Source organism: Mesorhizobium sp. RCC_202, assembly GCF_041355295.1.
Lineage (GTDB): Bacteria > Pseudomonadota > Alphaproteobacteria > Rhizobiales > Rhizobiaceae > Mesorhizobium.
This window is the reverse complement of sequence record NZ_JBFUPO010000010.1, coordinates 167,730-279,256: the sequence shown is the minus strand read 5'-3', so window position 1 is coordinate 279,256 and position 111,527 is coordinate 167,730. Positions and strand designations below refer to the sequence as shown.

The window sequence follows — 111,527 nt, the reverse complement described above, 5'->3', positions numbered from 1 at the left end:
AACGCTCCCTGGTGATTGCAGGCCTACACCATGAACTCGCCACCGTTGATGTGCAACAAATGGCCGGTAACGAACTTGCCCATGTCCGATGCCAGATAGAGGCAGGCATTGGCGACGTCTTCGGCAGTTCCCAGTTTCCTCAGCGGCACCGTCGCCTGCACATGCTCGTAGGTTTCTTCGAGATTGGGATACCACGCCGCGTTCCTGTCGGTGTCCAGCCACCCTGGCGCGATGCTGTTTGCCGTCACCCCGTCGGGTCCGCATTCCAGCGCCACGGCCTTGGCCAGGCCATGCATGCCGTGTTTTGCGGCGACGACATGCGCCCGGTTTGCCAGCGGGAAAAGCGCATCCGTGCCGGCCATGTAAAGCAGGCGTCCATGCTTCCTCTCCCGCATGTGGGGAAGCACCGCCTGGGTCAGGATGAAAGCCGATCCGAGGTTGGTGTTGATCACCGTCTGCCAGTCTTGAAGGGTGATCTCATCCAGTCGCTGGTGCGGTCTGATGCCGACGCAGGATACCGCGATGTCGATGCTGCCGAGCTCGGCCACGGCCCGCTTGATCAAGGCGGTCGTGGCAGCCTCGTCGGTGCCGTCGCAAACCGAGGCTATCGCCTTTACACCGAAAGATCGCGCCTGGTCCGCGACGGCCTCGATCTTGGCCGGGTCGCTGCCACCGGTGATAACGATGTGCGACCCTGCTCGAGCGAATGCCAGGGCGGTCGCCTTGCCGATATTTTGGCCGGCGGCGGTGATCACCGCGACCCGCCCCTTCAAGCCGGGAACTTCCATTCGCTCACCTGTCGTCACGATCAGGTCGATCGGATCGCGTCCTGTTCGGACTGAGTTATAGATGGAGAAACCAGAGCCGAGGCTCTGCCAGGAAGCAAGCCGCAACAGGTCCACCCGGAGCCGAGGCCTTAACACCTATTGGCGGGTCCTTCCATCCGGACTGCGCGATCTCACCGTTCCGGCGGCGGCGCTGACTTCAGGTCGAGGCCAATGCGCGTAGCCCGGCCAGTCGCCATCTTGCCTTGGCAAGCAGACCCGATCTCGGCTTCTTGCCCTGCAGGATTCGCCGCCTGACCTTCCTCAGGATTGGATCTGCGGGCGAAGCCTTGACTGCAAGCTCGGCCGTCGCCAGCGCCCGGACGCGGTCCGTCGTGGTTTGTTGGAGGATCCACGCCGAACAGGCCGCGGCGTAAGGGCAGCCCGCTTCCGCCGCGGTGAAGAAAAGTTCGAAATCCTTGGCCATCGGATATCTGTCGCCCACCATGTCGCCAAGCAGCCCCATCGCCTTCAGCGGGATTCTCGGACGATCCGTGAACTGCCGCGTCATCAGGGATTTCAGCACGGCCTCGCCAGACGCAAAATCGCGCTCGCGAAAATAGGCGGCGGCGATCTTGAGGGCATAGGCATCGTTCTCCGGATCGAGCGTATAGGCCTTCTCGAGGATCGCACGCGCCTCGCCGGGAGCCGCTTTGTCTTCGACGGCCAGGAATGCGGCCTGGTAGCCAAAGGCGGCCTCGCGCGGGTCATAGTCGACCTGCCGCGCTTTCAATTCGTCCAGGATGATGCCGGCGGCGCGCGGCGCGTCGAACAGTGCGGTTGCTGGCATGAAGGGAACGTCACCCATGAGCGATGCGATCTCGGCATAGATGCTGCTGCCCGCATAGATCCGCTGGCAGCGCGCCATCAGCGCCATCTCGAAAAACGTTCTCGGGGTTTCGTCCTCGAACGCATCGACGCCGAAATCGCTGGTCAGCATCGCTCCCGTCTCGGCCTTGAGATAGTCGAGCGTCGCTCGATGCTGCCCGATCAACAGCGTCCCCAGTCCCATCGATGAAAGCTCGGCCACAATCGCCCTGGCCAGTGTCGACGGGATCACTTTTCCTGCGAAGACGAGGGTGGTGCGATACTTGCCGTGCACGATGTCGCCACTGCGCAGATGCAGCGCCGCCATCGGTCGCGTAAACCGGCTGCTGTCGGCGGCGGCGATCGCCTGCTTCACTGCCGGCGAATAATCGAAACCGCGCAGCGTTTCGGTTACGCGAACGGGTGGCGTGATATCTCTCAGAATAGCAAAATCGTCGCAGGTAAAACCGCGCAGTTTGCGTTCTTTGGCGATCTCGCCGAGGCTGTCGCCGGCGGCAAGAGCGGCAGCATCGAGAATACCGAACTCAGCCCTCCTGATGTCCTCGCCCAGCCAATGCCTTTCGATGAAGTCGGCCGAAAAGATCTGGTCGGCGAGATCAATGATGTGAAACGACTCGTCGGCGATGGCCCGCCTGTTCCAGGTGAATCCGAATCGGTAGCCCAGGCTGTCGGCCAGTGACTTGGCATTCGCCATCGCAAGCAGACGACCGCCCAGCCCATCCGTCCTGGTGGCGGCGATCAGTGTCGGGCCGGGCTCGGGGGCCGACGTAACTTTATTCCACATGCTTATTAAACCTCGGACGCCCCCGCGCCGGATGCTTAATTCGATTTTGCGGCCGCAGACGACCGGATCGCCAACTCGTTTTCCTGGAAAATCCTGTTGGCAGGGTCTGCCTTCAAGGGCAAGGCCGCCATCGCCAGTGCCGCTTCCGTTTTGCCCAAAGCCGCATGAAGAATGTGCGCCGCACATGTCGCGGCATGGGCATGGCCGGCCCTGGCCGCGGCAAGATAGAGCGCGAAGTCATTACCCATGACAAAGCCGCGCCACGACCGACTGGTCAAAAGTCGCATGATCTCGGTCGGCATTTCGCCGGAAATATCGAATTCCTTCGTCATGAACGCTTTTAGGATCGCCTCGCCGCACAGGTAATTCTTTTCGCGGAAATGGCTGGCCACGATCTTTAGCGCATAGGCCCGGTTCTCCGGATCGAGCGCCAGCGCCTTCTCAAGGATTTCTCTGGCGCCACCAGGCTTGATCCTATCTTCCCTCAGGCGGAAGGCCCATTGATAACCAAAGGCCGCCTCCAGCGGATGGTAGTCGGCGCCCCTTATCCTCAGTTCCTCGAGGATCAGGCTTGCGGCCCGACCTTGGTTGAACAAGGCCTTGCTGCGCAGCACCGGTGCGCCGCCTATCGCGGAGGCGATTGTCGCGAAGGCGCTGCTTCCAGCGTAGATTTGACGGCACCGCGCCATCAGCGCCATTTCGAAAAACGCCTTGAGCATCTCGTCCGTGAACTCGCCCGCCCCGAAATCTTCTGCCAGAAGAGCGCCGGTCTCCGATTTCAGATAGGCAAGCATCGCCTGGTCCTGCCCGACAAGCAGGGTCGCCAGACCCTTCGATGCCAGCTTCGATACGATCCCCCTGACCAGCGGCGCGGGGATGACCTTCTCGCCGAACTCGAGCCGCGAGCGATAGCTGCCATAGACGATATCGCCGCTGCGCAGGTGGAGCGCCGCCATCGGCCGCGAGAACCGGCATTCGTCAGCGGCGGCAATAGCCGCCTTCACGGCGGGAGCAAAGCCGAAGCTGGCGAATGCCTGATGCCTCCACCTGCGTGGCTTGTTGGCCGGCAGTCGCGCCTTGAACCAACCTTGCCGCAATGATCTCAGGACGCCGAACTCGTTGCAGCTCCACCCCAGCAGGCCGAGCCCTCCGGCCTCGGCCTCGAGGCTGTGGCGGGTGAACGCGCCGTCGAGAGCGCCGAACCGGCTGACATCGATCTCGTCGCCCAGCCAGTGCTTTTCCACGAAATCAGCGGAAAACACCTTGTCGACGCGTTCGACCGCATGGAATTCCATCTGTTCGACCGACTGGCCGTTCCAGGTGAATCCGAAACGGCATCCCATCCTGTCGGCGAGGCTCTTTGCATTGACCATGGCCAGCAGACGTCCGCCCAAGCCGTCGGTTCTGGTCGCCGCGAAAATCTTCGTGGAGAAGTCACTCAAGCGCTGTCGGCCTCACACGCCCGGGCCGCGCCTAACCAGGCTGCCCAAGCCGGATCTGCCCGGTCTCGACATGCTCCAGGAACCAGGCATAGGTTTGCTCCAATCCGCTGCGAAGCGAGTAGCGCGGACGCCAGCCGGTCGCAAACAGCCGTGACACATCCATCAGCTTGCGCGGCGTGCCGTCCGGCTTCGTCGCATCGAAAATAATATCGGCGTCGGCGCCGACAACCGATACGACGGTACGGGCAAGCTCGGCGATGGTGACGTCCTCCCCGCATCCAATGTTGAGGTGGCTGTCGCCGGCGTAGTTCTTCAACAGCCAGACGAACGCGTCAGCGGCGTCGTCGACATGCAGGAATTCCCGCATCGGCCTGCCCGATCCCCACACCTGTAGTGTTTTTTGACCGGTGCGCCTGGCCGCATCGGCCTTGCGCATCAGCGCCGGCACGACATGGCTGCTGTTGAGGTCGAAATTGTCACCGGGACCATAGAGATTGGTTGGCATGGCGGAGATGTAGTCGACGCCATATTGTCGCCGGTAGGCCTGACAGAGCTTCAACCCGGCGATCTTGGCGACCGCATACCATTCGTTGGTGGGTTCAAGCGGGCCGGTGAGCAACGCGTCTTCCTGGATCGGCTGCGGCGCCAGTTTCGGATAGATGCAGGATGAACCCAGGAACAGCAGTTTTCGCACCTCGCTGCGAAAGGCAGCTTCGATGACGTTGTTCTGCACAACGAGGTTTTCATAGAGAAAGTCCACCGGGAGGCTGTCATTGGCCAGAATGCCGCCGACCTTGGCGGCCGCCATGACCACCGCATCCGGTCGCCGGTCCGCCATCCAACGCCGCACGCCGGCCTGGTCGAGAAGGTCAAGCTCGCTGCGCGGGACGGTCAGGATCTCGCAATCCTCGCTGGCCAGGCGGCGCACCAGCGCCGAGCCGACCATGCCGCGATGTCCGGCCACGAAGACACGCTTTCCTTTGAGATCGAAAATCTTGTCCATCGCAATCCTACCAGGCAATTCCAGGAAAAGTGTGAAACCGTTTTCCGTCCAAAATTATGTCAAAACAAAGAGATAGAGCGGCTCGCCGTTTCCGCGAAACGGCAAAACGCTCTAGGAACGATCGTTGCGCCAGCCACCGGCGGCGGCACGCGCCAGATCGGCCTGCAGCATTTCCGTCACCAGATCCTTGAATCCGACGGTGTGCGACCAGCCCAGCCTGGCTCGCGCCTTGGAGACATCGCCGATCAGCATGTCAACCTCGGTCGGCCGGAAATAACGCGGATCGACGCGCACCACAACTGCGCCCGAGCCGGCGTCGATGCCCACCTCGTCGACACCTTCGCCTTGCCAATGGATGCTGTATCCGGCTCCGGCAAAGGCAAGTTCGGCAAATTCGCGCACCGAATGCGCCTCGCCCGTCGCCAGCACGAAATCGTCAGGCTCGTCATGCTGCAGGATGCGCCACATGCCCTCGACATAGTCGCGCGCATGGCCCCAGTCACGGCGGGCATCGAGATTGCCGAGATAGAGCGTGTCCTGCAGCCCGTGATGGATCGCCGCCACCGCGCGCGTGATCTTGCGCGTGACGAAGGTTTCGCCGCGCGTCGGCCCTTCATGGTTGAACAGGATGCCGTTGGACGCGAACATGCCATAGGCCTGGCGGTAGTTGATCGTGATCCAGTAGGCATAAAGCTTGGCGGCCGCATAAGGCGAACGCGGCCGGAACGGCGTGTCCTCGCTCTGGGGAATTTCCGCCACCTGGCCGTAAAGCTCCGAGGTCGAGGCCTGGTAAAAACGCACCGATTTCTCGAGGCGCAGGATGCGGATTGCTTCGAGCAGCCTGAGCGTGCCCAGCGCATCGGCGTTGGCGGTGTATTCCGGCGTCTCGAAACTCACCTGGACATGGCTTTGGGCGCCAAGATTGTAGATCTCGGTCGGCTTTGTCTCCTGCACCAGGCGGATCAGATTGGTCGCGTCGGTCAGATCGCCGTAGTGCAGGAAGAAGCGCGCGCCGTTCTCATGCGGATCGATATAGAGGTCGTCGACACGCTCGGTGTTGAAAGAGGACGAACGGCGTTTGACGCCATGGACGATATAACCCTTCCCAAGCAGGAGCTCGGCGAGATAAGCACCGTCCTGACCGGTCACGCCAGTTATAAGGGCGACTTTCTCTGCCACTGCTGCGTTCGTCCGCATTGCGTCCGGCAAAGCGATACAGATTTGCCGACGGAACGCAAATCCCCCGAGCGGGAGAGGCTTGGGTCATTTGCCTTGCCGGGTTCAGACGCCCGCCACCGCGCACAAGGTCTTCATCCTGGCCGTTGCAAGTTCCGGATCGGCCAGCAGGCCCGCCTGATCGGCAAGGCGGAAGACTTCGGCATAATGGCATATGCCACGCGCGGATTGCATGCCGCCGACCATCGTGAAGTGGTTTTGGTGCCCGTTCAGCCAGGCCATGAACACGACGCCGGCCTTGTAATATGCCGTGGGCGCCTCGAAGATCGTGCGCGACAACGGCACGGTCGGCGCCATCAGCGCGTCGTAGCCGGCCCGGTCGCCCGCCGCGAGCTTTGCCAGCGCCGCATTGGCGGCCGGCGCGATGGCGTCGAAAATGCCGAGCAGCGCGTGCGAATGTCCCTTGCCATCGCCGGCGATCAGCTCCGGATAGTTGAAGTCGTCGCCGGTGAACATCACCACGCCCTCCGGCAACCGGTCTCGCAGAGCGACCTCCTTATCGGCGTCGAGCAGCGATATCTTGATGCCTTCGACCTTGCCGGCATGCCGCTCGATGATGGCAACGACGGTGTCGAGCGCGGCCTCGAAGCTCTCGCTGCCCCAGTAACCTCTCAGCGCCGGGTCGAACATGTCGCCCAGCCAGTGCAGGATCACCTTGCCGGCGGCCTGGCCGAGTATGCGGTCATAGACCTTGATATAGTCATCCGGCCCCCTGGCGACCGCGGCAAGCGCGCGGCTGGCCATCATGATCGCCTTGCCGCCCTCGCCTTCGATGAAGGCGAACTGGTCCTCATAAGCGCGAATGACGTCGTCGATCGTCCGTGCGCTCGCCGGCGCCAGATGGTCCGTGCCGGCGCCCGAAGCGAGATCGGCGCCCGGCACGCTGCGCGCCTCGGCGATCGAGCGCCGGATCAGGTCCTTCGCGCTCTCCCAGTCGAATCCCATGCCGCGCTGCGAGGTGTCCATCGCCTCCGCAATGCGGAAGCCCAGCCGCCACAGATGGTGGCGAAATGCCATGGTCTTCTCCCAGTCGATCGCCGATCGCGACCACGGATCGGTCATCGCGATCGGGTCTGCAACGACATGCGCGGCCGCATAGGCGATGCGCGAGAAGGATGCGCCGACGCTGGGCTCGACCGGCACACCGACGAGCCGGTAGCCGGCGCGGCCGCCATTCTCGGCAGGCAGGATGACGTCCATGAAAATCTCCCTTCGCGGCTGCCTATAAATGGAACGTTCCAATAAATCAAGAACCTTTATGATTCATAGAAATGAACCGGTTCAATACCTAACCAAACCCCAAGATGCATACGTTTGAACGCTGGCCATCAATTTTTCGGATTCCGCGAGAAACTCGATTGACTCCGATTTTGAGTGGTGATTAGAACGTTCCAATAAATTTGACGCCTGAAGCGGAGGAAAGCGCGGACATGGCCAGCAGGGCCAAGGCAACGATCCTGGACATCGCCCGCGAGGCCGGCGTGTCCAAATCGACGGTTTCGCTCGTGCTGCAGGGCAGCGGGCTGATCCGGCCTGAAACAGCCAGCAAGGTCCGCAAGGCGATCGAGGACGTCGGCTATGTCTACAACCGCGGCGCCGCCAATCTGCGCAAGGCTCATTCCAACGTCATCGGCATGGTCATCAACGATCTCACCAACCCTTTCTTCGCCGAGCTTGCGGTCGGCATGGAGCGCGTCTTCCAGGCAGCGGGCGTGGTTCCCTTTATCGCCAACACGGCGGAGAACCCTGTGCGCCAGGAAGAGGTGTTGAAATCGCTCATGGAACAAGGCGTGGCCGGCCTCATCGTCTCGCCGGCGCGCGGCACCGTGCCCGGCGCCTTCCGCCGTATCGAGGCTGCCGGCGTGCCGATCGTGTTCGCCATGCGCCGGCTGCCCGAAAGCCGCATTCCGGTGATCGCGCCCGACAACCGCCGCGGCGCCTTCATCGCCACCGAGCATCTGATCGGCAAGGGCCATCGCCGCCTCGCCTTCTTCGGCGGCTCGTCCGACCTGGTCGTCTATCAGGAGCGGATGGGCGGCTTCATCGAGGCCTGTGAGGCGTTCAACATCCCGGCGACCGGCCGGCTGATCGTCGAGGGCGAGACCAGCCGCAAGGGCGGCATGGCCTGCCTGGATACGGCGCTTGCCGCGTCGCAGCCGCCGACGGCCGCTTTGTGCTTCAACGACGCGGTCGCCTTCGGTGTCATGCTCGCCCTGCGCAAGCGCGGCCTCGAGGCAGGGACCGACTTTGCCGTCGTCGGCTTCGACGACGTCGCCGAGGCCGAGCACTATATGCCGGCGCTGACCAGCGTTGCGGTCGACACCGCCGGCCTTGGTGAGCGCGCCGCCCATGTCATGCTGAAGATGATCCAGTCGCGCACGACGCGCGCGGAAGACCATATCGGCGCCGTCAACCTCGTCGTGCGCGAAAGCAGCGGCCCGGATCGCGGCAAGCAAGACATTGCAGCGGGGGACGCGGCATGAACGTGCGGTGGGGTCTGATCGGCGCGAGCACGATCGCAAAACAATTCATGATCAACGCCATCCGTGCGCAGGCCGATGGCGAGGTCGCCGCCGTGATGAGCTCCAGCCCCGAGCGTGCCAAGGCTTACGCCGAGGAAAACGGTATCCCGCTCGCTGTCTCGAGCCTCGACGCGCTTCTCGCGGCCGACATCGACGCCGTCTACATCTCGACCACAAACGAATTGCATCTCGAACAGGGTCTTGCGGCGATCAAGGCCGGCAAGCATGTGCTGTGTGAAAAGCCGCTGGCGCTGACCAGCGCCGATGCGAGGAAGATGCTCGCCGCCGCGAAAGCCGCCGGCATCGTCTTCGGCACCAACCACCATCTGCGCAATGCCGGCGCGCACCGCACCATGCGCGAAGCTATCGCCGCCGGCCGTATCGGCAAACCGATCGCGGCGCGCGTCTTCCATTCCGTCTATCTGCCGGAGAACCTGCAGGGCTGGCGCATCACGAAACCCGAGGCGGGCGGCGGCGTGGTGCTCGACATCACCGTGCACGATGCCGACACGCTGCGCTTCGTGCTCGGCGACGATCCGGTCGAGATATCAGCTTTCACGCAGTCCGCCGGCATGGCCGGCAACGGGCTCGAGGACGGCGCCATGTGCATATGGCGCTTCAGGTCGGGCCTCATCGCACAATCGCATGAGGGCTTCACGACGAAATTCGCCGGCACGGGCTTCGAGGTGCACGGATCGGAAGGCTCGCTGATCGCCACCAATGTGATGACGCAGAAGCCGGTCGGTTCGGTGCTGTTGCGCACCGCAAGCGGCGAGGAAGAACTGAATTTCGACCGCGAGGACCTCTACATCCGTTCGCTCGGCCAGTTCCATGCCGCGATCCGCGGCGAAGGCCAGCCCGCCGCCACCGGCGAGGATGGCATCTGGTCGCTGGCATCGGCCGAAGCCGCCCTGCAATCGTCGAAGACCGGCAAGACCGTGATGATCGACCCACAACTCGGGAGCCGCGCGTGAGCAAGCTCGTCACGGCGGCCTACGCCGCCAGCCTGATCAAGGATGGCATGGTCGTCTCGGTGTCGTCGTCGAGCGGTCTTGGCTGCCCCGATGCCGTGCTTGCCGCCATCGGCGAACGCTTCGACGCGGAAGGCCATCCCAAGGGTATCACCACACTGCATCCGATCGCCGCCGGCGACATGTATGGCATCAAGGGCATCGACCACCTTGCCAAGCCCGGCCTGTTGACGCGCACGCTGTGCGGCTCCTATCCGTCCGGCCCGTCCTCGGCCGAACCGCCGCAGATCTGGAAGATGATCGGCGACAATTCGGTCGCCGCCTACAACGTGCCGTCCGGCATCCTGTTCGACATGCATCGCGAGGCCGCAGCCAAGCGTCCCGGCGTGCTGACCAAGGTCGGTCTCGATACTTTCGTCGATCCGCGCCACCAGGGCTGCGCCATGAACGCGGCGGCGAGCGAGCCGATCGTTTCGGTGCAGCAATTCGATGGCGAGGAATGGCTCTATTTCCGCTCGATCGTGCCCAACATCTCGATCATCCGCGCCACTTCCGCCGACGAGCGCGGTAATCTCACCTACGAGCACGAAGGTGCTTATCTCGGCGGGCTGGAGCAAGCACTCGCCGCCCGCAACAATGGCGGCATCGTGATTGCGCAGGTCAAGCGCGTCGTCGAAAACGGCACGCTGAAGCCGCATGATGTCCGCGTGCCCGGCGTGCTGGTCGACCATATCGTGGAAGCGCCTGAACAGTTGCAGACGACGCTGACGCCTTACGATCCGGCGATTTCAGGCGAGATCTTCCGGCCGCTGTCGACCTTCCGCACGCCGGAGATGAACGTTCAAAAGGTGATCGCGCGCCGCGTCGCCATGGAATTGCGCGACGGCATGGCCGTCAACATCGGCTTCGGCATCTCCGCCAACGTGCCGCGCATCCTCTTGGAGGAAGGCCAGCACGGCAAGGTCACCTGGGTGATCGAACAGGGCGCGGTCGGCGGCGTGCCGCTGCTCGACTTCAAGTTCGGCTGTTCGTCGAATGCCGACGCCTTCATGCCTTCGCCGCACCAGTTCATCTACTTCCAGGCCGGCGGCTTCGACGCCTCGCTGCTGTCCTTCCTGCAGATCGATCGCCACGGCTCGGTCAACGTCTCCAAGCTTTCCGCGCGGCCGCATGTCACCGCCGGCGCCGGTGGTTTTGTCGATATCACCGCGCGTGCGAAAAAGATTGTTTTCTCCGGCTTCTTCAATGCCGGCGCAAAACTATCGCTCGCCGATGGCGGCATCCGCATCGATGCGGAAGGCAAGGTCAAGAAAGTGGTCAACGAGGTCGAGCACATTTCTTTCTCCGGCAAGCGCGCGGTCGCTCAGGGCCAGGACATCACCTATGTCACCGAGCGCTGCGTGATGAAGCTGACGCCCGCTGGCCTGATGGTGACGGAACTGGCGCCCGGCATCGACCTCGACCGCGATGTACTGGCTCAGTCCGAGATTCCGCTCGGCGTCGCCAACGACCTGAAGGTGACACCGGCGGCGCTCTATCAGGACCGGCCGATCGGCCTGTCGCTGAACGGCGGCGCCTCGCTCGGAGGCGCGCATGGCTGAGGCCCTCGTCACCTTCGAACAGGACGGCGCCATCGGCATCGTCACACTGCGCCGGCCGGAAAAATTCAATGCGCTCGACATCCCGATGTTGCGCGCGCTCGAAGCAGCACTAGATGACGCGGAATTAGCCGAAGGCGTGCGCGCCGTGCTCATCCGCGGCGAAGGCAAGGGCTTTTGCGCCGGCGGCGACGTCGAGGCCTGGGCACAATTGAGCGCCGCCGACTTCCAGGTGCAATGGGTTCGGTACGGCCATCGTGTCTTCGACCGGCTGGCGCGGCTGCGACAACCGACCATCGCCGTGCTCTCCGGCCACGCGCTGGGCGGCGGGCTGGAGCTGGCGGCGGCCTGCGATTTTCGCGTTGCCGAAACCCAAGTGAAGATCGGCTTTCCCGAAACATCGATCGGCGTCGTCCCCGGATGGTCGGGCACGCAGCGCGCCGTACGCCGCTTCGGCGCGCAAATTGTGCGTCGTATGGCGCTGGGAGGCGAGATTTTCTCGGCGGGCGACGCGCTCGTGCACGGCATCGTCGACCGTGTCGCCGAGACAGGTAAAGGCTCCGACGACGCCAGGGCCTGGGCGCAGAAAATCGCTGAGCGCGGACCGCTCGCCACCGAAGCCGCCAAGCTGATGATCGCGGTCGCCGAAGGCGAGGAAAGTGCCGCCGCGACGGAAGCCCTGGCCAGCGGTTTTATCGCCTTGACCGGCGACCTCAAGGCCGGCGTCGACGCCTTCAAGGCCAAGCAGAAGCCGGAATTTTCGAGATCCTAAGAGAAAGCATGATGAACGCACCGCTCAACATTGCCATGCCCGCCGAAGCGTCCCAGGCGCCGAAAGCCTATAAGCTCCTGATCGACGGCAAGCATGTCGAGGCCCGCGACGGCCGCGCGATGGAGCGGGCAAGCCCCGGCCACGGCTTTGTCGTCTCGCGCTATGCGCAGGCGAGTGCCCCGGAAGTCGAGGCTGCGGTGCAGGCCGCGCACAGGGCATTCGAGACCGGCCCGTGGCCGCGCATGAAGGCCTCGGAGCGTGCCGCCGTGCTGCTCAAGGCGGCAGACCTGATCGAAAGCCGGCTGGAGGACATCGCCCGGCTCGATGCGCTGGAATCCGGCAAGCCGATCGCCCAGGCGCGCGGCGAGATCGGCGGCGCCGTCGACATCTGGCGCTACGCCGCCTCGCTTGCCCGCACGCTGCATGGCGAAAGCTACGCCAATCTCGGCGATGCCATGCTGGGCGTGGTGCTGCGCGAGCCGATCGGCGTCGTCTCGATCATCACGCCGTGGAATTTCCCGTTCCTGATCGTCAGCCAGAAACTGCCCTTCGCGCTTGCCGCCGGCTGCACGGCCGTGGTCAAGCCGAGCGAGATGACTTCGGCTTCGACCTTCGTGCTCGGCGACATCCTGCTCGAAGCAGGCCTGCCGGCGGGCGTCGTCAACATTCTCGCCGGTTTCGGCGCCGATGTCGGCGCGCCGATGGTGAGCCATCCGCTGGTCGAGATGGTGTCGTTCACCGGGTCGACCCGCGTCGGCAAGATGACCATGGCGACGGCCTCGGCTACGCTGAAAAAGGTCTCGATGGAGCTCGGCGGCAAGAACGGCCAGATCGTCTTTCCCGATGCCGACCTCGAAGCGGCCGCCGACGCGGCGGTGTTCGGCGGCTTTTTCAACGCCGGCGAGTGCTGCAACGCCGGCAGCCGCCTGATCGTGCATGAGGCGATCGCCGACGCGTTTCTCGCGGCCGTGAAGGCCCTTACAGCCAAGGTAACGGTAGGCGATCCGCTGGACGATCGAACCAAGGTCGGCGCAATGATTTCCGCAGACCATCTGGCCAAGGTCGAAGGTTACGTCGCGGCAGCTGCAAGCGGCGGCAGCAAATTGTTCAGCGGCGGCGCGCAGCGCGCCTCCAATGCCGGCCAATACCTCGATCCGACCATCATTCGCAACGTTACGGAAGATATGGCCATCGCCCGCGAGGAAGTATTCGGCCCGGTGCTTTCGGTGCTCACTTTTGAAACGATTGAAAAGGCATTGCGCATCGCCAACAACACGCCCTATGGTCTGTCCGCAGGGGTGTGGAGCCCCAGCATCGACACCTGCATGTCGGTAGCGCGGGGTGTGCGTTCGGGGACCGTCTGGGTGAATACATTCATGGAAGGTTATCCCGAACTGCCTTTCGGGGGTTACAAGCAGTCCGGTCTCGGACGCGAACTCGGCAAACGCGCCGTCGAGGATTATACCGAGGAAAAGACAATCCAGTTTCATCGCGGCCAGCGCACCGGTTGGTGGGTCGGCTGAGTTTGGAAGAACCCGGTGGGCTTCCACCGGTCGTGTAATGCAACAAGGGAGGTAGTACATGTTGCGCAAACTGCTTATCGGAACGGCTCTTGCGACGAGCTTTGCGTTCTCGGCGCATGCCGCGGACGTCAAGGAAGTGCAGATGCTGCATTGGTGGACGTCGGGCGGCGAAGCGGCTGCTTTGAACGTCTTGAAGCAGGATCTGGCCAAGGAAGGCTATGCCTGGAAGGACGTGCCGGTGGCTGGCGGCGGCGGCGACGCCGCGATGACCGCGCTGAAGGCAATGGTCGCGGCCGGCAACTATCCGACCGCATCGCAGATGCTCGGCTACACCGTGCTCGACTACGCCCAGGCAGGCGTGATGGGCGACCTGACCGAGACGGCGAAGAAGGAAGGCTGGGACAAGTCCGTTCCTGCCGCCCTGCAGAAATTCTCCGTCTATGACGGCAAGTGGGTTGCCGCTCCGGTCAACGTCCACTCCGTCAACTGGCTGTGGATCAACAAGGCAGTGATGGACAAGATCGGCGGCACCGAGCCGAAGACCTTCGACGACTTCATAGCGCTGCTCGACAAGGCCAAGGCTGCCGGCGTCACCCCGCTCGCGCTTGGCGGTCAGAACTGGCAGGAAGCCACGATGTTCGACTCCGTCGTTCTGTCGACCGGCGGCCCGGACTTCTACAAGAAGGCGATGAACGACCTCGATGACGCGTCGCTCAAATCCGACACGATGAAGAAGTCGTTCGACAACCTCGCCAAGCTCGTCACCTATGTCGACCCGAACTTCTCGGGCCGCGACTGGAACCTCGCCACCGCCATGGTCATCAAGGGCGATGCGCTGGTTCAGGTCATGGGCGACTGGGCCAAGGGTGAGTTCCACGCCGCCAACAAGACCCCGGGCACGGACTTCCTCTGCTACCGCTTCCCCGGCACTGACGGCTCGGTGATCTACAACTCCGACATGTTCGGCATGTTCAACGTTCCGGACGACCGCAAGGCCGCCCAGGTCGCTCTGGCCACCGCCACGCTGTCGAAGAGCTTCCAGTCGGCCTTCAACGTCGTCAAGGGTTCGGTCCCGGCCCGCACCGACGTGCCGGACACCGACTTCGACGCTTGCGGCAAGAAGGGCATCGCCGACCTAAAGAAGGCCAACGAAGGCGGCACCTTGTTCGGCTCGCTGGCCCAGGGCTATGGCGCCCCGCCAGCCGTCGCCAATGCCTACAAGGACGTCGTGTCGAAGTTCGTCCACGGCCAGATCAAGACCTCGGACGAGGCCGTGACGGAACTGGTCAAGGCAATCGACGACGCCAAGTAAGCGCTAGTCACAAGACACCTTCCCCGCTTCGGTGGGGAAGGTTTCCATCTTGCAATTGGCCGGCTCGACATTATGCCGACCCAGGACCCGTATGCAGCGGGCCGCCTTGCCGCCTGACGGCCGGGCATGGACGACCCGCGACGGGAGGAGCCTCATGAGCAGTGTAGCGACGACCCAGATCAAACTGACGCCGGAGCACACGCGTCCGCGCGCTTCCGTGCGCTCGCGCCTGCAGGACGCCCTACCCAAGATCGTGCTGGCGCCGAGCTTCGCCATCACCATCGTCTTCGTCTACGGCTTTATCCTGTGGACGATCTATCTGTCCTTCACCAATTCCAAGACCTTCCCGTCCTATGCGATAACCGGCGCCCGCGCCTATCAGCGGCTGTGGGGCTGGACCTTCGACACCGACCCGCCGTCGAGCTGGTACACGTCGATCACCAACATGGGCATTTTCGGCTTTCTCTACATCGCCATCTGCCTGGCGCTCGGCCTGTTCCTGGCGATCCTGCTCGATCAGAAGATCCGCGGCGAAGGCGTCTTGCGTCCGATCTTCCTCTACCCGATGGCGCTGTCCTTCATCGTCACCGGCGTCGCCTGGAAATGGTTCCTCGACCCGGGCCTCGGCCTCGAACAGACCTTGCATCAGTGGGGCTGGACGAGCTTCCATTTCGACTGGATCAAGAACAAGGACTTCGTCATCTACACGGTGGTCATTGCCGGCGTCTGGCAGGCATCGGGCTTCATCATGGCGATGTTCCTGGCCGGCCTGCGCGGCATTGACGGCGAGATCATGAAGGCGGCGCAGATCGATGGCGCCACCACCTTCCAGCTCTATCGCCGCATCGTCATCCCGCTCTTGCGGCCGATCTTCCTGTCGGCCTTCATCGTGCTCGCCCACCTCGCCATCAAGTCCTACGACTTGGTCGTCGCGCTGACGAGCGGCGGACCTGGCGGCTCGGCCTGGCTGCCGTCCAATTTCATGTATGAGTACACGTTCAAGCGCAACGAAATGGCGGTCGGCTCGGCCAGTGCCGTGATCATGCTGATGACCATCGTCGCGATCATCGTGCCCTATCTCTATTCCGAACTCAGGGAGAAGCCGCGATGAGCGCTGTCACCGCTCCCGTTCGCCGCGCATCCGGCGGCGTCAACATGAAGCTCGTGAACCGTATCGTCATCTACGGCCTGCTGGCGCTGTTTGCGCTGTTCTACCTGATGCCGCTGTTCGTCATGCTGGTCACCTCGTTCAAGACCATGGACGAGATCCAGAACGGCAACATGCTGGCTCTGCCGCAATCGCCGACCCTCGAGCCGTGGTTCAAGGCCTGGGGCGAGACCTGCGTCGGCCTCACCTGCGCCGGCATCAAGGGTTATTTCTGGAACTCCATCAAGATGGTCGTTCCGGCGGTGCTGATCTCGACGATGATGGGCGCGCTCAACGGTTATGTGCTGACCAAATGGCGTTTCCGCGGCCACACGCTGGTATTCGGGCTGATGCTGTTTGCCTGCTTCATTCCGTTCCAGTCGGTGCTGTTGCCGATGGCGACCATCCTCGGCAGCCTGGGACGTTTCGGTGTCTCGCTGCAGAACTCGGTCGGCACCAGCTTCGGGCTCGGCAATCCGACGGTCAACCTTGTCTTCGTTCACGTGGTCTATGGCCTCGGCTTCACCACGCTGTTCTTCCGCAATTATTACGAGGCCTTCCCGACCGAGCTGGTCAAGGCCGCGCAAGTCGACGGCGCCTCCTTCTTCCAGATCTTCCGCCGCATCATGCTGCCGAACTCGATGCCGATCTTCGTCGTCACCGTCATCTACCAGTTCACCAACATCTGGAACGACTTCCTGTTCGCGTCGGCCTATGCCGGCACGGGCGACGCCATGCCGATGACGGTGGCGCTGAACAATGTCGTCAACACCTCGACCGGTGTCGTCGAGTACAACGTCAACATGGCGGCGGCGATGATCGCCGCGCTCCCCACCCTGATCGTCTACGTCGTTGCCGGCCGCTATTTCGTGCGCGGGCTGATGGCGGGCGCGGTCAAGGGCTGATCTCTTTCGTGAAGGAACGACCATGGCTTTTCTTGAAATTGACGGGTTGAAGAAGCGTTTCGGGAATGTCGAAATCCTGAAGGGCATCAATGTCGAGCTCGAAAAGGGCGGCTTTCTCGTACTGGTCGGTCCGTCCGGCTGCGGCAAGTCCACGCTTCTCAACACCATCGCCGGACTGGAGCAGATCACCGAGGGCGAGATCCGCGTCGACGGCCGCGCGATCAATGACCTGCATCCTTCCAAGCGCGACATTGCCATGGTTTTTCAGAGCTACGCGCTCTATCCGAACATGACGGTGGCCGGGAACATTTCCTTCGGCATGGAAATGCGCGGCGTGCCGGCGGCGGAACGACAGGCGGCGATCGACAAGGTGGCCAAGGTGCTGCAGATCGGCCATCTCTTGCAGCGCAAGCCGAGCCAGCTTTCCGGCGGACAGCGCCAGCGCGTCGCCATGGGCCGGGCGCTGGTGCGCGATCCCAAACTATTCCTGTTCGACGAGCCGCTCTCCAACCTTGACGCCAAACTGCGCGTCGACATGCGCATCGAGATCAAGCGCCTGCACGCAACGACCGGCACGACAATCGTCTATGTCACGCACGACCAGATCGAGGCGATGACGCTGGCGACCAAGATCGCGGTGATGCGCGACGGCGAGGTGCAGCAGTTCGGCACGCCGGCTGAAATCTACAACAACCCGACCAATTTGTTCGTCGCCGACTTCATGGGATCGCCGGCGATGAACCTGATCCCGGCGACCATTGCCACGTCGGGCAATGCGCTGTCCGTCGTGCTGCAGCGCGAGGCGCGTGAGCCGATCTCGTTGCCGATGGCCAATGCGCCGGCGGGTCTCTCGGCATTCCAGGGCAAGCCGATCATCTTCGGCGTGCGGCCGGAAGCGCTGACCGATCCGGAAGGCGCCGAACGCAACGCCTCCAACATCGCCACGGCCGATCTGCATATCGAAGTGGTCGAGCCCGCAGGATCCGATACCTTCGCGGTGACCAATCTCGGCGGCAAGGGCGTGGTGGCGCGGCTGCGCGCCGATGCCAACATCCAGCCGGGCACCAACACGCCTTTGGCCTTCAACCTGACCAAGGCGGTGTTCTTCGATCCGGCGACTGAAAACCGTATCCTTTGATCGATATGACCAGTCCCGACATCGTCATCATCGGCTCCGGCATTGGCGGCGCCACGATCGCCTCCGGCTTGGCCGGCAGTGGCGCCTCGATCCTGATCCTGGAACGCGGCGAGCCGCTGCCGGCAACGCCGCATGCGCGCTCGACGCGCTCGATCTTCGTCGACGGGCATTACCGGCCCAAGGAGATGTGGCGCGAAGCCGGCGGCGCGCCGTTCAATCCCGGCAATTACTATTATGTCGGCGGCAACTCGAAATTCTTCGGCGCCGTGCTGATCCGCTACCGCAAGGAGGATTTCTCCGAGCTCGAGCATTTCGGCGGTGTCTCGCCCGCCTGGCCATTCTCTTACGACGAGTTCGAACCCTGGTATTCCAAAGCCGAGCAGCTTTTTCGCGTGCGCGGCACGCTTGGCGAGGACCCGACCGAACCGTTCCACTCGATCCCCTACGCCTTCAAGCCGGTGCCGGACGAGCCGCCGATCGCGCGCGCCCGCGCAGAACTCAAAGGCCTTGGCCTGCATCCCGCTTCCTTGCCGCTCGGCGTCGACATCGAGACCTGGCTGAAGGAAGGCAGGACGGGCTGGGACGCATTCCCCAACACCGGCCAGGGCAAGATCGATGCCCAGACCGGCCCGCTGACCGCGGCGCTGAAGGACCCGAACATCCGGCTCGAAACCAGCGCCTATGTCGACTGGCTGGAAACCGCGCCCGACGGCAGATCGATCGCCGCCATCCACTACACACAAAACGGTGCGCAAAAGACGCTGTCGCCGAAACTGGTGGTCCTGTCGGCCGGCGCGATCAACTCGGCGGCCATCCTGCTGCGCTCGCCTTCCCCCAATACCAGCAAGACGGGGGGCAAAGGCCTCGCCAACAGCTCCGATCAGGTCGGCCGCAATTTCATGAACCACAATTCGAGCGCCATGCTGGCGATCGACCCGCGCCGCCGCAACGACAGCGTCTACCAGAAGACGCTGATGCTCAACGACTATTATCTATCGGACGGCAAGGGCGGAAAGCCGCTCGGCAATGTGCAGTTGCTCGGCAAGATCGATGGCAACATGCTCAAGGCCAATGTGAAAACGATGCCGAAATTCGCGCTCGATTACATGGCCGGCCACGCCGTCGATTGGTATTTGATGTGCGAGGACCTGCCCGATCCTGAAAGCCGCATCATGGCCGACGGCAAGGACATCGTCATGCAATGGCGTCGTTCCAACATGCGCTCGCTGGAAGGCCTGACCAAGGTGATGCGCGACAACCTTCGCGCCTGCGGCTATCCCATCATCCTGTCGCGCCCCTTCGACAAGCGCACGCCGTCACACCAGTGCGGCACGGTGAAGATGGGCAAAGACCCGGCGACCTCGCCGCTCGACCCGTATTGTCGCGCTTACGACCACCAGAACCTGTTCGTTGTCGATGGCGGCTTTCTGCCAACTTCGGCCGCGGTCAACCCGGCACTGTCGATCGCGGCCCAGGCGCTGCGGGTTGCCGAGCATATCCGCAAAACGGAGCTGGCAGCATGACCCGACCGTCCGCCATCGTCACCGGCGGCGTGCGTGGCATCGGGCTCGCTTGCGCCGAAGCGCTGGCGGATGCCGGCTTCGACATCCTTGTCGCCGACTTGGCCGAAGCACCGATTGACGAGCTTGCAGCAAACATCGCCGCGCGCGGTGCGAAATTCGCTTACGCCCGCTGCGACATCGCCGAACTCTCCAGCCACACTGCCCTCGTCGACGCCGCGATAAAAGCCTTTGGCCGCATTGATTGCCTGGTCAACAATGCCGGCGTCGGCGCTGTCGTGCGCGGTGATTTGCTGGAGCTGACGCCTGAGAATTTCGACCGCGCGCTTGGCATCAACCTGCGCGGCACTGTGTTCCTCAGCCAGGCCGTCGGCAAGGCGATGCTGGCTATTCCTGGCGATCGCCCGAAATCGATCATCACCATCACTTCGGTCAGCGCCGAAATGGCATCGCCCGAACGCTCCGAATACTGCGTCTCAAAGGCCGGTCTTTCGATGTGGGTGAAGAACCTGGCGCTGCGGCTCGCTCCCGGAAACATCGGCGTGTTCGAGGTGCGGCCGGGCATCATCCGCACCGACATGACGGCAGGGGTCTCCGCTAAGTACGATGCGCTCATCGAGGGCGGTCTCGTGCCAGCCAAACGTTGGGGCGAAGCCACCGATATTGGTGCCGCGGTGGCGGCGCTCGCCTCTGGAAAATTCGGCTTTTCGACCGGATCGGTCATCAATGTCGACGGCGCGCTTTCCGTGCCGCGCTTGTGAGGAACCATGACTGACTACATCATCGTGGGTGCCGGCCCGGCCGGCTGCGTTCTGGCCAACCGGTTGAGCGAGGATCCGTCAAATTCGGTGTTGCTGCTCGAAGCCGGCGGCAAGGACTGGCATCCTTACATCCACATGCCTGCGGGCTTTGCCAAGATGACCAAGGGCATCGCCTCCTGGGGTTGGTCGACAGTGCCGCAGAAGCACATGAAAGACCGCGTCTTCTGGTACACGCAGGCCAAGGTGGTCGGCGGCGGCTCATCGATCAACGCCCAGATCTACACGCGCGGCAATGCGCGCGATTACGACGCCTGGGAGAAGGAAGAGGGCCTGGCCGGCTGGGGCTATCGCGACGTGCTGCCCTATTTCAAGCGCGCCGAGAACAACCAGCGTTTCGCCAACGATTTCCACGGCGACGAAGGGCCGCTCGGCGTCTCCAATCCGATCTCGCCTTTGCCGATCTGCGAGGCCTATTTCCGCGCCGGGCAGGAAATGGGCATTCCCTTCAACCCAGATTTCAACGGCGCTGCCCAGGAGGGCGTCGGCTATTACCAGCTGACCCAGAAAAACGCCCGGCGCTCATCGGCCTCGGTCGCCTATCTGAAACCGATCCGCGAGCGCCGGAATCTGACGGTCAGGACCGATGTGCTGGTCACGCGTATCGTTGTCGAAAAAGACCGCGCCATCGGCGTCGAGATCGTCGACAGACCGGGCAGTGAGAAGACAATCCTGCGCGCCGAGCGCGAGGTGATCGTCTCCTCCGGCGCCATCGGCTCGCCGAAGCTGCTGATGCAGTCGGGCATCGGCCCGGCCGATCATTTGAAGTCGGTCGGCGTGACGCCGGTGCACGACCTGCCCGGCGTCGGCTCCAACATGCAGGACCACCTCGACTTGTTCGTCATCGCCGAATGCACCGGCGACCACACCTATGACAACTACGCCAAGCTGCACCGCACGGCCTGGGCCGGCCTGCAATATCTGCTTTTGAAGAAGGGCCCGGTGGCCTCTAGCCTGTTCGAGACCGGCGGCTTCTGGTACGCCGACCCGACCGCCGCCTCGCCCGACATCCAGTTCCATCTCGGCCTCGGCTCCGGCATCGAGGCCGGCGTCGAGAAGCTGAACAACCCCGGCGTGACGCTGAACTCGGCCTTCCTGCGCCCGCGCTCGCGCGGCACGGTGCGGCTGAAGAGCGCCGATCCGGCCGACCACCCGCTGATCGACCCGAACTACTGGTCCGATCCATACGACCGCGACATGTCGATCAAGGGGCTGAGGCTGGCGCGCGAGATCATGCGGCAGAAAGCGCTTCAGCCTTACGTACTGCGCGAAGTGCTGCCAGGCCCTGCCCTGCAGAGCGACGACGACCTCTTCGACTATGCCTGCCGCACGTCGAAGACCGATCATCACCCGGTCGGCACCTGCCGCATGGGCCATGACGCGATGGCCGTGGTGACACCCGATCTCAGGCTGCGCGGCATCGAGGGCTTGCGCGTCTGCGACGCCTCGGTAATGCCGCGCGTGCCTTCCTCCAACACCAACGCGCCGACCATCATGGTCGGCGAAAAGGGCGCCGACCTGATCCTCGGCCGCGAGCCGCTGCCGCCGGCCGTGTTCAAGGGCAACCGGGCGGCGTGAGGAACAGGCGATGATCCGGCACTGCGTCTTTGTCCGCTTCCGCGACGATGTCCCCGCTACCGAACGCGCGGCGATCCATGCCGATCTCGAAGCGCTGCGTTCCGTCATCGACGGCATGGGCAAGGTGCATTTCAGCGCCAATGTCAGCCCCGAGCCTTTCGCGCGCGGCCTCACGCACGGCTTCACCATCGACTTTCGCGACGACGCCGCCCGCGACGCCTATCTGGTGCATGAGGCGCATCAGCGCGCCGGCGCCAGGCTGGTCGCGGCGCTCGACGGCGGCACCGACGGGCTGATGGTCTTCGATCTCGAGCATGATCCCGAAAAGTGGGAACCGGTTTTCGGAAAAGATCACGCCCCAACAAAGAGTTAGATCGGGATGACGACTCAACGAAACGTCATCCCGATCTAGCGCTTACGGAAATGTGACCGCCGGTTTTCAAAAACCGGCGCTCCAGCTGTTCTCTTTTGCCCTGGGTGGAACATATCGTTCCTTTTGGGGGATACAAAAGGAGGACCGCCTTGAACCTCACTTCAGAGCAGAAGAAAACCGTACTTGCATCATTCCTGGGTTGGACGCTCGACGCTTTTGATTTCTTCCTTCTGACTTTCCTGCTCACCGATATTGCGGCTGAATTCAACACCGACGTGCCGGCTGTCTCGAAAGCGCTTTTTCTGACGCTGGCGACGCGCTTTATCGGCGCTTTTTTCTTCGGCATGCTTGCCGATAAATATGGGCGCAAGCCTATCCTGATGCTCAACATCGTCAGCTATTCGGTGATCGGCGCACTGGCTGCCTTCTCGCCCAATCTCGGCATCTTCCTGGCCTTGCGCGCGCTGTTCGGCATCGCCATGGGCGGCGAATGGGGACTGGGCAGCTCGCTCGCCATGGAATCCATTCCGCCGAGCGCGCGCGGCATGGTCTCCGGCATCCTGCAATGCGGCTATCCGGCCGGCTACCTGCTGGCCGCTGTCGTCTACGGGCTGCTCTACGGCCAACACATCGGCGAGTTCACCTTCGGCTGGCGCGCCATGTTCCTGCTCTCCTTCGTGCCGGCGCTGATCGTGCTCTTCATCCGCTCGCACGTGCCGGAATCGCCGGCCTTCGTCGAGGCGCAGAAATCGGTCAAGCCGGGCCTTATCGAAACGCTGCAGAAGCACTGGGGCGTCGCGCTCTATGCGGTGGTGCTGATGATGTTCTTCAACTTCTTCAGCCACGGCACGCAGGACCTTTACCCGACCTTCCTGAAGAAGCAGCATGGCTTCGATCCGCACACGGTGAGCTGGATCACCATTGTCGCCAACCTCGGCGCGATCGCCGGCGGCCTGACGTTCGGCGCGCTGTCGGAGAAGATCGGCCGCATCAATGCCATCACGCTCGCCTGCCTGATCGCGCTGCCGGCGATCCCGCTCTGGGCCTATTCGACGACGCCCTTCATGCTGGCCATCGGCGCCTTCGTCATGCAGGTGGCGGTGCAAGGCGCCTGGGGTGTCATCCCGGTGCATCTCAACGAGCTGTCGCCGGGTTCGGTGCGCGCGACGCTGCCTGGTTTCATCTACCAGGCCGGCAATCTCGCCGCGTCCTATGGCGGCCCTTACCAGGCCGGCATCGCCGAGGCTCCCGGGGGCAGCTATGGCTACGCGCTGGCGCTGTTTGCCGGCGTGGTCGCCATCTGCATCATCGTCGTCATCCGCTTCAGCCCGGAACGGCGCGGTCAGGTGATGACCGTGCTGGGATAGCGGCGGCCGCTAACCCATTCTGAGCGCCGCGACGCCGGCCACGATGCCGAGCGCCGCGGCGACGCGCCACGCAGTCATCTTCTCGCCCAGCGCCAGCACCGAGATCAGCATGGCAAACAGGATCGAGGTCTCGCGCAATGATGCGACCGAGGCGATCGGCGCCTTGGTCATTGCCCACATGACGATCCAATAGGCGGCGCCGCTGAGCACGCCGGTGAACAGTCCGGCCTTCCAGTCGCGCGCCAGAACGGGTACCGCCTTTGGTCCTCGGAAGATCAGGCACAGCACAAGCGCCCCCGCCGCGTCGCAGACGAACAGCCAGGCCGCGTAACTTTGCGCGGTGGCGGCAAGCCTGGCGCCGCTGCCGTCGGACAGCGTGTAGCTGGCGATGAAGATCGATGTGCCGAGCGCGAAGCCGACCGCGCGTAGATTGAGCTTCTCCAGATGCGCGCCGCCGCGAAACGACATCACCAGCGTGCCGACCGACAACAGCACGATGCCGACAATGGCGAACGGCGCCGGAACCTCGCCGACCACGACGATGGCGCCAAGCGCCGACAGCAGCGGCGCGGTGCCACGCGCCAGCGGATAGGTCTGGGCGAAATCGCCTGCCTTGTAAGCGCCGACCAGGAAGCTGCGGTAGCCGATGTGGAAGACCACCGACGCAATGATGTATGGCCAGATTTCGGCCCTTGGAAACTCGACGAAAGGCAGCGCGAACATCGCCGCAAAGCCCATGCCGAGCGTCATCAAGGTGATCGACAGGAAACGGTCGAGATGCACCTTGACCAGCGCATTCCAGATCGCATGCATGGCCGCCGCGGAGAGTACGGCGAGGAAGACGAACAACGTCATGACGGGCTCATCGACCCTTGCTGGCCGAACGGCGTTTCGAGATCGATATCGACCCTGAGCGGGAAATGATCCGAAGCGATCTCGCCGATATCGGCGCTGATCCTGCGCACGCGATCGGCCAGCCCACCGCCGACGAAGCAATGGTCGAGCCGACGTTTTGCCAGTTTGCCGTCGATGATCTTTTCATGCGTGTGAAAGTCCGCCGCCGGCGCCCTTGCGACGGCAGCGGCGTCGATGAAGCCGTCGATATAGGCGGCGCCGCGATGATAGGGCGTCGAGCCGATAATGCGCCGGTGTTCGGCGCTGCCCGGCTCCATGTTGAAGTCGCCCAGCCAGATCGCCGCCAGCGGACTTTCCGGTTCCGGCTGGCCATGCGTCCAGTTGCGTTGCGGCTCGTCATCGACGCCGCTCCACGGACCCCCCTCCAGCGGAGCGCGGCGATGCTCGGCGAGCAGGTAATCGATCTGCTCCAGCCGCTCCTCGGCCGCGATATGGGCAAGATGCAACGACAAGACCCGCACTGGTCCCGCCGGTGCCCGGATCATGCATTCGAGCGCGGCATTGCGTGTGTTGAGCGGCCTCAGCGTGCGCCGCAGCGGCAGCGTGTGCAGGCGCGACCAGACGATCGGCAGCCTGGACAACAGCATCGTGCCGAACTGCCGTCGGCGGTTGACGACACGGCCATCGCGCCTTTCGCTGGCATCCATGTCGAAGGCGGGGCCGTAGACCCAGTAATAGTCGGGCAGCAGGCTGGACAGAATTTCGGGCTGATCGTCATGGTCGGTGCGCCGCCAGTGCCGCTCCACCTCTTGCAGAGCGATGATGTCGGCGCCGTCGACCAGGCGCGCTATGCGCGCAAGATCGTAACGGCCGTCAATGCCGAAGCCATACTGGATGTTGTAGCTGACCAGCTTCATCGATTAACCGGCTCACATTCGGTGTTGGCAGTAATGGTTCGGCGGATTGGTTGCAATGTGCAGCGAAACCACACCGGCTTGGGCCAGGCCCCGAGCCCGGCTTTGGAGTGACAATGCACCGGCTTGAATTTCTTAGTATGTCGTCAGCGGCTGGTAGCTCCCGGCGGGCGACGCCGCCAGCTCCGCCCAGTCGATCTCTTCTTCCAGCCGATGATAGGCCTCGTCGCCGATCGTGCCGTTGCGGCGCAATTCCTCGAGCGTGTCGCGCTGACGGTTGATGGCATAGAGCCGCAGCCGGTCATATTCGGTCGCGGCTTGAGCGTCATCCGGGTTTTCCGCGACCACGCGTTGCGCCTCATATTGTTCGCGCACGACGGCCGCGGCCGCCGAGGTCTTGCGGCTCAGCACATCGAGCGCGGCCTGCATGATGGCGACGCGCGCCTGCGCAACCTCAAGGTCGATCGTCGTATCGCGCGGGAAGTTAAGCCGGCGCAGCAGCGGCTTCAGGGTCATGCCTTGCAGCACCAGCGTGCCGAGGACGACGGCGAAAGCGGCAAGCACGATCGGGTCGCGACCTGGAAAGCCGGCAGGCAAGGCAACGGCCGCGACCAGCGTCACCAGCCCGCGCATGCCGCACCAGCCGACGAGCACGGCGCCGGCAAATGTCGGCGCATCCCGTTTGTTTTCCTCGCTGTCGTGGCGGGCAAACCAGCGGATGATCGCAACGTAACTCGCCACCCAGACAAGGCGCGCGGCAATGACGACGGCGAGCACCGTCGCGGCGAAGAGAAACGCTTCGCCCTGCCCGTCGCCGGCGAGCCGTCCGACGATCGACCGGGCCTGCAGGCCCATCAGCACGAAAGCCAACACGTTGAGCACGAAGACCGCCGACTCCCAAACCGAATAGGCGCTGACGCGGCGTCTGGCCGACATGCGCCGCGGCGCCCGGCGCGCGATGGTGATGGCATAGACGACGATGGTGATGATGGCGGAAAGGCCGAGCTTGTCGGCAATGATCCAGACGGCGAAGGTTCCGGCGAACTGCACCACCGTGCTGCTCGCCGCATCCTCGATTCGCGTGAGCGTAAGCAAGGAGAAGCGGCCAAACAGATAGCCGGCGACGACGCTGCCGACCGTTGCCAAAAGGATTGTCGGAATGGCGTTGCTCAGCATGATCGTGCCGAGCGCCGCCGAAACTGCCAGCCGGTAGATCAGCAGTGCGGTGGCATCGTTGAGCAGGCTCTCGCCCTGCAGAATGGCGGTGATACGATGCGGCACCTTGAACTGATTGAGCACAGCACTTGCCGCCACCGCATCCGGCGGCGCGACGATGGCGCCGAGCGCGATCGCCGCGGCGATCGGCAGGCCGGCCATCTTCCAGCCGACGAAGGCAACCACCACAGCCGTGAAGATCACGGCGCCGAGCGCCAGCAGGGCCAGCGACAGCCGGTAGCGCTTGAGATCGCGAAGCGAGGTGTCGTAGGCGGCATCGAGAAGCACCGGCGCGATGAACAGCGCCAGCGCCAGTTCCGGGTCGATCTCGATCATCGGCGCGCCGGGTACGAAGGCAAGCCCAACCCCGGCAAGCGCCAGCAGGGACGGATAGGGAATCTCCAGCTGCCGCGACAACGCCGTCAGCGCGACGGCAGCCAGAAGCAGGACAAGGGTGAGCTCGAAAAGGGCCATGAGAATATCGCAGCGGGTGAAAAGTCGGTTGGCAGCGACAAGGTGACAGGATGCCGCCGATTGTCCAGCGCTTGGTCGGCCGTATCCGGCTCTCAGGCGAGGCCGTAAGCGTCGATCATGATCCTCATCGGCCAATACGCTCCCTCGCCAATGCGCATCGCGGCTTGGTGGCGATGGCCGACTTCCCAACGCTCAAGATGGAGGCGCTGCCGGTCTTCCAGCAGATTTCACGGGCTTTTTCGCTCCGGCTTAAAACGGCCGATGTGGACGGGGCAGGATGTATCGGGATTCAGGTCAGGCCGGCCTCACCTGAATATCGGCACAGCCTAGTGAAGCACCAGCATGTCGCTCGATGAGAACGATATATCGGCCTTCTCGCCAACAGCGGGAGGTGGCGTGGCCGGGCTGTTGAACGTGTCGAGCGAGACGGTGTTGTTACCGATGCCGACCCGAACCCGGATCACCGAGCCGAGGAAGTGCACTTCGGAAATTTCGCCCGACAGGCTGGAATCGCGGCCTGGCTGGCGGCCGAGCGAAATCGCTTCGGGCCGCAGCGCCAGCGACAGCGTATCGCCGGACTTCGAACCGTTGAGTTTGCCCTTGAGCGAAACTTCCTGGGTGTTGACCTGCACCGTGCCGGATGCGGCATCCGTGACCTTGCCTTCAAGCACGTTGAGCGTGCCGACGAAATTGGCGACGAACTTGGTTGCCGGCCGGTTGTAGATCTCGAATGGCGTGCCGACCTGCTCGGCCTTGCCGCCATACATCACAGCGATGCGATCCGAGATCGACAGCGCTTCTTCCTGGTCATGGGTGACGAAGATGGTGGTGATGCCGAGTTTCTTTTGAATGGAACGGATTTCCTCGCGCAGCGAAACGCGCACCTTGGCGTCGAGGGCAGATAGCGGCTCGTCGAGCAGCAGAAGCTTCGGCTTCGGCGCGATGGCGCGTGCCAGCGCGATGCGCTGCTGCTGACCGCCGGAGAGCTGGTAGGGGTAGCGGTCGGCCATCTGCGGCAGCTTGATGATGCCGAGCATCTCGGTGACACGCGCATCGATGTCTGCCCTCGGCATGCCGGCTACCTTGAGGCCGAACCCGATGTTCTGCGCCACGGTCAGATTGGGAAACAGCGCATAGGCCTGGAACACCATGCCGACATTGCGCTGGTTGGGCTTCAGCCGGGTGATGTCCTTGCCGGCGACGACGATCTTACCGGCCGATGGCTCTTCGAAGCCGGCGACCATGCGCAGCACAGTGGTCTTGCCGCAGCCCGATGGTCCGAGGAACGAGACGAACTCGCCCGGCTCGACGTCGAGATTGAAATCCTCCACCACCGTGGTGGCGCCGAACGACTTTCGAACGTGCTGGATGGAGAGGAACGGGTCGGCCATGGAGTTGTTCTTTCGATCAGTTCGGGCGGTTCGCCGATTTCGGCGCGAAGCGGGATAGGATCTGGATCAGCGACATGCAGCCCCAGGTGATGGCGAAGGCGATGATGGCAAGCGCGGCCGGCTCATAGGCGCGGTTGGCGCCGATGTTCTGCAGATACGGGCCGAAGGCCGGCCGGTTGAGCAGGCTTGCCATGGTGAATTCGCCAATGACAATCGCGAAGGTCAGGAACGCACCCGACAAGACCGCGATCAACACGTTGGGCAGGATAACACGGGTAACGATCGTCCCCCAGCCGGCGCCGAGAATCTGTGCCGCTTCCGTCAGCGTGCGCACGTCGATGGTGCGAAGTCCTGTATCCACCGCGCGGTACATATAGGGCAACGACAGTGTGGCATAGCCGATGACCAACAAGGCATTGGTGCCCGTGTCGGTTGCCAGGAACGGCAGCGGCGAATTCGAGCCATACATTCTGATGTAGCCGAAGACGATGACGATGGCTGGGATGACCAGCGGCAGCAAGGTGATGAACTCGACGACGGGGCGCAGCTGCGGCAGGCGCAGCCGGATCCAGTAGGCGGCGGGCACCACGATCAGCACGCCGAGAATGATGGTGAAAACAGCGGCAAGCACCGAATAGCCGAATGTCGCCTGGAAGCGTGCGTCGCCCAGCACGACCTTGTAGGCGTCGAAGGAATAGGCTCCGCGCCGCATGCGCATGGAGAACTCCACTGTCGCGATCAGCGGGATGAAGAAATAGGCCGCGCCCAGCGCGAAGACGACCCAGGCCCAGAACCTGCCAGCCTTCATTTGAGCCACCTTTCGGAACGGGTGCGGAACCAGATGTAGAAGACATTGGCTAGACCGGTAATCAGGATCATGCCGAAGGCGATTGCATAGCCTAGGTGGGCATTGTGCAGCACGTCGCCGCGAATCTGGGCGTAAAGCACGATGGGAATGATGTTGAGAGACGAACCGGTCAACGCATAGGCGGTGGCGATGGCGCCGAAGGCATTTGCGAACAACAGGATCACGGTGCCGAGGAAACTCGGCCAGATCACCGGAATGACCACCATGCGCCAATACTGCGACATGGTCGCACCTAGCGTCGCGGCGGCCTCGCCCCATTCCTTCTTCAGCCCGTCTATGGCCGGAACGATGATCACCACCATCAGCGGAATCTGGAAATAGACATAGGTCAGCGTCAGGCCCCAGAACGACAGGATGTTGAAGCCGTGTGCGTAGATGTTGAGGCCGAACAGTGTGTTCAGTATGACCGTCGCAAGACCCAGTCGGCCAAGAGTGGCGAGGAAGGCGAAGGCCAGCGGCACGCCGGCAAAATTCGAGGCGACGCCGGAAAACGTCAGTGTCGCTGAGCGTATCCAGTCAGGCAGGCCGCCGCGCACGATGGCTATGGCAATCGCCAAGCCCGCGAAAGCGCCGATCAGCGACGAAGCGAGGCTGATCTTTATCGATATCCAGTAGGCGGCGAGAATGCTTGGCAGCTGGCAGTTGCCATCGACCCAGGAAGTCCACGAGTTGTACTGGCACTGCATATAGTTCTTCAAATTCGGCGGGTCGAAGATGCCCACGATGTTGTTGAAAGTAAATTCGCCAGCATCGTTCTGGAATGCGCCCAGCATCAGGTAGAGTGTGGGCAGGATCAGGAACATGATGGCGAAAATGAAGAACGGCGCGACGCCGAGCCATTGCGTCGGCAGCCTGACACTGCGCGCCTCGGCGGGAGGCGCCGTCTTGCCGGTAACAGCGTGGTCGGACATTGAGATATCGGTCATGCGCCGGCTACCGTCTTCGAGAGAAAGAACCGGGCGACCGTGAAGCCGCCCGGTGGATCTCAACTGTTACTTGACGTTGGCGCCGACAACGGCGTCCCAGTTCTTAGTGATGGCTTCCTTGGCCTTGCCCTGCTCGTCGAGCGTCGGGAATACCGCGGCTGCATAGGACTCAGCCGGCGGCAGCTTGGCCAGCACGTCCGCGGGGATCTTGTTGTTCTTGGCAAGATCGTTGAAGCGGATCGGGTGGCAGTAGCCCTTCAGCCAGGCGATCTGGCCTTCGTCGGAATAGAGGTATTCCAGCCAGAGCTTGGCTGCATTCGGATGCGGCGCAAAGGCGCTGATCGCCTGCACGTAGACACCGGCGACAACGCCAGTCTTCGGCACGACGACATCGACGGGCGGGTTGCCCTTCAGCGTGTCGCGGCCGGCAAGCGCGTTGTAGTCCCAGGTGACGAGGATCGGTGTCTGACCTTGGGCGAGCGTGGCGGCCTTGCCGATGACCGGCACGAAGTTGCCGGCGGCGTTGAGCTTCTTGAAGAAGTCGAGGCCGGCGGTGCCGGCGGCTTCGCCAGCGGCGGCGCCTGACGACAGGCCGGCGGCGTAAACCGCCTGGATGGCCTGGTTCGAAGCGCGCGGATCACCGGCAAGAGCTACGGAGTTGGCGAATTCCGGCTTCAGCAAGTCGGCCCAGTCCGTCGGCGATGCCTTCACCAGGTCCTTGTTCACCTGGAAGGAAAGCACACCGTAATAATCGCCCGTCCAGAAGCCGTCGGCATCCTTGGCGCTGTCGGGGATCGAGTCCCAGGTCGACACCTTGTAAGCCTGGACCAAGCCATCCTTCTTGGCGGACGGGCCGAAAGACAGGCCAACGTCGATCACGTCGGGAGCCTGCGGGCCCTTGTTGTCCTTGTTGGCCTTGATCGCCTCGACCTCGTCGCCGGAGCCGGCATCGGGGTTGAGCTCGTTGATGGTGATCTCCGGATACTTCGCCTTGAAGCCGGCGATAACATCGCCGTAACCGCACCAGTCATGCGGTAGCGCGATGGTGGTGAGCTGGCCCTCGGCCTTCGCGGCCTTGACGAGATCGTCCAGCGAAGCCGCGGACGAAATCACCGTCGACGCGAAAAGCGCCGCGGCCGAAAGGGAAAGCACTTTCCCCGTGAACTTGAACATGTGTTCTCTCCGTTGAACTGGCGCGCTAAGCGCCTGTCGATGCGGGTATCGTTTTCGTGTGACAGCCAGATGAAGGCTTTTTGAAACCGGAGCCCCGCGGCGAAAAAAGTTAACTCTTTTTAACGGACTGTAGCAATTAGCCCGCGCTTAATTTTCCGGCTAATGGTTAGTTGCCTTGTTTTTTGCCCCTTCTGCCCTCCCCTAGGTTCCCCTTTGTTCAATTTTTCGACATCCAAAGCCGGCTCAGATGGAGCCGGCGATGGCATTCTCGAGCAGCGTGAGCGCCGCTTTCTTGGTCAGCTTGACCGGGTTGCCGCCGGCGGTTGGATCGACCACGGCCATGTCGGCGATCAACGTCTTGCGTTTCTTGTCCATGTCCAGGCCCTTGATCAGGCCAGGCAGAGCGTGCGGCACCTTGAGCTCCTTGCGCAGCTTGATGATCGCCTTGGCAAAGCCGTCGAAACCGCCCTTGATGCCGCAATAGGCGGCAAGCCTGGCGATGCGATCCTCGATCGCCTCACGGTTGAAGGCGAGCACATAGGGCATGAAAACCGCATTGGTCATGCCGTGATGGGTGTCGTAGAGCGCGCCGATCGGATGCGACAGCGAGTGGATGGCGCCGAGCCCCTTCTGGAAGGCAGTGGCGCCCATGGCTGCCGCGCTCATCATATGGGCGCGAGCGACCAGATCCTTGCCGTTGGCAAAGGCCTTCGGCAGGTTCTCGAACACCAGCCTTATGCCTTCGACCGCGATGCCGTCGGCCATCGGGTGATAGCCCGGCGCGCAATAGGCTTCGAGGCAGTGTGCGAGCGCGTCCATGCCGGTGCCGGCGGTGATGAAGCCCGGCATGCCGACCGACAGTTCCGGATCGGCGATCACGATCGCCGGCAAAAGCTTCGGATGGAAGATGACCTTCTTGGTATGGGTCTCCTCGTTGGTGATGACGCCGGCGCGGCCGACCTCCGATCCGGTGCCGGCCGTGGTCGGCACCGCGATGATCGGCGCGATGGCGTCTGAATTGGCCCGGGTCCACCAGTCGCCGACATCCTCGAAATCCCACACCGGCCGCGTCTGCCCGGCCTGGAAGGCGATGAGCTTGCCGAGGTCGAGCGCCGAGCCGCCGCCAAAGGCGATGACGCCGTCATGCTTGCCCTTCTTGAACACCGCGATGCCGGCGGTGAGGTTCGACTCGACCGGGTTCGGCCTCACTTCCGAGAAGACGCCATAGGGGATCTTGGCGTCGTCGAGGATCTTCAGCGTCGAGGCGACGACGGGCAGCTTGGCCAGGCCCGGATCGGTGACGAAGAGCGGCCGCTTGATGCCGGTCGCCGCCAGCACATCCGGCAATTCCTTGATGCGCCCGGCGCCGAAGCGGACGGTGGTGGGGTAGTTCCATTTGGAGATCAGTTTGGACATTTTCTATCTTTCGAAAGGTCAGATCGCTTCGCGCAGGTGGAATGATTTCGGCCGGGTCAGATTGTCATAACCGAGCGCCGAAAGGGCGACGCCCTTGCCGGTGTCCTTGACGCCGGTCCAGACCAGCGCCGGATCGAGATAGTCGCAGCGGTTCATGAACACCGTGCCGGTCTCGACGCGGTCGCCGATCGCGATTGCGTGCTCGGTGTCGCGCGTCCAGATCGATGCGGTCAGCCCGTAGGGGCTGTCGTTCATCAGCGCGATCGCTTCCTCATCGTTGCGCACCTTCATGATGCCGACGATCGGGCCAAAGCTTTCCTCGCGCATGACGCTCATCTGATGGTCGACCTCGGTCAGCACTTCGGGCGCCAGATGGGGCGAGCCGGCTCTGTCGTTTTCGACCTTCATGTTGATATGCGCCTTGGCGCCCTTGCGCAGCGCCTCGGCCTTCTGCTCGCGGATCAGGTCGGCGAAGCGCGCCTGCGCCATCGGCCCCATGGTCGTCGCCTGCTCCAGCGGATTGCCGACGACATAATTCCTGGTCTCGGCGATGAAGCCTTCGACGAACTCGTCATAGACCTTCTCATGCACATAGACGCGCTCGATGCCGCAGCAGCACTGGCCGGAATTGTAGAAGGCGCCGTCGACCAGATTGGCGACCGCATGGTCGAGCTTGGCGTCGGGCAGTACATAGGCCGGGTCCTTGCCGCCGAGCTCGAGACCGAGCGTCATGAAGGTGCCGGCGGCAGCCTTCTCGATGGCGCGGCCGCCGCCGACCGAGCCCGTGAAATTGACGTGGTCGATCTTGCCCGAGCCGAGCAGCTTCTCGGTCTGGGCGTGATTGAGCACGATATTCTGGAACACGCCCTTGGGCAGGCCGATCTTGTCAAACGCCTGCTGGAAGCGCTCGCCGACCAGCAGCGTCTGCGCCGCGTGCTTAAGGATGACGGTGTTGCCGGCCATCAGCGCCGGCACGATGGTGTTGACGGCGGTGAGATAAGGATAGTTCCAAGGCGCGATCACCATGACGACGCCGAGCGGATCCTTCTTCACATAACGCCGAAAACCGTCCTTCGGGTTGGAAGCCGGCACGGATTTGAGCGCCTGTTCGGCGATTTCGACCATGTAGTTGGTGCGTTCCTTGACGCCGCCGAACTCGCCGCCGTAGCGAACGGGACGGCCCATCTGCCAGGCGATTTCCGGCACGATCTCGTCGGTCATGGCGACCAATGCTTCGAGCATCGCCACCATGTACTTGCCGCGCTCGACGATCGGTGTTTGCGTCCACTTCTCCTGCGCCGCCTTGGCGCGCTCGATCGCGGCATTGATCGCCTGGTCCGTTGCCACGGGCCGCTCGGCATAGATCGAGCCATCGATGGGGGTGATGAGTTTGACCGTTTCGGTCATTTTGCAAGTCCTCGCAGTTTTATAACAATCGAAAAACACATGGCCCGGCGCTGACCTTATCCGCCAGCGCCACCCCCTCCCCGTATCGCGACAGGAGCGGGAAACGCCGACGACCCCGCGAGCGGTTCTTCGCGGAAAGGGGCTAAGGGTGCGGCGGGCCTGTAATGGCTTCTGGCCTAATACCGCTCAAAGCCCCGGTGTAGTTCCCAATCCGTGATGCGGCGGTCGTATTCGAACTGCTCCCAGCGGGCGGTGTGCACATAGTGCTCGATCACTTCATCGCCGAAGGCCTGCTTCAGCATCTTGGACTTGGCCAGCGTCTCGGTGGCGTCGCGCAACGTCTTCGGGATCTCCGGCAGGCGCGAAGCCTGATAGGCGTCGCCGACGAAGGGTTTCTGCAGCTCCAGCTTCTCGTCGATGCCGGCAAGGCCGGACGCGATCAGCGCGGCAAAGGCGAGATAGGGGTTCAGGTCGGCGCCGCCGATGCGGCACTCCATGCGGATGCCCTTGGTGCCCTCGCCGCAAAGCCGGAAACCGGCGGTGCGGTTGTCCTCGCTCCACATGATCTTGGTCGGCGCGAACGTGCCGGCCTGGAAGCGCTTGTAGGAGTTGATGTAGGGCGCCAGGAACCAGGTGAATTCCTTGGCGTACTTCAACTGCCCGGCCGCCCATTGCTGGCCAAGGCTGGACAGCGTCCAGTCAGCCTTCTTGTCGAAGAACAAAGGCGTCTTGCCGTCGGCGCTCCACAGCGAATTGTGGATATGGCTGGAATTGCCGGCCAGCCCGTAATTGTACTTGGCCATGAAGGAGATCGCCTTGCCTTCCGAGTCCGCGATCTCCTTGGCGCCGTTCTTCAGGATGACGTGGCGGTCGGCCATGTCGAGCGCCTCGGCGTAGCGCACGTTGATTTCTTCCTGGCCAGGACCCCATTCGCCTTTCGAGTTCTCGATGGGGATGCCGGCGGCCTCCATCTCGTTGCGAAGCCGGCGCATGACGCCTTCTTCCTTCGAGGTGATACCGATCTGATAATCGCCGATATAGGGCGAAGCGCTGTCGAGGCCCTGCCAATGCTTCTTGCGGGCGGAATCGTAAGTCTCGCTGAACAGGTAGAATTCAAGCTCGGAAGCGAAGTAGCCGATATAGCCGCGCTCCTTCAGCCGGTTGACCTGCTTCTTCAGGATCGCGCGGGGAGAGTGCGCCAGATCTTCATGCGTGTGATGGTCGAGCACGTCGCAGATCACCAGCGCGGTCTTTTCCAGCCACGGAATGCGACGCAAGGTCGACAGGTCCGGCTTCATGACGAAGTCGCCATAGCCTTTCGACCAGCTTGCCGCCTTGTAACCCGGCACCGGCTCCATATCGATGTCGCAGGCGAGCAGATAGTTGCAGCCATGCGTTTCGCCATGCGCGGAATCGACGAAGTACTGGGCCAGGAAACGTTTTCCCGAGAGCCTGCCCTGCATGTCGACGATGCAGGCCAGCACCGTGTCGATCTCGCCATTGGAGACCGCTTTCTTCAACTGATCGAACGAGAAATTTCCGGCCATTCCTTTGGCACTCCAACGCTTGACGATTGAAAGGGAGAAACGAAGCCTTGGCCGGCGGGGCGCCGGCCAAGGCCATTAAACGAAGTCTCAGTGGCTGGTCTCGCCGACCGCCTGTTCGGCCGCTTTGATCGCCGCCTGACGCGCGGCGATGATGTCGCCGAGCGGTGGGCCCTGGAAGCGGTTGCGCTCGAAGGCGAACCAGACGATCGCCGTCAGGATAAAGAACCCGACGGTGATGTAGAGCGCCCAGTCGTTCGGCGGCTGGATGCCGATCACGAAGATCAGGATCATCGACACGATCGACAGGAAGGCAAACAGCATGAAGACGCCGCGGCCCAGATTCCACGGACCCATCTTGTCCCACTTCGGCGTGCCCCAGGCCAGCATGCCGAGCACGATCGGCATGGTGAAGGACAGGAACAGGAAGATGACCGTGCAGGACACCACGATGGTGTAGGCCGAGGTGCCGGCGACGGAAACCAGCGTCGAACCCCAGACGAACAGCACCGACAGGATCGACGCCGTCCAGATTGCCGCCACCGGCGTGCGATAGGTCGGGCTGACCTTGGCGAGCGCCGAGGAGCCGGGCAAGCCGCCGTCACGCGAGAAGGCGAAGATCATGCGCGAGGCCGACGTCACGGTCGCGAGGCCGCACAGCAGCTGCGAGACGAACACGACGAGATAGACGAACTCCTTGATGCCGGAGGGAACGCGCTGGTCGAAGGCCCAGAAGAACACGTTCCAGCCCTGCTTGGCGGCATCGTCCATGTTGGGGAGCATCAACACGAAAGCGGCCAGGAACAGATAGCCGAAGATGGCCGACCAGATGACCGACATCACCATGGCGCGCGGCACGGAAGAGGCCGCCTTGATGGTTTCTTCCGACGTGTGCGCGGAAGCGTCGTAGCCGGTGATTGTATAGATCGGCAGCAAGAGGCCGAGCGCGAACACCCAGGCATTCGACACCGACGGCCAGACACCGCCGCCGGCGTCGCCTGAGTAGTTGTGGAATGTGAAGAGACGGCTGACATCCCAATGCTCGGCGAAAATCAGGCAGACCACCGCGATCAGGATCGAGCCGAAGAAGATCAGATAGCCCGAAAAGTCGGTCAGCTTCGCCGTCAGCTTGATGCCGAGATGGTTGATCAGCGCCTGGGCGCCGGTGATGATGACCAGGAAGATCATCTGATTGGTCAGAGTGCCCTCGATGCCGAGCGCCGGCCCGAAGGCGCCGACGAAGAACGTCCAGGTGCCGACATTGATGGCGCCGAGAACGGTGATCAGGCCGAGCAGGTTGAGCCAGGCCGTCACCCAGCCGGTGCCGCGATTGCCCAGGATCGAGCCCCAGTGATAGAGGCCACCGGCGGTCGGATAGGCCGAGCTGATCTGCGACATGGCGACCGCGAAGGTCAGCGACACGAAGCAGCCGACCAGCCAGCCGACGCCGATGCCGATGCCGCCGGCTCCCGACGTGCCTTGCGCCAGCGAATTGATGCCGCCCGACAGGATGCAGATGATGGAGAAGGAAACCGCGAAATTCGAAAAGCGGCTGAGACGCCGCTCCAGTTCCTGGGCGTAGCCCATACTGTGGAGGGCTTTTACGTCCTCCGCCTTGTCTGAATCCGTATAACCCGGCGTCGTCATATTGGAATTCCCCTATGGTTCTTGGCTGACCGGTCCTGCACATCGATGCCCGATCGACCTGAGCCGATCGGGCGATTTTGCGCTGCCGCTAGCCGGCTGTCTGGCCGACGGCCTTTTCCGCGGCTGCGATCTCCGCCGCGCGTCTGGCAATGTCGGCGCCGATCGGCGGACCCTTGAAGCGGCGCGATTCGATACCGAACCACAGAACCACGAGCAGAATGATCAGCCCGATGGCGTAGTTGATCAGGATGTCGAAGGGCGGCTGGATACCGGCATACATCAGCACCAGAACACCAAGCACGGTGATGATGGCGAACGGCTTTGACCAGATGCCGAGGCGGAACGGGCCGAACTCGGTCCAGCTCTTGCCTTCCGCCAGAAGCCCAGCTGCGATCGGCATGGCGTAGGAGACGTAAAGGAAGAGAGCGCAGCCGGCTGCCAGCGCCGCGAAAGCCGGCGAGTAAAGCGTGGCGGCAATCGACAGCACGACGCCGAGCCAGATGGCAGGCACCGGCGTGCGCCAGGTCGGCGAAACCTGCTTCCACAGAGTCGACCCCGGCAGACCTCCATCACGCGAGAAAGCGAAGATCATACGCGAGGTCGAAGTGAGGCCGGCCAGCGCGCACAGATAGTTCGACAGCACGATGGCGATGCCGAGCAGAGCCTTGAGCCAGGTCGGCGCCGGCAGGTTGTTGAACAGGTTGAACCAGGCATTGCCGCCATCCTTGGCCGTCGCCACCAGATCCGGGCTGGCAAGAACGAAGGAAACAGCCATGACGAAGCCGAAGACGAGAGACCATAGCACAGCATGGATCATGCCCCTCGGCACCGCGACACGGGCGTTGTGCGTTTCCTCGGCGGTGTGCGCCGAAGCATCGAAGCCGGTGATCGTATAAAGCGGATAGAGAAGGCCGATCAGGAAGGCCACAAAGGCCGTACGAGCCGTCGGAACATAGCCGCCGCCGGGATCGCCGGTCGTGTTGACGAACGTCGTCAAGCGCGAAAGATCGAAGCCATGCGCGCCCCAGATCAGGAACGTCAGTGTCAGCACGACCGCGACTACGAGGATGAGGTAGCCCGAAAAGTCGGTCAACATCGTCGTCGTCTTGATGCCGAGATGATTGAACAGGCCCTGGGTGACGGTAATCAGGACGACTGCGATCGTCTGCTGCCAGAAGCCCCAGGTCGAGGTGTCCCAACCGAAGATCGGACCAGCGACGAGCCCTTGAAACAGCAGATAGACGCCGACATTCACCGAAGCGACGACGAAGATCAGGCCGAGCAGATTGATCCAGGCCGTAGCCCAGCCCCAGCCGCGGCCACCGAGAATTGAGGACCAGTGGTAGAGGCCACCAGCCGTAGGATAGGCCGAGCCGATCTGGCCGAGCGAAGCGGCGACAACAAGGGCGAAGACACCGCCGATGACCCAGCCGATGGTCGCCTCGAAACCGCTGCCGGTGCCCATGGCCAGCGGGAAAGACGTAATGCCGCCGGCCAGAATGCAAATGATCGAGAAGGATATGGCGAAGTTGGAGAAGCCGCTCATGCGGCGGGCCAGTTCCTGGGCGTAGCCCATGCTATGGAGGATCTTTACATCCTCCGACTTGTCTGAGTGGTCCGGTGCTGCCATTTGAATTCCCCTTTAATTTTTTAGCTGGCCGATTGTATTGAGTTTCCCATTGCGCGTTGTCGGGAGCCGCCGACTTGCTCTGGCTCCAGATTCGAAAAAATGCCGGTGAGCAGATCCGCCCATTTCCGCTGCCCGGTCTCGCCGGAGATTTCGTCGTTGCGGATTTCGATCATCGCGCAGGCAAGGCCGCGCGAACGCGCGTGCCGTTCCAGCGTGAAATAGACGCGGTCGGCCGGCGAATAGGGTTCGTTGACGCCGACAGTGACGCCGGACAGCCGCCGCAGCGCGCCTATCAGCGGCGTGGCCAGCCGGCCGTCCTCGTCGTGGATGATGCCGATATGCCAGGGCCGGTTCTTACCCTTGTAGACCGGGGTGAAGGAGTGGACCGATACCAGCCGCGTTTCCTGGCCGCGCGCCAGCCGCTCCTCGATGACATCGGCAATCGCGCCGTGGAACGGGCGCCATGCCAGATCGACGCGCGCCGCGCGCTGCTTGTCCGACAATCCGGTGTTTCCCGGTATGGCTGTCGTCTCGCTGACCGGCGGCACGAGATCCGGCGCGTCGAGCGGCCGGTTGCAGTCGATGACAAGGCGCGACACGCGCGTCTCGATGAGAGTCGCGTCGAGCGCCTCGGACATGCGGCTGGCGACAGGTAACGCGCCGGGATCCCAGGCAATGTGACGGGAAAGGTCTTCGACCGGCAGGCCGAGCGTTCCGAATTCGGCGGGCAGGAAGTTCGAGGCGTGGTCGCAGGTGAACACGAAGGGGCTGGATCCGCCGGGGTTGGTCACCCGTACGGTCTCAGACGGTGCAAGGCTGGCGGGCCGTGCTTTCTCCATTATCGTCCCCTGGGGAACGCTGTACCGTATGTTACGTATTTTGTCTCATTGCGTCCCTGCGGATGATTTCATACACTTTGCCCGGCTTTGTCAAACGCGAATTCCGAAAACGGCGTCGACGGGTCCAAGGGGCGGGGGAAAACCATGATTTCCAGCATTGCCGAACTGATTTCCGACCGCATCGGCACCATGCCGGCGGGCGAGCGTCGCGCCGCGCAGACGCTGATCGCCAACTATCCGCTGACCGGGCTGAAGACGGTCGCCGAGTTCTCCGCTGCGGCCGGCGTCTCATCGCCGACGATCCTGCGTTTCGTCGCCCGGCTCGGTTTCCAGAACTATCCCGAATTCCAGTCGGCACTGCAGGACGAACTGGCGGCGCAACTGCAATCACCGGCGACACGCACGCTCAACCCGTCTTCGGCCGCCGGCGCCGCTTCGCCAATGCTGGAAGCGACCCTCGACAACATGCGCGAGACCTTCCGACATCTGTCCGAAAAGCAGCTCGCCGACATAGCCGCGACGCTTGCGGACCGGCGCGGCAAGACCTTCCTGATCGGCGGCCGCTTCACCGACCCACTGGCGCGCTACATGGCTGCTCACCTCGCCATCATCCAGCCCGATGTCCATCATCTCGCCGGCCAGGAAAGCATCTGGCGCGACCGGCTGATCGACATGGGCAAGCGGGACGTGCTGGTGACCTTCGATATCCGCCGCTACCAGGAGAGCCTGATCCGCTTCGCCGAGAAGGCCCATCAGCGCGGCGTCCAGATCGTGCTCTTCACCGACCAGTGGCTGTCGCCGATAGCCCGCTTCGCCCGCCACGTCATTGCCGGCCGCACCGCCGTTCCCTCGGCCTGGGATTCATCGGCCGCGCTCTTCGTCGTCGCCGAAACGCTGATCGGGGCCGTGACCCGGCGGCTCGAGGCGGACGGCGCCAGGCGCATCCGCGATCTGGAGAATCTGCGCTAGCCTGCACTCGTTGAATCCTTGCCGATTGGCAGCAACTGAAGCCCGCAGAACCAACGATCCGGTCGCAACCGGCTTCAAATTACCGAGATTTAATGTGCACGATTGCGTGATAATTGCCATAAACCGCTGATATCGCGGCATGGCGTGGCCGGCTTTGACCCAGTCCGCATCGTCGCTGCGCCTGTTCCCGCCTGGAACCGGGCGGACGAATTTTGCCGCTGGAGTGTCGATGCCGAGCTGGAAACAGATTGTTCTTGCGCTTGTGATCGTGACCGCCGCAGCTGCCGCCTGGGCGCATTTCTATCCCGGCGCGCCTGAGGTGCTGGCACGCTGGGGCATCGGCTCGACCCCGCCGGCTGAGGAAACCGCCACTGTCGGCAGCAACCGCAACCGCGCCGGCCAGATTGTAACCATTGTCGCAATTCCCGCCGGCACCGCCACCATCAACGATAGGCTGCAGGCGATCGGTACCGGCCGCGCCGATGCCTCGGTGACGGTCAACCCCTACAGTTCCGGCCGTCTGGCCGAGTTGCTGGTCGAATCCGGCAGCCATGTCGACAAGGGACAGATCCTTGCAACGCTCGATTCCGAGACCGAGATCATCTCTCAGGACCGAGCCAAGCTCGCCTTGCAGGACGCGCAGTCCAAACTCGATCGCGTCAAGTCGCTGCGCGCCTCCAATGCCGCGACGCCCGTCGCCGTTGCCGATGCCGAAGTGGTGCTTGCGGGCGCCAAGCTGGCGCTTCAGGATGCCGAACTTGCCCTGCAGCGCCGCTCGATCCTGGCGCCGATTGCCGGCACCGTCGGCATCCTGCCGATATCCGCCGGCAACTACGTGACCAACCAGTCGGCGATCGCCACGCTCGACGACCGCTCCTCGATCCTTGTCGACTTCCAGGTGCCCGAGCGCTTCGCCGCTTCGGTCAAGGTCGGCGCGCAATTGACCGCGACGCCGATCGCCAATCCGAGCAACGCCTATAGCGGCACCGTCTCGGCCATCGACAACCACATCGATGAAAAGAGCCGCACGCTGCTGGTCAAGGCCAAGATCGCCAATCCGGCCGATTCGCTGCGCGCCGGCATGTCGTTCTCGATCACCATGAAATTCCCCGGCCAGACCTATCCGGCGGTCAGTCCGCTGGCGATCCTGTGGGGTTCCGACGGCGCCTATGTCTGGCAGATCGAGGACGGCAAGGCCAAGCGGGTGCCGGTGCGCATCATCCAGCGCAACACCGAGACCGTGCTGATCGATGCCGAGATCGACAATGGCGACATGGTGGTCACCGAAGGCACGCAAGGCGTCAGCGAGGGCGGCGCGGTGCGCATCGCCGGTGAGCAGCAGCGCCCCGCCAACGCCGCCGAAGGCTCATGACCGCACCCGTCAACACCGCCAGCGAGACCGGCTTCACCGCGCTCTTCATCCGTCGGCCGGTCATGGCCTTCGTCTTGAACACGCTCATCGCCGTTGCAGGCCTCGCCGCCTTCTACGGCGTCGAGATCCGCGAATTGCCCGACGTCGATCGTGCCGTCGTGACCGTTTCCACCACCTTCGAAGGTGCGGCGGCCGAAACCGTCGACCGCGAACTGACCGACACCATCGAGGGCGCGGTTGCCCGCGTCTCCGGCGTCAAGTCGATCTCGTCGTCCTCGTCCTTCGGTTCGAGCCGCGTCACCATCGAGTTCAACGACGGCGTCGATCTCAACGTCGCCGCCTCCGACGTGCGCGATGCCGTCGGCCGCGTCGCCAACCAGATGCCCGAAACCGCCGATCCGCCGCGCATCGTCAAGGCCGATGCCAATTCCGACGCGGTGATGCGGCTGGCGGTGACCTCGGACAACATGTCGATCCAGGACATGACGGTCGTGGTCCAAGACCAGATCGAGGACGAACTGGCCGCCGTGCCCGGCGTCGCCGACGTCCAGGTCTATGGCGACCGCGACAAGATCTTCCGCATCGACGTCGACCAGAACAAGCTCGCCAGCCTCGGCTTCACGGTTGCCGATCTGAGGGCGGCCCTTGCCTCCGTCGCCTTCGATTCGCCTGCCGGGTCGATCACCACCACCAACCAGGATCTGATCGTACGCACGACCGCGGACGTGACGACGCCCGAGGAATTCGAAGCTATCGTCATCGGCGGCACCACGCGCATCCGCGACGTCGCCACCGTCACCCTTGGCCCCGATGTCGGCCAGACGACGCTGCGCTCGGATGGCAAGACCGGCATCGGCATCGGCATCATCCGCCAGGCCGAATCCAACACTTTGGATATTTCGACCGGCGTCCAGGCCGCCGTCGCCAAACTGCAGGAAAACCTGCCCAAGGGCATGGCGATCAAGATCACCAGCGACGACGCGGTCTTCGTCAAGGGCGCCGTGCATGAGGTCGAGATCGCGCTCGGCCTGTCTGTCACCATGGTGCTGATCGTCATCTACGTCTTCCTGCTCGACTGGCGCGCCACGCTGATCCCCGGCCTGTCGATGCCGGTCGCCATGATCGGCACCATCGCCGCCATCTATCTGGCCGGCTTCTCGGTCAACATTCTGACGCTGCTTGCCCTGGTGCTGGCGACCGGCCTTGTTGTCGACGACGCTATCGTCGTGCTCGAAAACATCGTGCGACGGCGCAACGAAGGCATGGGGCCCCGCGCCGCCGCCGTGCTCGGCGCGCAGGAAGTGTTCTTCGCCGTTGTTGCCACGACATTGACGCTGGTCGCCGTCTTCGTGCCGATCTCCTTCCTGCCCGGCCAAACCGGCGGCCTGTTTCGCGAATTCGGCTTCGTGCTTGCCATGTCGGTGCTTTTATCCTGCGTGGTGGCGCTGACGCTTTGCCCGATGCTCGCCTCGCGCATGCTGACGAGCGCCTCGCTCCACCACGAAGGCGGCCATGGCTTCGGCGCCCGCATCGGCGGCGCACTCAACGCCGGCTACAAGCGCGGCCTGCATGCCTGTCTCGACGCGCCCTGGGTCGTGGTTCTGGTCGCTGTGTTGTTTGCCGGCACCGCCTTCACCTTGTTCGGCGCCATCCGCCAGGAACTGACGCCGACCGAGGACCGCGCCGCCGTGCTGTTGCGCATCAGCGCTCCGCAAGGCGTCAGCCTCGATTACACGACGCAGCAGATGCAGAAGATCGAGAAACTGATCCAGCCGATGCGCGATTCCGGCGAGATCCGCGCCACATTCGAGAATGCCGGCCAGAACGGCTCCTACAATTCGGGCTTCATGGTGATGACGCTGGCGCCGTGGGACGAGCGCAGCCGCAGCCAGCAGGAAATCATGGCCGAGATCAGCCAGCTGACCAAGCAGGTGCCGAGCGTGCGTATCTTCCCGGTCCAGCCCAACAGCCTCGGTATCCGCGGCGCCGGCAACGGCCTGCAATTCGCCCTTGTCGGCAACGACCGCAAGGCGCTCGGCGACGCGGCGGTGAAAATCATCGCCGAGATGCAGAAGGATCCGCGTTTCCAGACGCCGCGCCTCTCCATCGATCCGACGCAGCCGCAACTCGCCGTGGCCATTGACCGCGAGCGCGCCTCCGATCTCGGCATCGACATAACCGGGCTGGCCAACACCATGCAGGCCATGCTCGACGGCAATGATGTCGTCGACGTCTACATCGCCGACCGCAGTTATGGCGTGAAGCTGGTCTCGACCACCAATCCGATCAACGATCCGACCGACCTGGAAAACGTCTTCCTGAAGACGGGCGACGGTCGCTTCGTGCCGATGTCGACCATCGCCACCTTGACCGAACGCGCCGTGCCGCCATCGCTGTCGCGCGAGCAGCAGCAGCCGTCGGTGGCGATCACCTCCAACCTTTCAGGCAATTTCGCGCTCGGCGACGCGTTGACCCGCGCCGAGGAAATCGCCACGCCGCTGTTGCCGCCAGGCAGCCGCATCCTGCCGCTGGCCGAGGCCGCGACGCTGGGCGAAACCAACAGCGCCATGGTGACCATCTTCGGCTTCGCGCTGGTCATCATCCTGCTTGTGCTGGCGGCGCAGTTCGAAAGCTTCGTCAGCGCCGTCATCATCATGGCGACGGTGCCGCTCGGGCTGGCCTGCGCCATCTTTGCCTTACTGCTGTCGGGCACCAGCCTCAACGCCTACAGCCAGATCGGCCTCGTGCTGCTGGTCGGCGTCATGGCCAAGAACGGCATCCTGATCGTCGAATTCGCCAACCAGCTGCGCGACCGCGGGCTGGGCGTGCGCGAGGCGATCGAGCAGGCCTCGGTCATCCGCTTGCGGCCGGTGATGATGACCATGATCTGCACCATCCTTGGCGGCGTGCCGCTGGTGCTGGCGGCGGGTGCCGGCGCCGAGGCACGCGTGGCGCTCGGCTGGGTCATCGTCGGCGGCCTTGGGCTCGCCACCATCTCGACGCTCTTCCTCACCCCCGTCGCCTATCTGCTGCTCGGCCGCTTCGTGACGCCCAAGACGCATGAGGAAGCCCGCTTGAAGCGTGAGCTCGAGGAGGCGGCCGACACCAACATCGAGCCCGCGGAATAGCTATTTCAGCAGCCGGCCTTCGATCGACCAGCGCGCCGACAGAAAATTCAGCACAGCGGCCACGATCAACCCGCCAATCTTGGCCGGCCACACGCCGAGAGCTCCGGCCAGCACGGCGATCGAAAGGCTGGAAACACCCAGCGAAATCAGCGCGCCCAGCGAGACGAAGCGCAGGAACGAATGGTGCAGCCGGATGTCCGGGTCCCGTTCGAACGACCAGAACCGGTTCGCCACAAAGGAGAAAAGGACGGCGACCAGCCAGGCCGCGACATTGGCGGCCAAAGGCGGCATGGCGAGCTTGAGCAACAGGAAAAATGCGGCAAGGTCGATGCAGGTGTTCGCCAGTCCCACCAAGGCAAAGCGGACGATCTTGCTGCCGGTCGAACGTTGCGTCTGGCCGGCGTCGCTCATGCGCCGCCGTCCATGACGCGGACTCCGGCCCGGTCCAGGCTGGCGCCAAAATCATCAGAGCCCAGAACCGCGAACTCGACCTCACGCGCCCCTTGCATGACGTCTCGTGCCCGCAGCGTTTCGTCGACATGGCCGGGATGGCACATGAACAACCCTTGCTCCGGCAAGCTCGCCAATGCGGCGTTCAGCGCCGGAGCGAATTTCTCCGGCTGCCGCCAGTCGTAGATGCCGCAAAGCGGTGTCATGACTGCAAAGCCCGCGCGTTGCATCGCTTTGTTGAAGCCCGCGGCCAGGGCCGCGATCGCGGCGATCTTGGCCGCCGCGTCGAGGCCGACAAGTGCTGGCGCGCCGCGCAGCGCCGGCTTGTCCGCGGCCGTCGCGAAACGCGTCAGCAGCCACTTTCGCACCACCGGCAGGAAATGCACGTGCTGGTGCCCGTCAATGAAGTCTGGCGGGCCTCCCAGCGCTTCGATGAAGCGGTCACACTGGGCGTCGAGTTCGGCATGCACGTCGCGCGCGTCGATGCGGCCGCGCCGGATCGGCAGCGCCAGCGAGCCAAGCGGCGGCAGCCTGCCTTCCGGCGCCAGGCTCGACGAACCGGTGACGGCGACCTGATCGGTGAGGGTCAGATGCAATCCGACCGCCGCCCTTTCGCGCAAAGGTCTTATGCGCCGCGCCTCCTCTTCCCATTCGGGAAAACCGGTCATGCAACTGGTGCCCGTCAGGCGACCGCGATCGATGAGGTCGAGGATCGCCTTCGATACGCCGGGCGCCAGGCCGTAGTCGTCGGCGATCAGGCGGATCGATCTGGTCATTTGCTGGAGGCGGCCTGTTCGGCGGCATCGCCATGCAGGACATCGCGCACGATATAGACCGGCCGGTCCTTGCTTTCACTGAGTGTGACCCAGACATATTCGCCGATCAGGCCGAGCAATGTGAGGTTGAGCCCGCCCAGCAGCACGACGGCGACCATAAGGCTCGGGTAGCCGGGCACGGAGATGCCGTAGAACAGCACCTCGAAAAGCACCTTCACGCCGTAGGCCAGGCCGGCAAGCGCCGCCAGCAAGCCGATGAGGCTGATGATGCGCAGCGGGATCACCGAAAAGGAGGTGAACCCTTCCAGCGAAAAAGCGATCAGGTTGAGCCGATTCCATTTCGATGTGCCGCTCACCCGGTTCTCGGGCGTGTAGAGCATCGCTTTCTGGTTGAAGCCGGCCCAGGCGAACAGGCCCTTGTTGAAGCGCCGCTTGTCGCGCACGCTGATCAGGGCCCGCACCACGGCGGCGCGCATGACGCGAAAGTCGCCGGCATTCTCCGGGATATCGAAGCGCTGGCTGCTGTTGATCAGCTTGTAGAACAGCCGCGCCATCTGGCTGCGCCGCCAACTCGCCTCGCGCCGGTCATTCTGCGCGTAGACGACATCGATATCCGCGTTCTCGACCAGCTCGCCGATCATTGTCAGGCTGATCTCCATCGAATGCTGGAGATCGGAATCCATGATCAGGACCATGTCGCCGCGCGAATGGTCGAGGCCGGCGAGCACCGCCGCCTCCTTGCCGAAATTGCGGCTGAGCCGCACGATCTCCCAGGAGCCGGACAGCGCGGCGGCAAACCGTTCGGCGCCGCCATCGCGGCTGCCGTCGTCGATCAGTATCTTGCGGACAGACATTCCGAAGCGCTCGCCAACCGCCGCTTCCAGCCTGTCGAGCAATCCGACGAAGGCGACCGCGGATTCGGCTTCGTTGAGGAAGGGCGCAATGATGTCGAGCGTTTCAGCCATGCGCGACGGACCTTGTCTCAATCACCTTTTCGCGCCCCTTCACCCAGAACCAGCCGATGAGAGTGCAAGCGATGATGGTGACGCTGATCGGCCGGAACCACGGGTGGAAGAAGTTGTGCATATCGCGGGTAAGGCTGGTTAGACCCGTAAGGAAGAGCAGCACGGCCACAAACCAGCGCATGGATGCGGCTTTCTCGTCCTGCCACAGCAAAGCGACCGAGAGGCCGGCGGGAACCGCCACCAAGGCATAGGTGTTCGGCTCGACGCGCGGGTTGAACACGCACATGTAGAACGCCGCCACCAGGAAAATGGCGAGCCCGCGGACATTGGAGTCCAGCCTGCGGTCGAACTGAAGCACGATCCAAAGCGTGAGCAATGCCGCGATGGCGCGCACGATCGTTGCATCGAATTCAGGGATCAGCAGTCCAATGGAGGCAAAAGGCGCGGTGAAATCCGTCGCAATGAACGGGCCGGTATGGTCGACCGCCATCGAGGTCACCATGCGGAAGAAATCCGCATATTGGGCATTGATGTAGTCCGTGGATGCAAAGGCGTAAGGAATGGCGAGCACGACCGCCACCGCCAGCACAAGCACCGGAATAAGCCGGGGCCGCAGAGCGCCGGCGAGCAGCAGCATGACCAGGGCCGTTGGCTTGGCAATGATGGCGAGCGAAGCCCACAAGAAGGTTTCCGCGCGGCGCCCTTCAAGCGCCGACAGAGTGAGGAGCCAGCACGCGCCGGCCAGCAGGATCGTCGACTGGCCGTTGCGCACCGCGCCGAGTGCCAGCGGCAGCGCCAGGAACAGCCCGTAGGAGAGGCGCCATGCCTGGTCGTCGCCGCCTATCTTGCGCACTTGGCGAACAGCCGCCAGCGTGAGCACGCCGAAGCACAGCAGCCGCCACAAAGTATCGCCGACATAAGGACCAAGCTTCAGCAGCGGGATGTAGAGGGCTGCAAAGGCGGGCGCGTAGAGGTAACCCATCGCCAGTTCGACATGGTAGAGCGGACGGGCCGCGATGAAGGCTTCGGAGCCATTTCGGTAGACGAAAACGACCGAACGGGCATCAGGTGCATGCCAAGCCATGATCTGGACGATCACGAACGCCCCGATCCACAGCCAAAGTCCCAGACGGTCGAAAACCGGTTTGGTCATCGTCATCACCCCATATTCCAGCCAGGATGATTTTTCCCATCATCGTCCGGCTTCAGGGCCGGCGACATATCACGGAGCAATCAGCGCGGCATAGAGCATCGGCTCGTGGCACCCGGAAAATGTGCAAGCGCCTGGCGGCAGACCCCGGAATTCCGGCTTTTTCGAGGGTTTGTGACGCCTATCACAGCTCTGTGTTCGATATTTTGGACTCGCGTGTCATGCCGCGAAGCCCGGCGATCAAGGCGGAAATCTGATCTATGGCCTGATGAACACCTTGCCGTTCGGCTTGGCCAGTTCGGCGGGCAGCCGCGCCATCGCCTCCTCGAATGGCACCACCGCGGTGACATCGGTCGACCAGCGTCCGTCGGAAAAGCGTTTCTGCGCCTCCAGCACGGCCGCGCCCAGCCTGTCGCGGAACTGCCGCATCCATTCGACGAGCCAGAAGCCCTCGATATGCTTGTGCTGGAAGATCAACTGGCCAGGCTCGCGAATCACCGTCGGCTCGGCATCGAGCCGGCCATAGATGATCCAGCGGGAGCGCTTCGGCATGGCGTTGAAAATGGCTGATGCCAGCGGGCCGGTGACCGCGTCGAGGAAGATGCGCGGCTGCTCGGCCTTGATCACTTCGCGCAGCGAGGCTTCGAAATCGGCCGCCTTTTCGTTGAGCACATGGGCGGCGCCGTGTTGTTTGAGCAGTTCTATCTGCTCGTCGCGGCGCACGGTGACGATCGGCCGGAAGCCTGCTTCCTTGGCCAACCCGATGATCAGCTTGCAGAGCTGGCTGGCGCCGGCCGTCATGATGAAGGCCTTCTCGCCTGTCTCCCTGACGATGTCGAACATGGCCAAAGCGGTCAGCGGATTGACGATCATCGCGGCAGCGTCCTCGTCGCGCACCGTATCGAGCAGCGGAATGCAGGATATGGCCTCGGCGACGGCGTAGTCGGCCCAGGCACCCCAGTTCGAGACGCCAGTGGCGAAGGCGACGCGTTTGCCGTCCAGGCTTTTTGCATAGGCGTCGTCACCGGTGGCGACGACAATGCCGACGCCTTCGAAGCCGGCCGGCCGGCCCTGCACACGCGGCTGGCCATATTGGCCCTTGATGAAGGCAATATCGGAGGGATTGATCGAGGCGAGGCTGACCTTGATCAGCGCCTGTGTCGGCCCCGGCGTCGGCACGGCGATGCTGCCCGGTTGAAGATAGGGCTCCATCGCCTCGAGCGCGGCGGCCGAGGGCGTCCTGGTGTAGCCGTCGCCGACAAGCAGCAGACCCTTCATTTCCGACGGAAGCGCCATGATGATCAGACCTTTTCCTGCGTGTATTTTTTCAGTTCCGTGCGCGCCACCTGGCGCCGGTGCACCGCGTCCGGTCCGTCGGCAAGCCGCAGGGTCCTCAGATGCGTCCATGAGCGGGCGAGTGGTGTATCCTGGCTGATGCCTTGCGCGCCGAACATCTGCACAGCCTCGTCGGTGACTTTCAGCGCCACCCGCGGCGCGATCACCTTGATCTGGCTGATCCAGGGGGCGGCGGCGCGCGCGTCGCCCTGATCGATCATCCACGCCGCCTTGAGGCAGAGCAACCGCGCCATCTCGATCTCCATGCGGCATTCAGCGATGATGTCGAAATTGGCGCCGAGCTTGGCCAGAGGCTGGCCGAAGGCCTCGCGCCGCACCGAGCGCTGGCACAGCATTTCCAACGCCATCTCGGCCTGGCCGATGGCGCGCATGCAATGATGGATGCGGCCAGGGCCCAGCCGCCCTTGCGCGATTTCGAAGCCCCTGCCCTCGCCAAGGATCAGATTGGCCGCCGGCACCCGCACATTCTCGAACCTCAGATGCATGTGGCCGTGCGGCGCATCGTCCTCGCCATAGACCTGCATGGCGCGGATTTTGGTGACGCCTTTGCTGTCCGCCGGCACCAGCACCATGGAATGCCGGCGATGCTGCGGCTCCTCGTCCGAACCCGTGCGGACCATGACGATATAGATGGCGCAGCGCGGGTCGCCGGCGCCGGACGCCCACCATTTTTCGCCGTTGAGCACATAGTCGTCGCCGCGCCGCTCGCAGCGCATCGCAATGTTGGTCGCGTCCGAGGACGCCACATCCGGCTCGGTCATCAGATAGGCCGAGCGGATCCGGCCTTCGAGCAACGGCTCCAGCCACTGCCGCTTGTGGTCCTCGGAACCATACCGCTCCAGCACCTCCATATTGCCGGTGTCGGGCGCCGAGCAATTGAAGGTCTCGGCGCCGAGATGCGCCTTGCCCATTTCTTCCGCGAGGTAAGCGTATTCGACGGTGGACAGACCATAGCCGCGCGTCGAATCGGTCAGCCAGAAATTCCACAGCCTGCGCTCGCGTGCGGTCTTCTTCAAACCTTCCAGAATTTCCGTCTGCCTGGCGGTGTAGGCCCAGCGGTCGCCGCCTTTGCCGACCTCGGCCAGAAATTCCTCGCCGAGCGGCGCAATCTCGTCGCGCACCATCGCGGCCACGCGCTGATGGATCGGCCTCAGCCGCTCGGTGATGCCGAGATTCATGTCCGCCATCGCATCGGCCCTTTCGCAGATAGATCTTTACCCGTGGCAAGGATGACCGTACTTCGGCTAGCCTTGTCAACGCGAGTCCCCTCGCCGGTTCGGCCGAGGCATGCGGAGGATTGTTATGAGTTACCTGGACAAGCTGTTCTCGGTCACCGGCAAGACCGCGTTGGTGACGGGTGCTGCGACCGGCATCGGCCGCATGGTGGCGACCGGCCTGGTACGCGCCGGCGCCAGCGTGATGATCGCCTCGCGCAAGGGCGAGGACTGCGTCAAGGTCGCCAACGACCTGAACGCGCTCGGCGGCTCCGGCCATGCCGAAGGCTTTGCCGGCGACGTTTCCAGCGAAGCGGGCATTGCGGCCCTTGTCGCAGAGGTAAAAGCGCGCACCGAGCGGCTGCATATCCTGGTCAACAATGCCGGTATCTCCTGGGGCGCGCCGCTGCAGGAATTCCCTTATAGCGCCTGGGCCAAGGTGTTCGGCGTCAACGTCACCGCCGTCTTCCACCTGACCAGGGAACTGCTGCCGCTGCTCGACGCGGCGGCGAGCGACGAGGATCCGGCCCGGGTGATCAATCTGGGTTCGGTGATGGGCACTCAGCCGCTTGCCGACGACGCCTATTCCTACACCGCCTCGAAGGCCGCGGTTCACCATTTGACGCGCACGCTGGCGCTTGAGTTCGCCGACCGCCGGATCACGGTCAACGCCTTTGCGCCTGGCCCTTTCCAGAGCCGCATGACGGCCTTTGCGACCGCCACCAAGGCGCAGGCGAAACATGTCGGCAACCACGTTCCGCTCGGCCGCATCGGCGTAGCGGATGACATTGCCGGCGCAACGCTTTATTTGTGCAGCCGTGCCGGCAGTTATGTCACCGGCGCCATCCTGCCGATCGACGGCGGCCAGTCGGTTCAGCATGGGATGACATTGTTCAAGGAATAAGACGCCCGGCTCAAGAAATCCGGGCGGTGTTGAAGGTGCCCGGGAATTGTTACCCGGGCGGGGTGGGAGGACATCAGCGTGGAACCGATCAGTCTGGATCTGCTTCTGGCAAGCGTCGGCAAGGAAGTCGGGGTCTCGCCATGGCGAACGGTGACGCAGCGCATGATCGACCAGTTCGCCGATGCCACCGACGACCACCAGTTCATCCATTGCGATCCCGAGCGCGCCGCGCGCGAGACGCCGTTCGGCGGCACCATCGCGCACGGTTTCCTGTCGCTGTCGCTGTTGTCGGCGATGACCTTCGAGACCATGCCGCCGATCGAAAACACCAAGATGGGCGTCAACCACGGTTTCGACACGCTGCGCTTCCTGTCGCCGGTCAAGACCGGCTCGCGCATCCGCACGCACTTCGTGCTGGCCGACGTCAAGGTGAGGCCCTCCGGCTGGGTGCAGACCGCGCATGACGTGACCATCGAGATCGAGGGATCGAAAAAGCCGGCGCTGACGGCGCGTTGGCTGACCCTGACGCTGATCGAGCGGCAGCCAGAGACCGCATGAGCGGCGCTGCCAATGCTCTCGACAAGTCGGCGCTTGCGCTCGATCAGGGCGCGCTCACGCCCTATCTCGAGATGCATGTCCCGGGTTTCGCCGGGCTTTCCGCGATCGAGAAATTCAAATCCGGACAATCCAACCCGACCTATCTGTTGACCGCCGCCAGCGGCCGCTATGTGCTGCGCGCCAAGCCGCCCGGACAGCTCTTGAAATCCGCGCATCAGGTCGATCGCGAATTCCGGGTGATGCGGGCGCTTGCCGGCACCGCGGTGCCGGTGCCGCGCATGCTGCATCTTTCGGCCGAGGACTCGCCGATAGGCCGCAGGTTCTACGTCATGGAGTACCTGGACGGGCGCATCTTCTGGGACCCGTCGCTGCCGGACGCATCGGGCAATGACGAGCGTGCAGCAATCTACGACACCATGAACGCGACGCTGGCCGCGTTGCACGATGTCGATATCGAGGCCGTCGGACTTGGCGATTTCGGCAAGCCCGGCAGCTATTTCGAGCGCCAGTTCGCCCGCTGGACCAGCCAATACCGGGCCTCCGAAACGGACAGCATCGCCGACATGGATCGGCTGATCGGCTGGCTGGAAACCCATATGCCGGCCGATGATGGCCGCGTCTCGCTGGTGCATGGCGACTACCGGCTGGACAACATGATGTTCGCCAAGGACGCACCCAGGGTCATTGCGGTCCTCGACTGGGAACTGTCGACGCTCGGCCACCCTTTCGCCGATCTGGCCTATCAATGCATGCAGTGGCGCCTGCCGCATGCTTCCGGCTTTCGCGGCCTTGGCGGCGTCGACCGCGCGGCGCTCGGCCTGCCGTCCGAAGAGGACTATGTCTCAGCCTATTGCCGCCGGCGCGGCATCGCCGGCATCGGCAACTGGACCTTCTTCCTGGCCTTTTCCTTCTTCCGCCTGGCGGCGATCTGCCAGGGCGTCTACCGCCGCGCACTCGACGGTAACGCCTCAAACCCGGAAAAAGCCAAGACCTACGGCCAAGCGGTGAAACTGCTCGCCGCGCTCGCGGTAGAACTGATCGACAAGAGCTAGAGCAATTCCAGGAAAAGTGTGAGCGGTTTTCCGTCCGGAATTGCGTAAACAAAGAGATAGAGCGGTTCGCCGTTTCCGTGAAACGGTGAACCGCTCTGAAAGCGGAGAGCCGACCAATGGGCCGTTTCGACGGGATGACGGTACTCATCACCGGCGCGACCGGTGGCCTCGGCAGCGGCGCGGCCAAAGCTTTCGCCGCCGAGGGCGCGCGGCTGGTCCTCTCGGATCTCGACGAGCCGGCGCTTAAGGATTTTGCCGCGATGTTCGACACGGAGACAGCTACCCTTGCCGGCAACATCGCCGACGAGACATTGTCGGAGGACCTGGTCACGCTTGCCGTCGAAAAATTCGGCCGGCTCGATATCGCGGTCAACAACGCCGGCATCGTGCACAGCTTTGTGCGCCTGCCGCAGGTGACGCCGGACGAAGCGCGCCGCGTGATCGAGGTCGACCTGCTCGGCGTCTTTTACGCCATGAAGCACCAGATCCCGCAAATGGAACGGCAGTTCAAGGACTGCGGCAAGGGCGGCGTCATCGTCAACGTGGCCTCCGTTGCTGGTCTTTCCGGCGCGCCGAAGCTTTCCGTCTATGCCGCAGCCAAGCATGGCGTGGTCGGGCTGACGAAGTCGGCCGCGGCCGAGTATGCCAGCAAGGGCCTGCGCATCAACGCCGTTTGTCCGGCCCACACCAGGACCGCGATGGTCGACGGCTTCGTGCGCTCGACCGGCGCGCCGCAAGCCGACGCGCTTGCCGAATTGACGCGCGGCGTTCCGATGAAGCGGGTGGCCGAGGTCGAGGAAATCATCGCCGGCCTGCTGTTCCTCGCCGATCCGGCCAATTCCTTCATGACCGGCCATGCGCTGGCGCTCGACGGCGGTATCGGCGCCATCTGATACGCGTCGCGCTGGTGCGACAGCGGATCAGAGAACAAATCGTAAAGCACGGGTGGTTCGTCCTGGCGCGCTTTGCCTGACGGTGGGGAACCGGTCTGCGCCCTTGTCCGTTTCCGTACAGCGTATATAATTTCGTAAGGCAACCAACCAACAAGGCAGGCGACATTGGCGCTCAGCGTTCAGAAACGCCGCGAAAAACAGAAAGCCGAGCTTCGTTCCGAACTGGTCGTAGCGGCCCACAAGCTTGTTCAGGAAGAAGGCTATGAAGGCCTGACCATCCGCAAGCTTGCCAAGCGGGTCGGCTACGCGCCGATGTCGGTCTATTCCTATTTCGCCGACAAGCAGGACATCCTGTTCGCGCTCGCCGAGGATGCCTTCGAGACGCTGGCAAGGCGCATCGAGGAGCGTCCCGCCAACGATCCTGTCGAGGCGCTCAAGGCGGTGATGGCCGAGTATGCCGCCTTTGGGCTCGGCAATCCCAATGAGTATCGCACCGTCTTCATGACCGAAAAGACCAAGCTGCCGGAAGGTCGCAGCTATGAGGAGATGGAAGAAGGCAATCCGGCCATGAAGGTGCTGATCAAGCGCGTCGAAGCCTGTGTCGCCGCCGGCAAGCTCAAGGGCGATCCGCGCGCCATCGCCACCATGCTATGGACTGTCGGCCACGGCACGATCTCGCTGCTGATCACCTTTCCTTTCTATCCGTTTGGTGACCCGGAGGCCTATGTGAAGCGCATGTGCAACTTCATGGTGGCCTCACTGTCCACGCAGGACATCCCCCCGCTCACCGAAACACCGGTCGACTGCTGATAGCTTCGGCTTTGCGCGGCGATCGCTTGATCCGCGCCAGCGAACCCCAAGGCAATTCCAGGAAATGTGTCAACGGGTTTCCGTCCGGAATTGCGTCAACTGACCGCGTTCAAAAAATTTGTCGTACGCGTACAGTTTCCCCCTTGAATTTCGTTTCCGTTAACCGTATTTGTACATTGCATCGTACATGTACGAAAATTTATTGGAGACGGAAAATGAAGAAAACCATTCTCACCCTCGCCGCCGTGCTGGCTTTCTCGGGCGCCGCTTTTGCCGGCTCGAACCAGCCGGTCAAGCATGCGCCGGCCGCCTGCGTTCAGGCCAACGTGACGCTCGATTGCACCGCGACCGGCTCGGTTGAAAAGGCCGACGCCGCCAAGAACCAGACGACCAAAGGCCCGCGCCTCGGCATCGACGTGAACCCCTGGTTCGTGCCCGGCCTGTAAGTTTCATCGCCGGACCTCAAACGAAAACGGGCGGCACTTGGCCGCCCTTTTCGTTTTACCTGTCGCGCTGAGCGATTTGCCAAGCGCTATTTCTTGGATGTTTTCTTGCCGGGCACGACCTTGGCCTTGCCAGGTTTGGCCGGCGCGCCGGGAATGGCAGTGCTGGTGATCGACACCGGGTCGCTGGCAGGAAAAGTATCCTCGAGGCCTTCCTCGAGTTCCTCTTCCTCGACCTCGTGATGCCTCTCATGCTCCAGCGAACGGACGGCCGCGGTCTTCTTAGGCGATTTCTCCGCCGATTTGGGTGGCATCGTCAGTCTCCCTCACAAGCCGAACAAACGAAGCGGGCTGGCGATGGTTCCTGCGGCTCGGTCCTTTCGAACCTGGCCGGGCATTTCAGTTCGCCGCGTCGCTTGCCGCTTCGGATAGCAAAGTAAAGACATAGTCCGAGAAGGAACGCCAGCACTCCACCCGGAACGTATCCTGCGCGGTACGCAGCAGCACGATCTCGGACTTGCCGAGGATGGTGCGTGAGGCAGCACCGACCGGAAACGCATCGAGCGACAGATCCTGCGGGCAGGCCGAACCGACCGTCACGGCCGCTGCCGGGCCGACGACGGAAATCCCGACATTGCGATGCGAGATACCAACGGCCGAATGCAGCGCCGCCACCTTGGCGCAGTCGGCCAGCGGGTCATTGCCGGCCTCGTCAATGATCATCCATTCGTCCGGGCCGAGCCACAGCACCGTGCGGCCGGCCTTCGTGGCCGAGGTCTTCGGCTTCGTCGGCAGCGTTACGCCCAGCGCCTTGGAGAGGGCCGCGAGCGAAGCCTGCGGCGCGCGCAGCGAAATGCGTTCCGCCGGCGGCAGCATCTCCACCTTGACGCCCGGTGCCGACAGCGTGCGGCCGGCCAGCGCTGGCCGACGCTCGACGGAGGGCGAAGCAGCCGTGGTTTTAGTCTTGGCAGCGGCTTTAGCCATTGAGGTGCTCCCCCTTCTCGTCGACGAACACCATGCCTGTGACCTCGACCTCGATCGTGCCGTTCGGCATCGGCACGTAAAGCGTCTCGCCCATGCGGTCGCGACCGCCGGCGACCAGCGCCAGCGCGATCGAACGCCCGCAATTCTCCGACCAGTAGCTGGAGCTGACGTGGCCGATCATCTTCATCGGGATCGGCTGCTTTGGATCGTCGACGATCTGCGCGCCTTCTTCCAGCACCACCTTCGGGTCCTTGGTTTTCAAGCCGACAAGCTGCTTGCGGCCCTTGGCGACCAGGTCCGAGCGGGCCAGGCCGCGAATGCCGACGAAATCGGTCTTCTTCTTGCCGACCGCCCAGTCGAGCCCGGCATCGTTCGGCGTCACCGTGCCGTCAGTATCCTGGCCGACGATGATGTAGCCCTTTTCGGCGCGCAGCACGTGCATCGACTCGGTGCCGTAAGCGGTCGCGCCATGCTTCTGGCCTTCGGCCCACAGCGCCTCCCACACCGCTTCGCCGTAGTCGGCGGGCACGTTGACTTCAAAACCGCGCTCGCCGGTGAAGGACATGCGGAACAGCCTGGTCGGCACGCCGCAGATCTTGCCCTCGCGCACCGACATATGCGGCAGCGCCTCGTCCGACATATCGATGCCTTCGACCAGCGGCGCGATGATGTCGCGCGACTTGGGGCCCTGCACGGCGATGACGGCCCATTGCTCGGTGATCGAGGTCAGCCAGACATTCAAGTGCGGGAACTCGGTCTGGAGGTAATCCTCCATATGGTTCATGACGCGCGGCGCGCCGCCCGTCGTTGTCGTGACATGGAAGCGGTCCGGCGCCAGCCTGCCGACGACGCCGTCATCATAGATGAAGCCGTCCTCGCGCAGCATGATGCCGTAGCGGCAACGGCCGGTCTCCAGCTTCTCCCACGGATTGGTGTAGAGCAGCTCCATGAACTTGGCCGCATCCGGGCCGACGACCTCGATCTTGCCAAGCGTCGAAGCGTCGAACAGGCCGCCAACTTTTCGCACCGTCACGCATTCGCGGTCGACGGCGGCATGCATGTCCTCGCCCGCCTTGGGGAAATACCAGGCGCGCTTCCAGTGGCCGACATCCTCGAACACAGCGCCTTGCGATGCCGCCCAGCCATGCGTCGCGGTGCGGCGGGTCGGGTCGAACAGCGCGCCGCGGGCGTGGCCGACGATCGAGCCGAAGGTCACCGGCGTGTAGGGCGCGCGGAACGTGGTGAGTCCAACCTGCGGTATCGGCTTGCCGAGCGTCTCGGCGGCGATCGCCAGGCCATGCATGTTCGACGTCTTGCCCTGGTCGGTGGCCATGCCGTTGGTGGTGAAGCGCTTGACGTGCTCGATCGAGTGCATGCCTTCATGCACCGCCTGGCGGATGTCCTTGGCGGTGACGTCGTTCTGGAAATCGACGAAGGCCTTGACCGTCGTGTCCGGCCCGGCGCCGGGCGCGGCGCCCAGCATGCCGCGCGACCAGCTCTCGCCGGCGTCGACCTTCGGCTTGGCGCCCTTGCCGGCCTTGCCGCCGGAATCCTTTGCCGCCTTGGCGCCGGCCGCGTAAGCCTCGTCGACCGAGGCGGCCAGCCCGTCGGTGCCGTTGCAGGCGCCGACCGAGATGCAATCCTGCGCATAGGTGCCGGGCACGAAGCGCTTGGTTTCGTCGTTGAAGGCAACCTTGCCGCGCGACTGCGAGAACAGATGCACCGACGGCGTCCAGCCGGCCGACATCAGGATGGCGTCGACGGGTATCGTGCGTTCGCCGCCGCCATTCTTCGGCTGCACCGTCATCGAGGAAACGCGCAGCTTGCCGCCGGCGCGGATCACCGCACGGCCGAAATTAACCTCGATGCCAAGCGCCCTCGCCTCATCGATCACGGGGCCGGTCGGATTGTCGCGCAGGTCGACGATCGCAGCGACATTGACGCCAGCCTTCTTGAGATCGATCGCGGCGGCGTAGGCGGAATCATTGGCCGTGTAGACGCCGACATTCTTGCCGACGGCCACGCCATAGTGGTTGAGATAGGTACGCGCCGCCGATGCCAGCATGACGCCCGGACGATCGTTATTGGCGAACACCATATGGCGCTCGATGGCGCCGGTTGCGATCACGACTCTGCCAGCGCGGACCTGCCACAGGCGTTCACGTGCCAGCTCCCGGCCCGGGTTCTTGACATGGTCGCTGACCCGCTCGACCAGACCGACGAAATTCTGCGCGTAGTAGCCAAACGCCGTCGTGCGCGACAGCACGCGCACATTGTCCATGGCCTTCAGCCTGGCGACAGCGCTCTGAGCCCAGGCATAGCCGTTCTCGCCGTCGATCTTCGCGCCGCTTTCGAAGCGCAGGCTGCCGCCGAATTCGGCATGCTCGTCGGCAAGGATCACCCTGACACCGGTTTCAGCTGCGGCAAGGGCTGCGGCAATGCCGGCCGCACCGCCGCCCAGCACCAGCACTTCGCAATGCGCATAGCGCGCGGCATAGTGGTCCGGATCGGGCTTGTCGGGCGAAACGCCGAGGCCGGCCGCGGCGCGGATCTTCGGCTCGTAGAGGTTCTTCCAGGCCGACTTCGGCCACATGAAGGTCTTGTAGTAGAAGCCGGCCGAAAATAGCGGCGATGCAAGGTCGTTGACCGCGCCGACGTCGAAGGCAAGCGACGGCCAGCGGTTCTGCGAATTTGCGGTCAGCCCATCATAGAGCTCCTGCACGGTCGCCCGCACATTGGGCGTCTTGCGCGCATCGTCGCGCACGATCTGCACCAGCGCGTTGGGCTCCTCCGCGCCGGCCGACAGGAAGCCGCGCGGCCGATGGTATTTGAACGAGCGGCCGACCAGATGCACGCCATTGGCGAGCAGCGCCGAGGCCAGCGTGTCGCCTTCGATGCCGCTATAGGACTTGCCGTCGAAGCTGAACGACGCGGTCTTGGCCTGGCTGAGGCGCCCGGCGCCGGAAATGCGGAACGCGGCGTTCATTTCGAGGCTCCAGGCAGCTTCGCGGGCTTCGGCTCGCCGGCCTTGTAGGTCATGACGAACTTGTCGGTGACGGTGTCGCGCACCGCGTTGAAGAAGCGCGCGCAGCCATGGATGTGGCGCCAGCGCTCATAGATGACGCCCTTCGGGTTCGAGCGGATGAAGAAGAATTTCTCGAAATCGTCCTCGTTCTCGCCGGCAATGTTGGCCGACCGCGCGATATGCGCCTCGCCGGCATTGCGGAATTCGAGCTCCGGGCGCTCTTCCTCGCAATAGGGGCAGCGGATGAGAAGCATCTGGTTGATCCTACAATTCGCCATGGCCGACGCGAGCGCCGGCCGGTTGATCGCAAAGCCGCTGGCCGAGCGCCGCGTAGGGCGCGACAAGCCGCATGCGTTCCTCGACGCTCGCCGAGGATTTGAACAGAGCGCGGTTCGCCATGTTGCCGAGTGTCAGCTGCACCGGGTCGGTGGTGACGATGACGCCGCGCGGCTGGAAGGGCTTGCCCTCCGCCAGGTCTTTCGGCCTGTTCTCGAAGAACATCACCAGTTTTTGGCCGCCGCTCCAGACGCAGGTGAGCACGCCATCATCGATCGAGAACGGCCAGTCCGTCTCGTGGTCCTCGCGGCTGATTTCCTGGATGCGCACCTCGCGCGCGGAAGGGATGTGAAACATCCCCTGTTCGCCGGCGAGCACCAGCGGCATCGCGACAGCCAGCTCAGTCATCATCAATGCGCCACCGCCGCCGCGGCCGCTTCGTCGATGAGACGACCGGTGCGGAAGCGCTCGAGCGTGAACGGCGCGTTGATCGGATGCGGATCGTCCTTCGCGATGGTGTGCGCAAACACGTGACCCGAGCCGGGCGTTGCCTTGAAGCCGCCCGTGCCCCAGCCGCAATTGACATAGAGGCCTTGCACCGGCGTCTTGGCCAGGATCGGCGAACGGTCCGGCGTGACATCGACGATGCCGCCCCAGGAGCGCAGCATCTTCATGCGCGTGAAGATCGGGAACATCTCGCAGATGGCGTCGAGCGTGTGCTGCAGGATGTGCAGGCCACCTGTCTGCGAATAGGAGATATACTGGTCGGTGCCGGCGCCGATGACCAGTTCGCCCTTGTCGGACTGCGAGATATAGGCGTGCACGGTGTTCGACATCACCACGCAAGGCACCACGGGCTTGATCGGCTCGGACACCAGCGCCTGCAGCGGATAGCTTTCCAGCGGCATGCGCACGCCGGCCATATCCATGATCACCGAGGAATGGCCGGCGGCCACCACGCCGATCTTCTTGGCGCCGATGAAGCCGCGAGTCGTCTCGACGCCGCTGACCGCGCCATTGGCGGCGCGCTTGATGCCGGTGACTTCGCAATTCTGGATGATGTGGACGCCGCGTGCCGAAGCGCCGCGCGCATAACCCCAGGCGACCGCGTCGTGACGCGCCGTGCCGCCGCGCCGCTGCAGCGCCGCGCCCATCACCGGGTAGCGGGCATCTTTGGAAATGTTGAGCGGCGGGCAGAATGCCTTCGCCTGCTCCGGCGTCAGCCATTCATTGTCGATGCCATTGAGACGGTTGGCATGGACATGGCGCTTGGCCACCTGGACGTCATGCACATTGTGCGAAAGCATCATGACGCCGCGCGCCGAATACATGACGTTGTAGTTGAGCTCCTGGGAGAGCCCGTCCCACAATTTCAGCGCATGGTCGTAGATGCCCGCGCTTTCGTCATAGAGATAGTTGGAGCGGATGATGGTGGTGTTGCGGCCGGTGTTGCCGCCGCCGAGCCAGCCCTTCTCTAACACCGCGACATTGGTGATGCCGTGCACCGTGGCGAGATAATAGGCGGTAGCCAGGCCATGGCCGCCGGCGCCGACGATGACGACGTCGTATTCCTTCTTCGGCTCGGGCGAGGACCATTGCTCTTCCCAGCCCTTGTGGCCGCGCATGGCCTCGCGGGCAATCGCGAATACCGAATATTTCTTCACGTTCCAGCCTCGCCCAAATCTCGCGGAATCCGGCCGGGTCTCCTCCGGCGCGCGAGGTGTATCACTAGCGAAACCGCGCTGCCACCCTTGCGCTGTTTGCGACGACCCTTGCCGTTTTGCGCCGTGTCGGAAAGACCTTTCCGGGCTGGCAGCCATGGCCGCATTCAGCCACACTGGCGACCGCGAGACTGCGGAGGATGAATAATATGGGCAACGCGTGGTGGAATCTGACGTTGCGCTTCCTGCTGGAACTCGCGGCTTTGGTTGGCCTCGGTATCGCCGGCTGGAGCCTCTCCGGCGGATGGTCGCGCTGGGTCCTCGCACTCGCCTTGCCGGTCATTGCGGCTGCGCTGTGGGGGACCTTCGCCGTGCGTGACGACCCCAGCCGTTCAGGCCGCGCGCCTGTGCCTGTGCCGGGGACGGTGCGGCTGGTGCTTGAACTGGTCATCCTGTTCGGCGGCGCTTCCGGATTCTATGCCGCTGGTCACACAACAACAAGCATCGTCATCGCGCTGCTCATCGCCATCAGCTACGCGTTTTCACTGGACCGCCTCAGCTGGTTGCTGAAGCAATAGCGGCTGCCGCCTGCTTGTGAAGATTGTCGAGCGTGGAAAGGCGTGCGTCCCATCCCGCAAGACCTGAACGGATATTGCTAAGCCACTGCCTCGCGCGCGCCATCGACAGTCGCGGGAGCGCAGCTTTCGGGTGGCTGCACCCATGCCGATCTGCGACCAAGCATCCAACCGCCGGCAAGGCCGGCTCAAAGCAAGGATGCTCAAGGATGTTCTCTCTCGTCAACAAGGTCGCCATCGTCACCGGCGCCAGCTCGGGCATTGGCCGCGCCACCGCCAAGCTCTTCGCCGAGCGAGGTGCCAAGCTCATCGTCGCGGCGCGACGCCAGCCGGAGCTCGACGCGTTGGTCGATGAAATCGAGGCAGCTGGAGGCACAGCGGTAGCGCTTGCCGGTGATGTCCGGGACGAGGCCTACGCGAAGGCCCTGGTCGAACTAGCCGTCGAAAAGTTTGGCGGCCTCGACATCGCCTTCAACAATGCCGGCGCGGTCGGCGTGATGGGACCGGTTCCAAACATGGCTCCGGCGACCTGGCACGAGACGATGGATACGAACCTGACCAGCGCTTACCTCGCCGCCAAGCACCAGATCCCAGCAATGCTGGAGCGTGGCGGCGGATCGCTGATCTTCACCTCCAGCTTCGTCGGCTACACCGCCGGCATGCCGGGCATGGCGGCCTACGCCGCGGCCAAGGCCGGCCTGATCGGACTGACGCAGGTGCTGGCAGCCGAATACGGGCCGCAAGGACTGAGGGTCAACGCGCTGCTGCCCGGCGGCACCGACACGCCCGGCGCCACGACCACGACGCCCGAGGCCCGCGCCTTCGTCGAAGGCCTGCATGCCTTGAAACGCATGGCTCAGCCCGAGGAGATCGCCCGCTCGGCGCTTTTCCTTGCTTCGGATGCATCGAGTTTCACCACCGGCACGGCGCTGTTTGCCGATGGCGGCGTATCGATCAACCGGACGTGAAGCATTTCGCGGTCCGTGTCTGCGCCGGCGAGCGACAAAGCCCTCGAACCGGACTTGATTTTTCGGCGCGATTTGGCGATTCCGTTTCCCGTCAAAAACAGGCTTCTTGCCAAGACAGGTCCTGGAACCATGATGCTGATCCGAACCTATGTGGCCGCGAGCGCAATCGAAGGCGTCGGCATGTTCGCCGCCGAGCCCATCCGGAAAGGCGCCTCGATCTGGCGCCTCGATCCGGATTTCGACCGTCTGATCCCGATGGACAAATACGAGGCGGCGGCGCAGCCTCTGAAGGAATTGCTCGACCGCTACGCCTATCCGAGCCCCGACAAGCCCGGCTTCATAGTCTATGAGGTCGACAATGGCCGCTTCATGAACCATTCGGCAACGCCGAACACCGATTTTTCGCAATATGGCGGCGCCACCGCCACCCGCGACATCGCGGCCGGCGAGGAAATCACCTGCGACTATGGCGAGTTTTTCGAGGATTTTGCCCGCCTGCATCTGGCGACCGGATAGCCCTGGAAAACCGCAGGCTGTTGCGCCCGGGTTTTTGATCGCAATTTCCAGCAATCAGCGGTGGACAGCGCGGCATGATTCTGCTATCAGCCGCCCACAATTCGCGGTGCAACCCGCCGCGGAGGCATGGCGGCTATGGCTGTATGCCTATCGATATCAAACCCGAAGACAGGATTGCCCGTGCAGGTACTCGTCCGCGACAACAACGTTGATCAGGCGCTTCGCGCGCTGAAGAAGAAGATGCAGCGCGAAGGTATTTTCCGCGAAATGAAGATGCGCGGACACTACGAGAAGCCGTCCGAGAAGCGTGCTCGCGAAAAGGCCGAAGCCGTGCGCCGCGCCCGCAAGCTGGCCCGCAAGCGCGCTCAGCGCGAAGGCCTGCTGCCGATGACCCCGCGTCCGGCTCCGGCTGGTGCTGCCGGCGGCGCATCGCGCCCGCCGCGCTCATAACGCCTATTTTTCGTCCTTTTCGAAGGATACTGAGGGTGGCGCGATGCGGAATCGCCGCCACCTTTTTGTTTATGCATAAGAGGCCGGTTCGGAGAGGGAACGGACTGACGGCGCTGCGGCAGTGAGGACAAAGATGAACGCATTTTCCGTGGAGCGCAGAACCGCTTTTCGCGGCTTCGCCCTGACGGCAGCCCTGTTGTCAGGCCTGGCGCTTGCAGCATGCCAGACGAACCCAAGCGGCGAGTTCAACTCGATCGACAAGGCGCAAGGCTCGAGCGAGAACATCTCCTCGCTGTCGGCGGTCATCCAGCGCAGTCCCCAGGATCCCGAGGGCTACAATGTGCGCGGCTCGGCCTATGGCCGAGGCGGCCAGTACCAGGCGGCGCTCAAGGATTTCAACCAGGCCATCCAGCTCAACCCGAATTTCTACCAGGCCTATTCGAACCGGGCGCTCATCCAGCGCTTCCTCGGCAATCAGGAAGCAGCGCTGGCCGACTACAACCGTTCGATCCAGATCAACGGCAATTACGACGCCGCCTATATCGGCCGCGGCAATCTCTACCGCAAGGCCGGCCGCACCCAGGATGCCTTCAACGACTTCCAGAAGGCCATCCAACTCGACACCACGGATGCGCGCGCCTACCACAATCGCGGCCTGATCTATCAGAGCCAGGGCCAGCACAAATTCGCCATCGAGGACTTCTCGACGGCCATCTCGCTGGCGCCGGATGCCGCCGAGCCCTATAACGGCCGCGGTCTTTCCTATCTGGCGACGGGCGACGAGGACAACGCCTTCGCCGACTTCAACATGGCCATCAAGCTCGACGGCAAGAGCGCCGAGGCCTGGGCCAACCAGGCGCTGATCTACGAAAAGCGCGGCGACAAGGTCAGGGCGGCCAAATCCTACCGCGAAGCCGTCCACCTCGACCCGAACTACCAGCCGGCCAAGGACGGCCTGTCGCGGACCGGCGGCAACGCCAGCTGATTGTCGACCGGTGCTTCACGGCGCCGGTCTGGATATCGTTCCATTTGCCGCGGCTGACGCAGGCAAAAAGCAACCATTGCGTGTCAACGTAGCGAGTGTGCCGGCAGGTGCCCGGTCATCCGCAACACCGGATCGACTCAGCGATGGATGAGAACGAAAACAGCGTCCGAGAGCAGATCGCCTGGCTGAAAAACGCCTCACCCGACGATTGGCATCGGGCGGTACTCGACTTCAACTGGGATTGGGACATCGACCCGCTGTTCTGGATCGCGCGCCAGCCCGAATGCGACAAGGCCACCGCGTTGACCATGTTCTGGAAGGGACAGCCGGCCTATCATCTCATCCTCGCCGCGGAGAACGGCGGCGTGGACGCCAGCCGGGATCCGACCTGGGCCATGCTCAAGTTCATCGCGCAGCGCATCAACGCCAAAGCCTATACCCGTTCGAAAATCGCCTACGAGGCTGATGACCTCACGCAAGACGATTTCGAAGAGCTGGCCGAGAAGGCAAGTGAACTGGCCAATCCGCCGCTGAAGCCGCATCCGGATATGAAGCGCTCCCTTCGCGGTCGGCGGATTGTCAACGATGTCGGCTTCTACCGTCGCTATCCCAAGGAATTCCACGGCTCCGTGCTGATCGAGCTGCCGGATCGAGGGCCCCCGGAAGATCAAGGCCCGTTCGACAAGATCCGCTCGGCGCTCGCGCGTCTATGGCGTCATTGATCGCTCGCATCCAGTACCGTTGCGCAATTGTCACTGCGCGTTAACCGAAGATGACAATGCGTTAACCTTTGCCATGTTCGTGCCAAGTTTTCGGCGGAACGCTCCCCCCACCTCGACCGTTAAAAGCGGGGCCAAAATTTTCGCGAAAGGACCTTTCCAATGATCAAATCCCTTGCCTGTGCCGCCGCGCTTGCCGCCACGGTCCTCGCTTCGCCAGTCAGCGCCGGCACGCTTCGGCTTGGCACGCTCGATTGCACCATCGATGGCGGCGTTGGTTACATCATCACGTCCAACAAGGGTGTCGCCTGCACCTTCCGTCCCTATCATCATGGACCGTCGGAACAGTACACCGGCATGATCTCCAAGCTCGGTGTCGATGTTGGCCAGACGCATCAGGGTCAGCTTGTCTGGGCAGTGCTCGCGGCAACGCGCCATCACGAAGCAGGTGACCTCGCCGGCAGCTATTATGGCGTCAACGCCGAAGCGAGCGTGGTGACCGGCGGCGGCGCCAACCTTCTAGTCGGCGGCCTCGACGGCGCCTTCATGCTGGAGCCGCTCAGCGTCCAGGCGCAGACCGGCGTCAATCTGGCCGTTGCGGTCGCCTCGCTGGACCTCGTCCACTCGTACAAATAAACTTGGCTTTCGCCGAAGCAGTCCGCCCTATACGAGCGGCCCGGAACGGGACAATGTAGTCCTTCCGGGCCGTGCGCTTTTTGGGGGACGTGATGTCGAAGGTCATCGTCGCAACTTTCGTTGCCATAGCAGCCCTGACAGGACCGGCGATCGCCGAGCATGGCGGCGTCGAACTCGGTGTCCTCGATTGCGCCATTGGCGGCGGCACCGGCTTCATCCTCGGCTCGAGCAAGGATCTGAGCTGCACCTTCACGCCCGCCGACAAGAGCTTCGCGCCGGAAGCCTATTTCGGCGCCGTCAACAAATACGGCCTCGATATCGGCACCACCAGCCAGAGCGTGATGCGCTGGCTGGTGCTGACGCCGCTTAGCAACATCTATGCTCCTGGAGCGCTGGCCGGCGATTATGTCGGCGCCAGCGCCGAAGTGACGGCCGCCGTCGGAGCCGGCGCCAACCTCCTGGTCGGCGGTTCCGCGCAGGCCTTCACGCTGCAGCCGCTCAGCCTCCAGACGCAAACCGGCATCAACATCGCCATCGGCGTCAGCCAGTTCCAGCTGCGCAGCACGGCGAACTGATTGCACTATGAGGCACTCCCTTCGTCATCCTCGGGTCTTCGCGACGCCGCTTCGCGGCTGCTCCGCCCGTGGATGACGAAGCTGAGAGGTTTTCAGCCAATCTCGAACGTCTCGATAAAAAGTCTCTTGAACCAAACCATGGTTGAGGTTTTAGAAGCCTGCCCTGAGTGAAACAGCGCGCATGGCACCGCCGGAAATTCCCACTGGCTTCTGGTGACATCCGCCGACATCGAGATATGCAGGGCAGGGTCAAGAATGACTGAATCATCAGGAAGCAAAGTCGACTGGCGGGCGCTGTGGGGAAGCGGCGACCTGGCACGCTTCTGCTTCATCAATCTGGGCATCCTGCTCTACGCCACCAACGAGACCATGGTCGCAACGGTGATGCCGGCCATGGTCGGCGAATTGCACGGCGTGCAGCTCGTCGGCTGGTCATTGACCATCTACGAGCTTGGCGCCATCACCGCCGGCGCCGCGACAGGACGGCTAGTCAGCTATATTTCCCTTCGCAACAACATGGCGATCGCGGCTTTGATCTATGCGGCCGGCGCAATGATCGGCGCGCTTTCCTTTTCGATGCCCCAGTTCCTCGCCGGACGATTGATCGAAGGCCTTGGCGGCGGCGCGCTCGTGTCGCTTGCCTTCGTCTCGGTCGAGCGGCTTTTTGCGCGCAACATCTGGCCGCAGCTCTTCGGCGTGATATCGGCGATCTGGGGCGTCGCCGCCTTCAGCGGCCCGCTGATCGGCGCCATCATGGTCGACCTTCTGTCCTGGCGCTGGGCCGTCGGCATCTTCACGCTGGGCGGCATCGCCATCGCGCTTGCCAGCTTGACCGTTCTCAACACCGCCGCTGCATCGCGTCCGCAGGCGTCGAGCGGCGCGGCGCCGCCCTTCCCCTATGGCGCGCTCGGCTGTCTCGCGATCAGCGTACTGCTAATCGCCACCGCCGGCGTCGACATCGCACTGCTTCGCTCATCGCTGCTGCTTTGCCTCGGCCTTGCCGGCCTGGTGCTGTTCATCCGGGTCGACGCGCTCAAGCCGAGATCGCGGCTCTTCCCCTCGAACCTGTTCTCCTGGCGCTCGCCCATCGGCAACGGCATGACGATGATCGCCGCCTTTTCGGTGGCGACCTGCTCCTTCGGCATCTACGGGCCGCTGCTGCTCACCACGCTGCATGACATCCCGCTGCTCACCACCGGCTACATCATCGCCGCCGAATCGATCTCGTGGTCGATCCTGTCGATCCTCGTCGCCAACGCGCCGCCGGAGCGCGAGCGGTCGATTGTCGTCATCGGTGCGCTGATGATTGCCTGCGGGATCGCCGGCTTTGCCTATACGATCCCCAACGGATCGATCCCACTGATCCTGGTCTGCGCCCTTCTGCAAGGCGGCGGCTTCGGCGTGGCATGGCCCTTCCTCACCCGCATCATCGTCGCCTCTGCAGCGCCCGACGAACAGACCATCGCGTCGGCCGCCGTGCCGACCATGCAGCGTATCGGCTATGCTGTCGGTGCGGCTATTGCCGGCATCATCGCCAATGCCAGCGGCTTCTCCGAGGGACTGAGCCGCGAGGCGGCCGCGACCGTCGCTGGCTGGCTGTTCCTCGCCTTCCTGCCGCTCGGCCTAGTCGGGTGTCTGGCGGCGCTGAAGATATTCTCGGCGGCAAACCGGCCAAGCCTGGCGGCCGGAGCATAGGCCGAACGCCTATGCCGCCCGTCAAAGCGACGGAAGAACACTGCGGATATGATCCGCAAAGGTCGCGACCGCCGGCGATCGATCCGTGTCGGCGAAGGCGATCAGAATGCCAAGGCCGGGCAAGGGTGGAAGCGGAGCGCCCAGAATATGGAGGTCGGACGGCACCGCCTCCTCGGCCATCACGCTGATCGCCAGACCCGACCGCGCAACCGCAATCAGCCCGGCAAGGCTGTTGCTGGCATAGGCGATCTTGTAGCGCAGCCCGGCGCGCGCCATGGCCGCGCAAGCGCCCTTGTGGTCGACGGCGTTCGACGCGGATAGGGCCAGTGGCACAGTGTCGCCGAAATCGTAGAGTTCCAGGGCTGGCCTGCTGCCCACCCAGACCAGAGATTCCCGGCGCACGACATCAGTCGCCCCGACCGGATCAGGCGTGGAAACGAGCGCAAGATCGATCTGGCGCGCATGCAGCAGCGTGCGCAATTCGACCGTCGGCGCCGAAACCACCTTGATCTCGACATCGCGATACTTGGTGCCGAAACTCTTCAGGAGCGCGGGAAAGAACGCGCTGAGGTAATCTTCGGGACTGCCGAAGATGATCGAGCCATGCAGGCCTTTGTCGGAAAGTGCGGAGATCGCCTCGTCGTGGACTTTGAGGATGCGCTCGGCATAGGTAAGGAAGCGTTCGCCACTGCCAGTCAGCCGCACGCCGCTGCCGCTGCGGTGAAACAAGCTCTGTCCGAGTGCTTCCTCCAGCCGCTGGATCTGCATCGTCACCGCCGATTGCGTGCGCCCGACCTGCACGGCGACCGCGCTCAGCGTGCCGGAGTGGGCCGCGCGCACGAAGGTCGACAGCAGCTTGAGATCAAGCATATCAAATCCATTGATATCGGAATCCGACTACTATCAATTTTACTGCTGCCGCGCCAACCGGTATCTATTCCGCTGGAGCAATTCCAGGAAAAGTGTGAGCGGTTTTCCGTCCGGAATTGCGTAAAAACAAGGGAAAGAGCGGTTCGCCGTTTCAGCGAAACGGTGAAATGCTCTGGACGTTTTGGTGGAGCTGGACGATGTCGAAAAACCTGGATCGCGGCTTTTGGAATGCGGCGCAAAAGCACCTGATACGCTATGGCGGCAGCTTCGAGCCGGCGATCATCGAGCGCGCCGCAGGATCCTTCGTCTACGATGCCGACGACAGGCCGATCCTCGATTTCACCTCCGGCCAGATGAGCGCGCTGCTTGGACATTCCCATCCCCGCATCGTTTCGACGGTGAGCCGCCAGGTCGGTGAGGTCGCGCATCTGTTCAGCGGCATGCTGTCCCGCCCCGTGGTCGAGCTTGCCGAGCGCCTCGCGGCGCTGGCGCCGGGGCTCGACCGGGTGCTGTTGTTGTCGACAGGCGCGGAGTCCAACGAAGCCGCGATCCGCATGGCGAAGCTGGTGACCGGCAAGCACGAGATCGTCGCCTTTTCGAAGAGCTGGCACGGCATGACCGGGGTCGCTGCCTCGGCGACCTACAGCGCCGGCCGCAAGGGCTATGGACCGGCCGCTGTCGGCTCGCTGGCCATCCCCGCGCCGAACAGTTTTCGGCCGCGTTTCAAGAACGCCGACGGTTCGCTGGATTGGCAGACCGAACTCGACGACGCGTTCGATCTGGTCGACAGCCAGTCGACGGGAAACCTGGCGGCTTTTGTCGCCGAGCCGATCCTATCCAGCGGCGGCATACTGGAACTGCCGCTGGGCTATCTGGCCGCGCTGCAAAAGAAATGCCGTGAGCGCGGCATGCTCCTGATTCTCGACGAGGCGCAGACCGGCATTGGCCGGACCGGACATATGTTCGCCTTCCAGAGGGACGGCGTCACCCCGGATATCCTCACCCTCTCGAAGACCATCGGCGCCGGGCTGCCGCTGTCGGCCGTCATGACCACGGCGGAAATCGAGGAAGAAGCGCATGAGAAGGGCTTCCTGTTTTACACCACGCATGTCTCCGACCCGCTGCCGGCGGCCGTTGGGCTTGCCGTGCTCGATGTCGTGGAAGAAGAAAAGCTGGTCGATCGCGCCCGGCATCTCGGCGCGCGATTGTCCGATGGCCTGTCGCGGCTGAAGCAGCGCTACGGCTGCGTCGGCGACGTGCGCGGTCGCGGGCTTCTGCTCGGCGTCGAGATCGTCAAGGACGGCAAGGTTCCCGATCACCAGCTGGGCGCTGCGATTGCCGCCGAGGCGTTCCGGCGCGGGCTGAGCATGAACATCGTCAAGCTTCCCGGCATGGGCGGTGTCTTCCGCATAGCGCCACCGCTGACCATCTCCGAAGATGAACTGGATCTCGGTTTGCGGATCATTTCCGACTCGATCGAAGCCGGCCTTGCCGCGAACACCGGCGTTCCGGGTATCGCCGCCGAATGAAGGCGATGGCGTCGGCGCGCCAGACGCGCTGGGCGCATGCTTTTTTCAACAACTGGATACTGCCGCTCGCAGTAGGATTGGCTAGTGTGGGGAAAACCCCGCAGCGAGGGATGAGCCGATGTCTGCTGTACGCTACTTTGTCCACGATGTTCAGGAAGCAATTGCTTTTTACCGGGATGTCCTGGAGTTCGAGCTCATTGCGCAATACGGGCCCGCAATGGCCATCGTCAGGCACGGGTCGCTGACATTGTGGCTCGCCGGTCCCCGCTCGTCGGCCTCGCAACCGACGGCCGAGGGGGAGACACCTTCGTCTGGAGGCTGGAACCGGATAGTGCTGATCACCGAGGATCTGAAATCCCGCTTGCCGGCGATCGAAGCTGCCGGTTGCAAGATACGCGTGCCGTTGCGAACTGGCCCCGGCGGCTCGCAACTCGTCATCCAGGATCCTTCCGGCAACTGCATCGAACTCTTCGAGGAAGGCTGAGCCGCGGCGCTCAGACGACGATGGACTGCAGCCGCTCGGCAATGAGCGCGGCGAGACGTGCCGCCACCTCGTCCTTGCCCATCTCAGGCCATTCCTCGACGCCGGCCCTGGAGACGATACGCACCTTGTTGCGGTCGCCGCCCATCACGCCGGACGGCCCGATGCCGCTCTCATGCGAGACATCGTTGGCGACGATGAAGTCGGCGCCCTTCTTCTTCAGCTTTGCCTCGGCATTGCCGATCAAATCCTGCGTCTCGGCGGCGAAACCGACGACGAGACCCGGGCGCCGAGCGTGATGGCCGATGCCGGCGAGGATATCAGGATTCTCGACCATCTTGAGCGAAGGCGGCCCCTCGCCCGCCACCTTTTTGATCTTTTCGCCGGCGGCATCGGCCGTGCGCCAGTCAGCCACCGCGGCGACGAAGACGGCGGCATCCGCCGGCAACAGGCTCTCGACCGCTTCCTTCATCTGCGCGGCGGTTTCGACATGCGTGGCCATCACCCCTACCGGATCAGGAATGGTCACCGGACCGGAAACGAGCCGCACATCCGCGCCGAGTTTCGCAAGTGCGGCCGCGATCGCATGGCCCTGCTTGCCGGACGAACGGTTGGCGATGTAGCGCACGGGGTCGATCGGCTCGTGCGTCGGCCCCGAGGTGATTATGATCCTGCGGCCGGCAAGCGGCTTCGGCCTTTCGTCGAGCATTGCCTCGACCGCAGCGACGATCTCCAGCGGCTCGGCCATGCGACCTTCGCCGGCCTCGTTGCTCTCGGCCATCTCGCCCCTGGCGGGGCCGACAAAGGCAATGCCGTCCTTCTGCAGCGTTGCCCTGTTGCGGCGCGTCGCTGCATGCGCCCACATTTTCGGGTTCATGGCGGGCGCCATCAGCACCTTCTTGTCGGTGGCCAGAAGCACCGTCGAGGCGAGATCGTTGGCATGGCCGTTGGCGAGCTTCGCCATCAAATCGGCGGTGGCCGGCGCGACGACCAGAAGGTCTGCCTCGCGTGATAGCCTGATGTGGCCGACATCGTGCTCGTCCTTGCGGTCGAACAGCTCGGTGAAGACGTGATCCGCCGACAGCGCGCCGACCGACAGCGTGGTGACGAACTCCCGCGCGGCAGCCGTCATCACCACGCGCACCGCCGCACCGCGCTCGCGCAGGCGGCGGATGAGGTCGAGCGCCTTATAGGCGGCGATACCGCCCCCGATGATGAGCAGGATGCGCTTGCCCGCCAGCGAACCACGCGGCGATGGCTTGGCCGAAACGGCGACCGCCGGGGTCACCGGGCGGCTCGTATCGGCCAGCGCGCGCAGCGTCTTCTCGATCTGGTCGATGCGGTCGGCTTGGCCGGCCCGGCCTTCGACCGCTGCCCGGATCATCAGCCGCGCCTGCTCCTCCATCGAGCAGCCATTTTCGGCCGCCAGTTGCCTCAACAGGTCCTTCACGTCATCGTCGAGATTGCGGATGGTGATGCTTGCCATGTGATTGCACTCGTTCGGTCATCGCGAGTGCAATGATAGCAATGCTATCAACCGTCAGCAATCACAAGATTTTCCAGGCGATGTAGATCAGCGTCAGCGCGATCACCCACAGCGCCACGCGACCGGAGCGGGTGTGGCGCGCCTCGGCCTTGCCGATGGCGCGCGCGGTCGCCTCGTCGAAGCGCAGGCCATTTTCGGCCATCAGGTCGATCTCGCGCGACAGCCGGTCGGTGCGAGCGGCAAGATCGGGTGCCTGCCTTGCCAGCGTCAGCAGCGCCTTGGCGCCGTCGCGGGCGTCGGTGAGCAGCCCGCGTGGGCCGAGATTACCAGCGATCCAGTCGCCGACCACCGGTTCTGCCGTCTTCCACATGTTGAAAGCGGGATCGAGCGTACGCGCCACGCCTTCGACCACGACCATGGTCTTTTGTAAGAGGATGAGTTCCGGCCGCGTCGCCATGTCGAACAGCTCGGTGACCTCGAACAGCAAGGTCAAAAGTTTCGCCATCGAGATGGTCTCGGCCGACTGGCCGTGGATCGGCTCGCCGATGGCGCGGATCGCCTGGGCGAAGGCCGAGACATTGTGCTGGCGCGGCACATAGCCGGCCTCGAAATGCACCTCGGCGACGCGTTGATAATCGCGCACGATGAAGCCGTAGAGGATCTCAGCCAGGAAGCGGCGCTCCTTCTTGCCAAGACGCCCGGCAATGCCGAGATCGACCGCGACGATGGTGCCGTTGGCCTCGACGAACAGATTGCCCGGATGCATGTCGGCATGGAAGAAACCGTCGCGCAGCGTGTGCCGCAGGAACGACTGGATCAGGTTGGCGGCGATCGCCTTGAGGTCATGGCCGGCGGTGGCAAGACCGGCGATGTCGTTCATCTTGACGCCGTCGATCCACTCCATGGTGAGCACGTCGCGGCCGGTCCGCTCCCAATCGACCGAAGGCACGCGAAAGCCCGGATCGTCCTTGGTGTTCTCGCCAAGCTCGGACAGCGCCGCCGCCTCGAGCCGCAGATCCATCTCGATCCTGGTGGTCTGCGCCAGCGTCTCCGTCACTTCGACCGGGCGCAGGCGGCGCGACGATGGGATGTATTTCTCCTGCAGGCGCGCGGCGAGGAAATAGCTTTCGAGGTCCTGGAAGAAACGCCGCCGCACGCCGGGTCGGATGACCTTCACCGCCACCTGCGAGGCCGCACCGTCGCGCATAACATCCGCGCTGTGTACCTGCGCGATCGAGGCAGCAGCGACCGGATCGCCGAAGCTCGAATAGAGATCCTTTATCTTGCGCCCGAGCGAACCCTCGATCGCCGCGACCGCCTCCGCCTTCGGGAAGGTGTGCATCTTGTCTTGCAGGAGCGCCAGGTCGAGCGCCATGTCGTTGCCGACGACATCGGGCCGTGTCGCCAGGAACTGGCCGAGCTTGACGTAGGAAGGCCCGAGCCGCACCACCGCTCGCGCCAGCCGGTCGCCGCGCTGATAGCTCAGCGCGCGGCGGCGGGTGAACAGGCGCGCTACGCGCCAGCCGAATTTCGGCATGCCCGAAAGCTCTTCGCCGGGCAATGCGGCGACGACGCCCTCGCGGACCAGCACCCAGCCGGCCCTGGCCAGCCGAAAAGCGGCGGCGACGCTACTCATTGCCGGCCCTGCTCAAAATGCCCCGCTTCAAAGCTTCCAGCCCGAATGCAGCGCCGCGATGCCGCCGGAATAGTTGCGGAAAGTCACCCGGCTGAAGCCGGCGCGGGTGATCATGGCAGCGAAATTCTGCTGGTTGGGGAATTTGCGGATCGATTCGACAAGGTAGGAATAGGGCTCGCCGTCTCCGGTCACCGCTTTGCCGATCTTGGGGATCGCATTGAACGACCACGCCTCATAGGCCTTGTCGAGCAACGGCATGTCGACCTCCGAGAATTCCAGGCAGAGCAATCGCCCGCCGCGCTTCAGCACACGATAGGCCTCGGCAAGTGCCACATCGATGCGTGGCACGTTGCGGATGCCGAAGGCGATCGTATAGGCGTCGAACGTCTCGTCCTCGAACGGCAGTTCTTCGGCATTTGCTTCGACGAAGTCGGTGTTATCGGTCAGGCCCTGTTTTTCGGCGCGATCGCGGCCGACGGCCAGCATCGAACCATTGATGTCGAGCACGGTTGCGTGCGCCTGGCGCTGGCTGGCTTCGACAATGCGGAAAGCGACATCGCCGGTGCCGCCGGCAACATCGAGCACTTTCCAGCCCTGCCGCTTCGGTGGGTTGAGCCAGGCGACCAACGCGTCCTTCCATAACCGATGCAACCCGGCCGACATCAGATCGTTCATGAGGTCGTAGCGATTGGCGACTTTATGGAAGACGTCGTTGACCAGGGGCTGCTTGTCGCCCTCCCCGACCTTCCTGAACCCATAGGAGGTCTCCATGCCGCCAGCGGCCGTGGTTCTTTCAACCGACATTATTTTCATCCGTCATAAAACCGGCGGGACCATAGCCGATCGATGGTGCCGACGCTATTGTCCAGGGCGCGGTTTTAGGCCGCGCCTTCAAGACTGGCCCGGGAAGTGTATTGCGTGTTTTTCCGGTCGGAATCTGTGCCAGAACATCGTACCGGACGGGATGACCGCATGATTTTGAAAGCCGAACTGCACTGCCACATCGAAGGCGCGGCAGCGCCCGAACTCGTCATCGAGCAGGCCCGCAAATATGGCAGGGACCCCTCGCCTTTCATACACGACGGCTCCTTCGTCTGGCATGATTTCACGTCTTTCCTTGCGGCTTACGATTTTTCCGCGGACCTGTTCCGCACCGAGGAGGATTACGCGCGTCTGGCGGATCACTATCTCACCAGCCTGGCCCGCGACGGCGCCATCTATTCCGAGGTCTTCACCTCGCCCGATCACGCCAGGAAGGCCGGCCTCTCGCCCAAGGCCTATACGGATGCGCTGGGTGAAGGCATGCTGCGCGCCAAGGCCAAGACCGGCATCGAAGGCCGCATGATCGTCACCGGCGTGCGCCACGTCGGCGTCGAGTCGATCGAGCAGGCGGCGCGCTTCGCGGCGCGCTGCCGCCATCCCCTGGTGACCGGCTTCGGCGTCGCCGGCGACGAGCGCATCGGCGATTTCGAGGATTATGTGCGTGCCTTCGAGATCGCCCGCGAGGCGGGCCTTGGCATCACCATCCATGCTGGAGAGTTGATGGGCTGGGAAAGTGTCAAAGCAGCGCTCGACCATATCAGGCCGTCGCGCATCGGCCACGGCGTGCGTGCCATCGAAAACCCCGACCTTGTCCGCCGCATCGCCGACGAAGGTGTGGTGCTGGAATGCTGCCCTGGCTCCAACATCGCGCTGAAGGTCTTCGACAGCTTCGCCGACCATCCCTTTCCGGCGCTGCGCGCCGCCGGCTGCAAGGTGACGCTCAACTCCGACGACCCGCCCTATTTCTGGACCTCGCTGAAGCGCGAATACGACAGCGCCGCCGAGCATTTTTCCATGAATGATAAGGCGCTCGCCGGTGTCACCAGGACAGCCCTCGAGGCAGCCTTTGTCGACAGGAAGACCAAGGCGATGCTGCTAGGGCGGCTGGACGCGAAGGTTCGGTGAGTGGTCAGTAGTCAGTGGTCAGCAGCGACTGATTTCGACACGTGCATCACGCGGTCGAGGGCTGGCGCTTTCCTCAGGCAGGGACTCGCAAATCGGCTCACCATTCACTACTCACTACTCACCACCCACTGCGAACCAGTCGGAGCAGATCATGCAGGGCGTCACCGTCGTCGACCACCCCCTTGTCCAGCACAAGCTGACCATCATGCGCAAGAAGGAGACCTCGACGGCCGGCTTCCGGCGGCTGTTGCGCGAGATCTCGCTGCTTCTGGGTTATGAGGTGACCCGCAACCTCGAGCTGACGACGACCATCATCGAGACGCCGATCGAGGAGATGGAAGCGCCGACGCTGGAAGGCAAGAAGCTGGTCTTCGCCTCGGTCTTGCGCGCCGGCAACGGCCTGCTCGAAGGCCTGCTCGACCTGGTGCCGGCGGCGCGCGTCGCCCATATCGGGCTCTACCGCGATCATGAGACACTGGAAGCGGTCGAATACTTCTTCAAGGCGCCGAGCGATCTCGCCGACCGTCTGGTGATCGTCGTCGACCCGATGCTGGCGACCGCCAATTCCGCGATCGCCGCGATCGACAAGTTGAAGGGACGCGGCGCGACCAACATCCGCTTCCTCTGCCTGCTCGCGGCACCCGAGGGCATCGAGCGCTTCACCAAGGCGCATCCGGACGTGCCGGTCTTTACCGCCTCGATCGACCGCCAGTTGAACGAAAAGGGCTACATCATGCCCGGCCTTGGTGACGCCGGCGACCGCATGTACGGCACAAAATAGCGGCCCTCATTTACCAGGCGTTTACGCAAAGACGCGGTCGCGCGCCGCGTTAAAACTGAAAACACCATGTCGGCGTAGAAATTGGCCCTTCACGAAGAGGCGTCCATGCTGCGCAAGCTTCTCATCCTTGGCATCTTCGCCGGAACCTCGGCATCGATTCCGATCGTCTATCAGTCGAATCCGCATCTGTTGGACGGCTTGCTGAAATCGCCTGTCGCGTCCAAGCCGGCAGCGCCTGAGACGCAGCCGCAGGTCAACCTCGCTTCGGTTCCGGACAAACCGGCGGCGCCGATGCCGCTCGGCCGCCAGGTGCTGGTCAATGCAGACGAGCGCGGACACTTCACCTCGCAGTTCAAGCTCAATGGCCGTCAGGTCGACGGCATGATCGACACCGGCGCCACGCTTGTCGCCATCAACATGTCGACCGCGCGCAAGATCGGCATTTCGCTCAACCCGTCGGATTTCAACCGCCAGGTCAACACCGCCAACGGCGCCATCAAGGCTGCCGTGGTGACACTGGATCATCTGCAGATCGGCAAGATTTCGGTCGACAACATCCAGGCAATGGTGCTCGACGACAGGGCCTTGCAGGTCAACCTGATCGGCATGAGCTTCCTGCAGCGGCTGCAGAAATACCAGGTCCAGGACGGCGCGCTGCTGCTCGTGCAGTGACCCAGCCTTATCGAGGCAATATCCGCCTGAGCACGGTTTTCTCGGCGTGTGGCTTCGACGCACCGATCGTATAGGCGGCGCGCACGGCGGCAGCAGCCGCCTCAGCATCCGCGTCGCTGCGGCCATGCACCAGCGCCAGCGGCTCGCCCGCCCGCACCTCGGCGCCGACCGGCAGCAATCTAGTCAGGCCGACGGCATGGTCTATTCTGTCGTCCGGGCGCCTGCGACCGCCGCCGAGCGTGACGACGGCAAGGCCGATGTCGCGCGTCGCGACACCGGTGACGAACCCGTCCCCGGCCGCTTTTACCGCCAGCTCCACCGACGCCTTCGGCAGATATTTGTCCGCCTTCTCTACGAAATCGGCGGGACCGCCCAGCGCCGTCACCATGCGCGCGAAGATGGAAGCCGCGCGGCCCCCCGCAAGCGTCTCGGCGGCGCGCCGCAATCCGTCCTGGTTGGACGAGACGACCCCGGCCGACTGCAGCATCTCGGCAGCCAGCGCCAGCGTCACCTCTTCCAGCCGGCGGTCGCGGTAGCGGCCGGTAAGGAAATCGACGGCATTCTTCACCTCGACCCCGTTGCCAGCGGCCGATGCCAACGGCTCGTTCATGCCCGTCACCAGCGCCGAGGCTTTCAGGCCGGCGCCATTGGCGACCTCGACCAGGCTGTTCGCCAGGGCGACCGCATCGCGCGATTTTTCCATGAAAGCGCCATTGCCGACCTTGACGTCGAGCACCAGCGAGCCGAGCCCGGCGGCAAGCTTCTTCGACAGGATCGAGGCGGTGATCAGCGGTATCGACTCGACCGTCCCCGTCACGTCGCGGATCGCATAGAGCCTTCGATCCGCGGGGGCGAGATCGGCGGTCTGGCCGATGATGGCGAAGCCGGTTTCCAGAACCGTCTTGCGCAGACGCGCCACATCGGGCTGGCTGATGTAACCCGGTATGGCATCCATCTTGTCGAGCGTGCCGCCGGTGTGACCGAGGCCGCGGCCGGAGATCATCGGCACATAAGCGCCGCAGGCGGCGACGATCGGCGCCAGCATCAGCGAGACATTGTCGCCGACGCCGCCCGTCGAGTGCTTGTCGGTGACCGGACCCGGCAAATGCGACCAGTCGAGCACATCGCCGGAATCGCGCATCGCGATCGTCAGCGCCACCGCTTCCTCGCGGCTCATGCCGTTGAGAAACACAGCCATGGCAAAGGCCCCAACCTGGCCTTCCGAGATGGCGCCGGTCGTCAGCCCCTCGATGAACGCCGCGATCTCCGGCGCCGAGAGCTTGTGGCCGTCGCGCTTGCGGCGGATGATCTCTTGCGGAAGCATCAGTCGGGCAAGCCATCCTCGAAGACACGCCGCAGGATCGTCGCCAGCCGCGCGCCGCCGACCGGCGCCATGTCCTTGGTTTCCTGGTGCGAGAGCTCGGCCCCCGTCATCCCGGCCGCGAGGTTGGTGATGACCGAGCAGGCCGCGACCTTGAGGCCGAGGAAGCGGGCGAGGATGACCTCCGGCACCGTCGACATGCCGACAGCCGTGGCGCCCATGATACGCGCCATGCGGATCTCGGCCGCCGTCTCGAAGCAGGGTCCGGAAAACCACATATAGACACCCTGATGCAGCGCGGTGCCGGTGGCCTTGGCCGCCTTCTCGATCGCGCCCCGCAGGCCGGCATCGTAGGCCTCGGTGAGACCGACGAAGCGGCGGTCGCTCGGCTCGCCGATCAGCGGGTTGGAGCCCGAGAAATTGATATGGTCGCTGATCAGCATCACCGAGCCAGGTCCCATGTCGGGATCGACCGAACCGGCGGCGTTGGTGAGGATGAGATGCGAGATGCCGATGCCGGCCAGCACCTCGAGCGCCGGACGCATGGCGGCGGCATTGCCATGTTCATAGTAATGCGCGCGGCCCGACAGCATCAGCACCGGCGTGCCGGCAAAGTGCCCGGCGACGACCTCGCCGGCATGGCCGGAAACCCCGCTGCGCGGAAAGCCTGGCAATTCGGCATAGGAAATGCGCCTGGCGTCCTTGACCTGGTCGACCAGTCCGCCAAGGCCGGAGCCCAGCACGAGCGCCGCGGTCGGCGCCAGCCCGTCGAGCTTCTCGACCAGATGATCCAGCGCTTCCTTCATTTCAGGATATCGCCCCTGAAGCCGTAAGGCAGCATGTCGCCCATGGTGACGGTCTCGGCCACGCCGGTGTTATCGCACAGATAGAGCTTGGTCTCCGGCCGGCAGAATTCCGCCAGCCGCTGGCGGCAGCCGCCGCAGGGCGAGCATTTGGCCATGCGTTCGGCGATCACCGCTATCTCGACGATTCTGCCGCCGCCGCCCATGATGTAATGGCCGAGCGCGGTGGTTTCGGCGCACCAGCCCTCAGGATAGGACGCCACCTCGATATTGGCGCCGGTGAACACGCGCCCGTCCTCGGTGCGAAGTGCTGCACCCACCGGAAATTTCGAATAGGGCGCGTAGGCTTTGGCCATCGCCGCCTGCGCCGCCTCGAACAGATCATGCGACATTCGTCTTTTCTCTCCCACGATCTTGTTCAAATGCCGGTTGCAGCTGAAACGGAAAGCCCGATCCTAGCGTTCCTTGACGTAAGGCACGCCGCCGGCGCGCGGCGGGATCGCCTTGCCGATGAAGCCTGCAAGCAGGATCACGGTGAGCACATAAGGCAGCGCCTGCATGAGCTGTACCGACACCTTGCCGACAATAGGCAGCGGTGTGCCTTGCAGGCGGATCGACAGCGCGTCGAGAAAGCCGAACAGCAGGCAGGCGAACATGGCATTGACCGGCTTCCATTTGGCAAAGATCAGCGCCGCCAGCGCGATATAGCCCTTGCCGGCGGTCATGTCCTTCACGAAGCCGCCATTCTGCACCATCGACAGATAGGCACCGGCAATGCCGGTGAGCACGCCGGTGCAGATCAGTGCCCGGTAGCGAAGCCAGGCGACGGAGATGCCCGCGGTGTCGACGGCGGCCGGGTTCTCGCCGACGGCGCGCAGGCGTAGCCCAAAGCGGGTGCGAAACAGCACCCACCAGGTGAACGGCACCATCACGAAAGCGAGGTAGACCAGGATCGAGTGCCCGGACAGAAGTTCGGCATAGATCGGTCCGATGATCGGCACGCCGCGGATGGCCTCGGCGCCCGGCCAGGTGATGGCCTCGAAGCGTTCGCCGGGTTGCAGCGCCGGCGTACGCCCGCCCTGCTGGAACCAGGCCTGGCCGAGGATGATGGTCGAGCCGGCGGCGACGAAATTGATCGCCACGCCCGAGACGATCTGGTTGCCGCGATGCGTGATCGAGGCAAAGCCGTGCACCAGCGCAAAGGCCACCGACATTATGATCGCCATGCCCAGGCCGAGAAGGGCTGAATGGAAGACCGAGGCGGCGGCGGCGCCGGCAAAGGCGCCGACCAGCATCTTGCCTTCCAGCCCGATGTCGAAAACGCCTGCGCGTTCCGAATAGAGACCGGCCAGACAGGCAAGCAGCAGCGGTACCGAGAGGCGGATGGTCGAGTCCAGGGTTTGGACGATCATGTTGAACGCGTCCATCTCAGGCACCCTTCCCCTTGACCGCTTCCATGCCGACCGATCGCGGACTGAACGAGGCGAACAGCGCCTGCACATAGGGCCGGAACATGTGCTCCAGCGCACCGGCAAACAGGATGACCAGGCCCTGGATGATGACGATCATGTCGCGGGAAATCGCCGGCATTTCGAAAGCGAGTTCGGCGCCGCCCTGGTACAGCATGCCGAACAGGATCGCCGCCAGCACGATGCCGACCGGATGCAGCCGGCCCATCAGCGCCACGGCGATGCCGACGAAGCCGGCGCCGGAGACGAAGTCGATCGCGACATTGTGCTGGTCGCCCATCACCGGGTTGAGCGCCATCATGCCGGCCAGCGCGCCTGAGATCATCATGGCGGTGAGCACGATGCGCGTCTCCGAAATGCCGGCATAGCGCGCCGCCTTCGGGCTGTGGCCATAGGTGCGCATCTCGTAGCCGAGCTTTGTGCGCCAGATCAGCAGCCAGACCAGGAAGGCCATGACCAGCGCCAGCAGGAAGCAGACATTGAGCGGCGCCGAGCGGATCTTGGCGCCGAACAGTTCAATGATCCAGTTGAGCTTCGGCAATTCGGCGCCGGCGAGGAAGTTGCGGGTCTGCGGCGCCTGCGAGGCCGCCGGCTTCAACGGGCCGACCAGCAAATAGACCATGATCGAGGCGGCGATGAAATTGAACATGATGGTGGTGATGACGATGTGCGAACCGCGCTTGGCCTGCAGATAGGCGGGGATCAGCGCCCACAACGCCCCCACGAGCGCCGCGGCGACGATCGCCAGCGGAAATGTCAGCCACCACGGCAGCACACTGTCGAAGGAAAGGCAGACGATGGCGATGCCGAGGCCGGCGATATAGGCCTGGCCCTCGGTGCCGATGTTGAAGAGGCCACAATGCGCCGCAACCGCCACTGACAGACCAGTGAAGATGAAGGTGGTGGCATAGAAGAGGGTGAAGGCGATGCCGGTTCCCTTGCCGAAGGCGCCCTCGACCAGGATGACGGCGGCGCGGAACGGATTTTCACCGACCAGAAGCACGACGAAGCCGGCGACGATGAAGGCCACCGACAAATTGATCAGCGGGATCAGCCCATAATCGGCCCAGGCCGGCAGCTTGGCGTAAGGCGTGCTCATTGGGCAGCCTCCTGCTGCTCGACGCCCGCCATCAACAGGCCGAGCTCGCCCTCGGTCGCCTCGGGCCCGCGCTCGCCGACGATGCGGCCGGCAAACATCACCAGGATGCGGTCGGAGAGCGAGCGGATCTCGTCGAGTTCGACAGACACCACCAGCACCGCCTTGCCTTGGTCGCGCATGGCGATCAGCCGCTTGTGGATGAACTCGATGGCGCCGACATCGACGCCGCGTGTCGGCTGGCCGACAATGAGGACACCTGGGTCTTGTTCCATTTCGCGCGCCAGCACGATCTTCTGCTGGTTGCCTCCGGAGAAATTCGCCGTCTTCAGCCGCGGATTGCCCGGTCTTATGTCGTATTTCTCGATCTTGTCCTTGGCATCGGCCATGATGACGTCGATGTTGAGGAACGGCCCTTTCAGATAGCGTGGGTCGTCATGGTAGCCGAGGATCGAATTCTCGTTCTCCTCGAAGGCCAGCACCAGTCCGACATGATGGCGATCCTCCGGCACGTGAGCCAGCCCGCGGTCGCGCAACTCGCCGGGATCGGCGGCGCCGGTCAGGTCGATCGGCTTGCCGTCGAGCATGACCGAGCCCGAAACGGCGCGCCTGATGCCGGAAATCGCCTCGAGCAATTCGGACTGGCCGTTGCCGGCCACACCGGCAATGCCGACAATCTCGCCGGCGCGGATATCGAACGAGATGTCGTCGACCATGGTGACGCCGCGAGAATCCTTCACCGTCAGGTTCTTGACCGCGAGCTTGACGGCGCCGGCTTCCGCTTCGCCTTTTTCGACCCGCAGCAGCACGCGCCGCCCGACCATCAGTTCGGCCAATTCCTCGACGGTGGTCTTGGCTGTCTCGCGCGTCGCCACCATCGTGCCCTGGCGCATGACCGAAACATTGTCGGTGATGGCCATGATCTCGCGCAGCTTGTGGGTGATCAGCACCACCGTTTTCCCCTGCTCCTTCAATTGCTTGAGGATGCGAAACAGATGGTCGGCCTCGGCTGGGGTGAGCACGCCTGTCGGCTCGTCGAGGATCAGGATTTCGGCGCCGCGATAAAGCGCCTTGAGGATTTCGACACGCTGCTGCAGTCCAACCGGCAATTCCTCGATGATGGCGTCGGGATCGACTTCCAATCCGTATTCGCGTTCCAGGCGTTCGAGTTCGGAACGCGCCTTGGCGATGCTGCGCTTCAGCAGCGCATCGCTCTCGGCGCCGAGGATGATGTTTTCCAGCACCGTGAAATTGTCGACCAGCATGAAATGCTGGTGCACCATGCCGATGCCGAGCGCGATGGCGTCATTGGACGTTTTGATCGATGCCGGCTCGCCGCCGACGCGAATTTCGCCGCTGTCGGCCTGGTAGAAGCCGTAAAGAATCGACATCAGCGTCGACTTGCCAGCACCGTTCTCGCCGACAATGCCGTGGATGGTGCCGCGCGTGACTTCGAGATTGATGTCGCGGTTGGCGCGCACGGCGCCAAAGCTCTTATTGATGCCTATGAGCTCGATTGCGGCTTGCGCCATGCAGCCTGTCCCACTCTTTATTTTTTTATCGCTTGGTCAAAATGCCTAGCATGATGCCCCGCGCCTGCCAATCGGCCTTTCACTCTCGACAAATCCGCGCACTCTTGTCAATTTCGAACGTGGCCGGGAGCTTCACATTCGCTAATATGACGGTCTCGAAATTCGCATCATGGCGCTGGAGTGAGCACCGCAATGAACACGCCCGCCGACCGGTTGACGACGCTGGAAATCCGCGCCGCCGAGCAGGAAAAGACCATCGAGGAGCTGTCCGGCCAGATCGCCGAGCAGTGGAAGGTGATCGAGCGCATGGAGCGCAGGCTTACCGCCCTGACCGACCGGTTCCTGCAGTTGGAAGAGCAGACCGCGTCCGACGTGCCTATAACCAAGCCGCCACATTGGTAAGGGAGCATGGGAGAAGACGGCCATGTCCAATGACAGCGACCGTGTCGCCAGGGCCGGCGACTATGTCTTTGGCCTGATGAACGATAGGGATCGCGCCCGCGCCGAGCGCGACCTCAAGATCGATCCGGCCTTTCGTGACACCGTGCTGAAGCTCGCCGAGCGCTTGCGCGCCCTCGATCCCGCCGGTTCCTCCACCGAAGGACAGAACGCCCGCTGGAAGCTGGTCTCGCAACGCCTTGCCGAATTGCCGCAAATGCACGCCCGGCTCGCCGGCCTTGCCGAGACAGAACCGCCACCTGTTGTGATCCACCGACTGCAACGCAAGCCCTACGGCGTTGGCCTGCACGCTCTGGGCGGACGGTTGGGATTTGCTATTGCGCTGGCTCTGCTGGCCGCCTTTGCGCTCGGCTACATCGCCGGCACCTTATAAGCAGCAGCGGGTTTCCGTCCGCAATTGCGTCAAGGCAGGGATCGCGCCATCAGAAGCATCGGCTCGCCATCCTGCTCGAAGGGTTCGACGGCAATCCAGCCGAGCGCCTCATAGAAGCGGCGTGCCTGCCAGGTGTAGAGATAGAGCTTACCGACGCCAACCGATGCGGCATGCGCCTCGACGGCTGCGACCAACGCCTTGCCGACGCCTTGGCCCCGGCATGCTTCGTCGACAATCAGCCCGGCCAGCCAGGGTGTAAGATCATGCGCCGGATCGATCTCGTCGCACCAGCAGGCAGCTGCCGATCGGCCGGCCCCGATCGCGGGCAACCAGGGCCGCCTCGAACCCGTCGCCGGCAAGCAGGCCGCGCAGGCCGGCCATATCGTCATCGAGCGTTCGGCCCGTGCCGTCAAAGAAAGCCGCAAGCCGAAGCCGTGCGATGGCCTCGACGTCGCCTTCCGCCATGGTTTCGATCGTCAGCGGCATCGTCGTCTCCAAAACGAAACCGCCGGGCTTTCGCCCGGCGGTTCACAAATCCTGCTCGAGCCGATCAGTACGGACAGGCGTTATCGGTGGTGTAGTCGTGCACCTGGATCTTGCCGGAGATGATATCGGCCTTGGCCTTTTCGACAGCCGCCTTCATCTCATCGGTGACCAGAGCCTTGTTGTTGTCGTCCATGGCATAGTCGACGCCAGCTTCCTTGAGGCCGAGATTCTCGAGGCCGCCCTTGAAGGTGCCGTTCTTGCCGTCCATGAAGGTGTTGTAGACGGCGACGTCGACGCGCTTCATCATCGAGGTCAGCACCTTGCCGGGCTGCAGGCCGTTCTGGTTGGAATCGACGCCGATGCCGAGCTTGCCGGCATCCGCCGCAGCCTGCAGCACGCCGACGCCGGTGCCGCCAGCGGCCGCGTAGACCACGTCAGCGCCTTGGTCGATCTGCGTCTTGGCGATCTCGCCGCCCTTGGCCGGGTCGTTCCAGGCGGCCGGCGTATCGCCGGTCATGTTCTGGATGACGTCGGTGGCCCCTGCTGCCTTGGCGCCGCCGACATAGCCGCATTCGAACTTGCGGATCAGCGGGATGTCCATGCCGCCGATGAAGCCGACCTTCTTCGATTTCGACGCCATCGCCGCCAGCATGCCGACGAGGTAGGAGCCTTCGTTCTCCTTGAACACCAGCGAGCGGACATTGGGCAGGTCGACGGCATCGTCGATGATGGCGAAGTTGAGGTCGGGATATTCGGCCGCGACCTTCTTCAGCGCATCTTCCCAGGCAAAGCCGGCCATGACGATCGGGTTGCGGCCGTCCTCGGCGAAGCGGCGCAGCGCCTGCTCGCGCTGCGAGGCGTTGGAGACTTCGAATTCGACGTAAGCGACGCCGGTTTCGGTCTTGAACTTCTCGGCGCCGTGATAGGCGGCCTCGTTGAAGGATTTGTCGAACTTGCCGCCCAGATCGTAAAGGATGGCCGGCTGCACATCCGCGGCGAAAGCCGGAAGAACCATTGCGGTTGCGGCCAGAAGGCCCAGAACGATACGTTTCATGTGATCCACACCCTGTCGGTTATTTTTCCGTTATGCGCCGCCTGCCGGCCCGGTTCTCCGGCGGGCTTGCGACGTCAGGCAGGAAGTGTTTGCCCCTCCCGCTCAAGGTCAATCTGGCACGGCCCGAAACAAAATTCACGTGGAATTTTGACCTGTTGGAAAAAGCGTTACCGGCAGGCCCGGTCGGTTGTTTGCATTGCCTTCAGGGGCTTGGCGCGAATTCCGCGTTGCGGCGCTTGCGCCGATAGCCAATGGCGTAAAGCAGGAAGGCCAGCACCGCAAACACCGCGAAACCCGGCTGGGCGAGCACCCAGGCGACGATGCCATCCCAGACCATCGGGCTTGCCTTGGCGCGCACCAGGGTTTCGAAAGCCGCGCGTGTGTCGGGCGAGACGGCGAGCCAGCTTGCATTGAGCGGCGTCATGATCAGCGTCGATGCCGCGACCGACCGTGTCGTGTCGATCACCGCCATGATGACGGCAATCGACAGCGCAACCATCGCCGCCAGCCGAAAGATGAAACGCAACATCGAACGCTCTCCCCGCAAGCTTCCGTCGACCCGCAACCGACATAAAGCCTGTGCAATCGCCGCGCAATCGCGATGGTTAGATAGAGCAATTCCAGGAAAAGTGTGACGCGGTGTTCCGTCAGGAATTGCGTGAAAGGAAATCTAGCGTGCCGGCTTGCGCCGGTTGACCCGCCAGATGGCGAAAATGCCGCCGGCGATGGCGCCCACGATCAGGCCTGCAAGGCCGATGAAAGCCGCGAAAAATCCGCAGGCGCCCTCGAAGCAGCTCATCTGCGTGGCGTCGGCGATGAGCGAGCCGGCAAAGAAGCCGGCGCAGGCGCCGATGGCGCCGCCAAGGATGATGCCGAGCAGCCCGGCCAGAACAGACACCAACAGCGGCGGCCGTTGGCTCTCGGGGTTCGAGTAGACAGTCTTGGCGCCGGCATCTGGCCGCAAAAGATAGATGCAGAGCAGGCCGATGGCGATTTCGGCGACGCTGAAACCAAGCGCTTCGGCCGAAAAGCCAAAGCCGGACGCCAGCAGCAGATAGGCCTGGCGCACCACGAGCCAGATGATGACGACGACCTGCCAGATCGTATAGTGGCGCGGGAAACGCGCCGACCGGTTGAAGGCAAGGCCGAGCAGGTACAGACCCCAAAGGATGGTGACGACGCCGCCGGAGAGCCCGCTATAAATAAGGAACAGCACGTTTTCCGGCAGGCTGAAGTCGCCGATCAGCCGCCAGTTGGCGATCAGGCCGTAGGCCGACAGCCCCATGACGATGATGAGCCACCCCACCGGGACAAGGGAAAGCCCGCCATCCGGCTGGCCCACGGGTCGTTGGTCGATCGATGTCATGTCAGGACGATGCCCCTCGCAAAGCCCCAAGCAATTCCACCGAAACGCTCGGCAGTTTCTGTCTGGAATTGCGTGAAAACAAACGTTTAGCCCAGTCGACAGCCGGCCGATGTGGAAGTCAAGCGCGTCCGAATGGGCCGGCCGATCTGTGCACATCATTCGACATAGGCAGGGCGCCACGAAGGCCGACGCGCCGACCATTCGCGGCAAAAGCCCTTGCAATACCATTATGGCTTGGCATTCGCTTTCGGATCGACTAGATGAGCCCCGCGCCTGCTTGCCTAGACGGCTAGCGGTGCTGGGAAGGGTTGCCCACCGGTTGAAGGCACCCCGGCAGGCCGTTCAAGGCTTTCCCACGGGAGCATCTCCCCAACCCGCGCGGCAAAACCAGCCGGCGCGAGATGCAAAAAGACGGAGAGGTGGCCGAGTGGTTGAAGGCGCACGCCTGGAAAGTGTGTTTACGGGAGACCGTAACGCGGGTTCGAATCCCGCTCTCTCCGCCATTTATTCAACAAAATCAATAGGTTAACCGATTTTCCGGGGCTTCGGCCCACGATCCCGCCAACATGGGATTATTTTCCGAATTCAATGCTCTCCACGTAGCGAGTCCTTGACCGATGGCGACTCCTTCCGGAGCGGCGAATAGGCCGGCGCCGCCTGCCAACAAAAAGCCGCCGGGCGAGGCCCGGCGGCGTTCTTACACCATCTGGTCGGTTGGTCCGGCCTTAAGGGGCTGTTGTCGATGCCGCGGCAGCGGCAGCGGCGTCGATCTTGCCCGCCAGCGTATCCTTGGCCCAGGCAGTGACCTGGGCATCGACCGGCTTGTTGGCCATGCCCGCAAGGGCCGCGTCCAAGGACGCATCGGTGGGAGGCGGTGTATTGGCAGCCGCGGTCTGGGCGGCTGTCAGCGCCGCGTTGGCGGCATCAAGCGCCGCCTGCGCATCAGTGAGCTGCTGCGGGGTCGGGGCGGTACTCGGATCAGCCGCGGCCGCATTCAGCGCGTCGAGCTTTGCCTGGGCGTCGGCCACGGCCTGACTAGCGGCGTCAACCGCTGCCTGCGCGTTCTGGGCAGCCGCGGCTTGCGTCACATAGGCCTGGACGCCGGCGAACTTCTTGCTCTTGGAATTCATGTAGGCGTGGAAGTTGCGCTGCAGCGAATTCAGCCGGCCTAGCTTGGCGTGAATGTTCTTTTCCTTGGGAGTCGCGGCCGTCGTGGTGTCGTCGGTTGCCGTGTCATCGGTCGAGTCGGCGTTGGACGCGCCGACATCGGCGCTCTTGGTGTGTCCCGGAGCCGAACCAGACTTGCCGTGCGAGGCACCGCCGGTGCCATTGCCATTGCCGCCGGCATCGCCACCACCATTGCCGTTGCCGCCACCATTGCCACTATTGCCACCGCCATTTCCGTGGCCACCGCCATTGCCGCCGGCGCCGGCAAGCGCGGGGGCGGTCGCCAGCGCGAGAATCGCTAGGGATGCCATAAGTGCGTTTCGCAATGTCATTGAGCTTCTCCGCAGATGAATCGTTGCATGCCCCCAACCGCTAGGCAGGCCACTATGAGGATTTCCTAACGGCATCGGATAAACTTTAGACAGTTGCGGTTGCAAAACGAGAGCGGGAGAGGCGACTCCACGCAGTTTCCGCAAAGAAGCCGGTTAAGCCGTTGAAACTCCACAGGAATGCAAAGGGCTTAGCAGTTTTGGGCCGTTTGGAACAAAGAGGGCCCTGTCGTGCTGGACCATGGTCCCAAGACAATCGCAGCCGTTGCGCGACAGCTGAGCGGTTGGGGTGCGCGAGCCGCCTCGAAGACGCAACGCGTCAGCGACTTTGCCCTCGAATGTGAACCCAAGATTTAGCCGCAGGCGGCAATCTCTCAAGGACGCGGCTACCTGCGTGACCGAGGCGATCAAGGGAGCGTTGCATCCGAAGGTTCGCACGCCGCGCCAGTCGCGATGGGCCTACCGCCATCCGAGCGAGGACCTATGCCGCGCCAAAACCGCGGGCTAGACATCGACGCGCCGCCATCCGCTACTTGGCTACCAACAAGAGGCCGTCATTGCCTGTCTATCCGTCGCTGATCCGCCACCTGAAAGCGCCTGAACGGTTTGGCGCGATCGACCGCGTGCCGGCACTTGGCAGGCCGGCTGGCGGGCGCACCTTCGAAGTCTTCAATCCGTCTACCGGGGAGCTGCTGGCGGAACTGCCCGACATGGACGTCGAGGAAACGCGCGCGGCTATCGACAAAGCCTATGCCGCTCAGGTCGGATGGGCGGCGCTGACCGCCCGGGAGCGCAGCGAAATGCTGTGGCAGTGGCATCAGCTGATAATCACCCACACCGACGACCTGGCTGCAATTCTGACTGCGGAGATGGGCAAGCCGATCGCCGAAGCCAAATCGGAGGTCTCGCATGCGGCCGCGTATCTGCAATGGTACGCCGAGGAGGCCAACCGTATCTACGGCGAGACGATCTCGGCACCCTCGACGGACCGCCGCCTGCTGGTGATCAAGCAACCCATCGGCGTCGTCGGCACTATCACACCATGGAATTTTCCCGCATCGATGGTGGCGCGCAAGATCTCCCCGGCGCTCGCCGCGGGTTGCGCAATTGTGCTGAAGCCCGCCGAGCAGACGCCGCTTGTTGCCGGCGCCATGTTCGCGCTTGCCGCCGAGGCCGGTTTTCCCGACGGTGTCGTGAACCTCATCTACGCCTCGGAGGGCGCAGCGGTTGGGCATGAGCTCTGCCACAATCCTAAAGTGCGCAAGATCAGCTTTACCGGATCCACCGAGGTCGGACGCCTGCTCATGCGTCAGTGTTCGGACCAGATCAAGAAGGTCAGCCTGGAGTTGGGAGGCAACGCGCCTTTCATCGTCTTCAATGACGCCGACATCGATGCAGCCGTGGATGGCGCCATTCAGGCGAAGTTCCGCAATGCCGGTCAAACCTGCGTTTCGGCAAACCGTCTCTACGTCCAATCGGACGTTCATGATGAATTCGTGAGCAAATTCGTCGAACGCGTTCGCCAGTTGCAGGTCGGCGACGGTTTCGATCCAGCTGTCGCTATCGGGCCGCTCATCGACAGGGCAGCTCTGGCCAAGATCGAAGCCCATATCGCCGATGCCACACAGAAGGGTGGAGCGATCCGGTGCGGAGGCGGCCGGATCGGAAAGGACGGCACCTTTTTCGAGCCGACGGTCCTTACCGAAATTTCCAGCGATATGGCGTTGGCACAGGAAGAGACATTCGGACCATTGGCTCCGATCATCCGTTTCGAGGATGCTGACCAGGTCGTGCGTGAGGCCAACGATACGATCTACGGCCTCGCCGCCTATTTCTATGCTTCGAACCTGAAACGCGTCTGGCGCGTCGCCGAGGCCCTGGAGTACGGCATGGTTGGCATCAATACGGGCCGCATGTCCTCGGAAGCGGCGCCTTTCGGCGGCGTGAAGCAGTCCGGCATCGGGCGGGAGGGTTCTCGCCACGGCCTCGAGGATTACCTGGAGATGAAATATCTTTGCATGGGCGGCATCTGAATCCGTTTCAGCGCGACGCGCTTTAGCCACCGACCAGCGGCACGGTCACCGAGGTCGTGTAGGTGATCGGATAATCGCTGAAATAGGGAAAGCCGATGACGAAAGCATAGCTGGCGTTGACATGCGCCATACGAAAGCCGCCGCTTGCCGGGTCGGTTGCTATGGTGACATTCACATTTTGCAGGCCCAGCGCCCGAAGCTTCTGCGTTGCGATCGCCTGAATGTCGGACTGGGTCAGCGTGTTGTTGAGCTGCAGCGAGCGCGCAGACGCCTCCAGCGCGTAGCGCACGCTGGAGGCGGCGTTCATCGACCAGCCGAAGGCGAAGATCCCGAATAGAAGCATAATCAGGAAAGGCGCGATCAGAGCGAACTCAATGGCGCTTCCGCCCGACACGTTGCCGGCAAATGTCCGAAGCCCAAATGCGTAAAGCTTCTGTCGGCATTCCGGCGCACTTGCGGACGGAAGCCCATGACGAAGACGGCGAGCCCACCCACTGCGAGCTTTTCCTTTAGCGGACACGGACCACCTGCAGATGACCGAGAGCGGTGTTGTCCGGATAGGGTCCGAATGTCACGGGCGGGATCCAGGTGGCGGACGCCTGGATTTGGACATAGACAGATGGCGCTTTCGGCCCGCTGCATAACGTCGAAGCATCGACTATAGCGGTTCCACATTGGTAGGTGCGGCTGATAGCGACTTGTGCGTCGGAAGGCTTGTTTTCCCAGCTCGCCAGTGCGGCAGCTTGGATCGCTGCATCATCAGCGGATCCAGCCATTACGAGGTTGGCCGCCGTCTTCACGCCGGCGCGCATCGACAGCGAACTCGTGACATAGGACCAGCCGTCCAAGATACCGAGCAACGTCGCGCACAAGACAGGCAAGACCAGCGCGAACTCCACAGCGGCGATGCCTGCTTCATCGCCAATGGCCAGGATCAGTCGACGGGCCACGAGTCTCACTCGACGACCGCAACCGACTGGGCGGCGGGGATATCCTTCATCCCGAGACTCGAGCAGTCCTGGTTAATGGTCGAATTGCCCGACCATTGGATGGTGTCGGCAACGACTTGCGTGCAGCCATTCACACCTGAGAAATTGCCGAGATAATTGACCTGTTGTCGGGGAAAATAGATAGCGCCGGTCAAAAGCGAGTCCGCGGTGCCGTTGAAGGTACTCTGCGCTGCGGTACCCGTCCTATCGCCGTAGAACAGCACTCCGGAATAGGTGCCCGAGGTCGGCGCGCTCAGCGTCACAGTGGCATTGCCGTTCATACTTACGGTGTTGCTGCCTGCCATGAAGATGGTCACGCCGCTGCCGGAGACGACAGCATTGGCGTTGACCTTCATGCCGCCCTGCACGACATAGACGCCGGGCTGCAGCGTGACGTTGCCGTTGAGGCTCATGCCGCTGCAGTAGGTGCCGGGCTGGAGTGTCTGCGACGTCTTGTTGCCGTTAACGCTTTTGCATGGGTTGCCGGCCGCGGGCGGCGGCAGGCTGGCAAACGGATCGGCGGCCGGCAGCGCCTGGGTGATCGGAGACTTGCAGACCGTGGTCACCGGATTGTTCAGCACGACGCCGCCCGCGGAGATCAGGCAGTCGGCCTGGAGACCCGCCGATCCCTGCACCTTGAGGGCGTCGTTGGCGATCGAGTTCGCCATGACGACGCAGCCGTTGAGCTTGACGCTGGTGCTGCCGGAGAAGAGCATCGCCTGCGAGGCCGAGGGATTGAGAGCCAGGTCGCAGGCCTTGGAGGCGTCGGTGATCAGCGCCACCGCCCTCGCCTGCTCCGGCACCTTTGTCTGCGTGAAGATGGAGGTGAACATCCGGTCTAGGCTCTGGTTCAGGATGACCTCCACCGCTTTCTTGGCCGTGTTGGGCCCCGAGGTGGGCGGGGTGTTGACGACAATTGCGCCGGCGCCCAGCCCGTTCGAAGCAGCCGATGATGTGGCTGCCGCGGTGATCGCCGCCGTGTCGGATCCCTGAACCTTTTCCAGCGCGCCGGCGTAGGCGGCCGCGTCCGCCGTGGACTGCAGCTTCAGGCTGGAATAGTACCAATAGGAGGTCTCAACGCCGAGCCCGGCGCCCCCGACAACGACCGGCAGGGTAAGGGCGAAGATGGTGGCGACATTGCCGCAGACGCCTTCGCGAAAGCGTCCGGTGACGCCTTGAGAGAAAAGATGTTTGAAGAACCGACCTGAAATGGCCATGGCCGAGCGCACCCAAGGTATCCCAGGCTTGACGTCATCATTGCCGTATGAACGAACGCCTAATTATTTCGCTCGACTTGCGCCGGTAGGACCACAGCTTGCCACTGCCCCCATCTTGCGCCGCGAGGACTAAGACTTAAGGCCTGATAATCTTCGGACTTAAGACGTAGCCAGCGGGAAAGCTTGATATCTGCCACCTGTTGCATCTTATGGTTTTGCAAATCGCTCGGCGAACCGAAGCTTCAGCGCGGGAGGGCGGGTTCAACGCGAAAGTCCGTGCTCGACGAGGCGAAACCGGTAACGATCGCGAAGAGATTCATTGAAGAAGCGGCCCTTTGACGGCGCTGCCTTGAACGCGGCATACGTTTCAGGCTCCACATCCTCATAGTCATAGCGGTCGCCGCTTGGGACGAACCAGACCGACAAGGTCCTGCTCGAAGGATCGTAATGCATGTTGCGGATGGCAGTGGAGGGCATGTCCGGCATCCTGCTTCGTCCACGTAATTCCCTCGCGACTGCCAGGTTCCGTCACCGGGAGTGTACTTGAGGAAACGGCCGGGCCCCCTATCTGACATCGTATGCCATCAGCCAAACCCAGACGTGCACCGCCGGGCCAGCAGGATGATCTTTTCGGCGTTTCGAGTGCCGTCCCGGAGGGATTCCGTTATCAGCCCGACCTTATCAGCCGAAGCGAAGAGCAAGACCTTGCCGGTCACATCCAAAGCCTGACCTTCAAGCCGTTCGACTTCCATGGCCACCTGGCCAACAGGCAGGTCGTCGGCTTCGGCCTGCGCTACGACTATGAGCGCCGCCAGGTTGTGGAAGCGCCGCCGGTACCCGACTTCCTGCTGTCGCTTCGCGACAAGGTCGCGGGCTTTGCAGGCAGGCCTGCCGCCGAATTCGCACAGGTCCTGATCAACGAATATCGGCCCGGCGCCGGCATAGGCTGGCATCGCGACAAGCCGCATTTCGAACTCGTCGCGGGGGTCTCGCTCTTGGCACCTTGCAGTTTCCGGCTGCGCCGTAAGAACGGCACGACTTGGCAGCGTGAGACGATCGAGGTCGAGCCGAGATCGGTCTACCTCATGGCCGGTCCGGCAAGGCACGATTGGGAACACAGCATCCCGCCGGTCGCGGACCACCGCTACTCCGTCACGTTCAGAACGCTGCGCGCCAGCTGAGCGGTTGGGCGCTGCGATGGGAACCATCGCCCGAGCGAGGGGTTTCTCGTCAATCCTCGATACGGAAGGACAGCATATGCGAACCCTGACGATCGTCCTGGCGCTTTCAGCGCTGGCTCTGACACACCCGGCAAAGGCTCAGCTTGCTGGACCGCAATTGCCTCAGGCTTCACCGCCGGCGGAGCAGCCGATCCCGGACGGGACTTTACCGGATGATCAGGCTGTAACCGGTGACGAAGGCCAGAACATCACCAACATCGTCGTGGTGGCGATGGAGGATTTGCCCGCCGACATCAAGGCACAAGCCGAGGACGTGGTCACCCGAACCACCGCCGAGGACCTGGTCAAGCTGCAGAAATCGGTCGACGCATCGCCTGAAGCGGTGTCAGCGCTACGCGCCAATGGCTTGAACTCAAGCCAAGTGGTGGCGGCCAACATCGACGGCGACGGCACCGTGACGCTGATCATCCAGACAACGGCTTGATTCGGCGACAGCCGCAACCCGAACCATGCCAGAGGAGACCGGATGATGGCTATCTTGCCGACGCCGGACCCGACGCCTGTCCCGGTGCCAAATCCACCGCCCATTCCCGAGCCGAAGCCGATGCGCGAACCGGATCCGGACAGGTTGCCCGACGAGGCGCCACTGCCCAACCCGGATGAAAACGACGCGCCGCCCAAGCATGGGGACCGAGGTTAGCGCAAGCTCAAGATAAGCAGGAGGCGCCGAGCGCGCCTCCCGACCAATCGCTCACTCCCCGCGCATCGTCGCCTGGAAGGTCGGCAGGTGCTTCTTCTGCGCCTCGATCATGCGCTCGCGATAAACGCCATAGATGACGTCGGTGTCATGCAGCGTCACACCGGCAATGGTCGGCGAGGCGAAGACCGGCAGTTCGATGCCGCGCTTCGACAGTTGCTCGGCCGTGCGCGCCAAAAGCTCATGCGCCATGATCATGGCCAGCACCGTCGATGACCCCGCGACCGGCCGGCTCCAGCCCTCGACCGGCACCACCGCGTCCTCGATCGGCGAGCAGGTGTCGATGACGATGTCGGCGGCATCCGCCAGCCGCTTGCCCGAGGAGTGCGTGGCCGGCTTGTCGAGATTGTTCTTGCTGGTCACCGCGACGACGAAGATGCCACGTTTCTTGGCGTAGAGCGCAGTGTCGATGCCGGACGAGTTGCGGCCGCTATGGCCGAAGATGATGATGGAATCGCCCTTGTTGAGCGGCTGATGGTCGAGAAATTTCTCGGCATACTTCTCCGTCCGCTCCAGCCACAAAAGCTCGCGCACGCCGCCGGCGCCGAGCACATTGTGCCACATCACGCGCGGGTCGGTCAGCGGATTGAAGCCGACGAAGCTGCCATAGCGCGGGAACATCTCCTGCGCCGGCAGCACCGAATGGCCCGAGCCGTAGAGATGGACCAGCCCGCCATTTTCCAGCGTATCGGCAAAACGGCTCGCCGCCTGGCCGAAGGCTTCCGAATTGGCCTTCGATGCCTGCTCGATGAGGGCGACGAGACGGGGGATGTAAAGATCGGACACGATGGTACTCCTGTTTGGTGTCAGCTTCTTGGGGTTGGCGAAATGCGGCCGGCGCGCAGCGTCGAGCGGATCTCGTAGCGGTCGCCGCGCATGACGGAGACGGTGAATTCGAATGGGCCGCGCTCATCGACGGTGATGCGCTCGACCACGAAGGCCGGGCTTCCCACGGGCAGGTCGAGCAGCTCGGCATCGGCAGCGCTGACGGCGCCGACGCGATAGTTCTCGCGCGCCTCGACCGGCACGATGCCATATTGCCGCTCCAGCGCCTCATAGAGCGAGCCCTTGAGCAGACCGGCATCGAGAAAGCCCGGGACGCGCGCAGCCGACAATTGCGCGGTCTGGATGCCGATCGGCTCGTTGTTGCCGAGCCTGAGCCGCCGGATCCGCACGACAGCATCGCCCTCCTCGATCTCGAGCGCGCCCGCGGCGGCGGCACTGGCTACGGTCAGGCTGCAGTCGAGCAGCCGCGAGCCGGCGACGACGCCGATATTGCCCATCTCCTGCGTGAAGGAGGTGAGCTCGCGGGTGCCGGCAACCAGCGTGGTAGAGCGCACGAAGGTGCCGCGGCCGTGTTCGCGCCGCAGCAGGCCGCTTTCCTCCAGATTGCGCAGCGCATGGCGCAACGTGATGCGGCTGACCCCGAACAGCGCGCAGAGCCGGTCCTCGGCTGGGATCTGGTCGCCCGTCGCCCACTCGCCGCCTTTGACGATCGCGCGGATCGCTTCCTCGACCTGGTACCACAGCGGTTCCGGCCGCCTGCGGTCCGGCTGCTGAAAACTCGCTTCGCTCATCTTATTTGCCTCCACCCGCTTCCCGCTTGCCCGGCCAGGGCCGCGCCAACCAGACCCGCGCGAGAGCCGAATTGCCCAGGCTTGAGTTCGATGCCGCGCAGATGCGGCGGCAGTTGCCGTCGCAGTGCCGAAAGCAGCGGCGGCCCGATCACGTCCAGCGCATCCGCCAGGCCGCCAGAAATCAGCACCGCCTGCGGATCGAGCAGCGCGACGGCACCGGCAAGGGCGGTGCCAAGCTGGCGCGCCGGCACTTCAAGCAAGGTCTGCGCGGCAATCTGACCTGCCTTGGCCGCCGCAATCAGCTGGCGGCCGTCGGCTAACCCGATCTGGCCGGCAAGCGCATCGAGCGCCCGGCCTGAGGCGACACGTTCCAGCCAGCCGCTGCGCTCCTCGCCATGGTCCTTGATATCGGCGCAGGCCCAGCCGAAAGAGCAGGCGCCGCCATGTGCGCCGGCAACGATGCGGCCATTGGCCAGCACCGCCGAACCGATGCCGGTGCCGATCGCCAGCAGGATCGCGTCCGACATGCCCCTGGCGCCGCCCGCGACGGCCTCCGCCAAAAGCGCGATCTGCGCATCGTTGCCGAGCGCGACCCGCAAGTCGGGAAACAGCACCTGGATATCGACGCCGTCGAGAAAAGAGAGGTTGGGAATCCAGCAGCAGACCGAGCCCTCGACCAGACCCGGCACCGCGAGGCCGAGCGCTTCGACCGATCCGGCCTCCCTACACAGCGCGTCGATGCGAGCGCTGAAGGCGTCGAGGCTTGTCGGCGCCGGCTCATGGCTCAACACCTTCATCGCGCCGACATCGCCGGTGGAGATGGCGGCGCGCAGATTGGTGCCGCCGAGATCGATGGCCAGAACCCGCCTCATTGGGCCGGGCCTTTGCCGAATGGCGGCGAAAACAACCCGCTGCCGGCATTCCAGGAATGCGACGCCGCCGCGAAGCTCTGGGCGTAGCGCGTGCCGCGCAGGCAGCCGCGCAGCCGGTAGAGCGCGCTGTAATAGTCGACATAAGGGAAGCTGCTGAGGCCCCGTGCCAGCTCGTATTCCATGACCGCTTCGTGCCAGGCCTCGAAACCATCGCTGACATCGACAAGATACTCGGGGCGGAAACCGTCATCGTCCTCCCAGTTCTCGCCGAACAAAAGCAGTTGCGGCGTGTGCACCGGATGGTCGCTGGCAATCGTCGGCAGGGCGGCGAAGAAGATGCCGGTCTGCGCCAGATGCGCCGCTGCGCGATGATCCTTGTGCCAGCTGCCATGCCAATGGGTGATGACGATCTCGGGTTTCAGCTCGCGAATGACGTCGCAGACTTCCAGCGCCGTATCGTCGTCGGTCGGCAGGAAAGCGTCACGCAGACCGAGGCTGCGCATTTTGACCCCGAGCCGTGCGGCCGCCTTTTGCGCTTCCCCTTCCTTCTGCGCGCAATAATGCGCGGGGATGAGGCAAGGATGACCCTGCTCGCCCATGGTCAGATGCAGGAAGGTGACCGAGGCACCGCGCCTGGCAGCAGTGGCAGCCAGCGGCCCGGCGATCACCTCGGCATCGAAGGCATGCGCGCCGACCACCAGGATCGACGTCGCGGCGTAGATCTTGTCCTCGATCATTTCATGCCTCCCCCGGCGCCGACGCCTTCTCGAATCTGGCGGGCGAGCAAACAATACATGATCAGGATCGGCGCCATCGAGATCGCCAGCGAGGCGAACACCAGGCCCCAATCGGTGCGGAACTGTCCGACGAAGACGCTGATCGCCAGCGGCACGGTCTTGTAGCGGTCGTCGAAGATGAAGATCAGCGGGAAGAAGATGTCGTTCCACACAGCGATCGCGGTGAAGATGGCGACGATCGACACCGCCGGCTTCACCATCGGCAGCACGATCTGGAACAGGATGCGCGTCTCGCCGGCGCCGTCCATGCGCGCCGCCTCGTCGAGCTCGGACGGCAACACGCGCATGAAATTGGCGAAGATGAAGACGGCGAAGGGAATGCGGATCGCCGAATAGACCAGGATCAGACCGGTCAGCGAATCGAGCAGGCCGAGGCCGCGCATCAGCGTGAACAGTTCGACCGATGCGAGCCGGATCGGCAGCATGATGCCTGAGAGGAACAGACCGAGCATGATGCCGTTCCAGCCAAGCTTGTAGCGGCTGAGCGGATAGGCGGCCATCGCCGAGACGATGATGGTAAGCAGCACCGCGCCGCCGGTGACGATCAGGCTGTTGACGAAGTTGTGGCCGAGATCGGCGCGCGTCCAGGCGCGGACGAAATTGTCGAGCGCCCAGCTCTGCGGCAGGCCGAGCCGATTGTCGTAGATCTCCGCCGTCGTCTTGAAGCAGGAGACGACGAGAATGTAGAGCGGCAACAGCACCGCCGCCGTCCACACGGCCAAGATGATCCAGCCAGGCAGCCGCGCCAGTTTCTGTGGGACAACGAGCACGCTCATAGCTCGACCGTCCGCTTGTCGAAGAAGCGCAGCATCAGCAGCGTGCCGATGCTCAAGATCAGGAACAGCGTGGTGCCGAGCGCCAAGGCCAGCCCGATATCGGTGATGCCGACCGCCCCTTCTGCGCCGAAGGCGAGCCGGTAGAAATAGGTCACCAGCGTATCGGTCGAATAGCTCGGGTTACCCTGCACGCCCTGCATCACATAGACGATATCGAACTGGTTGAAGGTGTTGATGAAGGAAAGCGTGGTCAGCGTACCCAGCGCCGGCATCAACAGCGGCAGCGCGATGGAGTAGAGCATGCGCGCATTGCCGGCGCCGTCGAGCTTCGCCGCCTCGAACACCTGCGGCGAAATCTGCCTGAGGCCCGCCGTGTAGATCAGCACCGGCAGGCCCATCCAGTTCCAGGCGTCGACGGCGATCAGCATGCCAAGGGCGGTACGGCTGTTGCCGAGCACCGTCAGGCTGCCCTGATGCAGGCCAAGGCCGTTCAACGCCCATTCGACAATGCCGCCCGGCGCCAGCAGCAGCCGCCACAGCGCGCCGACGATGACGGGGCTGAGCACCGCCGGGAAGAAGAACACCGACTGGAAGAAGGAAGCCCCCCTGCCGCGCAGGAAGAGCAGCCAGGCGAACAGCAGGCCAAGCCCGTTCTGCAGCACCATGATGCCGAAGAACCACGCCGCGTTGTGCCAGAGCGCGCCGTAGAGCCGCGCGCCGCTGGGAAAGACGAACAGGCGCGAGAAATTCGTAAGACCCGCGAACTCCTGGATGCGCAGTCCCCTCCAGGTGAAGAAGCTGCCCCATAGGGACAGGAGCAGCGGATAGAGCACGAACAGCCCGTAGACGGCCAAGGCCGGCAGGATGAACAGTACGGCCATGCGCTGCTGGGTGCTCCGGAGGCTGGTCATGCGGCGAGGCTTGGTCATCGTGCTCTGTGGAGATGCGGTCGGGCCGGCACTCTTTACTGCTTCGGCTTGAACCAGGTGGCGACGGCGGCCTGCATGTCGGCCGCCAGTTTTTCGGGCGTCACATTGCCTTCGACCATGTCGATGATCTCGGACTGCAGCACCGAGGATGCGGTCGGCGACTGCCAGCGGAAACCGACCAGGGTCAGATAAGGTGTCGAGTTCTTCGCCATCTCCATCATCTTGCCAAGCACCGGATCCTTCACCGTCACATCGGTACGAGCCGGCGGCCAGCCGAGCTCGTCGGCAAAGGCTTGCGCGAACGCGGCCGAGGCCATGTAGTTCAGCACCTTGATCGCGGCTTCCTTGTTCTGGCTTTCGGCGACCAGGCCGTAGGAGCCGTCGGAGAAAGCCGAGGTGTAGAGCTTCGCCGAAGCGTCGTCGGCCGGGAACGGGAAGATCGAGAATTTCAGCTTCGGGTTCTGCGCCTTGAAGCTGCCATTCTCGAACGAGCCGCCGAAGAACATCGCCGCCTTGCCGCCGATGAATTGCTGCGTGGCGGTGGTGTAGTCGATGCCGGCAAAACCGTCGGAATAATAAGGCTTCAATTCGGCGAAGCGCTTCAACGCCGCGACATAGCGCGGATCCTCGAAGGTCGCCTTGCCGCTCATCATCTCGTCATAGAAGCCTGGGCCGTAGAGCGTCGGCCCGATGACGCCGACGCCGATCTCCAGCTCCCAGGCCGAGCCGTTGGCGCCGCCATTGGCGATCGGCGTGATGCCCGCCGCCTTGAGCTTTTCGCAAGCCGCGACGAAATCCTTATAGGTCTTCGGCACCTCGATGCCTTGCGCTGTAAAGATATCCTCGTTGTAGAAGACACCCATCATCGGCACCGAATAGGGCACGCCGTAGATCTTGCCGTCGGCGCGACCGCGCGCGCCGCCAAGTGCTGCATCGGGCATGTTCTTCAATTCCGTCACGCTGTCGTCGAGCGCGTCGAGATAGCCGCCTTCGATGAAGGGCTGCAATTCGCCATAGGCCTTGAGCTGGGCGATGTCCGGCCCGCGGCCGCCGCGCAGCGCCGTGCTCAGCCGGTTCTGGTAGTCGGCATCGGGGGTGAACTGGATGTCGACCTTGATATCAGGATTCTTCTTTTCGAAGGCCTCGAAGATGCGATGCATCGCGGCCTCGTCCTCGGTGCGCCAGCTCCACAGGGTGACCGTCGAGTCGGCGCGGGCCGGCAGCGCCGTAAGCAGCCCGGCGCAAGCGGCGGCGAGACCGCCGATCAGGCCGAACGCGGCGCGCCGATGGATGGAAAGCATGCTCATTGCCAGTTCTCCCAGTTTCGTTTTGAGGCCGCGCGGCAGTAACGCAGCGCGAGAGTCATTCGCATGTGGGCAAGTCATTATAACGACATGACGGCGACCGCAAGTGCCTGAAAGTCGGCGGCGATCACCAATCGGCCACCAGATCGGTAGGTCATAAGGGATTAATATATTGAAGGTGTTATATAAATTCTTCAGCGCATCTCTGCCGAAGATTTCTGATCTGCAAACCGCCGGTAGAGAGTCGATAGGTTAGGGCTTGCGCCATCATTCAAACTTGTCATAACGTCATTGCTCGTGTCACAGCTTGTGTGGAGGATGCCGATGTCGCTTGCCTGGATCTCGAAGCTGACCCTTGCCGCGGGATTGCTTGCCCTGCCCGCGACCGGCTGGGCGCAATCGGTCAACATCTCCTATCTGACGCATTGGTCGCCCGAGACGGTGGCTTTGCTGGAGGCGGCGGCCAAGGATTTTTCGAAAGCCAATCCGGATGTCGCCATCACCGTGCGCGCGGTTCCCTTCGGCGATCTCTTGACCACGCTGCGCTCGCAGGGCGGCAGCGCCGACGGGCCGACGATCGGCGGTATCTACGATCTGTGGCTGCCGGAACTGGCGCGCGACAAGCTGGTCGCTCCCGCTCCCGATGCCGTGGCAAGCGACGTCAAGAGCGCCTGGCCGGCGGGCGTCGTCAGCGCCGCCTCGGTCGGCGGCGCGCTGTACGGCATCCCGAACGAGATCGACGTCTACGCGTTGAACTACAACAAGGCGCTGTTCAAGGAAGCCGGCATCGCCGCGCCGCCGAAAACCTGGGCCGAATTCAAGGACACCGCCGCCAAGCTCACCAACAAGGACAACGGCCAACAGGGCTTCGGCATGATCAACTCATGGGCGGCGGGCGTCGTCCATCCCTTCGCCTCGTTGCTGGTCTCCAATGGCGGCGAGCTGGTCAAGGACGGCAAGCCGGCGTTGGACTCGAAAGAAGCCGCGGAGACCTTCGCGCTCTATGAGGACCTGATCAAATCCGGCGCCAGCGTGCCGTCGATGGCCACGGCCGACGCCAACACCACCGGCCCGTTCCTCGACAATTTCGTCTCCGGCAAGACCGCCATGATCATCATGGCCAACTGGTGGGAGAGCGCGCTGAAGACCGGCATGGGCGACAAATTCGCCGACATCGCCACAGCACCCATCCCGGTCGGCCCGAGCGGCGACAAGCCGCATTCGATCTCCTATTCCTGGATGACCGTCGTCAACGCCAAGGCGGGCGCGGCCGAGCAGAAAGCGGCATGGGAATTCCTCGCCTGGCTGAACAGCTCGAAGTCCGGCAAGAACGGCGCCTCGGCCATGTCCGACATCCTGATGTCGATGGGCATCCTGCCGTCGCGCAACTCCGACATCACGGCGCACAAGGACAAGCTCGGCTCCGAATTCCTGTCCGGCTACGTCTCGGTGCTTGCCGACGCAAGGCCCTTCCCTGTCGTGCTTGGCGGCCAGGAATTTTCCGAATCCCTGCAGCAGACGCTCGAAGCGTTGCAGTATGGCCAGGTCTCGGCCAAGGATGCGCAGGCGAACGCCCAGAACGACGCCACGTCGATCCTGGAGCGCGCGGCGAAGTAAGCTCGGGTTTCTGACCGGAAGCAGATGAATGGCCAAAGCTTTTCGTGCCTCGGCGGGCATCATGCTTGCGCCCGCCGTGACGCTGATCGGCGTGTTCGTGCTTGTGCCGATGCTGCTCACCATCTGGCTGTCGTTCCACGACTGGTCGACCCAGACGCCCTTCTCCGAAGCGAGCTTCATCGGCACCAGCAACTTTCGCGAGATTTTTGGCCCGACGTCCGTCGGCCGCGACTTCCAGGCGGCCCTCCTCAACACCGCAGTCTACACCGCGCTGTCGGTCGTGCTCATCCTGCCGCTGTCGGTCATCTTCGGCCTTCTGGTCTATCAGCGCGACGTCGCGGGCGGCACGGCGCTGCGGACGGTGCTGTTCTCCACCTACATGGTGCCGATGATTGCGGTGGCGCTGGTCTGGTCGAAACTCTATTCGCCAAGCGAAGGCCCGCTAAACCAAATGCTGGCGCTCATCGGCATCGGCCCGCAGCCCTGGCTGTCCTCGCCGCGCTCGGCGCTGGTTTCGATCGTGCTCCTCAACGTCTGGCAGCAGGTCGGCTATTTCACCGTGCTGGCGATCGCCGGCCTGACGCAGATCCCGGGCAGCCTTTATGAGGCCGCGAAGCTCGACGGCGCCAACGGCCAAGAGCAGTTCCGCTTCATTACGCTGCCGCTGCTTCGCCGCACGCTTCTGTTCAGCGCCGTCATCGCCATCATCAACGCCGTGCAGGTGTTCGAGCCGGTGGCGCTGATCACGCAAGGCGGGCCGGTCGGCTCCACCAACGTGCTCACCTATCATATCCGTCGCGTCGGCATCGAACGCGCGCAGGGGGGCCTCGGCTCGGCCATGGCGGTGATGCTGATGCTGTCGTTGATCGTCTGCGTTTCGGCGCTGTTCTCACTTGTCAACCGGAAGGACAGCCAATGAGCGCGCCGCGCAAGCGTCCTTCGGGCCGCAAAGCGCTGCTCGCAACAGCTATGCTGCTGGTCGCCGTGGCTTCCGCCTTCCCGCTCGCCTGGATGGTGCTCTCCAGCCTGAAGACGCCGGCCGAGACCATGCAGACGCCGCCGGTCTGGATCCCGCGCACACCGAGCTTTGAAGCTTACGAAAAAGTCGCCGGCGTCATCAATCTTGGACGCTCGATGTGGAACTCGCTGGTCATCGCCTCGGTCACCACCGCCGGCATCCTGCTGACCAGCATGATGGCCGGCTACGCCTTCGCCAAATACCAGTTCCGTGGCCGATCGCTGCTGTTCGCGCTGCTGATCGCCACCATGTTCCTGCCACCGATCGTCACACTGATCCCGCTCTACAGGATGGTCGGCTCGATCGGCCTCAACGCCAGCCTTGCCGGCATCATCGTGCCCAATCTCGCCAACGCCTTCGGCATCTTCCTGATGCGCCAGTTCATCGCCGGCGTGCCGGACGATTTGATCGACGCCGCCCGCATGGACGGCGCCTCAGAACTGCTCATCCTGTTCAAGATCGTTGCGCCGAGCATAGCACCGGCGATCGCCGCACTTGCGCTGTTTGCCTTCGTCTATCACTGGAACAGTTATCTGTGGCCGCTCACCGTGCTGCAGGGCAATGCCGACGCCTACCCGATCGTCATCAGCCTGAGCCGGCTGCTCAGCTACAACCGCGGCGCCGTCAACACCGGCCTGGTGATGGCCGGCGCCACGCTCGCCGTGCTGCCGCCGCTGGTGCTCTTCGTCTTCCTGCAGCGCTTCTTCGTCGACTCGATCGTGGGGTCGGCGATCAAGGGTTAGCTTGTCGGATCATCGACATTCGGCAAGTCGAGCGCGGAACGCAGCAAGCCGGCATCCCGCCGGTAGAGCGTCGAATAGCTGACCGGTGCCAGGATGTTGGCGTAAGTTTGGAATCCGCGATGCGCTTGTTGAAGGGTATCGCTCCGCAGCCGGGAACCAGGCAGTCATGTTTTCGGACGTTGGCTGTAGGAACAAACCCGGCCGAGATATCGGTCGCTGCCTGGCTCGAACAGGAATATATCGAGCTGATGGCTGGCGACGCTGATGCCAGCGCCTGCCTCGAAGGCCTGCCGCAGCGAGGCGGCTCCCGCGCGGCGCAACTCGCCGAGCCGATGTTGCGAGTCGACCCACACCGCCAGATCGAGATCGCTGCACTCGTGCCAGACCTCGACGCGCGCGCGACGGAATTCGCTGAACCGGGGACCTCCTTCCAGAGTGGTTTTGCCACTGACCCTATGACAGCGATCGCCTCGATTTCGGGGAACGCCATCCAGGACTGCGTAACGATCGGCGGCTTCGCGGAATTCGCGCTGGCGCCGCAGGAGGTAACGGTTCTGCTCTTCGATCTGCGCGCGCTTCATGATTCACCAAAGCAGCTTTATCACACTGCGTTTGGGGCCATCGAAGGCTGAGTTCGGCCAGCCGTCAAGAGTGCGACTGCCCTTATTCAAATCGCGCTGGCGTCCACGCCCCATCCGCCGCATTCGACTCCACCGCCGCCGCCACGAACTTCACACCGCGCGCGCCGTCGATCACGTCGGGCACCTGCGCCGCACGTGTGGCATCCACGGCATTTCCCGATCGATGCGCGCGAATAATGTCGGCGGCGTCGCGGTAGAAATTGGCGAAGGCCTCGATATAGCCTTCCGGATGCGCGGCCGGCATGCGCGACACGCGCCGCGCTTCCGCCGTCGAACCGTGGCCGCCGCGCACCAGCGTGCGCGTCTCCTCGCCATAGGGCGAGAAGCGCAATTCCTCCGGCCGCGAGCCCGACCATTCTAGCCCTGCCTTGTCGCCATAGATGCGCACCGAGACGTCGTTGTAGTGACCGGGCGAGGTTTGGCTGGCGAGGATCGTGCCACGCGCGCCGCCCGCCCAGCGCACCAGCACATGCGCATTGTCGTCGAGCCGCCGCCCGGGCACCGCGGTGAACAGATCGGCGGACACAGCCTCGGCCTCAAAGCCGGAAATAAAACTTGCCAGGTTGAAGGCATGCACGCCGATATCGGCAAGCACTGCCGACTGCCCGGCGCGCGCCGGATCGGTGCGCCATTCCGCTTGTTTCTGGCCCTCGGCGTCGATCGGCTTGGTCAGCCAATCCTGAATATAGGCGCCATGCACCGACACGATGCGGCCGAGTTCTCCCGCGGCCACCATCTCGCGCGCCTGGCGGACCATGGCATAGCCGGTGTTGTTGAGGGTAACGACGAAGCGCCGCTGCTTGGCCTTGGTCAGCGCCACCAGCGCTTGCGCTTCGCCAAGCGTCGTCGACAGTGGCTTGTCGCAGATGACGTCGATCCCGGCTTCGAGGAAAGCGGTGGCGATCGGCGCATGCAGATGGTTGGGCGTGACGATGACCACCGCCTCGATGCCGTCCGGCAGCATTGCCTCGGCTTTGGCCATTTCGTGGTAATCCGCATAGCTGCGTTCCGGCGCAATGCCGATCTCGGCGGCCGAGACAGCCGCGTTCTCGGGATCCGAAGACAGCGCGCCGGCGACCAGCGCGATCTGGTCGTCGAGCCGCATCGCCAGTCGGTGCACCGCGCCGATGAAGGCATTGCGGCCGCCTCCGACCATGCCGACCCGCAGCCGTTGGCGCGACATTCCATCAGCGGTTGCATAGACCATGATTACGATTATTCTCCTGATTGGCGACGGCGGTTGCCGTAAGCTTTCGACTAAGGTCGACCCTTGTTTTCGAATGATATTTCTATTTTTCCGTTTGTAAAACGATTGTGCCGCGTTAGCTTTTTATCCAGGTCCAGCTAGAGCATGATCCCGAAGAGTGGGAACCGGTTTTCGGAAAGGATAATGCTTCAGCATAAGAGCCACATCCGGAGGGCAGGGGCTGGATGACGCATCCGATGGTTGGGGTAATCATGAGGCATGTTTTATGAGCGGCCGTCGCGGAGCGGCTGATAAGCCGTCTACGCATAGTTTGGAGACGGCGGCGAGAAAGCGAAGCCGCTCGCTGGCGGCATTGGGTTACACCAAACCGCAAACTTACGAGGAACTGCGCGCGGTGCTGTCCTCGGGCACGGTGCATTTCCCCAAGCGGCTGCGCCAGGTCGCCATCTACCTTTGGCAGCATCCAAGCGACGTGGCGCTCGGCACGATCGCGCAAGTGGCGGCGCAGGCCGGCGTGCAGCCGTCGACCCTTGTCCGTTTCGCGCAGATCTTCGGCTATGCCGGCTTTTCCGATTTCCAGAGCCTGTTCAAGGACCGTATGAAAGGCTCTTGGCCCGAGACGCAGGGCAGCCAGGAAAAGATGGCGGAACCCACCGCCGATCTGCATTTCCTCAACGGCATGGTCGGCGCCTCGCAGGCTTCGCTCAGCCGCATCGGCAACAGTTTCGACATCGGCGCCTTCGAGGCTATGGTCGACCATCTGTCGGCGGCCGATCTGATCTACGTCATCGGCTCCAAACGCGCCTTCCCCGTCACCACTTATCTGTCGCTGACGCTGTCGCAGCAGGGAGTGCGCAACGTGCTGGTCGACAATGTCGGCTCGAGCGCGCTCGATCAGGTCGGCTGCATCACGCCGAGCGACGCGGTGCTGGCTGTCTCCTTTAGCCCCTACAATTCGATCACGCCCGATCTGGTCGCCGTCGCGCATGAGCGCAAGGCGCGCATCGTCACCATCACCGACAGCACGTTTTCGCCGCTGGTCCGGCTGTCTGACACCTGGTTGGAAGTGGTCGAGCAGGATTTTGGCGGCTTCCGCTCGCTCGCCGCCTCGCTAGCCGTCGGCATGGCCTTGGTCCACGGCGTCGTCGCCCGCCGGACAGGCTGACGACTACGATTGACTAAAAAGAACTGTCGTTCCATATTTGAAAAAATAGAAACTTTGTTCCGGGAGGAGGAATGGAGGTCCGTCTCGACGGCAAGGTGGTGCTTATCACCGGCGCCACGCAAGGCATCGGCCGCGCGATCGCGGAGCTTGCCGCGCGCTCCGGCGCCGCCGGCCTGCTGATCACCGGTCGTGACCGGGCGCGCGGCGATGCTGCCGCGGCGGAGCTTTCCGCCATGGGCGCTCCGGCGATCTTTGCCGCCGCCGACCTCGGCGATGCCGAGGCTCCAGCGCAATTGGCAGAGGCCTGCGTCGAGCGCTTCGGTCGCATCGACGGCCTGGTCAACGCCGCCGGTCTCACCGACCGCGCCTCTTTCGTCGACGCAACGCTCGACGACTGGGCCTCGCTTTTCGCCGTCAATGCCCGTGCACCCTTCTTCCTGATGCAGGCAGCCATCGCCGACATGAAGAAGCGCGGACAGGGTGGCGCTATTGTCAACATCCTGTCGATCAACGCGCATTGCGGCGCGCCCGAGCTTGCCGTCTATTCCGCGAGCAAGGGGGCACTGGCGACGCTGACCAAGAACGCCGCCAACGCGCACCGCTTCGACCGCATCCGCGTCAATGGCATCAATGTCGGCTGGACAGACACGCCGGCCGAGCGCGTCATGCAGGCCGATACGCTTGGCCAGGGGCCGGGCTGGCTCGATGACGCCAACGCCACGCAGCCCTTCGGCCGGCTGTTCTCCGTTGACGACATAGCCAACCTTGCCGTCTTCCTGCTCTCCGACGCGGCCGGGCCGATGACCGGCACGCTGGTCGATCAGGAGCAATGGGTCATCGGAGCCAATCGGTGAGCCCCTCGCCCGCCGACCATCTAAGCCCTGCCCTGCTCGATCGGTTGCCGCCGAACGTTCGCAAGCCGGCTTACGACCGTGCCGCGCTGCGGCCCGGCATCGCGCATATCGGCGTCGGCGCTTTCCACCGCTGCCACCAGGCCGAATACACCGACGACCTTCTCGAACACCATTTCGACCGCTGGGGGTTGATCGGCATCAACATCCGCCCGCCTTCGCTTGCCGAGACGCTTGGGCGGCAGGACAGCCTCTATACTCGATTGATCCGTCAGAACGACGACGTGGAAGCGCGCATCATCGGCAGCATCGTGCGTGTCGTCGACAGCCAGGACAGCGCCGCGCCGGCGTTAGACGTGCTCGCTTGGCCGGAGATCGAAATCGTCACCATGACGGTCACCGAGAAGGGCTATTGCCACATCCCGTCGAGCGGCGCGCTCGATCTCGATCATCCCGACATCGTCCATGACCTCGCCAACCCGCACGCGCCGCGCAGCGTGCCCGGCATCCTGGCGCGGGCGCTGGAACTGCGCATGGCCTCGCATGGCCGGCCGGTGACGCTGCTGTCCTGCGACAACATTCCCACCAACGGCATCATCCTCGGCAATGTCGTGCGCACCTTCGCCGAGCGACGCGGCTCCACTCTGGCGAACTGGATCGCCGCCAATGTCGCCTTCCCCTCGGCCATGGTCGACCGCATCGCGCCGGCGACGACCAAAGCCGATATCGATACCGTCGAAAAACGCTTTGGCTACCGCGACAGCGCCGTCGTCATCGGCGAGCGTTTCCGCCAATGGGTGATCGAGAACCGCTTCGTCGGCCGCGTGCCGCGCTGGGACCTCGTCGGCGCCAGTTTCGTCGATGATGTCACGCCGTTCGAGCATCTCAAGATGCGGGTGTTGAACGGCGCCCAGACGACGCTGAGCTATCTCGGCGTTCTGAGCGGCTTCAAGCATACATTCGAGGCGATCGCCGACCCGCTGCTTGCCGGTTTCGTCCGCCGCATGCTGACCGAAGAAACCCTGCCGACGCTAATGCCGGTGCCCGGCATTGTGCCGACGGCCTATGTTGAGCAAAGCCTGTCGCGCCTCACCAACACCGCGATCCATCACCGCAACCACCAGATTGCCACCGACGGTTCGCAGAAAATCGTCCAGCGCCTGCTCAACCCGATCCGCGACCGCCTGGCAAAGGGCGACAGTATCGCGCTGCTCTCGGTGCCGGTTGCCGGCTGGATGGCTTACCTGGTCAAGGCTTCCGCGCGCTTCGGTCGCGCCTGGCAGGTGTCCGATCCTTTCGCCGACAAGATCGCCGCCATTGCCGACCGCATCGGCTCGGACATCGGGGCGCTTGTCGAAGCGATCCTCGCCGTCGACGCGATCTTCGACCCGGCTCTGGCCGCCAACCGGGTATTCCGCGCCCATGTCGTCGCCGGCCTTGACGGTCTGCTGTCGGACGATCCGATGGGTTTTGTCAGGCAAGTCTTGGCTGAGCCAACGGATGACCGATTGAAGCAACCGGCGCGATCTGCATAGTAGCAACCGGGAGGGATTATGAAGCTTGGACTGCTCACTGCACCGTTTCCGGATACGCCGCTCGGCGAGGTCGTCGACTGGGCGCGCTCGGTCGGTTTCGAGGCGCTGGAAATCGCCTGCTGGCCGAAGACCTCAGGCGCCAGCCGCCGCTACGCCGGCACCAGCCATATCGATGTGGACATCCCGGCCGCGCAGGCCAAGGACATCGCCGCCGAGCTCGCCGGCCGGGGCATGACCATTTCGGGCCTCGGCTTCTATCCCAATCCCTTGCATCCCGACCAGGCGCATCGCGAGGCGGTGATCGCTCATCTGAAGAAGGTGATCGTGCTGGCGAGCCGCATGGGCGTTTCGCTGGTCAACACTTTCTGCGGCGGCGATGCCTCGAAGACCATCGAC

At 63.5% G+C, this 111,527-nt stretch carries 110 protein-coding genes and 1 tRNA gene (1 of these 111 only partly in view); 52 read left to right on the top strand and 59 right to left on the bottom strand.

Translation table 11 applies throughout. The annotated features are described in order from the left end of the window. Positions 1-23 precede the first annotated feature (23 nt). From AB6802_RS23385 to AB6802_RS23360, 6 genes are all read right to left on the bottom strand, one after another. Positions 24-788, bottom strand: a complete 765-nt coding sequence (locus AB6802_RS23385; RefSeq protein WP_371012546.1) for an SDR family NAD(P)-dependent oxidoreductase — start codon at positions 786-788, stop codon at positions 24-26. A gap of 196 nt (positions 789-984) precedes the next feature. Beyond that, entirely contained in the window at positions 985-2,346 is a 1,362-nt protein-coding gene (locus AB6802_RS23380) for a hypothetical protein (RefSeq protein ID WP_371012561.1), read from the bottom strand. Between the two features lie 125 nt (positions 2,347-2,471). Then, positions 2,472-3,830 (bottom strand): hypothetical protein, encoded by a 1,359-nt coding sequence (locus AB6802_RS23375; RefSeq protein WP_371012545.1) that lies wholly within the window; start codon positions 3,828-3,830, stop codon positions 2,472-2,474. A gap of 79 nt (positions 3,831-3,909) precedes the next feature. Then, positions 3,910-4,881, bottom strand: coding sequence for a GDP-L-fucose synthase family protein (locus AB6802_RS23370; protein ID WP_371012544.1), 972 nt, complete (start codon positions 4,879-4,881; stop codon positions 3,910-3,912). Between the two features lie 111 nt (positions 4,882-4,992). Further along, on the bottom strand, positions 4,993-6,078 hold the full coding sequence (gene gmd / locus AB6802_RS23365) for a GDP-mannose 4,6-dehydratase (protein WP_371012543.1): 1,086 nt from the start codon (positions 6,076-6,078) through the stop codon (positions 4,993-4,995). Positions 6,079-6,162: 84 nt separating this feature from the next. Next, positions 6,163-7,317, bottom strand: a complete 1,155-nt coding sequence (locus tag AB6802_RS23360) for a dihydrodipicolinate synthase family protein (protein ID WP_371012542.1) — start codon at positions 7,315-7,317, stop codon at positions 6,163-6,165. A 230-nt stretch (positions 7,318-7,547) separates the two neighbouring features. Here AB6802_RS23360 and AB6802_RS23355 point away from each other — a divergent pair, with 230 nt between their 5' ends. From AB6802_RS23355 to AB6802_RS23290, 14 genes are all read left to right on the top strand, one after another. Further along, positions 7,548-8,600 (top strand): LacI family DNA-binding transcriptional regulator, encoded by a 1,053-nt coding sequence (locus AB6802_RS23355; protein ID WP_371012541.1) that lies wholly within the window; start codon positions 7,548-7,550, stop codon positions 8,598-8,600. After that, complete coding sequence (locus AB6802_RS23350; protein WP_371012540.1) at positions 8,597-9,613, top strand: Gfo/Idh/MocA family protein; 1,017 nt, start codon at positions 8,597-8,599, stop codon at positions 9,611-9,613. The genes AB6802_RS23355 and AB6802_RS23350 overlap by 4 nt, the downstream gene beginning before the upstream one ends. Further along, on the top strand, positions 9,610-11,211 hold the full coding sequence (locus AB6802_RS23345) for an acyl CoA:acetate/3-ketoacid CoA transferase (protein ID WP_371012539.1): 1,602 nt from the start codon (positions 9,610-9,612) through the stop codon (positions 11,209-11,211). Before AB6802_RS23350 ends, AB6802_RS23345 begins: the two co-directional genes overlap by 4 nt. Then, a complete protein-coding gene (locus AB6802_RS23340) occupies positions 11,204-11,980 on the top strand; it encodes an enoyl-CoA hydratase/isomerase family protein (protein WP_371012538.1) in 777 nt (258 codons plus the stop codon). The genes AB6802_RS23345 and AB6802_RS23340 overlap by 8 nt, the downstream gene beginning before the upstream one ends. A gap of 11 nt (positions 11,981-11,991) precedes the next feature. Continuing rightward, a complete protein-coding gene (locus AB6802_RS23335; RefSeq protein WP_371012560.1) occupies positions 11,992-13,503 on the top strand; it encodes an aldehyde dehydrogenase family protein in 1,512 nt (503 codons plus the stop codon). Positions 13,504-13,561: 58 nt separating this feature from the next. Next, positions 13,562-14,815 carry an ABC transporter substrate-binding protein gene (locus AB6802_RS23330; protein ID WP_371012537.1) on the top strand — a complete coding sequence of 418 codons (1,254 nt, stop codon included), beginning with the start codon at positions 13,562-13,564 and terminating at the stop codon, positions 14,813-14,815. 154 nt (positions 14,816-14,969) lie between these two features. Beyond that, on the top strand, positions 14,970-15,926 hold the full coding sequence (locus tag AB6802_RS23325) for a carbohydrate ABC transporter permease (RefSeq protein WP_371012536.1): 957 nt from the start codon (positions 14,970-14,972) through the stop codon (positions 15,924-15,926). Then, on the top strand, positions 15,923-16,867 hold the full coding sequence (locus AB6802_RS23320; protein WP_371012535.1) for a carbohydrate ABC transporter permease: 945 nt from the start codon (positions 15,923-15,925) through the stop codon (positions 16,865-16,867). The genes AB6802_RS23325 and AB6802_RS23320 overlap by 4 nt, the downstream gene beginning before the upstream one ends. A gap of 22 nt (positions 16,868-16,889) precedes the next feature. Next, on the top strand, positions 16,890-18,005 hold the full coding sequence (locus tag AB6802_RS23315; protein WP_371012534.1) for an ABC transporter ATP-binding protein: 1,116 nt from the start codon (positions 16,890-16,892) through the stop codon (positions 18,003-18,005). Between the two features lie 5 nt (positions 18,006-18,010). After that, positions 18,011-19,528: a GMC oxidoreductase gene (locus tag AB6802_RS23310; RefSeq protein WP_371012533.1), complete on the top strand. Its 1,518-nt coding sequence runs from the start codon at positions 18,011-18,013 to the stop codon at positions 19,526-19,528. Beyond that, complete coding sequence (locus tag AB6802_RS23305) at positions 19,525-20,286, top strand: 3-ketoacyl-ACP reductase (protein WP_371012532.1); 762 nt, start codon at positions 19,525-19,527, stop codon at positions 20,284-20,286. Before AB6802_RS23310 ends, AB6802_RS23305 begins: the two co-directional genes overlap by 4 nt. Positions 20,287-20,292: 6 nt before the next feature. After that, a complete protein-coding gene (locus AB6802_RS23300) occupies positions 20,293-21,921 on the top strand; it encodes a GMC family oxidoreductase (protein WP_371012531.1) in 1,629 nt (542 codons plus the stop codon). Between the two features lie 10 nt (positions 21,922-21,931). Continuing rightward, positions 21,932-22,294 (top strand): Dabb family protein, encoded by a 363-nt coding sequence (locus AB6802_RS23295; RefSeq protein WP_371012530.1) that lies wholly within the window; start codon positions 21,932-21,934, stop codon positions 22,292-22,294. 149 nt (positions 22,295-22,443) lie between these two features. Next, positions 22,444-23,661 carry an MFS transporter gene (locus tag AB6802_RS23290; protein ID WP_371012529.1) on the top strand — a complete coding sequence of 406 codons (1,218 nt, stop codon included), beginning with the start codon at positions 22,444-22,446 and terminating at the stop codon, positions 23,659-23,661. 9 nt (positions 23,662-23,670) lie between these two features. Here the strand turns inward: AB6802_RS23290 and AB6802_RS23285 are convergent, their stop codons facing one another. The 13 genes from AB6802_RS23285 to AB6802_RS23225 all read right to left on the bottom strand — a co-directional run bounded on the left by AB6802_RS23285 (position 23,671) and on the right by AB6802_RS23225 (position 39,960). Further along, the gene (locus AB6802_RS23285) at positions 23,671-24,516 is read right to left on the bottom strand and encodes an EamA family transporter (RefSeq protein ID WP_371012528.1); all 846 of its coding nucleotides are present in this window, start codon (positions 24,514-24,516) and stop codon (positions 23,671-23,673) included. Beyond that, positions 24,513-25,433: an endonuclease/exonuclease/phosphatase family protein gene (locus tag AB6802_RS23280; protein WP_371012527.1), complete on the bottom strand. Its 921-nt coding sequence runs from the start codon at positions 25,431-25,433 to the stop codon at positions 24,513-24,515. Before AB6802_RS23280 ends, AB6802_RS23285 begins: the two co-directional genes overlap by 4 nt. Positions 25,434-25,565: 132 nt before the next feature. Beyond that, complete coding sequence (locus AB6802_RS23275) at positions 25,566-27,119, bottom strand: cation:proton antiporter (RefSeq protein ID WP_371012526.1); 1,554 nt, start codon at positions 27,117-27,119, stop codon at positions 25,566-25,568. Positions 27,120-27,445: 326 nt separating this feature from the next. Continuing rightward, positions 27,446-28,510: an ABC transporter ATP-binding protein gene (locus AB6802_RS23270; RefSeq protein ID WP_371012525.1), complete on the bottom strand. Its 1,065-nt coding sequence runs from the start codon at positions 28,508-28,510 to the stop codon at positions 27,446-27,448. 16 nt (positions 28,511-28,526) lie between these two features. Next, complete coding sequence (locus AB6802_RS23265; RefSeq protein WP_371012524.1) at positions 28,527-29,318, bottom strand: ABC transporter permease; 792 nt, start codon at positions 29,316-29,318, stop codon at positions 28,527-28,529. Beyond that, positions 29,315-30,304, bottom strand: coding sequence for an ABC transporter permease (locus tag AB6802_RS23260; protein ID WP_371012523.1), 990 nt, complete (start codon positions 30,302-30,304; stop codon positions 29,315-29,317). The genes AB6802_RS23265 and AB6802_RS23260 overlap by 4 nt, the downstream gene beginning before the upstream one ends. 66 nt (positions 30,305-30,370) lie before the next feature. After that, a complete protein-coding gene (locus AB6802_RS23255) occupies positions 30,371-31,477 on the bottom strand; it encodes an ABC transporter substrate-binding protein (protein WP_371012522.1) in 1,107 nt (368 codons plus the stop codon). Positions 31,478-31,720: 243 nt separating this feature from the next. After that, on the bottom strand, positions 31,721-32,893 hold the full coding sequence (locus AB6802_RS23250) for an iron-containing alcohol dehydrogenase (RefSeq protein ID WP_371012521.1): 1,173 nt from the start codon (positions 32,891-32,893) through the stop codon (positions 31,721-31,723). Positions 32,894-32,911: 18 nt separating this feature from the next. Then, the gene (locus AB6802_RS23245; RefSeq protein WP_371012520.1) at positions 32,912-34,300 is read right to left on the bottom strand and encodes an aldehyde dehydrogenase family protein; all 1,389 of its coding nucleotides are present in this window, start codon (positions 34,298-34,300) and stop codon (positions 32,912-32,914) included. Positions 34,301-34,476: 176 nt separating this feature from the next. Next, entirely contained in the window at positions 34,477-35,847 is a 1,371-nt protein-coding gene (locus tag AB6802_RS23240) for a glutamine synthetase family protein (protein WP_371012519.1), read from the bottom strand. A gap of 87 nt (positions 35,848-35,934) precedes the next feature. Then, on the bottom strand, positions 35,935-37,491 hold the full coding sequence (locus AB6802_RS23235) for an amino acid permease (RefSeq protein ID WP_371012518.1): 1,557 nt from the start codon (positions 37,489-37,491) through the stop codon (positions 35,935-35,937). An 88-nt stretch (positions 37,492-37,579) separates the two neighbouring features. Beyond that, positions 37,580-39,121: an amino acid permease gene (locus AB6802_RS23230; RefSeq protein WP_371012517.1), complete on the bottom strand. Its 1,542-nt coding sequence runs from the start codon at positions 39,119-39,121 to the stop codon at positions 37,580-37,582. Positions 39,122-39,141: 20 nt separating this feature from the next. Next, on the bottom strand, positions 39,142-39,960 hold the full coding sequence (locus tag AB6802_RS23225) for an N-formylglutamate amidohydrolase (RefSeq protein ID WP_371012516.1): 819 nt from the start codon (positions 39,958-39,960) through the stop codon (positions 39,142-39,144). 144 nt (positions 39,961-40,104) lie between these two features. On the opposite strand from AB6802_RS23225, the gene AB6802_RS23220 reads away from it, so the two are divergent. From AB6802_RS23220 to AB6802_RS23210, 3 genes are all read left to right on the top strand, one after another. Next, positions 40,105-40,929 carry a MurR/RpiR family transcriptional regulator gene (locus AB6802_RS23220; protein WP_371012515.1) on the top strand — a complete coding sequence of 275 codons (825 nt, stop codon included), beginning with the start codon at positions 40,105-40,107 and terminating at the stop codon, positions 40,927-40,929. A 229-nt stretch (positions 40,930-41,158) separates the two neighbouring features. Then, positions 41,159-42,301, top strand: a complete 1,143-nt coding sequence (locus tag AB6802_RS23215) for an efflux RND transporter periplasmic adaptor subunit (RefSeq protein ID WP_371012514.1) — start codon at positions 41,159-41,161, stop codon at positions 42,299-42,301. Beyond that, positions 42,298-45,429 carry an efflux RND transporter permease subunit gene (locus AB6802_RS23210; protein WP_371012513.1) on the top strand — a complete coding sequence of 1,044 codons (3,132 nt, stop codon included), beginning with the start codon at positions 42,298-42,300 and terminating at the stop codon, positions 45,427-45,429. Before AB6802_RS23215 ends, AB6802_RS23210 begins: the two co-directional genes overlap by 4 nt. On the opposite strand, the gene AB6802_RS23205 is transcribed toward AB6802_RS23210, so the two are convergent. The 6 genes from AB6802_RS23205 to AB6802_RS23180 form a co-directional block, all read right to left on the bottom strand. After that, positions 45,430-45,840 (bottom strand): GtrA family protein, encoded by a 411-nt coding sequence (locus AB6802_RS23205; protein WP_371012512.1) that lies wholly within the window; start codon positions 45,838-45,840, stop codon positions 45,430-45,432. Then, complete coding sequence (locus tag AB6802_RS23200; protein WP_371012511.1) at positions 45,837-46,655, bottom strand: ChbG/HpnK family deacetylase; 819 nt, start codon at positions 46,653-46,655, stop codon at positions 45,837-45,839. Before AB6802_RS23200 ends, AB6802_RS23205 begins: the two co-directional genes overlap by 4 nt. Beyond that, entirely contained in the window at positions 46,652-47,620 is a 969-nt protein-coding gene (locus AB6802_RS23195) for a glycosyltransferase family 2 protein (RefSeq protein ID WP_371012510.1), read from the bottom strand. Before AB6802_RS23195 ends, AB6802_RS23200 begins: the two co-directional genes overlap by 4 nt. Beyond that, complete coding sequence (locus AB6802_RS23190; RefSeq protein WP_371012509.1) at positions 47,613-48,773, bottom strand: glycosyltransferase 87 family protein; 1,161 nt, start codon at positions 48,771-48,773, stop codon at positions 47,613-47,615. The genes AB6802_RS23195 and AB6802_RS23190 overlap by 8 nt, the downstream gene beginning before the upstream one ends. A gap of 255 nt (positions 48,774-49,028) precedes the next feature. After that, positions 49,029-50,066 carry a zinc-binding dehydrogenase gene (locus AB6802_RS23185; RefSeq protein ID WP_371012508.1) on the bottom strand — a complete coding sequence of 346 codons (1,038 nt, stop codon included), beginning with the start codon at positions 50,064-50,066 and terminating at the stop codon, positions 49,029-49,031. 5 nt (positions 50,067-50,071) lie between these two features. Next, a complete protein-coding gene (locus tag AB6802_RS23180; protein ID WP_371012507.1) occupies positions 50,072-51,313 on the bottom strand; it encodes an acyl-CoA dehydrogenase family protein in 1,242 nt (413 codons plus the stop codon). A 115-nt stretch (positions 51,314-51,428) separates the two neighbouring features. Between AB6802_RS23180 and AB6802_RS23175 the strand changes: the two genes are divergently transcribed. The 6 genes from AB6802_RS23175 (at position 51,429) to AB6802_RS23150 (ending at position 56,003) form a co-directional block, all read left to right on the top strand. Further along, positions 51,429-52,244, top strand: a complete 816-nt coding sequence (locus AB6802_RS23175) for an SDR family oxidoreductase (protein WP_371012506.1) — start codon at positions 51,429-51,431, stop codon at positions 52,242-52,244. Positions 52,245-52,316: 72 nt separating this feature from the next. Next, the gene (locus AB6802_RS23170; RefSeq protein ID WP_371012559.1) at positions 52,317-52,802 is read left to right on the top strand and encodes a MaoC family dehydratase; all 486 of its coding nucleotides are present in this window, start codon (positions 52,317-52,319) and stop codon (positions 52,800-52,802) included. After that, positions 52,799-53,854 (top strand): phosphotransferase family protein, encoded by a 1,056-nt coding sequence (locus AB6802_RS23165; protein ID WP_371012505.1) that lies wholly within the window; start codon positions 52,799-52,801, stop codon positions 53,852-53,854. The genes AB6802_RS23170 and AB6802_RS23165 overlap by 4 nt, the downstream gene beginning before the upstream one ends. Positions 53,855-53,970: 116 nt before the next feature. Next, entirely contained in the window at positions 53,971-54,747 is a 777-nt protein-coding gene (locus AB6802_RS23160) for an SDR family NAD(P)-dependent oxidoreductase (RefSeq protein WP_371012504.1), read from the top strand. Positions 54,748-54,912: 165 nt separating this feature from the next. After that, the gene (locus tag AB6802_RS23155) at positions 54,913-55,557 is read left to right on the top strand and encodes a TetR/AcrR family transcriptional regulator (protein WP_371012503.1); all 645 of its coding nucleotides are present in this window, start codon (positions 54,913-54,915) and stop codon (positions 55,555-55,557) included. A gap of 215 nt (positions 55,558-55,772) precedes the next feature. Continuing rightward, positions 55,773-56,003 (top strand): DUF680 domain-containing protein, encoded by a 231-nt coding sequence (locus tag AB6802_RS23150; protein ID WP_371012502.1) that lies wholly within the window; start codon positions 55,773-55,775, stop codon positions 56,001-56,003. A gap of 86 nt (positions 56,004-56,089) precedes the next feature. Here the strand turns inward: AB6802_RS23150 and AB6802_RS23145 are convergent, their stop codons facing one another. The 6 genes from AB6802_RS23145 to AB6802_RS23120 form a co-directional block, all read right to left on the bottom strand. Continuing rightward, the gene (locus tag AB6802_RS23145) at positions 56,090-56,314 is read right to left on the bottom strand and encodes a hypothetical protein (RefSeq protein ID WP_371012501.1); all 225 of its coding nucleotides are present in this window, start codon (positions 56,312-56,314) and stop codon (positions 56,090-56,092) included. Positions 56,315-56,399: 85 nt separating this feature from the next. Next, a complete protein-coding gene (locus tag AB6802_RS23140) occupies positions 56,400-56,984 on the bottom strand; it encodes a sarcosine oxidase subunit gamma (RefSeq protein WP_371012500.1) in 585 nt (194 codons plus the stop codon). Then, the gene (locus AB6802_RS23135; protein ID WP_371012499.1) at positions 56,977-59,970 is read right to left on the bottom strand and encodes a sarcosine oxidase subunit alpha; all 2,994 of its coding nucleotides are present in this window, start codon (positions 59,968-59,970) and stop codon (positions 56,977-56,979) included. Before AB6802_RS23135 ends, AB6802_RS23140 begins: the two co-directional genes overlap by 8 nt. Beyond that, positions 59,967-60,263, bottom strand: a complete 297-nt coding sequence (locus AB6802_RS23130; protein WP_371012498.1) for a sarcosine oxidase subunit delta — start codon at positions 60,261-60,263, stop codon at positions 59,967-59,969. Before AB6802_RS23130 ends, AB6802_RS23135 begins: the two co-directional genes overlap by 4 nt. Positions 60,264-60,273: 10 nt before the next feature. Beyond that, entirely contained in the window at positions 60,274-60,696 is a 423-nt protein-coding gene (locus AB6802_RS23125) for a hypothetical protein (RefSeq protein WP_371012497.1), read from the bottom strand. Then, positions 60,696-61,949 (bottom strand): sarcosine oxidase subunit beta, encoded by a 1,254-nt coding sequence (locus tag AB6802_RS23120; protein WP_371012496.1) that lies wholly within the window; start codon positions 61,947-61,949, stop codon positions 60,696-60,698. Before AB6802_RS23120 ends, AB6802_RS23125 begins: the two co-directional genes overlap by 1 nt. Positions 61,950-62,155: 206 nt before the next feature. Between AB6802_RS23120 and AB6802_RS23115 the strand changes: the two genes are divergently transcribed. From AB6802_RS23115 to AB6802_RS23075, 9 genes are all read left to right on the top strand, one after another. Further along, on the top strand, positions 62,156-62,524 hold the full coding sequence (locus AB6802_RS23115) for a YrdB family protein (RefSeq protein WP_371012495.1): 369 nt from the start codon (positions 62,156-62,158) through the stop codon (positions 62,522-62,524). Between the two features lie 206 nt (positions 62,525-62,730). Then, positions 62,731-63,489: an SDR family oxidoreductase gene (locus tag AB6802_RS23110; RefSeq protein ID WP_371012494.1), complete on the top strand. Its 759-nt coding sequence runs from the start codon at positions 62,731-62,733 to the stop codon at positions 63,487-63,489. 129 nt (positions 63,490-63,618) lie between these two features. Further along, positions 63,619-64,005, top strand: coding sequence for an SET domain-containing protein (locus AB6802_RS23105; RefSeq protein WP_371012493.1), 387 nt, complete (start codon positions 63,619-63,621; stop codon positions 64,003-64,005). A gap of 180 nt (positions 64,006-64,185) precedes the next feature. Beyond that, positions 64,186-64,455, top strand: a complete 270-nt coding sequence (rpsU, locus tag AB6802_RS23100) for a 30S ribosomal protein S21 (protein WP_371012492.1) — start codon at positions 64,186-64,188, stop codon at positions 64,453-64,455. Between the two features lie 133 nt (positions 64,456-64,588). After that, entirely contained in the window at positions 64,589-65,440 is an 852-nt protein-coding gene (locus tag AB6802_RS23095) for a tetratricopeptide repeat protein (RefSeq protein ID WP_371012491.1), read from the top strand. Positions 65,441-65,583: 143 nt separating this feature from the next. Continuing rightward, a complete protein-coding gene (locus AB6802_RS23090; protein WP_371012490.1) occupies positions 65,584-66,162 on the top strand; it encodes a DUF4274 domain-containing protein in 579 nt (192 codons plus the stop codon). A gap of 159 nt (positions 66,163-66,321) precedes the next feature. Further along, complete coding sequence (locus tag AB6802_RS23085; RefSeq protein WP_371012489.1) at positions 66,322-66,795, top strand: DUF992 domain-containing protein; 474 nt, start codon at positions 66,322-66,324, stop codon at positions 66,793-66,795. A gap of 92 nt (positions 66,796-66,887) precedes the next feature. Then, positions 66,888-67,370: a DUF992 domain-containing protein gene (locus AB6802_RS23080; protein WP_371012488.1), complete on the top strand. Its 483-nt coding sequence runs from the start codon at positions 66,888-66,890 to the stop codon at positions 67,368-67,370. 255 nt (positions 67,371-67,625) lie between these two features. After that, a complete protein-coding gene (locus AB6802_RS23075) occupies positions 67,626-69,065 on the top strand; it encodes an MFS transporter (protein ID WP_371012487.1) in 1,440 nt (479 codons plus the stop codon). Positions 69,066-69,086: 21 nt separating this feature from the next. Here the strand turns inward: AB6802_RS23075 and AB6802_RS23070 are convergent, their stop codons facing one another. Beyond that, positions 69,087-69,935: a LysR family transcriptional regulator gene (locus tag AB6802_RS23070; RefSeq protein WP_371012486.1), complete on the bottom strand. Its 849-nt coding sequence runs from the start codon at positions 69,933-69,935 to the stop codon at positions 69,087-69,089. Positions 69,936-70,132: 197 nt separating this feature from the next. On the opposite strand from AB6802_RS23070, the gene AB6802_RS23065 reads away from it, so the two are divergent. Together AB6802_RS23065 and AB6802_RS23060 are read left to right on the top strand one after the other, a co-directional pair. Continuing rightward, on the top strand, positions 70,133-71,464 hold the full coding sequence (locus AB6802_RS23065) for an aspartate aminotransferase family protein (RefSeq protein ID WP_371012485.1): 1,332 nt from the start codon (positions 70,133-70,135) through the stop codon (positions 71,462-71,464). Between the two features lie 118 nt (positions 71,465-71,582). Next, positions 71,583-71,948: a VOC family protein gene (locus tag AB6802_RS23060; protein WP_371012484.1), complete on the top strand. Its 366-nt coding sequence runs from the start codon at positions 71,583-71,585 to the stop codon at positions 71,946-71,948. Between the two features lie 10 nt (positions 71,949-71,958). On the opposite strand, the gene coaBC is transcribed toward AB6802_RS23060, so the two are convergent. From coaBC to ubiE, 3 genes are all read right to left on the bottom strand, one after another. Next, positions 71,959-73,431 (bottom strand): bifunctional phosphopantothenoylcysteine decarboxylase/phosphopantothenate--cysteine ligase CoaBC, encoded by a 1,473-nt coding sequence (coaBC, locus tag AB6802_RS23055; protein ID WP_371012483.1) that lies wholly within the window; start codon positions 73,429-73,431, stop codon positions 71,959-71,961. Between the two features lie 61 nt (positions 73,432-73,492). Further along, complete coding sequence (ubiB, locus tag AB6802_RS23050; protein ID WP_371012482.1) at positions 73,493-75,067, bottom strand: 2-polyprenylphenol 6-hydroxylase; 1,575 nt, start codon at positions 75,065-75,067, stop codon at positions 73,493-73,495. A 27-nt stretch (positions 75,068-75,094) separates the two neighbouring features. Further along, on the bottom strand, positions 75,095-75,871 hold the full coding sequence (gene ubiE / locus AB6802_RS23045) for a bifunctional demethylmenaquinone methyltransferase/2-methoxy-6-polyprenyl-1,4-benzoquinol methylase UbiE (RefSeq protein ID WP_371012481.1): 777 nt from the start codon (positions 75,869-75,871) through the stop codon (positions 75,095-75,097). Positions 75,872-76,039: 168 nt separating this feature from the next. On the opposite strand from ubiE, the gene AB6802_RS23040 reads away from it, so the two are divergent. From AB6802_RS23040 to AB6802_RS23030, 3 genes are all read left to right on the top strand, one after another. Continuing rightward, positions 76,040-77,014, top strand: a complete 975-nt coding sequence (locus tag AB6802_RS23040) for an adenosine deaminase (RefSeq protein ID WP_371012480.1) — start codon at positions 76,040-76,042, stop codon at positions 77,012-77,014. A gap of 151 nt (positions 77,015-77,165) precedes the next feature. Next, complete coding sequence (gene upp, locus AB6802_RS23035; protein WP_371012479.1) at positions 77,166-77,795, top strand: uracil phosphoribosyltransferase; 630 nt, start codon at positions 77,166-77,168, stop codon at positions 77,793-77,795. Between the two features lie 105 nt (positions 77,796-77,900). After that, on the top strand, positions 77,901-78,467 hold the full coding sequence (locus AB6802_RS23030) for a TIGR02281 family clan AA aspartic protease (RefSeq protein WP_371012478.1): 567 nt from the start codon (positions 77,901-77,903) through the stop codon (positions 78,465-78,467). A gap of 7 nt (positions 78,468-78,474) precedes the next feature. Here AB6802_RS23030 and deoA read toward each other — a convergent pair whose 3' ends face one another. The 6 genes from deoA to AB6802_RS23000 form a co-directional block, all read right to left on the bottom strand. Then, positions 78,475-79,791: a thymidine phosphorylase gene (gene deoA / locus AB6802_RS23025; RefSeq protein ID WP_371012477.1), complete on the bottom strand. Its 1,317-nt coding sequence runs from the start codon at positions 79,789-79,791 to the stop codon at positions 78,475-78,477. Beyond that, the gene (locus AB6802_RS23020; RefSeq protein WP_371012476.1) at positions 79,791-80,594 is read right to left on the bottom strand and encodes a purine-nucleoside phosphorylase; all 804 of its coding nucleotides are present in this window, start codon (positions 80,592-80,594) and stop codon (positions 79,791-79,793) included. Before AB6802_RS23020 ends, deoA begins: the two co-directional genes overlap by 1 nt. Continuing rightward, on the bottom strand, positions 80,591-80,983 hold the full coding sequence (gene cdd, locus AB6802_RS23015; RefSeq protein ID WP_371012475.1) for a cytidine deaminase: 393 nt from the start codon (positions 80,981-80,983) through the stop codon (positions 80,591-80,593). Before cdd ends, AB6802_RS23020 begins: the two co-directional genes overlap by 4 nt. A gap of 63 nt (positions 80,984-81,046) precedes the next feature. Continuing rightward, positions 81,047-82,018, bottom strand: coding sequence for an ABC transporter permease (locus tag AB6802_RS23010; protein ID WP_371012474.1), 972 nt, complete (start codon positions 82,016-82,018; stop codon positions 81,047-81,049). A 1-nt stretch (position 82,019) separates the two neighbouring features. Continuing rightward, the gene (locus AB6802_RS23005; protein WP_371012473.1) at positions 82,020-83,159 is read right to left on the bottom strand and encodes an ABC transporter permease; all 1,140 of its coding nucleotides are present in this window, start codon (positions 83,157-83,159) and stop codon (positions 82,020-82,022) included. Next, positions 83,156-84,688, bottom strand: a complete 1,533-nt coding sequence (locus tag AB6802_RS23000) for an ABC transporter ATP-binding protein (protein ID WP_371012472.1) — start codon at positions 84,686-84,688, stop codon at positions 83,156-83,158. The genes AB6802_RS23005 and AB6802_RS23000 overlap by 4 nt, the downstream gene beginning before the upstream one ends. A gap of 192 nt (positions 84,689-84,880) precedes the next feature. Between AB6802_RS23000 and AB6802_RS22995 the strand changes: the two genes are divergently transcribed. Together AB6802_RS22995 and AB6802_RS22990 are read left to right on the top strand one after the other, a co-directional pair. Then, complete coding sequence (locus AB6802_RS22995) at positions 84,881-85,090, top strand: SlyX family protein (protein ID WP_371012471.1); 210 nt, start codon at positions 84,881-84,883, stop codon at positions 85,088-85,090. Between the two features lie 22 nt (positions 85,091-85,112). After that, positions 85,113-85,520, top strand: a complete 408-nt coding sequence (locus AB6802_RS22990; protein WP_371012470.1) for a hypothetical protein — start codon at positions 85,113-85,115, stop codon at positions 85,518-85,520. 29 nt (positions 85,521-85,549) lie between these two features. Here AB6802_RS22990 and AB6802_RS22985 read toward each other — a convergent pair whose 3' ends face one another. The 5 genes from AB6802_RS22985 to AB6802_RS22965 form a co-directional block, all read right to left on the bottom strand. Beyond that, complete coding sequence (locus tag AB6802_RS22985) at positions 85,550-85,849, bottom strand: GNAT family N-acetyltransferase (RefSeq protein ID WP_371012469.1); 300 nt, start codon at positions 85,847-85,849, stop codon at positions 85,550-85,552. Then, positions 85,782-86,006 (bottom strand): hypothetical protein, encoded by a 225-nt coding sequence (locus tag AB6802_RS22980; protein WP_371012468.1) that lies wholly within the window; start codon positions 86,004-86,006, stop codon positions 85,782-85,784. Before AB6802_RS22980 ends, AB6802_RS22985 begins: the two co-directional genes overlap by 68 nt. 64 nt (positions 86,007-86,070) lie before the next feature. Beyond that, the gene (locus tag AB6802_RS22975) at positions 86,071-87,060 is read right to left on the bottom strand and encodes a BMP family protein (protein WP_371012467.1); all 990 of its coding nucleotides are present in this window, start codon (positions 87,058-87,060) and stop codon (positions 86,071-86,073) included. 202 nt (positions 87,061-87,262) lie between these two features. After that, positions 87,263-87,589 carry a hypothetical protein gene (locus tag AB6802_RS22970; RefSeq protein WP_371012466.1) on the bottom strand — a complete coding sequence of 109 codons (327 nt, stop codon included), beginning with the start codon at positions 87,587-87,589 and terminating at the stop codon, positions 87,263-87,265. Between the two features lie 141 nt (positions 87,590-87,730). Continuing rightward, a complete protein-coding gene (locus AB6802_RS22965; RefSeq protein ID WP_371012465.1) occupies positions 87,731-88,426 on the bottom strand; it encodes a hypothetical protein in 696 nt (231 codons plus the stop codon). Positions 88,427-88,839: 413 nt separating this feature from the next. Here AB6802_RS22965 and AB6802_RS22960 point away from each other — a divergent pair. Continuing rightward, positions 88,840-88,929: transfer RNA gene (locus tag AB6802_RS22960), tRNA-Ser, on the top strand. Between the two features lie 222 nt (positions 88,930-89,151). On the opposite strand, the gene AB6802_RS22955 is transcribed toward AB6802_RS22960, so the two are convergent. After that, entirely contained in the window at positions 89,152-89,904 is a 753-nt protein-coding gene (locus AB6802_RS22955) for a hypothetical protein (protein ID WP_371012464.1), read from the bottom strand. Between the two features lie 593 nt (positions 89,905-90,497). Between AB6802_RS22955 and AB6802_RS22950 the strand changes: the two genes are divergently transcribed. After that, positions 90,498-91,955 (top strand): NAD-dependent succinate-semialdehyde dehydrogenase, encoded by a 1,458-nt coding sequence (locus tag AB6802_RS22950; RefSeq protein ID WP_371012558.1) that lies wholly within the window; start codon positions 90,498-90,500, stop codon positions 91,953-91,955. Between the two features lie 22 nt (positions 91,956-91,977). Here AB6802_RS22950 and AB6802_RS22945 read toward each other — a convergent pair whose 3' ends face one another. The 4 genes from AB6802_RS22945 to AB6802_RS22930 form a co-directional block, all read right to left on the bottom strand. Further along, positions 91,978-92,349, bottom strand: coding sequence for a TadE/TadG family type IV pilus assembly protein (locus AB6802_RS22945; RefSeq protein WP_371012463.1), 372 nt, complete (start codon positions 92,347-92,349; stop codon positions 91,978-91,980). A gap of 115 nt (positions 92,350-92,464) precedes the next feature. Then, a complete protein-coding gene (locus AB6802_RS22940; RefSeq protein ID WP_371012462.1) occupies positions 92,465-92,905 on the bottom strand; it encodes a TadE/TadG family type IV pilus assembly protein in 441 nt (146 codons plus the stop codon). A gap of 5 nt (positions 92,906-92,910) precedes the next feature. After that, on the bottom strand, positions 92,911-94,161 hold the full coding sequence (locus AB6802_RS22935; protein ID WP_371012461.1) for a pilus assembly protein TadG-related protein: 1,251 nt from the start codon (positions 94,159-94,161) through the stop codon (positions 92,911-92,913). A gap of 261 nt (positions 94,162-94,422) precedes the next feature. Then, positions 94,423-94,638: a KTSC domain-containing protein gene (locus AB6802_RS22930; protein ID WP_371012460.1), complete on the bottom strand. Its 216-nt coding sequence runs from the start codon at positions 94,636-94,638 to the stop codon at positions 94,423-94,425. 101 nt (positions 94,639-94,739) lie between these two features. On the opposite strand from AB6802_RS22930, the gene AB6802_RS22925 reads away from it, so the two are divergent. The 3 genes from AB6802_RS22925 to AB6802_RS22915 all read left to right on the top strand — a co-directional run bounded on the left by AB6802_RS22925 (position 94,740) and on the right by AB6802_RS22915 (position 96,042). Further along, entirely contained in the window at positions 94,740-95,342 is a 603-nt protein-coding gene (locus AB6802_RS22925) for an alpha-ketoglutarate-dependent dioxygenase AlkB (RefSeq protein ID WP_371012459.1), read from the top strand. A 76-nt stretch (positions 95,343-95,418) separates the two neighbouring features. Further along, positions 95,419-95,826, top strand: coding sequence for a hypothetical protein (locus tag AB6802_RS22920; RefSeq protein ID WP_371012458.1), 408 nt, complete (start codon positions 95,419-95,421; stop codon positions 95,824-95,826). A gap of 45 nt (positions 95,827-95,871) precedes the next feature. Further along, complete coding sequence (locus AB6802_RS22915; RefSeq protein WP_371012457.1) at positions 95,872-96,042, top strand: hypothetical protein; 171 nt, start codon at positions 95,872-95,874, stop codon at positions 96,040-96,042. A gap of 51 nt (positions 96,043-96,093) precedes the next feature. Here the strand turns inward: AB6802_RS22915 and AB6802_RS22910 are convergent, their stop codons facing one another. From AB6802_RS22910 to AB6802_RS22880, 7 genes are read right to left on the bottom strand one after another with little or no spacing between them, the layout of a single operon-like run. After that, positions 96,094-96,885, bottom strand: a complete 792-nt coding sequence (locus AB6802_RS22910) for a sugar isomerase domain-containing protein (protein ID WP_371012456.1) — start codon at positions 96,883-96,885, stop codon at positions 96,094-96,096. A 20-nt stretch (positions 96,886-96,905) separates the two neighbouring features. Next, a complete protein-coding gene (locus AB6802_RS22905; protein WP_371012455.1) occupies positions 96,906-97,676 on the bottom strand; it encodes a GntR family transcriptional regulator in 771 nt (256 codons plus the stop codon). After that, positions 97,673-98,548 carry an ROK family protein gene (locus AB6802_RS22900; RefSeq protein WP_371012454.1) on the bottom strand — a complete coding sequence of 292 codons (876 nt, stop codon included), beginning with the start codon at positions 98,546-98,548 and terminating at the stop codon, positions 97,673-97,675. Before AB6802_RS22900 ends, AB6802_RS22905 begins: the two co-directional genes overlap by 4 nt. Continuing rightward, the gene (locus AB6802_RS22895) at positions 98,545-99,285 is read right to left on the bottom strand and encodes a PIG-L deacetylase family protein (RefSeq protein WP_371012453.1); all 741 of its coding nucleotides are present in this window, start codon (positions 99,283-99,285) and stop codon (positions 98,545-98,547) included. Before AB6802_RS22895 ends, AB6802_RS22900 begins: the two co-directional genes overlap by 4 nt. Continuing rightward, positions 99,282-100,121 carry a carbohydrate ABC transporter permease gene (locus tag AB6802_RS22890; protein ID WP_371012452.1) on the bottom strand — a complete coding sequence of 280 codons (840 nt, stop codon included), beginning with the start codon at positions 100,119-100,121 and terminating at the stop codon, positions 99,282-99,284. Before AB6802_RS22890 ends, AB6802_RS22895 begins: the two co-directional genes overlap by 4 nt. Further along, entirely contained in the window at positions 100,118-101,032 is a 915-nt protein-coding gene (locus tag AB6802_RS22885) for a carbohydrate ABC transporter permease (protein WP_371012451.1), read from the bottom strand. Before AB6802_RS22885 ends, AB6802_RS22890 begins: the two co-directional genes overlap by 4 nt. Before the next feature lie 53 nt (positions 101,033-101,085). After that, the gene (locus AB6802_RS22880) at positions 101,086-102,357 is read right to left on the bottom strand and encodes an extracellular solute-binding protein (protein WP_371012450.1); all 1,272 of its coding nucleotides are present in this window, start codon (positions 102,355-102,357) and stop codon (positions 101,086-101,088) included. Between the two features lie 321 nt (positions 102,358-102,678). Here AB6802_RS22880 and AB6802_RS22875 point away from each other — a divergent pair, with 321 nt between their 5' ends. The 4 genes from AB6802_RS22875 to AB6802_RS22860 all read left to right on the top strand — a co-directional run bounded on the left by AB6802_RS22875 (position 102,679) and on the right by AB6802_RS22860 (position 106,364). After that, the gene (locus tag AB6802_RS22875) at positions 102,679-103,971 is read left to right on the top strand and encodes an ABC transporter substrate-binding protein (protein ID WP_371012449.1); all 1,293 of its coding nucleotides are present in this window, start codon (positions 102,679-102,681) and stop codon (positions 103,969-103,971) included. 28 nt (positions 103,972-103,999) lie between these two features. After that, positions 104,000-104,890: a carbohydrate ABC transporter permease gene (locus AB6802_RS22870; RefSeq protein ID WP_371012448.1), complete on the top strand. Its 891-nt coding sequence runs from the start codon at positions 104,000-104,002 to the stop codon at positions 104,888-104,890. After that, positions 104,887-105,732 (top strand): carbohydrate ABC transporter permease, encoded by an 846-nt coding sequence (locus tag AB6802_RS22865; RefSeq protein ID WP_371012447.1) that lies wholly within the window; start codon positions 104,887-104,889, stop codon positions 105,730-105,732. Before AB6802_RS22870 ends, AB6802_RS22865 begins: the two co-directional genes overlap by 4 nt. A 119-nt stretch (positions 105,733-105,851) precedes the next feature. Beyond that, a complete protein-coding gene (locus AB6802_RS22860) occupies positions 105,852-106,364 on the top strand; it encodes a hypothetical protein (RefSeq protein WP_371012446.1) in 513 nt (170 codons plus the stop codon). A gap of 31 nt (positions 106,365-106,395) precedes the next feature. On the opposite strand, the gene AB6802_RS22855 is transcribed toward AB6802_RS22860, so the two are convergent. After that, positions 106,396-107,580, bottom strand: coding sequence for a Gfo/Idh/MocA family protein (locus AB6802_RS22855; protein ID WP_371012445.1), 1,185 nt, complete (start codon positions 107,578-107,580; stop codon positions 106,396-106,398). Positions 107,581-107,845: 265 nt separating this feature from the next. Here AB6802_RS22855 and AB6802_RS22850 point away from each other — a divergent pair, with 265 nt between their 5' ends. From AB6802_RS22850 to AB6802_RS22835, 4 genes are all read left to right on the top strand, one after another. Next, entirely contained in the window at positions 107,846-108,745 is a 900-nt protein-coding gene (locus tag AB6802_RS22850; protein ID WP_371012444.1) for a MurR/RpiR family transcriptional regulator, read from the top strand. A 71-nt stretch (positions 108,746-108,816) separates the two neighbouring features. Further along, a complete protein-coding gene (locus tag AB6802_RS22845; RefSeq protein ID WP_371012443.1) occupies positions 108,817-109,599 on the top strand; it encodes an SDR family oxidoreductase in 783 nt (260 codons plus the stop codon). Further along, complete coding sequence (locus tag AB6802_RS22840) at positions 109,596-111,131, top strand: mannitol dehydrogenase family protein (RefSeq protein WP_371012442.1); 1,536 nt, start codon at positions 109,596-109,598, stop codon at positions 111,129-111,131. Before AB6802_RS22845 ends, AB6802_RS22840 begins: the two co-directional genes overlap by 4 nt. Before the next feature lie 18 nt (positions 111,132-111,149). After that, on the top strand, positions 111,150-111,527 hold the 5' end (the start) of the coding sequence (locus tag AB6802_RS22835; RefSeq protein WP_371012441.1) for a sugar phosphate isomerase/epimerase family protein. The gene runs 534 nt beyond the window's last position; 378 of the gene's 912 nt are visible here — the first part of the coding sequence; its start codon is at positions 111,150-111,152; its stop codon lies beyond the right edge, outside the window.

Excerpts from the sequence above, each read along its gene's own strand:
- AB6802_RS23385 (WP_371012546.1), bottom strand. The coding sequence starts at position 788 with ATGGAAGTTCCCGGCTTGAAGGGGCGGGTCGCGGTGATCACCGCCGCC.
- AB6802_RS23380 (WP_371012561.1), bottom strand. The coding sequence starts at position 2,346 with ATGGCGAATGCCAAGTCACTGGCCGACAGCCTGGGCTACCGATTCGGA.
- AB6802_RS23370 (WP_371012544.1), bottom strand. The coding sequence starts at position 4,881 with ATGGACAAGATTTTCGATCTCAAAGGAAAGCGTGTCTTCGTGGCCGGA.
- gmd (WP_371012543.1), bottom strand. The coding sequence starts at position 6,078 with ATGCGGACGAACGCAGCAGTGGCAGAGAAAGTCGCCCTTATAACTGGC.
- AB6802_RS23360 (WP_371012542.1), bottom strand. The coding sequence starts at position 7,317 with ATGGACGTCATCCTGCCTGCCGAGAATGGCGGCCGCGCCGGCTACCGG.
- AB6802_RS23355 (WP_371012541.1), top strand. The coding sequence starts at position 7,548 with ATGGCCAGCAGGGCCAAGGCAACGATCCTGGACATCGCCCGCGAGGCC.
- AB6802_RS23350 (WP_371012540.1), top strand. The coding sequence starts at position 8,597 with ATGAACGTGCGGTGGGGTCTGATCGGCGCGAGCACGATCGCAAAACAA.
- AB6802_RS23340 (WP_371012538.1), top strand. The coding sequence starts at position 11,204 with ATGGCTGAGGCCCTCGTCACCTTCGAACAGGACGGCGCCATCGGCATC.
- AB6802_RS23335 (WP_371012560.1), top strand. The coding sequence starts at position 11,992 with ATGAACGCACCGCTCAACATTGCCATGCCCGCCGAAGCGTCCCAGGCG.
- AB6802_RS23330 (WP_371012537.1), top strand. The coding sequence starts at position 13,562 with ATGTTGCGCAAACTGCTTATCGGAACGGCTCTTGCGACGAGCTTTGCG.
- AB6802_RS23325 (WP_371012536.1), top strand. The coding sequence starts at position 14,970 with ATGAGCAGTGTAGCGACGACCCAGATCAAACTGACGCCGGAGCACACG.
- AB6802_RS23320 (WP_371012535.1), top strand. The coding sequence starts at position 15,923 with ATGAGCGCTGTCACCGCTCCCGTTCGCCGCGCATCCGGCGGCGTCAAC.
- AB6802_RS23315 (WP_371012534.1), top strand. The coding sequence starts at position 16,890 with ATGGCTTTTCTTGAAATTGACGGGTTGAAGAAGCGTTTCGGGAATGTC.
- AB6802_RS23310 (WP_371012533.1), top strand. The coding sequence starts at position 18,011 with ATGACCAGTCCCGACATCGTCATCATCGGCTCCGGCATTGGCGGCGCC.
- AB6802_RS23305 (WP_371012532.1), top strand. The coding sequence starts at position 19,525 with ATGACCCGACCGTCCGCCATCGTCACCGGCGGCGTGCGTGGCATCGGG.
- AB6802_RS23300 (WP_371012531.1), top strand. The coding sequence starts at position 20,293 with ATGACTGACTACATCATCGTGGGTGCCGGCCCGGCCGGCTGCGTTCTG.
- AB6802_RS23295 (WP_371012530.1), top strand. The coding sequence starts at position 21,932 with ATGATCCGGCACTGCGTCTTTGTCCGCTTCCGCGACGATGTCCCCGCT.
- AB6802_RS23285 (WP_371012528.1), bottom strand. The coding sequence starts at position 24,516 with ATGACGTTGTTCGTCTTCCTCGCCGTACTCTCCGCGGCGGCCATGCAT.
- AB6802_RS23280 (WP_371012527.1), bottom strand. The coding sequence starts at position 25,433 with ATGAAGCTGGTCAGCTACAACATCCAGTATGGCTTCGGCATTGACGGC.
- AB6802_RS23275 (WP_371012526.1), bottom strand. The coding sequence starts at position 27,119 with ATGGCCCTTTTCGAGCTCACCCTTGTCCTGCTTCTGGCTGCCGTCGCG.
- AB6802_RS23270 (WP_371012525.1), bottom strand. The coding sequence starts at position 28,510 with ATGGCCGACCCGTTCCTCTCCATCCAGCACGTTCGAAAGTCGTTCGGC.
- AB6802_RS23265 (WP_371012524.1), bottom strand. The coding sequence starts at position 29,318 with ATGAAGGCTGGCAGGTTCTGGGCCTGGGTCGTCTTCGCGCTGGGCGCG.
- AB6802_RS23260 (WP_371012523.1), bottom strand. The coding sequence starts at position 30,304 with ATGACCGATATCTCAATGTCCGACCACGCTGTTACCGGCAAGACGGCG.
- AB6802_RS23255 (WP_371012522.1), bottom strand. The coding sequence starts at position 31,477 with ATGTTCAAGTTCACGGGGAAAGTGCTTTCCCTTTCGGCCGCGGCGCTT.
- AB6802_RS23250 (WP_371012521.1), bottom strand. The coding sequence starts at position 32,893 with ATGTCCAAACTGATCTCCAAATGGAACTACCCCACCACCGTCCGCTTC.
- AB6802_RS23245 (WP_371012520.1), bottom strand. The coding sequence starts at position 34,300 with ATGACCGAAACGGTCAAACTCATCACCCCCATCGATGGCTCGATCTAT.
- AB6802_RS23240 (WP_371012519.1), bottom strand. The coding sequence starts at position 35,847 with ATGGCCGGAAATTTCTCGTTCGATCAGTTGAAGAAAGCGGTCTCCAAT.
- AB6802_RS23235 (WP_371012518.1), bottom strand. The coding sequence starts at position 37,491 with ATGACGACGCCGGGTTATACGGATTCAGACAAGGCGGAGGACGTAAAA.
- AB6802_RS23230 (WP_371012517.1), bottom strand. The coding sequence starts at position 39,121 with ATGGCAGCACCGGACCACTCAGACAAGTCGGAGGATGTAAAGATCCTC.
- AB6802_RS23225 (WP_371012516.1), bottom strand. The coding sequence starts at position 39,960 with ATGGAGAAAGCACGGCCCGCCAGCCTTGCACCGTCTGAGACCGTACGG.
- AB6802_RS23220 (WP_371012515.1), top strand. The coding sequence starts at position 40,105 with ATGATTTCCAGCATTGCCGAACTGATTTCCGACCGCATCGGCACCATG.
- AB6802_RS23215 (WP_371012514.1), top strand. The coding sequence starts at position 41,159 with ATGCCGAGCTGGAAACAGATTGTTCTTGCGCTTGTGATCGTGACCGCC.
- AB6802_RS23210 (WP_371012513.1), top strand. The coding sequence starts at position 42,298 with ATGACCGCACCCGTCAACACCGCCAGCGAGACCGGCTTCACCGCGCTC.
- AB6802_RS23205 (WP_371012512.1), bottom strand. The coding sequence starts at position 45,840 with ATGAGCGACGCCGGCCAGACGCAACGTTCGACCGGCAGCAAGATCGTC.
- AB6802_RS23200 (WP_371012511.1), bottom strand. The coding sequence starts at position 46,655 with ATGACCAGATCGATCCGCCTGATCGCCGACGACTACGGCCTGGCGCCC.
- AB6802_RS23195 (WP_371012510.1), bottom strand. The coding sequence starts at position 47,620 with ATGGCTGAAACGCTCGACATCATTGCGCCCTTCCTCAACGAAGCCGAA.
- AB6802_RS23190 (WP_371012509.1), bottom strand. The coding sequence starts at position 48,773 with ATGACCAAACCGGTTTTCGACCGTCTGGGACTTTGGCTGTGGATCGGG.
- AB6802_RS23185 (WP_371012508.1), bottom strand. The coding sequence starts at position 50,066 with ATGGCGCTTCCGTCGGAAATGAAGGGTCTGCTGCTTGTCGGCGACGGC.
- AB6802_RS23180 (WP_371012507.1), bottom strand. The coding sequence starts at position 51,313 with ATGGCGGACATGAATCTCGGCATCACCGAGCGGCTGAGGCCGATCCAT.
- AB6802_RS23175 (WP_371012506.1), top strand. The coding sequence starts at position 51,429 with ATGAGTTACCTGGACAAGCTGTTCTCGGTCACCGGCAAGACCGCGTTG.
- AB6802_RS23165 (WP_371012505.1), top strand. The coding sequence starts at position 52,799 with ATGAGCGGCGCTGCCAATGCTCTCGACAAGTCGGCGCTTGCGCTCGAT.
- AB6802_RS23160 (WP_371012504.1), top strand. The coding sequence starts at position 53,971 with ATGGGCCGTTTCGACGGGATGACGGTACTCATCACCGGCGCGACCGGT.
- AB6802_RS23150 (WP_371012502.1), top strand. The coding sequence starts at position 55,773 with ATGAAGAAAACCATTCTCACCCTCGCCGCCGTGCTGGCTTTCTCGGGC.
- AB6802_RS23145 (WP_371012501.1), bottom strand. The coding sequence starts at position 56,314 with ATGCCACCCAAATCGGCGGAGAAATCGCCTAAGAAGACCGCGGCCGTC.
- AB6802_RS23140 (WP_371012500.1), bottom strand. The coding sequence starts at position 56,984 with ATGGCTAAAGCCGCTGCCAAGACTAAAACCACGGCTGCTTCGCCCTCC.
- AB6802_RS23135 (WP_371012499.1), bottom strand. The coding sequence starts at position 59,970 with ATGAACGCCGCGTTCCGCATTTCCGGCGCCGGGCGCCTCAGCCAGGCC.
- AB6802_RS23130 (WP_371012498.1), bottom strand. The coding sequence starts at position 60,263 with ATGCTTCTCATCCGCTGCCCCTATTGCGAGGAAGAGCGCCCGGAGCTC.
- AB6802_RS23125 (WP_371012497.1), bottom strand. The coding sequence starts at position 60,696 with ATGATGACTGAGCTGGCTGTCGCGATGCCGCTGGTGCTCGCCGGCGAA.
- AB6802_RS23115 (WP_371012495.1), top strand. The coding sequence starts at position 62,156 with ATGGGCAACGCGTGGTGGAATCTGACGTTGCGCTTCCTGCTGGAACTC.
- AB6802_RS23110 (WP_371012494.1), top strand. The coding sequence starts at position 62,731 with ATGTTCTCTCTCGTCAACAAGGTCGCCATCGTCACCGGCGCCAGCTCG.
- AB6802_RS23105 (WP_371012493.1), top strand. The coding sequence starts at position 63,619 with ATGATGCTGATCCGAACCTATGTGGCCGCGAGCGCAATCGAAGGCGTC.
- AB6802_RS23095 (WP_371012491.1), top strand. The coding sequence starts at position 64,589 with ATGAACGCATTTTCCGTGGAGCGCAGAACCGCTTTTCGCGGCTTCGCC.
- AB6802_RS23090 (WP_371012490.1), top strand. The coding sequence starts at position 65,584 with ATGGATGAGAACGAAAACAGCGTCCGAGAGCAGATCGCCTGGCTGAAA.
- AB6802_RS23085 (WP_371012489.1), top strand. The coding sequence starts at position 66,322 with ATGATCAAATCCCTTGCCTGTGCCGCCGCGCTTGCCGCCACGGTCCTC.
- AB6802_RS23080 (WP_371012488.1), top strand. The coding sequence starts at position 66,888 with ATGTCGAAGGTCATCGTCGCAACTTTCGTTGCCATAGCAGCCCTGACA.
- AB6802_RS23075 (WP_371012487.1), top strand. The coding sequence starts at position 67,626 with ATGACTGAATCATCAGGAAGCAAAGTCGACTGGCGGGCGCTGTGGGGA.
- AB6802_RS23070 (WP_371012486.1), bottom strand. The coding sequence starts at position 69,935 with ATGCTTGATCTCAAGCTGCTGTCGACCTTCGTGCGCGCGGCCCACTCC.
- AB6802_RS23065 (WP_371012485.1), top strand. The coding sequence starts at position 70,133 with ATGTCGAAAAACCTGGATCGCGGCTTTTGGAATGCGGCGCAAAAGCAC.
- AB6802_RS23060 (WP_371012484.1), top strand. The coding sequence starts at position 71,583 with ATGTCTGCTGTACGCTACTTTGTCCACGATGTTCAGGAAGCAATTGCT.
- coaBC (WP_371012483.1), bottom strand. The coding sequence starts at position 73,431 with ATGGCAAGCATCACCATCCGCAATCTCGACGATGACGTGAAGGACCTG.
- ubiB (WP_371012482.1), bottom strand. The coding sequence starts at position 75,067 with ATGAGTAGCGTCGCCGCCGCTTTTCGGCTGGCCAGGGCCGGCTGGGTG.
- ubiE (WP_371012481.1), bottom strand. The coding sequence starts at position 75,871 with ATGTCGGTTGAAAGAACCACGGCCGCTGGCGGCATGGAGACCTCCTAT.
- AB6802_RS23040 (WP_371012480.1), top strand. The coding sequence starts at position 76,040 with ATGATTTTGAAAGCCGAACTGCACTGCCACATCGAAGGCGCGGCAGCG.
- upp (WP_371012479.1), top strand. The coding sequence starts at position 77,166 with ATGCAGGGCGTCACCGTCGTCGACCACCCCCTTGTCCAGCACAAGCTG.
- AB6802_RS23030 (WP_371012478.1), top strand. The coding sequence starts at position 77,901 with ATGCTGCGCAAGCTTCTCATCCTTGGCATCTTCGCCGGAACCTCGGCA.
- deoA (WP_371012477.1), bottom strand. The coding sequence starts at position 79,791 with ATGCTTCCGCAAGAGATCATCCGCCGCAAGCGCGACGGCCACAAGCTC.
- AB6802_RS23020 (WP_371012476.1), bottom strand. The coding sequence starts at position 80,594 with ATGAAGGAAGCGCTGGATCATCTGGTCGAGAAGCTCGACGGGCTGGCG.
- cdd (WP_371012475.1), bottom strand. The coding sequence starts at position 80,983 with ATGTCGCATGATCTGTTCGAGGCGGCGCAGGCGGCGATGGCCAAAGCC.
- AB6802_RS23010 (WP_371012474.1), bottom strand. The coding sequence starts at position 82,018 with ATGGACGCGTTCAACATGATCGTCCAAACCCTGGACTCGACCATCCGC.
- AB6802_RS23005 (WP_371012473.1), bottom strand. The coding sequence starts at position 83,159 with ATGAGCACGCCTTACGCCAAGCTGCCGGCCTGGGCCGATTATGGGCTG.
- AB6802_RS23000 (WP_371012472.1), bottom strand. The coding sequence starts at position 84,688 with ATGGCGCAAGCCGCAATCGAGCTCATAGGCATCAATAAGAGCTTTGGC.
- AB6802_RS22995 (WP_371012471.1), top strand. The coding sequence starts at position 84,881 with ATGAACACGCCCGCCGACCGGTTGACGACGCTGGAAATCCGCGCCGCC.
- AB6802_RS22990 (WP_371012470.1), top strand. The coding sequence starts at position 85,113 with ATGTCCAATGACAGCGACCGTGTCGCCAGGGCCGGCGACTATGTCTTT.
- AB6802_RS22980 (WP_371012468.1), bottom strand. The coding sequence starts at position 86,006 with ATGCCGCTGACGATCGAAACCATGGCGGAAGGCGACGTCGAGGCCATC.
- AB6802_RS22975 (WP_371012467.1), bottom strand. The coding sequence starts at position 87,060 with ATGAAACGTATCGTTCTGGGCCTTCTGGCCGCAACCGCAATGGTTCTT.
- AB6802_RS22970 (WP_371012466.1), bottom strand. The coding sequence starts at position 87,589 with ATGTTGCGTTTCATCTTTCGGCTGGCGGCGATGGTTGCGCTGTCGATT.
- AB6802_RS22965 (WP_371012465.1), bottom strand. The coding sequence starts at position 88,426 with ATGACATCGATCGACCAACGACCCGTGGGCCAGCCGGATGGCGGGCTT.
- AB6802_RS22955 (WP_371012464.1), bottom strand. The coding sequence starts at position 89,904 with ATGGCATCCCTAGCGATTCTCGCGCTGGCGACCGCCCCCGCGCTTGCC.
- AB6802_RS22935 (WP_371012461.1), bottom strand. The coding sequence starts at position 94,161 with ATGGCCATTTCAGGTCGGTTCTTCAAACATCTTTTCTCTCAAGGCGTC.
- AB6802_RS22930 (WP_371012460.1), bottom strand. The coding sequence starts at position 94,638 with ATGCCCTCCACTGCCATCCGCAACATGCATTACGATCCTTCGAGCAGG.
- AB6802_RS22925 (WP_371012459.1), top strand. The coding sequence starts at position 94,740 with ATGCCATCAGCCAAACCCAGACGTGCACCGCCGGGCCAGCAGGATGAT.
- AB6802_RS22920 (WP_371012458.1), top strand. The coding sequence starts at position 95,419 with ATGCGAACCCTGACGATCGTCCTGGCGCTTTCAGCGCTGGCTCTGACA.
- AB6802_RS22915 (WP_371012457.1), top strand. The coding sequence starts at position 95,872 with ATGGCTATCTTGCCGACGCCGGACCCGACGCCTGTCCCGGTGCCAAAT.
- AB6802_RS22905 (WP_371012455.1), bottom strand. The coding sequence starts at position 97,676 with ATGAGCGAAGCGAGTTTTCAGCAGCCGGACCGCAGGCGGCCGGAACCG.
- AB6802_RS22900 (WP_371012454.1), bottom strand. The coding sequence starts at position 98,548 with ATGAGGCGGGTTCTGGCCATCGATCTCGGCGGCACCAATCTGCGCGCC.
- AB6802_RS22895 (WP_371012453.1), bottom strand. The coding sequence starts at position 99,285 with ATGATCGAGGACAAGATCTACGCCGCGACGTCGATCCTGGTGGTCGGC.
- AB6802_RS22890 (WP_371012452.1), bottom strand. The coding sequence starts at position 100,121 with ATGAGCGTGCTCGTTGTCCCACAGAAACTGGCGCGGCTGCCTGGCTGG.
- AB6802_RS22885 (WP_371012451.1), bottom strand. The coding sequence starts at position 101,032 with ATGACCAGCCTCCGGAGCACCCAGCAGCGCATGGCCGTACTGTTCATC.
- AB6802_RS22880 (WP_371012450.1), bottom strand. The coding sequence starts at position 102,357 with ATGAGCATGCTTTCCATCCATCGGCGCGCCGCGTTCGGCCTGATCGGC.
- AB6802_RS22875 (WP_371012449.1), top strand. The coding sequence starts at position 102,679 with ATGTCGCTTGCCTGGATCTCGAAGCTGACCCTTGCCGCGGGATTGCTT.
- AB6802_RS22870 (WP_371012448.1), top strand. The coding sequence starts at position 104,000 with ATGGCCAAAGCTTTTCGTGCCTCGGCGGGCATCATGCTTGCGCCCGCC.
- AB6802_RS22865 (WP_371012447.1), top strand. The coding sequence starts at position 104,887 with ATGAGCGCGCCGCGCAAGCGTCCTTCGGGCCGCAAAGCGCTGCTCGCA.
- AB6802_RS22860 (WP_371012446.1), top strand. The coding sequence starts at position 105,852 with ATGCGCTTGTTGAAGGGTATCGCTCCGCAGCCGGGAACCAGGCAGTCA.
- AB6802_RS22855 (WP_371012445.1), bottom strand. The coding sequence starts at position 107,580 with ATGGTCTATGCAACCGCTGATGGAATGTCGCGCCAACGGCTGCGGGTC.
- AB6802_RS22850 (WP_371012444.1), top strand. The coding sequence starts at position 107,846 with ATGAGCGGCCGTCGCGGAGCGGCTGATAAGCCGTCTACGCATAGTTTG.
- AB6802_RS22845 (WP_371012443.1), top strand. The coding sequence starts at position 108,817 with ATGGAGGTCCGTCTCGACGGCAAGGTGGTGCTTATCACCGGCGCCACG.